General features: G+C 57.0%; 108 protein-coding genes, 1 tRNA gene and 2 pseudogenes (3 of these 111 running past the window's edge). 56 read left to right on the forward strand and 55 right to left on the reverse strand.

Features of this window, described 5'->3' with window-relative positions:
• The 3 genes in view from ACZ5Q2_RS07715 to ACZ5Q2_RS07725 are tightly spaced (each overlapping or abutting the next) and all read right to left on the reverse strand, a layout consistent with a single transcriptional unit that may run on beyond the window.
• Positions 1-541, reverse strand: partial view of a FecCD family ABC transporter permease gene (locus ACZ5Q2_RS07715; RefSeq protein WP_432210719.1) — the 5' portion only. The gene continues 473 nt to the left of window position 1, outside the view; only the first 541 of its 1014 coding nucleotides appear in the window; the start codon lies at positions 539-541; the stop codon falls past the left edge of the window.
• Positions 541-1578 carry a FecCD family ABC transporter permease gene (locus ACZ5Q2_RS07720; RefSeq protein WP_432210280.1) on the reverse strand — a complete coding sequence of 346 codons (1038 nt, stop codon included), beginning with the start codon at positions 1576-1578 and terminating at the stop codon, positions 541-543. The genes ACZ5Q2_RS07715 and ACZ5Q2_RS07720 overlap by 1 nt, the downstream gene beginning before the upstream one ends.
• Positions 1575-2525 (reverse strand): ABC transporter substrate-binding protein, encoded by a 951-nt coding sequence (locus ACZ5Q2_RS07725; RefSeq protein WP_432210279.1) that lies wholly within the window; start codon positions 2523-2525, stop codon positions 1575-1577. The genes ACZ5Q2_RS07720 and ACZ5Q2_RS07725 overlap by 4 nt, the downstream gene beginning before the upstream one ends.
• Positions 2526-2647: 122 nt before the next feature.
• On the opposite strand from ACZ5Q2_RS07725, the gene ACZ5Q2_RS07730 reads away from it, so the two are divergent.
• The gene (locus ACZ5Q2_RS07730; RefSeq protein WP_464597174.1) at positions 2648-3574 is read left to right on the forward strand and encodes a LysR family transcriptional regulator; all 927 of its coding nucleotides are present in this window, start codon (positions 2648-2650) and stop codon (positions 3572-3574) included.
• Positions 3571-4425, forward strand: coding sequence for an Nmad3 family putative nucleotide modification protein (locus ACZ5Q2_RS07735; RefSeq protein WP_432210277.1), 855 nt, complete (start codon positions 3571-3573; stop codon positions 4423-4425). Before ACZ5Q2_RS07730 ends, ACZ5Q2_RS07735 begins: the two co-directional genes overlap by 4 nt.
• On the opposite strand, the gene ACZ5Q2_RS07740 is transcribed toward ACZ5Q2_RS07735, so the two are convergent.
• Positions 4422-5387, reverse strand: coding sequence for a calcium/sodium antiporter (locus ACZ5Q2_RS07740; RefSeq protein WP_432210276.1), 966 nt, complete (start codon positions 5385-5387; stop codon positions 4422-4424). The two genes, ACZ5Q2_RS07735 and ACZ5Q2_RS07740, sit on opposite strands and share 4 nt — an antisense overlap.
• Before the next feature lie 345 nt (positions 5388-5732).
• Here ACZ5Q2_RS07740 and ACZ5Q2_RS07745 point away from each other — a divergent pair, with 345 nt between their 5' ends.
• The 8 genes and pseudogenes from ACZ5Q2_RS07745 to ACZ5Q2_RS07780 all read left to right on the forward strand — a co-directional run bounded on the left by ACZ5Q2_RS07745 (position 5733) and on the right by ACZ5Q2_RS07780 (position 13244).
• A complete protein-coding gene (locus tag ACZ5Q2_RS07745) occupies positions 5733-6938 on the forward strand; it encodes an ISL3 family transposase (protein WP_011785425.1) in 1206 nt (401 codons plus the stop codon).
• A gap of 293 nt (positions 6939-7231) precedes the next feature.
• A pseudogene (locus ACZ5Q2_RS07750) lies at positions 7232-7789 on the forward strand (ParA family protein); the annotation flags it as partial.
• A gap of 10 nt (positions 7790-7799) precedes the next feature.
• Positions 7800-8381 (forward strand): IS630 family transposase, encoded by a 582-nt coding sequence (locus ACZ5Q2_RS07755; protein WP_432210275.1) that lies wholly within the window; start codon positions 7800-7802, stop codon positions 8379-8381.
• Positions 8382-8823: 442 nt separating this feature from the next.
• Positions 8824-9669 (forward strand): phosphonate ABC transporter ATP-binding protein, encoded by an 846-nt coding sequence (gene phnC / locus ACZ5Q2_RS07760; RefSeq protein ID WP_011784779.1) that lies wholly within the window; start codon positions 8824-8826, stop codon positions 9667-9669.
• Positions 9666-10529 carry a phosphate/phosphite/phosphonate ABC transporter substrate-binding protein gene (gene phnD / locus ACZ5Q2_RS07765; protein ID WP_138435719.1) on the forward strand — a complete coding sequence of 288 codons (864 nt, stop codon included), beginning with the start codon at positions 9666-9668 and terminating at the stop codon, positions 10527-10529. The genes phnC and phnD overlap by 4 nt, the downstream gene beginning before the upstream one ends.
• Positions 10530-10539: 10 nt before the next feature.
• Positions 10540-11370: a phosphonate ABC transporter, permease protein PhnE gene (gene phnE / locus ACZ5Q2_RS07770; RefSeq protein WP_011783501.1), complete on the forward strand. Its 831-nt coding sequence runs from the start codon at positions 10540-10542 to the stop codon at positions 11368-11370.
• Between the two features lie 9 nt (positions 11371-11379).
• On the forward strand, positions 11380-12390 hold the full coding sequence (locus ACZ5Q2_RS07775) for a phosphonate dehydrogenase (protein ID WP_026949874.1): 1011 nt from the start codon (positions 11380-11382) through the stop codon (positions 12388-12390).
• Positions 12384-13244, forward strand: a complete 861-nt coding sequence (locus tag ACZ5Q2_RS07780) for a LysR family transcriptional regulator (protein ID WP_011783503.1) — start codon at positions 12384-12386, stop codon at positions 13242-13244. The genes ACZ5Q2_RS07775 and ACZ5Q2_RS07780 overlap by 7 nt, the downstream gene beginning before the upstream one ends.
• Here the strand turns inward: ACZ5Q2_RS07780 and ltrA are convergent.
• Entirely contained in the window at positions 13159-14004 is an 846-nt protein-coding gene (gene ltrA / locus ACZ5Q2_RS07785) for a group II intron reverse transcriptase/maturase (RefSeq protein WP_464597176.1), read from the reverse strand. The two genes, ACZ5Q2_RS07780 and ltrA, sit on opposite strands and share 86 nt — an antisense overlap.
• 75 nt (positions 14005-14079) lie before the next feature.
• On the opposite strand from ltrA, the gene ACZ5Q2_RS07790 reads away from it, so the two are divergent.
• Positions 14080-14505 carry a hypothetical protein gene (locus ACZ5Q2_RS07790; protein WP_058579624.1) on the forward strand — a complete coding sequence of 142 codons (426 nt, stop codon included), beginning with the start codon at positions 14080-14082 and terminating at the stop codon, positions 14503-14505.
• An 81-nt stretch (positions 14506-14586) separates the two neighbouring features.
• On the opposite strand, the gene cadR (ACZ5Q2_RS07795) is transcribed toward ACZ5Q2_RS07790, so the two are convergent.
• A complete protein-coding gene (cadR, locus tag ACZ5Q2_RS07795; protein WP_432210274.1) occupies positions 14587-14994 on the reverse strand; it encodes a Cd(II)/Pb(II)-responsive transcriptional regulator in 408 nt (135 codons plus the stop codon).
• A 95-nt stretch (positions 14995-15089) separates the two neighbouring features.
• Here cadR (ACZ5Q2_RS07795) and ACZ5Q2_RS07800 point away from each other — a divergent pair, with 95 nt between their 5' ends.
• From ACZ5Q2_RS07800 to ACZ5Q2_RS07810, 3 genes are read left to right on the forward strand one after another with little or no spacing between them, the layout of a single operon-like run.
• Positions 15090-15986 carry a cation efflux transmembrane domain-containing protein gene (locus tag ACZ5Q2_RS07800; protein WP_004364974.1) on the forward strand — a complete coding sequence of 299 codons (897 nt, stop codon included), beginning with the start codon at positions 15090-15092 and terminating at the stop codon, positions 15984-15986.
• Positions 15987-15989: 3 nt separating this feature from the next.
• Positions 15990-16502: a signal peptidase II gene (gene lspA, locus ACZ5Q2_RS07805; protein WP_432210273.1), complete on the forward strand. Its 513-nt coding sequence runs from the start codon at positions 15990-15992 to the stop codon at positions 16500-16502.
• Positions 16503-16523: 21 nt separating this feature from the next.
• Entirely contained in the window at positions 16524-17441 is a 918-nt protein-coding gene (locus tag ACZ5Q2_RS07810) for an ISL3 family transposase (RefSeq protein WP_061332999.1), read from the forward strand.
• Positions 17442-17738: 297 nt separating this feature from the next.
• Here ACZ5Q2_RS07810 and ACZ5Q2_RS07815 read toward each other — a convergent pair whose 3' ends face one another.
• The 4 genes from ACZ5Q2_RS07815 to hsdR are packed head-to-tail and all read right to left on the reverse strand — an operon-like array spanning position 17739 to position 23787.
• Positions 17739-18347, reverse strand: coding sequence for an Abi family protein (locus ACZ5Q2_RS07815; RefSeq protein ID WP_061332998.1), 609 nt, complete (start codon positions 18345-18347; stop codon positions 17739-17741).
• The gene (locus tag ACZ5Q2_RS07820) at positions 18347-19810 is read right to left on the reverse strand and encodes a restriction endonuclease subunit S (protein WP_061332997.1); all 1464 of its coding nucleotides are present in this window, start codon (positions 19808-19810) and stop codon (positions 18347-18349) included. The genes ACZ5Q2_RS07815 and ACZ5Q2_RS07820 overlap by 1 nt, the downstream gene beginning before the upstream one ends.
• Complete coding sequence (locus ACZ5Q2_RS07825) at positions 19807-21303, reverse strand: type I restriction-modification system subunit M (RefSeq protein ID WP_061332996.1); 1497 nt, start codon at positions 21301-21303, stop codon at positions 19807-19809. The genes ACZ5Q2_RS07820 and ACZ5Q2_RS07825 overlap by 4 nt, the downstream gene beginning before the upstream one ends.
• 48 nt (positions 21304-21351) lie before the next feature.
• Positions 21352-23787, reverse strand: coding sequence for an EcoAI/FtnUII family type I restriction enzme subunit R (gene hsdR / locus ACZ5Q2_RS07830; protein WP_061332995.1), 2436 nt, complete (start codon positions 23785-23787; stop codon positions 21352-21354).
• A gap of 641 nt (positions 23788-24428) precedes the next feature.
• On the opposite strand from hsdR, the gene ACZ5Q2_RS07835 reads away from it, so the two are divergent.
• Together ACZ5Q2_RS07835 and ACZ5Q2_RS07840 are read left to right on the forward strand one after the other, a co-directional pair.
• Positions 24429-26237, forward strand: a complete 1809-nt coding sequence (locus tag ACZ5Q2_RS07835; RefSeq protein ID WP_432210272.1) for a hypothetical protein — start codon at positions 24429-24431, stop codon at positions 26235-26237.
• Positions 26238-26239: 2 nt separating this feature from the next.
• Positions 26240-26785, forward strand: coding sequence for a hypothetical protein (locus ACZ5Q2_RS07840; protein WP_061332993.1), 546 nt, complete (start codon positions 26240-26242; stop codon positions 26783-26785).
• Positions 26786-26846: 61 nt separating this feature from the next.
• Here ACZ5Q2_RS07840 and ACZ5Q2_RS07845 read toward each other — a convergent pair.
• The 4 genes from ACZ5Q2_RS07845 to ACZ5Q2_RS07860 all read right to left on the reverse strand — a co-directional run bounded on the left by ACZ5Q2_RS07845 (position 26847) and on the right by ACZ5Q2_RS07860 (position 30632).
• A tRNA-Phe gene (locus tag ACZ5Q2_RS07845) sits at positions 26847-26922 on the reverse strand.
• 118 nt (positions 26923-27040) lie between these two features.
• Complete coding sequence (locus tag ACZ5Q2_RS07850) at positions 27041-27313, reverse strand: oxidative damage protection protein (RefSeq protein ID WP_061332992.1); 273 nt, start codon at positions 27311-27313, stop codon at positions 27041-27043.
• Positions 27314-27396: 83 nt separating this feature from the next.
• Complete coding sequence (gene mutY / locus ACZ5Q2_RS07855) at positions 27397-28461, reverse strand: A/G-specific adenine glycosylase (protein ID WP_061332991.1); 1065 nt, start codon at positions 28459-28461, stop codon at positions 27397-27399.
• Positions 28458-30632 carry an AsmA family protein gene (locus tag ACZ5Q2_RS07860; protein WP_432210271.1) on the reverse strand — a complete coding sequence of 725 codons (2175 nt, stop codon included), beginning with the start codon at positions 30630-30632 and terminating at the stop codon, positions 28458-28460. The genes mutY and ACZ5Q2_RS07860 overlap by 4 nt, the downstream gene beginning before the upstream one ends.
• Before the next feature lie 193 nt (positions 30633-30825).
• Here ACZ5Q2_RS07860 and ACZ5Q2_RS07865 point away from each other — a divergent pair, with 193 nt between their 5' ends.
• The 5 genes from ACZ5Q2_RS07865 (at position 30826) to hisF (ending at position 34350) form a co-directional block, all read left to right on the forward strand.
• Positions 30826-31287 carry an SRPBCC family protein gene (locus tag ACZ5Q2_RS07865; RefSeq protein ID WP_432210270.1) on the forward strand — a complete coding sequence of 154 codons (462 nt, stop codon included), beginning with the start codon at positions 30826-30828 and terminating at the stop codon, positions 31285-31287.
• Between the two features lie 106 nt (positions 31288-31393).
• Positions 31394-31987 carry an imidazoleglycerol-phosphate dehydratase HisB gene (hisB, locus tag ACZ5Q2_RS07870; RefSeq protein WP_058090483.1) on the forward strand — a complete coding sequence of 198 codons (594 nt, stop codon included), beginning with the start codon at positions 31394-31396 and terminating at the stop codon, positions 31985-31987.
• A gap of 27 nt (positions 31988-32014) precedes the next feature.
• Positions 32015-32653, forward strand: coding sequence for an imidazole glycerol phosphate synthase subunit HisH (gene hisH / locus ACZ5Q2_RS07875; protein WP_061332988.1), 639 nt, complete (start codon positions 32015-32017; stop codon positions 32651-32653).
• A 176-nt stretch (positions 32654-32829) separates the two neighbouring features.
• Positions 32830-33567: a 1-(5-phosphoribosyl)-5-[(5-phosphoribosylamino)methylideneamino]imidazole-4-carboxamide isomerase gene (gene hisA / locus ACZ5Q2_RS07880; protein WP_152439019.1), complete on the forward strand. Its 738-nt coding sequence runs from the start codon at positions 32830-32832 to the stop codon at positions 33565-33567.
• 9 nt (positions 33568-33576) lie between these two features.
• Positions 33577-34350: an imidazole glycerol phosphate synthase subunit HisF gene (hisF, locus tag ACZ5Q2_RS07885; RefSeq protein ID WP_058090486.1), complete on the forward strand. Its 774-nt coding sequence runs from the start codon at positions 33577-33579 to the stop codon at positions 34348-34350.
• Between the two features lie 98 nt (positions 34351-34448).
• On the opposite strand, the gene ACZ5Q2_RS07890 is transcribed toward hisF, so the two are convergent.
• The 4 genes from ACZ5Q2_RS07890 to gpmI form a co-directional block, all read right to left on the reverse strand.
• Positions 34449-35234: a divergent polysaccharide deacetylase family protein gene (locus tag ACZ5Q2_RS07890; RefSeq protein ID WP_432210717.1), complete on the reverse strand. Its 786-nt coding sequence runs from the start codon at positions 35232-35234 to the stop codon at positions 34449-34451.
• 35 nt (positions 35235-35269) lie between these two features.
• Positions 35270-36664 carry a S41 family peptidase gene (locus ACZ5Q2_RS07895; protein WP_106694644.1) on the reverse strand — a complete coding sequence of 465 codons (1395 nt, stop codon included), beginning with the start codon at positions 36662-36664 and terminating at the stop codon, positions 35270-35272.
• Between the two features lie 87 nt (positions 36665-36751).
• The gene (locus tag ACZ5Q2_RS07900) at positions 36752-37855 is read right to left on the reverse strand and encodes a murein hydrolase activator EnvC family protein (protein WP_106695143.1); all 1104 of its coding nucleotides are present in this window, start codon (positions 37853-37855) and stop codon (positions 36752-36754) included.
• Positions 37856-37908: 53 nt separating this feature from the next.
• Positions 37909-39456 carry a 2,3-bisphosphoglycerate-independent phosphoglycerate mutase gene (gene gpmI / locus ACZ5Q2_RS07905; RefSeq protein WP_432210269.1) on the reverse strand — a complete coding sequence of 516 codons (1548 nt, stop codon included), beginning with the start codon at positions 39454-39456 and terminating at the stop codon, positions 37909-37911.
• A 217-nt stretch (positions 39457-39673) separates the two neighbouring features.
• On the opposite strand from gpmI, the gene ACZ5Q2_RS07910 reads away from it, so the two are divergent.
• Complete coding sequence (locus ACZ5Q2_RS07910) at positions 39674-40090, forward strand: rhodanese-like domain-containing protein (protein WP_432210268.1); 417 nt, start codon at positions 39674-39676, stop codon at positions 40088-40090.
• A gap of 132 nt (positions 40091-40222) precedes the next feature.
• Positions 40223-40720 carry a protein-export chaperone SecB gene (gene secB, locus ACZ5Q2_RS07915; protein ID WP_058090491.1) on the forward strand — a complete coding sequence of 166 codons (498 nt, stop codon included), beginning with the start codon at positions 40223-40225 and terminating at the stop codon, positions 40718-40720.
• Between the two features lie 75 nt (positions 40721-40795).
• Here the strand turns inward: secB and trmL are convergent, their stop codons facing one another.
• The 5 genes from trmL to traF all read right to left on the reverse strand — a co-directional run bounded on the left by trmL (position 40796) and on the right by traF (position 45883).
• Positions 40796-41260, reverse strand: a complete 465-nt coding sequence (trmL, locus tag ACZ5Q2_RS07920) for a tRNA (uridine(34)/cytosine(34)/5-carboxymethylaminomethyluridine(34)-2'-O)-methyltransferase TrmL (protein WP_319635462.1) — start codon at positions 41258-41260, stop codon at positions 40796-40798.
• A 5-nt stretch (positions 41261-41265) separates the two neighbouring features.
• Positions 41266-42444 carry an acetyl-CoA C-acetyltransferase gene (locus ACZ5Q2_RS07925; RefSeq protein WP_432210267.1) on the reverse strand — a complete coding sequence of 393 codons (1179 nt, stop codon included), beginning with the start codon at positions 42442-42444 and terminating at the stop codon, positions 41266-41268.
• Between the two features lie 139 nt (positions 42445-42583).
• On the reverse strand, positions 42584-43324 hold the full coding sequence (locus ACZ5Q2_RS07930; protein ID WP_432210266.1) for a pteridine reductase: 741 nt from the start codon (positions 43322-43324) through the stop codon (positions 42584-42586).
• A 15-nt stretch (positions 43325-43339) separates the two neighbouring features.
• Positions 43340-44452 carry a multifunctional CCA tRNA nucleotidyl transferase/2'3'-cyclic phosphodiesterase/2'nucleotidase/phosphatase gene (locus ACZ5Q2_RS07935; protein ID WP_432210265.1) on the reverse strand — a complete coding sequence of 371 codons (1113 nt, stop codon included), beginning with the start codon at positions 44450-44452 and terminating at the stop codon, positions 43340-43342.
• A gap of 162 nt (positions 44453-44614) precedes the next feature.
• Positions 44615-45883: a conjugal transfer protein TraF gene (gene traF / locus ACZ5Q2_RS07940; RefSeq protein WP_432210264.1), complete on the reverse strand. Its 1269-nt coding sequence runs from the start codon at positions 45881-45883 to the stop codon at positions 44615-44617.
• Positions 45884-46133: 250 nt separating this feature from the next.
• On the opposite strand from traF, the gene ACZ5Q2_RS07945 reads away from it, so the two are divergent.
• Both ACZ5Q2_RS07945 and ACZ5Q2_RS07950 read left to right on the forward strand, forming a co-directional pair.
• Complete coding sequence (locus ACZ5Q2_RS07945) at positions 46134-46673, forward strand: LPP20 family lipoprotein (protein WP_058090502.1); 540 nt, start codon at positions 46134-46136, stop codon at positions 46671-46673.
• A gap of 33 nt (positions 46674-46706) precedes the next feature.
• Complete coding sequence (locus ACZ5Q2_RS07950) at positions 46707-47909, forward strand: flagellar assembly protein T N-terminal domain-containing protein (protein WP_432210263.1); 1203 nt, start codon at positions 46707-46709, stop codon at positions 47907-47909.
• Between the two features lie 2 nt (positions 47910-47911).
• Here ACZ5Q2_RS07950 and ACZ5Q2_RS07955 read toward each other — a convergent pair whose 3' ends face one another.
• The 8 genes from ACZ5Q2_RS07955 to trhP form a co-directional block, all read right to left on the reverse strand.
• A complete protein-coding gene (locus tag ACZ5Q2_RS07955; protein ID WP_072676361.1) occupies positions 47912-48370 on the reverse strand; it encodes a SufE family protein in 459 nt (152 codons plus the stop codon).
• Positions 48367-48909 (reverse strand): putative Fe-S cluster assembly protein SufT, encoded by a 543-nt coding sequence (sufT, locus tag ACZ5Q2_RS07960; protein ID WP_058090505.1) that lies wholly within the window; start codon positions 48907-48909, stop codon positions 48367-48369. The genes ACZ5Q2_RS07955 and sufT overlap by 4 nt, the downstream gene beginning before the upstream one ends.
• Positions 48910-48927: 18 nt before the next feature.
• On the reverse strand, positions 48928-49284 hold the full coding sequence (locus ACZ5Q2_RS07965) for a HesB/IscA family protein (RefSeq protein ID WP_432210262.1): 357 nt from the start codon (positions 49282-49284) through the stop codon (positions 48928-48930).
• A 12-nt stretch (positions 49285-49296) separates the two neighbouring features.
• Positions 49297-50550 carry an aminotransferase class V-fold PLP-dependent enzyme gene (locus ACZ5Q2_RS07970; RefSeq protein ID WP_432210261.1) on the reverse strand — a complete coding sequence of 418 codons (1254 nt, stop codon included), beginning with the start codon at positions 50548-50550 and terminating at the stop codon, positions 49297-49299.
• Positions 50551-50554: 4 nt separating this feature from the next.
• Positions 50555-51841 (reverse strand): Fe-S cluster assembly protein SufD, encoded by a 1287-nt coding sequence (gene sufD, locus ACZ5Q2_RS07975; RefSeq protein WP_106694659.1) that lies wholly within the window; start codon positions 51839-51841, stop codon positions 50555-50557.
• Between the two features lie 15 nt (positions 51842-51856).
• A complete protein-coding gene (gene sufC, locus ACZ5Q2_RS07980; protein ID WP_072676366.1) occupies positions 51857-52618 on the reverse strand; it encodes a Fe-S cluster assembly ATPase SufC in 762 nt (253 codons plus the stop codon).
• Positions 52619-52812: 194 nt separating this feature from the next.
• Complete coding sequence (gene sufB / locus ACZ5Q2_RS07985; RefSeq protein ID WP_152439006.1) at positions 52813-54261, reverse strand: Fe-S cluster assembly protein SufB; 1449 nt, start codon at positions 54259-54261, stop codon at positions 52813-52815.
• A gap of 200 nt (positions 54262-54461) precedes the next feature.
• The gene (trhP, locus tag ACZ5Q2_RS07990) at positions 54462-55778 is read right to left on the reverse strand and encodes a prephenate-dependent tRNA uridine(34) hydroxylase TrhP (protein WP_432210260.1); all 1317 of its coding nucleotides are present in this window, start codon (positions 55776-55778) and stop codon (positions 54462-54464) included.
• A 187-nt stretch (positions 55779-55965) separates the two neighbouring features.
• Between trhP and ACZ5Q2_RS07995 the strand changes: the two genes are divergently transcribed.
• On the forward strand, positions 55966-56322 hold the full coding sequence (locus tag ACZ5Q2_RS07995; protein ID WP_061332963.1) for a helix-turn-helix transcriptional regulator: 357 nt from the start codon (positions 55966-55968) through the stop codon (positions 56320-56322).
• On the opposite strand, the gene fabB is transcribed toward ACZ5Q2_RS07995, so the two are convergent.
• The 3 genes from fabB to ACZ5Q2_RS08010 all read right to left on the reverse strand — a co-directional run bounded on the left by fabB (position 56323) and on the right by ACZ5Q2_RS08010 (position 59442).
• Positions 56323-57534: a beta-ketoacyl-ACP synthase I gene (gene fabB, locus ACZ5Q2_RS08000; RefSeq protein WP_061332962.1), complete on the reverse strand. Its 1212-nt coding sequence runs from the start codon at positions 57532-57534 to the stop codon at positions 56323-56325.
• A gap of 11 nt (positions 57535-57545) precedes the next feature.
• Positions 57546-58055: a bifunctional 3-hydroxydecanoyl-ACP dehydratase/trans-2-decenoyl-ACP isomerase gene (gene fabA, locus ACZ5Q2_RS08005; RefSeq protein ID WP_061332961.1), complete on the reverse strand. Its 510-nt coding sequence runs from the start codon at positions 58053-58055 to the stop codon at positions 57546-57548.
• 202 nt (positions 58056-58257) lie between these two features.
• Entirely contained in the window at positions 58258-59442 is a 1185-nt protein-coding gene (locus ACZ5Q2_RS08010; protein WP_432210259.1) for an NnrS family protein, read from the reverse strand.
• Positions 59443-59567: 125 nt separating this feature from the next.
• Here ACZ5Q2_RS08010 and ACZ5Q2_RS08015 point away from each other — a divergent pair, with 125 nt between their 5' ends.
• Positions 59568-59945, forward strand: coding sequence for a SirB2 family protein (locus tag ACZ5Q2_RS08015; RefSeq protein WP_058092613.1), 378 nt, complete (start codon positions 59568-59570; stop codon positions 59943-59945).
• 5 nt (positions 59946-59950) lie between these two features.
• Here ACZ5Q2_RS08015 and ACZ5Q2_RS08020 read toward each other — a convergent pair whose 3' ends face one another.
• Positions 59951-60772, reverse strand: a complete 822-nt coding sequence (locus ACZ5Q2_RS08020) for an ion transporter (RefSeq protein ID WP_106694665.1) — start codon at positions 60770-60772, stop codon at positions 59951-59953.
• A 216-nt stretch (positions 60773-60988) separates the two neighbouring features.
• On the opposite strand from ACZ5Q2_RS08020, the gene ACZ5Q2_RS08025 reads away from it, so the two are divergent.
• On the forward strand, positions 60989-62341 hold the full coding sequence (locus ACZ5Q2_RS08025) for a hypothetical protein (protein ID WP_432210258.1): 1353 nt from the start codon (positions 60989-60991) through the stop codon (positions 62339-62341).
• Positions 62342-62368: 27 nt separating this feature from the next.
• Here the strand turns inward: ACZ5Q2_RS08025 and ACZ5Q2_RS08030 are convergent, their stop codons facing one another.
• Together ACZ5Q2_RS08030 and ACZ5Q2_RS08035 are read right to left on the reverse strand one after the other, a co-directional pair.
• On the reverse strand, positions 62369-62827 hold the full coding sequence (locus tag ACZ5Q2_RS08030) for an EVE domain-containing protein (protein ID WP_432210257.1): 459 nt from the start codon (positions 62825-62827) through the stop codon (positions 62369-62371).
• 18 nt (positions 62828-62845) lie between these two features.
• Positions 62846-64201: an MFS transporter gene (locus ACZ5Q2_RS08035; protein ID WP_432210256.1), complete on the reverse strand. Its 1356-nt coding sequence runs from the start codon at positions 64199-64201 to the stop codon at positions 62846-62848.
• A gap of 275 nt (positions 64202-64476) precedes the next feature.
• Between ACZ5Q2_RS08035 and ACZ5Q2_RS08040 the strand changes: the two genes are divergently transcribed.
• Both ACZ5Q2_RS08040 and ACZ5Q2_RS08045 read left to right on the forward strand, forming a co-directional pair.
• Positions 64477-64938 (forward strand): universal stress protein, encoded by a 462-nt coding sequence (locus ACZ5Q2_RS08040; RefSeq protein ID WP_061332956.1) that lies wholly within the window; start codon positions 64477-64479, stop codon positions 64936-64938.
• A 47-nt stretch (positions 64939-64985) separates the two neighbouring features.
• Positions 64986-66491 (forward strand): MFS transporter, encoded by a 1506-nt coding sequence (locus ACZ5Q2_RS08045; RefSeq protein ID WP_374813604.1) that lies wholly within the window; start codon positions 64986-64988, stop codon positions 66489-66491.
• Between the two features lie 364 nt (positions 66492-66855).
• On the opposite strand, the gene ACZ5Q2_RS08050 is transcribed toward ACZ5Q2_RS08045, so the two are convergent.
• The 3 genes from ACZ5Q2_RS08050 to trhA form a co-directional block, all read right to left on the reverse strand.
• Positions 66856-68448, reverse strand: coding sequence for an MFS transporter (locus ACZ5Q2_RS08050; protein ID WP_138435438.1), 1593 nt, complete (start codon positions 68446-68448; stop codon positions 66856-66858).
• 270 nt (positions 68449-68718) lie between these two features.
• The gene (locus tag ACZ5Q2_RS08055; protein ID WP_432210255.1) at positions 68719-69774 is read right to left on the reverse strand and encodes an NnrS family protein; all 1056 of its coding nucleotides are present in this window, start codon (positions 69772-69774) and stop codon (positions 68719-68721) included.
• 103 nt (positions 69775-69877) lie between these two features.
• Positions 69878-70555: a PAQR family membrane homeostasis protein TrhA gene (gene trhA / locus ACZ5Q2_RS08060; RefSeq protein WP_432210254.1), complete on the reverse strand. Its 678-nt coding sequence runs from the start codon at positions 70553-70555 to the stop codon at positions 69878-69880.
• A gap of 186 nt (positions 70556-70741) precedes the next feature.
• Between trhA and wrbA the strand changes: the two genes are divergently transcribed.
• Positions 70742-71341, forward strand: a complete 600-nt coding sequence (gene wrbA / locus ACZ5Q2_RS08065) for an NAD(P)H:quinone oxidoreductase (RefSeq protein ID WP_286922024.1) — start codon at positions 70742-70744, stop codon at positions 71339-71341.
• Positions 71342-71429: 88 nt separating this feature from the next.
• Here wrbA and ACZ5Q2_RS08070 read toward each other — a convergent pair whose 3' ends face one another.
• From ACZ5Q2_RS08070 to ACZ5Q2_RS08080, 3 genes are all read right to left on the reverse strand, one after another.
• The gene (locus ACZ5Q2_RS08070; protein WP_420194509.1) at positions 71430-72956 is read right to left on the reverse strand and encodes an OmpP1/FadL family transporter; all 1527 of its coding nucleotides are present in this window, start codon (positions 72954-72956) and stop codon (positions 71430-71432) included.
• A 20-nt stretch (positions 72957-72976) separates the two neighbouring features.
• Entirely contained in the window at positions 72977-75475 is a 2499-nt protein-coding gene (locus ACZ5Q2_RS08075) for an Ig-like domain-containing protein (protein WP_432210253.1), read from the reverse strand.
• A gap of 197 nt (positions 75476-75672) precedes the next feature.
• The gene (locus tag ACZ5Q2_RS08080; RefSeq protein ID WP_058091901.1) at positions 75673-76371 is read right to left on the reverse strand and encodes a Crp/Fnr family transcriptional regulator; all 699 of its coding nucleotides are present in this window, start codon (positions 76369-76371) and stop codon (positions 75673-75675) included.
• 395 nt (positions 76372-76766) lie between these two features.
• On the opposite strand from ACZ5Q2_RS08080, the gene ACZ5Q2_RS08085 reads away from it, so the two are divergent.
• Positions 76767-77690, forward strand: a complete 924-nt coding sequence (locus ACZ5Q2_RS08085; RefSeq protein ID WP_432210252.1) for an AEC family transporter — start codon at positions 76767-76769, stop codon at positions 77688-77690.
• Here ACZ5Q2_RS08085 and ACZ5Q2_RS08090 read toward each other — a convergent pair.
• The 5 genes from ACZ5Q2_RS08090 to ACZ5Q2_RS08110 all read right to left on the reverse strand — a co-directional run bounded on the left by ACZ5Q2_RS08090 (position 77653) and on the right by ACZ5Q2_RS08110 (position 82429).
• On the reverse strand, positions 77653-78312 hold the full coding sequence (locus ACZ5Q2_RS08090) for a cation diffusion facilitator family transporter (RefSeq protein WP_432210251.1): 660 nt from the start codon (positions 78310-78312) through the stop codon (positions 77653-77655). The two genes, ACZ5Q2_RS08085 and ACZ5Q2_RS08090, sit on opposite strands and share 38 nt — an antisense overlap.
• A 75-nt stretch (positions 78313-78387) precedes the next feature.
• Positions 78388-78837, reverse strand: coding sequence for a Cd(II)/Pb(II)-responsive transcriptional regulator (gene cadR, locus ACZ5Q2_RS08095; protein ID WP_432210250.1), 450 nt, complete (start codon positions 78835-78837; stop codon positions 78388-78390).
• 206 nt (positions 78838-79043) lie between these two features.
• Positions 79044-80369 (reverse strand): IS1182 family transposase, encoded by a 1326-nt coding sequence (locus ACZ5Q2_RS08100; RefSeq protein WP_230716015.1) that lies wholly within the window; start codon positions 80367-80369, stop codon positions 79044-79046.
• A 67-nt stretch (positions 80370-80436) separates the two neighbouring features.
• Positions 80437-81777, reverse strand: a complete 1341-nt coding sequence (locus tag ACZ5Q2_RS08105) for an ATP-binding protein (protein WP_432210249.1) — start codon at positions 81775-81777, stop codon at positions 80437-80439.
• Positions 81761-82429: a response regulator transcription factor gene (locus ACZ5Q2_RS08110; RefSeq protein WP_374787472.1), complete on the reverse strand. Its 669-nt coding sequence runs from the start codon at positions 82427-82429 to the stop codon at positions 81761-81763. The genes ACZ5Q2_RS08105 and ACZ5Q2_RS08110 overlap by 17 nt, the downstream gene beginning before the upstream one ends.
• A gap of 205 nt (positions 82430-82634) precedes the next feature.
• On the opposite strand from ACZ5Q2_RS08110, the gene ACZ5Q2_RS08115 reads away from it, so the two are divergent.
• From ACZ5Q2_RS08115 to ACZ5Q2_RS08190, 16 genes and pseudogenes are all read left to right on the forward strand, one after another.
• Entirely contained in the window at positions 82635-83183 is a 549-nt protein-coding gene (locus tag ACZ5Q2_RS08115; RefSeq protein WP_374787473.1) for a cupredoxin domain-containing protein, read from the forward strand.
• Between the two features lie 13 nt (positions 83184-83196).
• Positions 83197-84975 (forward strand): annotated as a pseudogene (locus ACZ5Q2_RS08120) (copper resistance system multicopper oxidase).
• Complete coding sequence (locus ACZ5Q2_RS08125; protein ID WP_374813573.1) at positions 84972-85709, forward strand: copper resistance protein B; 738 nt, start codon at positions 84972-84974, stop codon at positions 85707-85709. The pseudogene ACZ5Q2_RS08120 and the gene ACZ5Q2_RS08125 overlap by 4 nt, the downstream one beginning before the upstream one ends.
• Before the next feature lie 156 nt (positions 85710-85865).
• Positions 85866-86222, forward strand: a complete 357-nt coding sequence (locus ACZ5Q2_RS08130; RefSeq protein ID WP_432210248.1) for a hypothetical protein — start codon at positions 85866-85868, stop codon at positions 86220-86222.
• An 11-nt stretch (positions 86223-86233) separates the two neighbouring features.
• Positions 86234-87586, forward strand: a complete 1353-nt coding sequence (locus tag ACZ5Q2_RS08135; RefSeq protein WP_432210247.1) for an APC family permease — start codon at positions 86234-86236, stop codon at positions 87584-87586.
• A gap of 30 nt (positions 87587-87616) precedes the next feature.
• Entirely contained in the window at positions 87617-87844 is a 228-nt protein-coding gene (locus ACZ5Q2_RS08140; protein WP_058091911.1) for a DUF805 domain-containing protein, read from the forward strand.
• The gene (locus ACZ5Q2_RS08145; RefSeq protein WP_432210246.1) at positions 87844-90351 is read left to right on the forward strand and encodes a heavy metal translocating P-type ATPase; all 2508 of its coding nucleotides are present in this window, start codon (positions 87844-87846) and stop codon (positions 90349-90351) included. The genes ACZ5Q2_RS08140 and ACZ5Q2_RS08145 overlap by 1 nt, the downstream gene beginning before the upstream one ends.
• Positions 90352-90384: 33 nt before the next feature.
• A complete protein-coding gene (locus tag ACZ5Q2_RS08150) occupies positions 90385-91290 on the forward strand; it encodes a DMT family transporter (RefSeq protein WP_432210245.1) in 906 nt (301 codons plus the stop codon).
• A gap of 131 nt (positions 91291-91421) precedes the next feature.
• Positions 91422-91628 carry a DUF2933 domain-containing protein gene (locus tag ACZ5Q2_RS08155; protein WP_058091913.1) on the forward strand — a complete coding sequence of 69 codons (207 nt, stop codon included), beginning with the start codon at positions 91422-91424 and terminating at the stop codon, positions 91626-91628.
• Positions 91618-92268 carry an isoprenylcysteine carboxylmethyltransferase family protein gene (locus ACZ5Q2_RS08160; protein ID WP_061333256.1) on the forward strand — a complete coding sequence of 217 codons (651 nt, stop codon included), beginning with the start codon at positions 91618-91620 and terminating at the stop codon, positions 92266-92268. Before ACZ5Q2_RS08155 ends, ACZ5Q2_RS08160 begins: the two co-directional genes overlap by 11 nt.
• 67 nt (positions 92269-92335) lie before the next feature.
• Positions 92336-92794, forward strand: coding sequence for a hypothetical protein (locus tag ACZ5Q2_RS08165; RefSeq protein WP_061333255.1), 459 nt, complete (start codon positions 92336-92338; stop codon positions 92792-92794).
• Positions 92795-92931: 137 nt separating this feature from the next.
• Positions 92932-93420: an outer membrane lipoprotein-sorting protein gene (locus ACZ5Q2_RS08170; RefSeq protein WP_227513275.1), complete on the forward strand. Its 489-nt coding sequence runs from the start codon at positions 92932-92934 to the stop codon at positions 93418-93420.
• Between the two features lie 33 nt (positions 93421-93453).
• Positions 93454-94224 carry an ABC transporter ATP-binding protein gene (locus ACZ5Q2_RS08175; RefSeq protein ID WP_354445747.1) on the forward strand — a complete coding sequence of 257 codons (771 nt, stop codon included), beginning with the start codon at positions 93454-93456 and terminating at the stop codon, positions 94222-94224.
• Entirely contained in the window at positions 94124-94873 is a 750-nt protein-coding gene (locus tag ACZ5Q2_RS08180; protein WP_464597177.1) for an ABC transporter permease, read from the forward strand. Before ACZ5Q2_RS08175 ends, ACZ5Q2_RS08180 begins: the two co-directional genes overlap by 101 nt.
• Entirely contained in the window at positions 94867-95442 is a 576-nt protein-coding gene (locus ACZ5Q2_RS08185) for an ABC transporter permease (protein WP_374813565.1), read from the forward strand. The genes ACZ5Q2_RS08180 and ACZ5Q2_RS08185 overlap by 7 nt, the downstream gene beginning before the upstream one ends.
• Positions 95435-96568: a hypothetical protein gene (locus ACZ5Q2_RS08190; RefSeq protein WP_374813563.1), complete on the forward strand. Its 1134-nt coding sequence runs from the start codon at positions 95435-95437 to the stop codon at positions 96566-96568. The genes ACZ5Q2_RS08185 and ACZ5Q2_RS08190 overlap by 8 nt, the downstream gene beginning before the upstream one ends.
• Positions 96569-96657: 89 nt before the next feature.
• On the opposite strand, the gene ACZ5Q2_RS08195 is transcribed toward ACZ5Q2_RS08190, so the two are convergent.
• From ACZ5Q2_RS08195 to ACZ5Q2_RS08225, 7 genes are all read right to left on the reverse strand, one after another.
• The gene (locus ACZ5Q2_RS08195) at positions 96658-96939 is read right to left on the reverse strand and encodes a hypothetical protein (protein WP_058091922.1); all 282 of its coding nucleotides are present in this window, start codon (positions 96937-96939) and stop codon (positions 96658-96660) included.
• A gap of 148 nt (positions 96940-97087) precedes the next feature.
• On the reverse strand, positions 97088-97372 hold the full coding sequence (locus ACZ5Q2_RS08200; RefSeq protein ID WP_432210244.1) for a hypothetical protein: 285 nt from the start codon (positions 97370-97372) through the stop codon (positions 97088-97090).
• 516 nt (positions 97373-97888) lie between these two features.
• A complete protein-coding gene (locus ACZ5Q2_RS08205) occupies positions 97889-98173 on the reverse strand; it encodes a hypothetical protein (RefSeq protein WP_061333249.1) in 285 nt (94 codons plus the stop codon).
• 376 nt (positions 98174-98549) lie between these two features.
• Positions 98550-99851, reverse strand: coding sequence for a chromate efflux transporter (chrA, locus tag ACZ5Q2_RS08210; RefSeq protein ID WP_058092650.1), 1302 nt, complete (start codon positions 99849-99851; stop codon positions 98550-98552).
• Between the two features lie 85 nt (positions 99852-99936).
• Positions 99937-100608: a hypothetical protein gene (locus tag ACZ5Q2_RS08215; protein WP_058092651.1), complete on the reverse strand. Its 672-nt coding sequence runs from the start codon at positions 100606-100608 to the stop codon at positions 99937-99939.
• 15 nt (positions 100609-100623) lie between these two features.
• Complete coding sequence (locus ACZ5Q2_RS08220) at positions 100624-101358, reverse strand: HupE/UreJ family protein (protein ID WP_058092652.1); 735 nt, start codon at positions 101356-101358, stop codon at positions 100624-100626.
• Positions 101359-101404: 46 nt separating this feature from the next.
• Positions 101405-101872 (reverse strand): hypothetical protein, encoded by a 468-nt coding sequence (locus tag ACZ5Q2_RS08225; RefSeq protein ID WP_432210243.1) that lies wholly within the window; start codon positions 101870-101872, stop codon positions 101405-101407.
• A gap of 73 nt (positions 101873-101945) precedes the next feature.
• On the opposite strand from ACZ5Q2_RS08225, the gene ACZ5Q2_RS08230 reads away from it, so the two are divergent.
• Positions 101946-102296: a DUF3147 family protein gene (locus ACZ5Q2_RS08230; protein WP_058092654.1), complete on the forward strand. Its 351-nt coding sequence runs from the start codon at positions 101946-101948 to the stop codon at positions 102294-102296.
• Positions 102297-102437: 141 nt separating this feature from the next.
• The gene (locus tag ACZ5Q2_RS08235) at positions 102438-103781 is read left to right on the forward strand and encodes a TolC family protein (protein WP_432210242.1); all 1344 of its coding nucleotides are present in this window, start codon (positions 102438-102440) and stop codon (positions 103779-103781) included.
• Positions 103782-103786: 5 nt separating this feature from the next.
• Positions 103787-105058, forward strand: a complete 1272-nt coding sequence (locus ACZ5Q2_RS08240; RefSeq protein ID WP_061333243.1) for an efflux RND transporter periplasmic adaptor subunit — start codon at positions 103787-103789, stop codon at positions 105056-105058.
• The gene (locus ACZ5Q2_RS08245) at positions 105058-108183 is read left to right on the forward strand and encodes an efflux RND transporter permease subunit (RefSeq protein ID WP_432210241.1); all 3126 of its coding nucleotides are present in this window, start codon (positions 105058-105060) and stop codon (positions 108181-108183) included. The genes ACZ5Q2_RS08240 and ACZ5Q2_RS08245 overlap by 1 nt, the downstream gene beginning before the upstream one ends.
• 299 nt (positions 108184-108482) lie before the next feature.
• Positions 108483-109802 carry a ferredoxin reductase family protein gene (locus ACZ5Q2_RS08250; RefSeq protein ID WP_432210240.1) on the forward strand — a complete coding sequence of 440 codons (1320 nt, stop codon included), beginning with the start codon at positions 108483-108485 and terminating at the stop codon, positions 109800-109802.
• Positions 109799-110632 carry a cytochrome b5 domain-containing protein gene (locus tag ACZ5Q2_RS08255; protein ID WP_058092659.1) on the forward strand — a complete coding sequence of 278 codons (834 nt, stop codon included), beginning with the start codon at positions 109799-109801 and terminating at the stop codon, positions 110630-110632. Before ACZ5Q2_RS08250 ends, ACZ5Q2_RS08255 begins: the two co-directional genes overlap by 4 nt.
• Before the next feature lie 139 nt (positions 110633-110771).
• On the forward strand, positions 110772-111284 hold the 5' portion of the coding sequence (locus ACZ5Q2_RS08260; RefSeq protein ID WP_061333240.1) for a Na+/H+ antiporter subunit E. Its footprint extends 3 nt past the window's final position; only the first 513 of its 516 coding nucleotides appear in the window; the start codon lies at positions 110772-110774; its stop codon lies beyond the right edge, outside the window.
• Position 111284 carries a 1-nt sliver of an MrpF/PhaF family protein gene (locus ACZ5Q2_RS08265; RefSeq protein WP_061333239.1) on the forward strand. Its footprint extends 290 nt past the window's final position, so just 1 of its 291 coding nucleotides falls inside the window; only part of the start codon is in view: it crosses the right edge, with 1 base visible at position 111284; its stop codon lies beyond the right edge, outside the window. The genes ACZ5Q2_RS08260 and ACZ5Q2_RS08265 overlap by 4 nt, the downstream gene beginning before the upstream one ends.

Consider the following 111284-nt stretch of genomic DNA (forward strand, 5'->3'; position numbering starts at 1 on the left):
CATTGGCGTCGTCTATGGCTACCTGGCTGAGCATGACCTGGGTGACGGCGCCGGCAATGGCGCCGATGCCGAGGCCGGCGACAATAAAGCGATAGCCCCGGGTGCCATTGGCCCCGGCCAGGCCAAAAGCCAGGGCGGTGGCAGTGGCGGCGCCAACCAATGCCATGGCAGAAGGCGCGATCGCTATGCTCGTACCCACCACGGATGCCACAGCAAAGGCGGTGGCTGCATTGTCGATACCAATGATGCCGGGCGTGGCCAACCGGTTGCGAGCCAGGGTTTGCATCAGGCAGCCAGCCAGGGCCAGTGCTGCGCCACTGAGCATGCCCGCCACAACTCGGCTCAACCTCAGTTCGTTAATCACAAAGGCCGCCATAGGATCTTCGGTGGTGCCGATCAGAGCGCGGATGACTTCAGCCGGCGCAATCTGCACCGTACCCATGGACAGCGAAATAATCACAGCCGCGGCGACCAGCAATAGAAGAACGGCGTTGGCAACCAACGTGCGGGAGTCGGGCATGGTGAGCGCGTGTCTGTGCATCACAGTGAAGGCATCCGGCCGGCGCGAACAATCGCCAGCAGCACCGGGGCGCCGATCAGGGCGGTAACCACACCCAGAGGCATTTCCGCCGGTGCCGCCATCAAACGGGATGCTACATCGGCTGCCAGCACCACAGCGGGGCCGATGGGCAGGCACAGCCACAGGGTTTTTCGGATGTCGGGCCCGGAAAAGGCGCGGGCGATAAACGGCACCACCAGGCCGACAAAGATCAGCGGCCCGGCCAGAGCCGTGGCAGCGCCGACCAGCAGGGCAACGGTAACGGTGATCAAAAAACGGATGCGGCCGGGATGGTGGCCAAGCCCCACGGCTGCACGTTCACCCAGTGCCATGGCAGCCAGCGGTCTGGCCACCACGACGACCAGCGTCAGTGCAATGATCAGAGAGGGCAGGGTAGCCTGAAAGGTTGCCAGGGATTTGCCGGCAATGCTGCCGGTAATCCAGAAGCGGATTTCGTCTGCTGCCCGTTGATCCATCAGCATCAGCATGGAGGTGAGTGCCAGCAACAAGCCGCTCAGGGTTGCCCCTGCCAGCACCAGCCGAACCGGATCGTTGCCCAGCCCCTGTACACGGGTGGCGGCAATCACCAGAGAGCAACCTGCAAGTGCACCGACCTGGGCAATCAGGGTGGTGAGTGTGGCAGTGCTGGCGCCGAACAGGATGGCAATAGCCACGGCAAATCCCGCACCGGCGCTGACGCCAAGCAGCCCCGGTTCGGCCAGGGGGTTACGGGTCATGGCTTGTAGCAGGGCACCGGCAATGCCCAGAGCCAGGCCGGTGGCCAGGCCGATCAGGGTTCGCGGCAGGCGCAGTTCACGGATGACAAACCAGGCCTCATCGGAACCCGTGCCAGCCAGTGCAGCGAGAGCCTCCCGAGGGGTTACCGGGCCGGCGCCGTAAATCAGGCTGCCAATGATTACCAGCAACAGAAAAAGCCCTGCCGCAACCAGCGGCAGGAGTAAGGAGCGAGACGCAACAACGTTTCGCGGGTTTGCCTGGGCAGTCAGCGGGGCGTTCACGGTGCAAGCTTGGCCAGCGCCGCCTCAATATCGTCAAGAATGGCTTTGGCGGCCAAGGGGCCGCTGGCGCTGCTCCAGAGCTGACCGTTAACGGCGACCACCTGGTTCTGGCCGCTGGCTTTCAGGCGGCTGAAGGCCGGTGTCTGGCGGGCGGCTTCCAGTGCCTGCTGGCCATCGGCATTCAGGGTAGCCAGGAACACCCAGTTCTGATCCATGCGGGCCAGATTTTCCAGGCTCAGGGGTTGGCTGTGGGGGCGGCCTTCGCTAACCAGCCCGTTATCGGTTACCTCAAAACCGACCGCCTGCAGCAGCGTGGCGGAAAACAGACCCTCTGCCATCACCAGCGGGCCTTGCGGCATCCAGCGCACAAGCGTGGCATCCCGTTGATCCTCAGGCACCGTTCTTTCTACCAGGGCGGCGACTTCGGCAATGCGGGCTTTGACGTCTTCAATGGCGGTTTCAGCGGCTTCCTCGCGCCCCAGTGCCCGGCCAAATAGCCGGGTTTCCTGTTCCCAGCTGTCTGCCTGGAACATAGGAACGTTCGACACCACCACCGGGGCAATTCGGGACAGCAGTTGATACTGCTGCTGGTTGGTTTGCGCGGGCGCCAGGATAATATCCGGCCGGGCTGCAATCACGGCTTCAATATTCGTTTCCGCCGGGGCGCCCACGATGGCAATGTCACCGGCCCGTGGCTTGATGTATTCGGCCACGTCATTGCCGCCTCGGGTGATCACAGCGCCTACTGCATTGGCGCCTACCGCCAGGGCAGGGTCCAGAGCACCTTCATAAAGTGTGACAGCTCTCTGTGGTTGACCGTCGATGGTGACTGCGCCATAGGCCGTGTCCACGCTGCGCGACTCTGCGTTGGCCGGGCCCAGAGCCAGGGCGCCAAGTATGGCGATTGCAGCTGTGAGACGGCGTTTCATCGGCGGGTGTTGGCTCATTGTGCTGAGGCTCCGGACAAAAGATAGTTTGCAAAGTAAGATGGAAATTAATGATAATGGTTCGCATTACATTTTTAAAGTGATAAATTGGGACGGTAGGTTTCAGAATGTGGAACGAGAAGATGTACGATCTCTCAGAGCTGGAAGCATTTGTCTCAGTGGTGCGAACAGGCAGCCTGACGGCCAGTACCAGAGACTTGGGGCTGCCGAAATCAACGCTCAGCCGGAAAGTTCGCCAGCTGGAACAAGCCGTAGGGCAGCCACTGTTGCTGAGGCAGTCCCGGCGCATTGTGCCTAACGAGGCGGGGCGCGTGTTCTACCGTTACAGCGTTGAGATTCTTGAATTGGTGTCCCAGGGCCGGGAGGCGCTGGATGAATTGAAGGAGGATGTCAGCGGAACACTGGAGCTCCGGTGCCATGAAGCTTTTGTGCGTGGTTGGTTTTCCGGTGTGGTGCGATCGTTTCTCGAACAGCATGGCGATGTGCGGGTGGCTATTGGTACCCAGCAGACGGTTCCCGGTGAGCTGGAAGATGGCGTTTGTTTATGGCTCGGAGAGGTTGGAGAAACCACCCTGAGACAGGAGCATTTGGGGAGCCTTAGCCAGGGTATCTATGGCAGCCCGGACTATTTCGAGCGGTATGGCGTGCCGGCGTCTCCCGGCGAGCTTGATGGCCACCAGTGGGTTGACCTGCTTGGAGGCACTGGGCCGGGTCTGGTTTTGCGTCATCCCAAGCTGGGAACCTACCCACTCGCCATGCCTGTACGGACGTTTACCGTTGATCAGTCGTGTGTTCAGGGCGATGCCATAGCGGCTGGCCGAGGCCTGGGGTTGATTCCTCACTGGTTGGCCGAGCGCTGGCTGGAAGCTCACCCGGGGCAATTCAGATTGTGCCTGCCTGAGTGGCGAGGGCCGGTGCTGCCAGTCACCCTGCTGTATCCTCACGGTCACTTGCCCAGAAGGGTGAGGGCGTTCATGGCTCACCTGCGAGCAAACGTGCCGGATGAATGGATCGGGGGGCTGGAATTCGCCCATAATGTGCCGCTATGAAACTTATCCTGAGCCGCAAAGGCTTCGACAGTTCTGCCGGTGGTTGCCCGAACCCTGTGTTTCCGGACGGACGTGCTCTGGCACTTCCGATACCGGATGATCAGTCGCCTATCCGGTATAGCCAGATTCAGCACGATGGCCAAAGCATTGGCCCCCTGGTATCCCAGCTAACCGGCCGCTCTGGCTTCTCTCGAGCAGGCGCCCACCTGGACCCGGATCTGATCGAGGATGCCTATCCCCGGCTGCCAGGCTGGCGCCCGATACTAGGTCAGCACGGCTCGGCCCAGGCTCATCTGGCCAACCACGGTGTGGGGCCCGGCGATCTGTTTCTGTTCTTTGCTTTGTTCCGGCAGGTGGAGCGGTATCGCCGGCGCTGGCGCTTTGTGCCGCAAAGCCGGCCGTTTCACGCCATTTGGGGCTGGTTGCAGGTGGGGCAAGTCTGGCCAGTTTACGAGGCGGCGCCCGTGCCGGAATGGGCGGCCTACCACCCGCATCTGCACGGCACACGATCCGCTCACAACTGCCTGTATGTCAGTGGTGACAGACTGCAGATTCCAGGTCTGAATGGGGACTTGCCCGCCGCCGGGGTGGTGACTGTTCCATCGGATCAGCATCGATTGACGGCGGCGGGAGCGGCAAACGTGACTGACTGGCGGTTGCCGGCGGCTTTCATGCCAGGAGCCGATAGCGTGCCGCTGAGCTATCACCAAAAACCGGAGCGCTGGCGCCCGGATGGCTCCCCGGAATACTGTCGCCTCAAAAGTGCGGCACGGGGGCAGGAGTTTGTGTTGGACCTGGCGCAGTATCCGGGTGTAAGTAAATGGTTGCTGACCCCCGAGTTGTTGTCTTAAAAGGAGGTGGTTAACAGATAGACCGTGTAACCAATAAAGACGGCCAGCAATCCGGCGCCTTCCAGCCGGTTGATACGCCCGGGGCCTCGAAAACCGTAACCAAGTACAAACAGGGCAAGGGTGAGGCCTACCATCACGGGAATGTCGCGCATCAATACCTCGTCCGCTACCGCCATGGGTGCGATGGAACCTGCAATGCCCACCACCGCCAGAGTGTTGAACAGGTTGGAGCCCAGAATGTTACCCAATGCCAGGTCGTGCTCACCTTTGCGGGCCGCAATGATGGAGGAAGCGAGTTCCGGTAGCGACGTGCCGATCGCAACAATGGTCAGGCCAATGACCAGGTCACTGACGCCGAAGCGGGTAGCCAGGTCGACGGCTCCCCAGACCAGGATGCGGGAACTGATAATCAGCAGGAGAAGCCCCACCACCAGCCAGAGAATTGCCTTGCGAATGGGCATGGGATGAGCGGCAAGCTCGGCATCCATTTCAGTGGCGAAGGCATCATCGTTTTTTCTCATGCCAGACCAGATGCTCCAGCCCAGCAACAGCGCAAACAGCACCAGCAGGCCGGCTGCATCCAGCCGGCTGAGTTCACCATCAAACAGCAGCCAGGCCGCCGCAAGGGTAACAAGAGCCAGAATTGGCAATTCCTTGCGCATGACCTGAGAGTGCACGGCGATGGGCGCAAGCAATGCAGTAATCCCCAGTATCAGGGCGATGTTGGTGATATTGGAGCCATAAGCGTTACCCAACGCCAGACCCGGATTTCCCTGGCTTGCAGCCAAGGCTGAAACCACCATTTCAGGTGCAGACGTACCAAAGCCAACTACCACCATACCAATCAATAGAGGCGGCATGCCGAAATGACCAGCCGTCGCAGCCGAGCCTTCCACAAAACGATCCGCGCTCCAGACCAGAAGGGCGAGACCGGCAAGAATGGCGAGAGAAGCAATCAGCACGTTAGTGGCTCCCTGGTTAATGTCGGAGTATTTGACGGCAATCGCGGTGGCCGCACAATTACACAGAATTACCTATGAGCAAAAGGTCTTTCCAGGACGCCTGGCGCTGTCAGGGCCGCTGCGACCAGAAATGTGAGCCACACCGTGAGTGTCATTGCTTACGCTCTTGGAATTTGGGAACGTGATATAATAGTGAAGATTGAATGCAGGCCAACAAAGGAGAAACCAAGATGGCCAGAAAAAAGGTTCATCGCGGGTTAGCGTGAAAAAGTAGGAGACGGCGGTCAAACCGGTTAGTTTTGAGTTCGCCAAAACAACAAACCTGACCGACTCACCGCCGTCCCTATGAATGCTAATCCTCTTGCCCTGTTCTGGGAAGGATTCACGATAGAATCGTATGCCCAGATTGACGCTCAATCTCTGCTCATCCGACTGCAACCTGCCGACGATTACTTGCCATGCTGCAGTGGTTGTAATCAGCACACGCTTGCCATCCATGACATCAGCACCCGACGAGTCCGAGAACGCGACCTGTTCCAATACCGCGTCTGGCTGGACGTGCCAGTTCGCCGAGTTCGTTGTACGACCTGTGGCCCCAAGCTTGAACAGATTCGCTGGTTACCAGGGCGACAGCGTCTGACGGCAGGCATGGTCAGTTGGATTGAATCCCTGGTACGACTGATGCCGATCCAACATGTGGCAACGCTGCTAGGGTTGCATTGGCATACGGTCAAGGCCATCGACCATCGGCGCCTCAAACGAGAAGTGACTGAGCCAGATAAACGCCGGATTCGTCGACTGATCATGGATGAGTTCGCCTTGTTCAAGGGACACCGCTACGCCACCGTGGCGATTGATGCGGATACTCAACAAGTCCTCTGGGTTGGAGAAGGCCGCAGTCGAGCAGCGGTACGCCCCTTCTTTGAATGGCTGGGGCCGGAAACCTGTGGCCAGATCGAAGCCGTGGCGATGGATATGAATACCGCCATGGACCTGGAAGTTCAGCACCACTGCCCACAAGCACGGGTGGTCTATGACCTGTTCCACGTTGTAGCAAAGTTCGGACGGGAAGTGATTGACCGTGTCCGGGTCGATCAGGCCAATCAGCTTCGACACGACAAGCCGGCTCGCAAAGTAGTGAAACGAAGTCGCTGGCTGTTGCTCAGAAACCGAGGCAACCTCAAGGACGAGCAGGCTCTGAAGCTCGAAGAACTGCTGCAAGCCAACCAGCCCCTGATGACTGTCTACGTCCTGAAAGACCAGCTCAAAGAGCTCTGGTACGCTCCCTCAGAGGCCGATGCCAGACAACGCTGGCAAGACTGGCTAAATCTGGCTATGAGTAGTGGGCTGGCCCCCGTGCAGCAGTTTGCCAGGCGCCTCAAGGGCTACGTCGACGGCATTATCGCCAGCGCGGTCTACCGGTTGAACACCAGTGTGTTGGAGGGAATGAACAACAAGATCAAGGTGATCAAGCGGGTGGCCTACGGCTACCGGGATAACGACTACTTCTTTCTGAAGATAAAAGCAGCATTTCCCGGTAAAGCGCGATGAACCAGAAAAAAGGCGAAAGCCACACAGCACAGCGCTGTGCAACGGGAACTGAGAACACCAAAGTACCAGATGCGCGTGGTTGAAGACAAAACCAAGTACAAGCGCAATCGGGACAAAACTGTGCGGATGGAGGGCTTCCGCAAAGCCGCGTGAGCGTGGTTTTACGAAAGCCCTTCATACTCGCGACACCCCCGTTCCAGCTGTTGTTCTGTCATAAAAGCTTCATAGAAGCCTGGCGGGTGGCTGTTATCCTGTAGTGTTTTCTGACACCAGACACGGCAGGAGCCCCCGTCATGAGAATTATTGCCTTCTACAGCCCCAAAGGTGGCGTGGGTAAAACCGCAGCGGCCGTCAATATGGCCTACCTGGCCAGCCGCGAGAACATCCGCACATTGCTTTGGGATCTCGACCCGCAAGGGGCTGCCAGTTTTTACCTGGCGGGTGCAGAAGTGGTCAAAGGCCGCAAACTCTCCAAACTGCTGGAAGGCAAATCTCCCATCGCCCGCTTCATCCATGAGGACGTATACCCCAATCTAGACTTTATCCCCGCCCATAGCAGCTTCCGTAACTTCGATATCAAGCTTGAACACGACGAAGGACACAACGTCCTGAAAGGCCTGTTGGCGCCGTTGTCTGAAGACACCAGTCTGGTGGTTCTGGACTGCCCGCCCACGCTCTCGCGCCTGACTGAACAGGTTCTTGAAATGGCCGACAAAGTCTATGTGCCGGTGGTGCCTACCTGGTTGTCACTCAACAGCTGGAACCAGTTACGGGAGTTTGTGAAAGACAAGAAGTTGGGTAACAAGAAACTGCGGCCGTTTTTCTCGATGGTGGACAGGCGCAAGAATCTGCAGTGAAACAATGGAAAGAAGAGACCTACCCGGAAATTCGCAAGGAAGCAAAAAAGTCGGCGCCACCATCTATTTCGGCGATGAAGCCAGCATTCGGTCTGATTATCACAGTGGCACCACCTGGGCACCCAGGGGTGAAACTCCGATCATCCGTAATACGGGCAGTCGCTTCAGCATCAATCTGATCTCGGCCATCTCGCCTCGCGGCGAGCTTCGCTTTAAGACCATTCAGGGCAACATGAACACCGATGCGTTTCTTGGTTTCCTCAAGGCTCTGGTGCAAGACGTTGACAAGCCGGTTTTCCTGATCCTCGATAACCACCCGGTTCATCATGCTCGTCGGGTTCGAGACTATGTTGAGAGTCTCGACGGCAAGCTCAGGTTGTTCTTCCTGCCGCCGTACTCGCCGGAGCTGAATCCTGACGAGTCTGTTTGGGGCTATATCAAATACCATCACGTCGGTAAAAAGATCATTAACAGCAAAGAACAACTTCGGAGCACTGTTTACCGGCAGCTTCGACGTTTGCAAAAATTGCCACGACTATTGAAATCGTTTTTTGGCCATCCGGATTTGGCTTATATCTCCGGGTAATGTTCGCTTACTTTATTTCGAATTAGTAAGTGCAAGGCTGTCCTTGCCCACCCTTAAGGCCACACCTTGAATTGCTGCCCGTTTCCAGATCCACCCCACCATAGTCAGCACCTGGAAGCGCGACCTATTGGAGAGCGCGTCCGACCTCCTCGAAGGCAAGAGTATAGTCGGTAAGCAATTCGATGAACTCAGCACGGACGAACTGTACCGTGAGATTCGCCGACTGACGGTGGAACGCAATTTTTGTTGCTTAAGCTCCTGGGTGGCTCGTTCCACTTTGGCTGAGCTCCATGTATTTCACAGAGCCCTTCGGAAAATCCTTGCGAACCAAAAGCACTTCATCAAACTGTCACGTCAGTGACACGACGGTGTCATCTCTCAGCTTTACCGTTCAATTGTAACTCGCAATACGGCGAGCTTATTTATTGCAAAAGGTGATCCTGTGGCCCCAACTCAATCAACCAATGTGATGCTTCGAGTCGAGAGTATGGGCGTAACCTACCCGGGAAACGTCCTCGCGCTCAAACCCACCAACGTTCACTTTCACAAGGGCGAATTCACCGTGCTACTGGGACTTTCAGGCGCGGGTAAATCCACTCTGCTTCGTTCACTGAATCACCTGGTTAAGCCCACAACCGGGAAGGTTGTGTCTGGCGAGTTTGGTGAACTGACCAACCGTAGAATCCTGCGACAGCACCGCAGCCGCACCGCCATGGTGTTCCAGCATCACCAGCTGATCGAACGATACACCGCGTTACAGAATGTGCTGACAGGCAGACTTGCGTATCACGGTACTTGGCGAAGCCTGCTTCCCCTGCCCCGGCAGGACCTGGAGTTGGCTCTGCAATGCCTCGACCGCGTAGGTCTGGCTGACAAAGCGCTTTCCCGAGTAGATCAGTTGTCCGGCGGCCAGCAGCAGCGGGTTGGAATCGCCAGAGCATTGGTGCAGCAACCATCCATGATTCTTGCCGATGAGCCCGTTGCCAGCCTGGATCCGGCCACTTCTGAAAAGGTACTCGGCCTACTGCGCGATATTTGTCAGGAAGATGGAATCACCGCGGTTATTTCCTTGCACCAATTGGAATACGCCCAGCGTTTTGCAGACCGGATCATCGGCCTTTCGAACGCTCATATCGTTTTTGACGATGCTCCTGAAAACCTGAAATCGAAACACCTGGACGAGATTTACCACCGTTCACCCAGCGTGGTAGCTGCGGAAGGCAAACCAGCCATCCATAAACCTAAGACCACCCCGATAACGACAGACGTACTGGAGATAGCACAATGAAGACAATGATTCACTCTTTGCTGGCTCTGATAATGATGCTCGGCATCCATTGGTCAGCCCATGCCGCAGATACAGACCCTGATCTTTTGAAAGTTGCCTTGCTGCCGGATGAGAACGCGTCAGAACTGATCAAGCGAAACCAACCTTTGAAGGATTACCTGGAAACCACTCTTGGTAAGGAAGTAGAACTGATTGTTACCACCGATTACTCCTCCATGATCGAAGCCATGCGTTTTGGCCGAATTGACCTGGCTTACTTTGGTCCGTTGTCCTATGTGATGGCCAAGAGTAAGAGTGACATTGAACCCTTTGCCGCCATGGTGGTAGACGGGAAGCCGACTTATCGCTCCATCATTATTGCCAATGCGGACTCTGGCATTGGCTCCTTCGCGGATATCAAAGGCAAGAAAATGGCCTACGGTGACCGCGCATCCACTTCCAGCCACCTGATCCCCAAGACCGTACTCCTTGAGAAGGCAGAGCTCGAAGCCGGAAAGGACTATGAGGCTCATTTCGTCGGTAGCCATGACGCTGTTGCGGTTAACGTCGCCAATGGCAATGCCGACGCCGGAGGGTTGTCCGAAGTTATCTTCGAGCATGTGATGGACCGCGGTTTGATTGATCGGAGCAAGGTCAAAGTGCTGGGCTACAGCGGTGACTTTCCTCAATACCCCTGGGCCATGCGTTCGAACCTGGCCCCTGAGCTGAAGAGCAACATTCAGAAAGCCTTTCTGCAGATCGATGACCCGGAGATTCTCGACAACCTGAAGGCTGAGGGATTCGCGGCAATTACCGACGAAGATTACGATGTCATCCGCGCTATGGGTGGCCTGCTCAATCTTGATTTCGCAAAAATGTGAGGAGTGCCCCATGAACTATACAACGACGGAACCGGCGACTCTGTCGCCGGCCCCGTCGGCCTCCGTGCTGGATGAGCACGCGAAAGGCTGGCGGAAAAAACTCGGACAGTCGCTGTTAGTGCTGCTCATCATTTTTGTCGCAAGTTGGTACGTAGGGCTGCTCAATTTCAATACACTTGCCAATGGCGTGCCAGCCATAGGCACACTCATTGGCGAATCTCTTCCACCTGACTTCACCAATGTGGCCAGCTGGGTGTCGCCGTTAATCGACACGCTTGCGATGAGCATTGCCGGTACTGCCATTGCAGTAACCTTGTCTGTGCCACTGGCATTCCTGGCTGCGCGCAACACCTCTCCACATCCGGTGGTGTTCCAAGTAACTCGAACCCTTTTAAACGGTTTGCGTTCAGTCCCGGAACTGATCATGGGCATCATCTTCGTGGCTGCTGTTGGTTTTGGGGCGTTGCCTGGCGTACTGGCGCTCGGTCTTCACTCCATTGGCATGGTTGGAAAGTTTTTTGCCGAAGCGATTGAGCATGTAGATGAGGCGCCAGTGGAAGCGGCCGATGCTGCCGGCGCTACTCGCTTGCAGGTGCTCTATCACGCCGTGCTGCCACAAGTACTTCCTCAATTCGCGGACGTGTCCATTTATCGCTGGGAATACAATTTCCGTGCCTCGACCGTAATGGGCATGGTGGGTGCCGGTGGTATTGGCTTCGAATTGATGGGCTCGCTGAGAATCATGCAGTATCAGGAAGTCAGCGCCATTCTCATTGTCATCTTGTTGATGGTCACCGTCGTGGACAGTCTCAGTGGCCGCCTTCGTAAGAAATTCAAATAAGGAGCGTCGATGAAACCCAAGGTTGTGATAACCCATAAGGTCCATGACAGTGTTCTGGATGAACTTGCCCAAGATTGCGAGCTGGTCACCAACCAATCCGGCGCCACGTTGCCCCAGGAGGAAGTGGCTGCGCGCGTTGCAGACGCTGATGCGATGATGGCGTTCATGCCAGACCGAGTTGGAGTGGAGTTCCTACAGGGGTGTCCGCGCTTGAAGGTGATTGGTGCAGCCCTGAAAGGCTATGACAACTTTGATGTGGATGCCTGCACGCGTCATGGGGTTTGGCTGACATTTGTACCGGATTTGCTAACCGTGCCTACTGCAGAGCTAACGGTCGGGCTGACGATCAGTCTCACCCGACAAGTCAAGGCGGCGGACCACTTCGTTCGATCCGGTGAATTTACTGGCTGGACACCACGCTTCTATGGGCAGGGGATCGAAGGCTCACGGATTGGTATTGTGGGTATGGGGGCCATCGGCCAAGCGGTGGCGCAGCGCCTGAACGGATGGGGAGCGGATTTAATCTATTCCCAGCCGGAACGTTTACCCGTGCAGCATGAGCAGGCACTGGGTTTGTCCCATACTCCCCTCAAGATGCTGCTGGCCCAGTCAGATATTGTGATCCTGGCACTGGCGCTCAATGAGCAAACCCTCCACACCATTAATCGCGAAACGCTAACAGGAATGAAACCGGGCGCATTCCTTATCAATCCCTGCCGTGGATCTGTGGTGGATGAGGGTAGTGTTCTGCAAGCGCTTCAATCCGGTCAGTTGGGGGGGTACGCCGCTGATGTGTTTGAGATGGAAGATTGGGCGAGAGAAGATCGTCCGAGGGAGATCGCCCAGGGGCTCAGGGCCCACCCCAACACGCTGTTTACTGCTCACATCGGATCGGCAGTCAGCCAGGTGCGTCTGGCTATCGAGCAACGCGCTGCTCGGAACATTCTGCAAGTGCTTCGGGGTGAGCGGCCGGGTGATGCGATCAATGATCCCAGTGGCCGCGAGAGCGGCCCATGCTGAATCTTGTCTGGCTGAAGAGTTTCGTGGCGGTGCTGGACCACAACGGGTTTCAGGCCGCAGCCCGCCAGTTGGACATCGCACAACCCACACTGTCCCAGCACCTTCAAAAACTCGAAAACCAACTTGGCGTTTTATTGGTCCACAGGGGGCGCTCTGGCTGTGAGCCAACCCGGGCTGCCTTAACCTTGTTGCCTTTTGCCCGAAGTCTGCTCCGGCTGGAGGAGCAGGCGAGATCTTCCATTATGGAGGCTCGACTTCGCGTTGGGGCGAGCTCCAATATTGGGATTTATATGCTCCAGCCCTACATCCGTCGTTACAAGGAGCTGGGCGTAGGGCCCGAGGTGGATGTGGTAATAGATTCCAATCCGACTATTGCACGGCATTTATCGGACGGTGAGCTGGACGTGGCGATTATGGAGTGGTGGCATGATCTACCCGGATTCCATGCTCAGGCGTGGCGTAACGAGCCCGTTGTTCTAATCGTTCCGCCTGGTCACCCGTTAGCCCGTCGAACCGATATCGACCGCGATACGCTGTCTAACATGGCTCTGATCGGCGGCGAACCCGGCACCGGCACTGGCCGGCTTTTGGCGACCTACTTCGGTGAGCATGGGCCATTTCCGACGGTATCTATGCAGCTGGGTAGCACCGAAGCCGTCAAGCAAGCGGTTAAGGTCGGACTTGGCGCATCGTTGGTGCTTGAAAGTTCTGTACGGGAGGAGGTCCAAAATGGAAGTCTGGTGGCTATTCCCGTGAGTGAGCCTGGCCTTAGCAAGGAGCTGATGGTGATTTATCCGAGCAGCCTGGACAAACACAGGCCAGTATACTCGTTTGTTGGGCATCTCTGTGAATAGCTATTGGGTCCACCTCACGCATATCTAGCTGGGAATGCAGATACTGAGCCTCACGCTCACTTCGACAACGCAGTATTCCGTCATCTGCATATCGGCAGAATAGGATATCCGGATGACGAACGGTCAGCCAACGATCCAATGCATAATGCAGAAACAGGTTTGCCAGAACTGGCGATAACGGGCCACCTTGTGGTGTGCCAACGTTCCGTCGTTCCTGCTTACCATCTTTCGTCTGCATCGGTGCCGTTAGCCAGCGCCTCACATACAGCAGCACCCAGGATTCAGAGCAATGGTGGTCAAGGGCCTTGAGCAATAGCTCATGATCAATATGATCAAACAAGCCACGGATGTCATACTCCAGCACCCAGTCCCTTTCCCAGCACCGCTTTCGCGTGATCGCAAGCGCATCATGCGGGGATTTCCCGCGCCGATACCCGTACGAGTCCACATGAAAGACAGGTTCCAGGATAGGTTCCAGCGTCATAGTAACCACAGTTTGCGCTATACGATCGCTAACCGTGGGTACCCCGAGCAATCTTTCTCCTCCACTTTTCTTCGGAATTGGAACTGCTTTGACGGACAGTGGGAAATAGCTGCCGGACGACATCCGATTCCAAATTAGATAGAGGTTCTTACTTAAGTCTCGATCAAAGTCCTGAATCGTCTGGCCATCTACACCGGCCGCACCTCGATTTGATTTAACGCGCTGATACGCCTTCCATACCTGGCGCTTGGAATTTTTTTCTCTAATTGCGGAAATACCGAAATTAGATAAAACACAGCACGCCCCTCAGTTAGTAATATGGCTGCATTGTTAATATTCGAGGTTGTGCCCATGGCTAATAATCACAAGGTAATGACAGTTCGCGTAGATCAGCTGATTCTTTCACCTGAACTATCCGTTGACTATCGTCACGTCTTGACCAGTTTGCGATATCGATCGAACAGCTTTTCTTCCATCCCCCATGACATTCTTCTTGAATTCATTATGGCCCACCCACCAATTGGGTATATGGATGGCGAATACTTTCACGTGATTAGCAATATCAGAACACTCGGTATCAAACCCTTCTTACCAGAAAATGCTCAGATTCGAGTTATAGTAGATGAGACTCTCTGTCAGTCCGACATTGAGCTTATTTCAGTGCAGAGAGAATTGTTCAACTTGATCGTTTTCAGTATGAATGGACAGATGTTTGCGAGCGCATTAGCAGGTTTGTGGGATGTATCAGCCAATGCCAGATTTAAAAAAATAGGGTAAGCGGATTAAATGGTTGATCTTACCTTTGCATGAGAGTGAGACAGACCGGCATCTCATCGGATTATCTGGTTGATGCTTCACCTACTGCTGGTGCATGTTTCCTTCGCTAATTCCAGCAAGAACCCCACACGCCTCAACTTCCCGGTCATCGTTGCAACTCGCTCTCAGTGAAACGAGTTGTTTCTCAAGCGCTTGCAGAGCGGTTATCTGCGACCGCACATGAGAGATGTGATCATCGAGCAAGGCGTTGACGGCGGTACAAGGCTGATGAGGGTCGTCCTGATAGCTCTGTAGTTCGTGAATCTCAGCCAGTGACAGGCCCAGGATTCTGCAGCGACGGATGAAGGCCAGCCCCTCACCATGCTTCTCGGTATAGACACGGTAACCGTTGTCCTGCCGATCAGGCGGCGGCAACAAGCCCTGCTGTTCATAGAAGCGGATCGTCTGTGTTTCGACCCCTACTGACTGCGCCAACTGACCAATGCGCATCAGCCTCCTCCCCAACGGATTCTTTACTCTATTGACCTTATAGTAGCTTTATAGTTTTAAATGGTACCACAACATTGTTCAAGTGGAGTCGTATCATGAGCAAATCCTGTGGTGGCGCCTGTGGCGGTGATGCAACGTCCGCAGCGGATACCGATATACAGGCCTCCTCCGAGGCGCCAGGGAGATGGGTCAGTGTTTATGCCGTGCCGAAGATGGACTGTCCATCAGAAGAACGAATGATTCGCCTAGCCCTGAACGGCTTTGAGGAGATTCGGGCGCTGTCCTTCGACTTGTCGAACCGCCGGCTGAAGGTCGTGCATGACGGCGAGGTCGAGCCCGTCACCTCGAAACTGAAGACCTTGGGGCTAGGCGCCTCGCTTCAGGAAACCGTCGCTGCAAATCCGGAGACCATCAAGGCCGCCGAGTTTTCGGCAGCTTCTGCTAAGCAAGAATCCGGGACCCTGCGCTGGTTGCTCGGCATCAATGCACTTCTGTTCGTGGTGGAAATGACTGCCGGTCTGATCGCCCGGTCCACCGGCCTGATTGGAGAATCCCTGGACAATTTTGCCGATGCGGCGGTGTACGGGCTTGCCCTTTATGCGGTTGGACATAGCGTGAAAATGCAGGTACGTGCCGCGCATCTTGCTGGTGTACTGCAACTGATCTTGGCTGTGGGCGTGCTCGTAGAGGTGGTGAGACGCTTTGTATTCGGTAGTGAGCCTGAATCGCTGGTGATGATGGCTATCGCATTCGTCGCATTGATTGCCAATACCAGTTGTCTGCTGCTCATATCCAAACATCGGGAAGGCGGGGCGCACATGAAGGCAAGCTGGATATTCTCGGCCAACGACGTGGTGATCAACCTGGGGGTCATCACCGCCGGCGCCCTGGTCGCGTGGACCGGTTCCAATTATCCGGATCTGATTATCGGCACCATCGCGGGGGGCATTGTACTTAACGGTGCCAGACGCATTCTGGCGTTGAAGGGTTAAATAATGCTCATTATTGGCAAAAAGCTCTCGCCGTATGCCCTATTGTCCATATCGGGCCTGCTGGCAGCGTCTGATCAGGCTGTAAAGTGGCTGGTGCAGCAATCAATGGCCTATGGCGAGACTGTTTCGGTGACCCCGTTCTTTAACTGGGTGCACCTATGGAACACCGGTGCCGCATTCAGTCTTTTTGCGGATGGTGGAGGCTGGCAGCGCTACTTTTTTATCGGAATCGCGGTAGTGGTCTCGATTTTTCTGATCAAGCTGATCCTTGAAAATCGTCATAAAGGAGAAGCCATCGCTTACAGTCTTATCCTCGGTGGCGCCATGGGCAACCTGATTGACCGGGTCTTTCGCGGCTATGTTGTGGATTCCTTTGATTTCTATTGGCGAGACTGGCATTGGCCGGCCTTCAACCTGGCTGATATTGCAATTGTCCTCGGTGCCTTACTTTTCGTTTCCAGCAGCTTGTTGGGTAAAAAAGCAAACACCAATGCCGAGCCGGATGGATCTGACTGACACCTACGCCTATACAACACCATGACCGAACTTCCCGACAACATCCTTCACCTGCCGCAATACCAAGTACTGGGCTGCAAATCAACCGACGACGAAATGCACTTCCAGGTGGACGTGCCCGATCCCATCGCCTGCGAGGAATGCGGCGTGCAGGGTGAGTTCGTACGGTTCGGCAAGCGTGACGTTCCCTATCGTGATCTGCCCATCCACGGCAAGCGGGTCACTCTCTGGGTGGTCCGCCGCCGATACACCTGCCGGGCCTGCAAGACAACATTCAGGCCCCAGCTACCGGAGATGGTAGACGGATTCCGTATGACACTGCGGCTGCATGAGTACGTGGAGAAGGAATCCTTCAACCACCCCTACACCTTTGTGGCGGCACAGACCGGCCTGGACGAGAAGACGGTGCGCGACATCTTCAACGCCCGCGCCGAGTTCCTGGGGCGCTGGCACCGCTTCGAGACGCCCCGCATCCTGGGCATTGACGAGCTATACCTGAACAAGCGCTACCGCTGCATTCTGACCAACATTGAGGAGCGAACCCTGCTCGACCTGCTGGCCACCCGCCGCCAGGACGTGGTGACCAACTACCTGATGAAGCTGAAAGACCGGCAGAAGGTCGAGATCGTCAGCATGGACATGTGGAACCCCTACCGGGCAGTGGGAAACTGGCGCGAAGAGACCATGACCTACTTCGAGACGGACATGCCCGTCACCAACGCTTACACGGAGTCCATCAACCGACTGGCCAAGGACAAGAACCGTGAAGGGCGCGGTTACTCCTTCGAGGTGATGCGGGCACGAATGCTCTACACCACGAAGCACAAGAAGAAGGCACCGACTGCGAAGGTCTCTCCTTTCTACAAGAAAACCATCGGTTACGGACTGCCGGACTTCGCAGAGGAACTCAACTACGGAGTCGATCTATCAACCATCTGAGGGTGGTATCAGATTGATGGGGTGAAGGTGCCCCATCAACCATTAAATCCGTATACCCTTCTTTTTTTCGTGCCTACAGACCCGGCAGGGTTGCAAATATACTGTAACGGGCCTATTATTCTGGACAACACGGCCCCTGCCTCTTGGTTCCGACAGGAACTTACGCGGGGGTTCTTATTTTCTGCCTCCTCGTGTTACCACCAGCTTTGCCAGTCCTCAGGTAGTCCTATATCCATCATCGATAGTGCCCTTTGCGAGTATTGCTCAGGGAACGTTTGCAGATGGTTTGCCAGTCGTTCATGCCATCCGGTGTCCTTTCACTCGCATCATGGCAAAGAATTGGGACACTGCCCCAAAGTCCCAGGTTTCCACCGCTACCCATATCGGGAAAGGCTCACCATGCTTCGCCCGGTAGTGTTTAACGAAGTCTTCCTTTGAGCGGCGCTGCAGGTTCTGGCACTTTTCTTTCCACTGCTCGAAGCGTGTCTGCCCATTCCTGAGCTTTTTGCGGATGAAAGAGGGGTGGAGTTGGTCAGGGTCCAGGTGGGCAAACACTGAACGCTTGCCGAGCAGGTGCGCGATGTCTACACGGAGTGCAACTTCAATGCGTTCAAGCGCGTCCATGGCTTTTAGCCGGAGCTGCTTGTCGAACAGGTACAGGTGTACTGCGTCTACGAACTGGGTGCCCGGCTGGAACTCGTTCACAGCCTTGGTAGCCAGCTTTCCGGTGTTGCTGTCCAGCACCACCTCGAACTTGCGAAACGGATACCAGTAAGCGCTGAGGCGGTAGTAACCCACGCGCTGCAGGTAATCCAAGGCGGCGGCTTCGTCGGTGACCACCATGCCTCGGGATTTGAGCAGTTCCAGTTGCTCCGGGAAGGACTTCCATGGCCTGTTGTAAACCATTAGTTCAAGGCTCCTTCCACCACGGCTTCGGCCAACTGGCAGCGGGTTTCGCTGGCCTGGTTCAAGCGTTGCTTGAGTTGGTCGCAGAGGGCTGTGAGTTCATCGACTTTTTGTACAACAGCTTTCTGGGTTTCGATATCGGGTAAGGATACCGGAATCTCCTCGACAACTTTTTTGCTGATTTTCGGCATAGTGCCCGATGTCCCGGTCATACGCTCCCACATGAATTGCCGAGCGCCAGGCGCAGAGAGGTATAAGGCGACGAAGCTTGGGATCGCCATTTCCTCCTTTACTCTGACCTTCATCATTAGGTCTGGGTAGATGTAGTTTGGGTAATCCGAATCAAGGAGCACGTTGCAGCCTACATGATTGGCGGCATTCCCTCGCTGAATCAGAATATCCCCCTTTTTTAGCCAAAGGTGCGGTAGTACCGAGTTACCAATGTCCACATTTTTGCTCTCTGACAGGTCTAACCATCCCTTTGTCGTTGCTCCGAGCTTCAATACCTTGCAACCCGTTTCATGGTTACTCTCTTTTGGTGAAAAGCCATTTCTTGGGCCGAAAGAAAGAATATTTTTTAGTGGAACGGGGGCACCCTGAAAGGGGACAAGCTTGCCAGCCGTTGCCAGTTGCAGGATGGTCTGCTTGAGCTTATCGATGCTCTGTTCGGTGGTGAACAGGGTGTCGAAGTGGGCGGCGAGGCGGGCCCAGTTGTCGGCCAGTTCGGTGGCGTTTTCGGATTGGGTGAGAGCGCCGAGCAGGGTGTCCACGAGGGTTTCGTGGGCTTCGAGCTGGTCGCTGGTTTGCTGTTCCAGCCGGTCGCAGAGGGCCATGAGTTCATCGACTTTTTGGACGATTAGCTTCTGCTCATCAATCGGAGGTACTCGCAACTCAACATTATTGAGGACAGCTTTGCCTATGACTCCCTGTGCGGAGCCTTTCGACTGGGATCGAATTTTTAGGGTAAAAGGAATAAGGCAGTAGTAGAGGTATTCAGGGATTACTGTTTGGTCGGGCCTTATTGCTGCAACACTCCTGCCTATGGCGCAGTTAATCGCCATATTGAGTTTTCCTACAGTGGCCCCCACGACGCAGATTAGGACATCACCTCGCCTCGCCATGCGGAGTGGCTTCGTGGTCCACTCTTTTATTTCAGGGTAAATAGCACCGAACTCGCCGGTTTTAACAAATATTTCGCCTATTCCGTTTTTGTTGCACTCACTACCTGGAGGTGCTTGTCCCATCACAAGCTCTGCAAACTCTTGGAGCTTCAGAGTCCGGGCAGAATCGTTAACTTTCGGGATTAACGCACCTCTACTAGCCAGCTCAAATATCAGCTCCCGCAGCTTCTTAACCCCAGTAAGCTCAACCTTGCCCTTACTCCCCCGGCCACTGCTGGATTTCTTCGTAACCGCCCCGGTCCACAAGTCCAGATGCTCGGTAATCAGCTCCCGCGCGCTCACGCCGCACCTCCGTCGGTGTTCTCATCCCTGTTGTGGGATAGCGCATCGGCCAGTATGTCCCGCAGCTGGTGGCGGATTTCCTGGATTTCGGCCTGTTGCTGTTCGTACTTGGCCAGCAGTTCGTCCGGGTCGTGGCTGACCTGTTCGGACTCAAAGGGGTTCTTGATATCCAGGTTGTAGTTGCGAGCCTTGATGTCGTCGATGGACACCTTCCAGGCTTGCGCGGTTTCCTCACGGCCGGCGAAGCCGTCGGCCTCGGTGCCCCACCAGTCGATTTCGGTCTGGAACTCCGAAAACTTCATGGGCTTGGTTTTGCTGTAGCTCTTGTAGCCTTCCGGGTAGGGGTGTTCGTAGTACCACACGGTTTCCGTGGGCTTGCCCTTGGTGAAGAACAGGAGGTTGGTCTTGATGCCGGTGTAGGGGTTAAACACGCCGTTGGGCAGGCGCACGATCGTGTGCAGGTTGCACTCTTCCAGCAACTTTTCCTTGAGGCGGGTTTTCATGCCTTCGCCGAACAGGAAGCCGTCTGGCAGCACCACGGCGGCGCGGCCACCGTCCCGCAGCAGGTGGATGAAAAGGGTCATGAACAGGTCGGCGGTTTCCCGGGTGCGGAAGGCGCTGGGAAAGTTGGTTTCAATGCCGTCTTCTTCCATGCCACCAAAAGGCGGGTTGGCCACAATTACGTCTACCCGTTCTTTCGGGCCCCAGCTGATAAGCGGGCGGGCAAGGGTGTTGTCGTGCTTGATCTGGTCCGGCACTTCGATGCCGTGCAGGATCAGGTTGGTGGTGGCCAGCAGGTGCGGCAGGGGCTTTTTCTCAACGCCGTGGATGCTCTTCTGCAGGGTTTGTTCGTCCTGCGGGGTGCTGACGTAGTGCTTGCGCTTGTGCTCGATGGTGCAGGTGAGGAAGCCGCCGGTGCCGCAGGCCGGGTCCATTACTTTCTCATCCAGCTTCGGGTCTACCCGGTTGACCATGAATTCGGTCACCGCCCGTGGCGTGTAGAACTCACCGGCGTTGCCGGCGCTTTGCAGGTCTTTGAGGATTTGTTCGTACATATCGCCCAGCTCGTGGCGCTCGGCGGATTTGTTGAAGTTGATGCCGTCCTGCAGCTTGTTGATGACCTGGCGCAGGAGCTGGCCGGACTTCATGTAGTTGTAGGCATCCTCGAACACGTTGCGGATAACCACGCCCCGGTAGTCGTCACCGGCCGGCTCCAGGTTCTGCAGGCCCGGGAACAAGGTATTGTCGATGAAGTCTTTGAGCTCGTCGCCGGTCATGCCCTCCGGGTCGGCGGCCCAGTTGCGCCAGCGTAGCTTTTCCGGAATCGGGGATTTGTAGTCGTCGTAAATCAGTTCCCATTCCTGTTCCCGGTCGTCGAAAATTTTCAGGAACAGCATCCAGACCAACTGGCCGATACGCTGGGCGTCGCCGTCTACTCCCACGTCTTTGCGCATGATGTCCTGGATGGATTTGATGGTGGTGCTGATAGACATAGGTGTTCAGTTCCTGAGTAAACGGAATGGCGATAAACAAAAATCAGATCAGGGTGTTTGCCGGTACAGCTCGTCTTCCAGATCTCGCACGGCTTCGGTGTAGCCAGGCTTGCCGCCAAAGGCATCCACCAGTTCCAGCAGTGAGCCGATCTGGCTGAACGGCGCGAGGGTCAGGATTTTAACATCTTCGATGGGCTCAATGCCGTCGTCGGTGTACTTGTCCAGCAGGGCGTCCAGCACCTGTTTGCTGGCGCCTTCGTATTTGCTGAAGTAATTCTGTTTGCGCACCTGCTCGGCCCGTTCCTTTCGGCTCAGGGGTGGCTGGTCGTAGACGATGTGGCAGATGACGTCGAAGGGGTCGGGCTCAGCCCCCAGTTTTTTGCTGACATCCTTGATGAGGTCGTCCCACATTACACCTTGTTCGGCCAGCTCTTCGATGATGGCCTGTTTGCGCTCGGCTTCGTTCCAGCCTTTGAGGAAGTCGGTGAGGGTGGCGTACTGCTCTTTCACTTTCTTGCGGGTGAAGTCTTTCAGGCTTTCGGTGATGAGCTTGCCGTCCGGGCCCAGATATTGGACCCGTTCGGCGATGACCGTTACTTCAACATTGTCCACTACGTAACGGGTTCTGCCGCCGCTTGTTCCTCCGCCTTCACCAGGGCCGCCGGTGTCGCAGCCACTAGAGTCATCAGATTCCCATTTGGAATCTGGGGTCACTTCATAATCCTCGGGTTCTTGGTCGCAAGGAAGTTCCGTAGTTGTTGAGTCAAACCCGTAGAGTTCATCATCCGGTACAACAGATTCATCGTCATTGGGCTCGTAAACCTTCACCGGGTCGCCGTCGAACGCCGGGTCTGCGAACAGCTCGGTGGCCTTCTTGAAGTCCAGAATGGTAAACCAGTGCTTGTTGTAGTCGTCGTTGATGCGGGTGCCCCGGCCGATAATCTGCTTGAACTCGGTCATGGACTGGATGCGTTGGTCCAGCACGATGAGCTTGCAGGTTTGCGCATCCACGCCGGTGGTCATCAGTTTGCTGGTGGTGGCAATCACTGGGTAGCGCTCTTCCGGGTTGATGAAGTTGTCCAGCTCGGCTTTGCCTTCCTGTTCGTCGCCGGTGATGCGCATGACGTACTTGCGGTTCTCTTTTACCCGCTCGGGGTTCAGGTTCACCAGAGCCTGGCGCATGCGTTCAGCATGGTCGATGTCTTCGCAGAAGACGATGGTTTTCTGGTAGGGGTCGGTTTGTTCCAGAAACTCCGTGACCTTCTGTGCCACGACTTGCGTTCGTTTTTCCAAAACCAGCGTGCGGTCGAAGTCCTTCTGGTTGTAGATGCGGTCGTCGATGAGTTCGCCGTGCTTGTCGGTTTGGCCTTTGCTGGGGCGCCAGCCCTGCAGGTCGCGGTCCAGGTCGATGCGCACGACTTTGTAAGGGGCCAGGAAGCCGTCTTCGATGCCTTGCTTCAGGGAGTAGGTGTAAACCGGCTCGCCGAAGTAGTCGATGTTGGAGACTTCCTTGGTTTCCTTGGGTGTGGCAGTCAGGCCCACGTGGGTGGCCGCCGAGAAGTAGTCCAGAATCTGCCGCCAGGCGGAGTCCACAGACGCGCTGCCCCGGTGGCACTCGTCGATCACCACGAGGTCGAAGAAGTCTGGGGAGAACTGTTTGTAGATGTTCTGCTCGTCCTCGCTGCCGGTAACGGCCTGGTACAGCGACAGGTAAATTTCGTAGGACGGGTCTACGGTTCGGTTGGTGACCTTGGTCATGGCCTGGCCGAAGGGCTTGAAGTCGTTATTCTTGGTCTGGTCTACCAGAATGTTGCGGTCTGCGAGAAACAGGATGCGTTTCTTCTGTTTGGACTTCCAGAGCCGCCAGATTATCTGGAAGGCGGTGAAGGTCTTGCCGGTGCCGGTGGCCATTACTAGCAGAATACGGTTCTGCCCGCGGGCCACAGCTTCTACGGTGCGGTTAATGGCGACGGTTTGGTAATAGCGGGGCGTTCGGCCACTGCCGTCATCGTAGTAGGGCTGCTCGACCGTTTGTCGGGCGCTCTGGTGGATGCCTTTGTGCTGGCAGTAGAGCTCCCAGAGGGTTTCCGGGGAGGGGAACTCATCCAGCCTGAGGGTGGTTTCGGTCTGGCCAAAGAGCCCGGTGCGGTCGTGGAACAGAAAGCCGTCGCCGTTACTGCTGAACACGAAAGGGGCGTCCAGGGCATCGCTGTAAGCCAATGCCTGCTGCATGCCATCGCCCAGGCCGTGGTTGTTGTCTTTGGCCTCGATGATGGCAATGGGTAGGTTCTTCTTGTAGCTAAGAACGTAATCCGCTCGGCGGCGTTTGCCACGGGTGTGCAGCCTGCCACGCACGATGATGCGGCCAGCCGTAAACGAGACTTCCTCTCGTATCTGGCTGTGCATGTCCCAGCCTGCGTTCTGCAGAGCGGGGTTGATGTACTTGGTGCAGATGTCCCGCTCTGTGAGCTGTTTCTTGTCCATGCGCTCGCCGCCGTTACTTCTTGATTGCAACCATCTGGTTTTGCGTGGTTTTGTGGCTTTAGGTTAGCCGATATGGCCAGGTTACAGAAGGTTTGTGTGGTTGATCACGCATGGCGCTTGCATTTCTTGAGGCGCTAGGGGTATGTTCCGTATCGCTCAGGAGAGCGCAGGGATAGATCAACGGACAAGGAAACGGAACAGTGTCCTATCAGTTATACGTTGCTGGTGGCTACGGCTTCACCGAGAGGATTTTGCCGTCGTTACTACACCCTTCCGACGCGGTGTCCATCGCACAGGATTATTTTTCACGCGGTTACCAGGGCGCTCACATAGAGCCACCTCCGGATGGGGGCTATCGCGCCCTTGAGCAATCATCCAGCAGTGAGCGCCAGGCAATACTGGATGCCTTGCAAAGTGGCCAACTGGTTCTAGGCCGCCTGGATAGCGCAGCCTTTGGTATCTTCACCAAACGCACAGCCAGCCCTGAGCACCTCCGCTCTGATTTGCCGGCGTCTCTGGCAAGCCGTTTACGAGACCGATGGCCCACCGGCGGTAGTGCCGGGCCAGGAGTTCGATCAGATTCCTTACATGCGCCTGCCGCCCAAAACTATCAGCTTGCACCAGAGCCGGTTGCGGAGCCCGTGCCAGGTAAAGGCCCCTATAGCCTGACCATTGAGTATCGCTGGCCGGACGGCACTGGTGTAGCGAACCTGCCGTTTGAGGTAGGCACGGATTTGGAAGGCGTCACCGGAGTTCTGGACCATCAGGGTGCCGCTTCGGTGGAGGGTCTGAATGGCCGGTTTGCCACTGTCAGACTGGGCTCAAGCGCCATGGACGATGTGGTCCGGCAAGAACGCAAGACAATCATAGCGGGCCTCCAGCGACTGCTGGAGCAGGAAAGGAAGGACTACGAAGCCCGGGAAACGGTCTATCAGCAGATGCCTCACTATGAAAAGGCTCTGGTGAACACCGGAGCGGTGTTTCAGGGCGCTTATGATGCGGGGATCGGCCTGTTTGATTTTGTGGTTGGCGTCAGTGATCTGGCTAATCCAACCAAGACACTGATGGACGGGCTTAAATCGGCATGGTCTGCAAACCAGGATAACGGAGCCAGCAGCTGGTACGAAACCTTCAACAGTCTCTATGACGACAAACGCCGGGAACGATGGGTGCGAGCGATTGGGTTCTCGCCCTCTGACATCAGCCGGGAGGACATTGCAAAAGCTTATGAGTTGGCCAGCCTGGTGATGACGGATGCTCAGCTCAGCGCTGCTCTGAAAGACTTTGTAACCGATTATGCCGCCATTCAGCACCATACCGATTATGCCTACATTTTCGGAGCGATAGCATTTGAGCTGGTTTTGGCCGGTTTGCTGGCGGCAACCACACTGGGAGCGGGTAATGCTGCGCAGGCGTCCAGCCGTATCCGACATGCTCGGATTCTGGCGGGGCTCGGGCCGGCATTCGGGCGATTTGCCGAGGCGCTAAAGCTTCAGGGGTTGCGCAAGATATGGCGCGATTTCGACCTGAACAGGAAAAATCGTTTTGAGGCTGAAGCATCGCCGCGTCCAAAGGGCGTGGACCCCGACCCCGTCCAGCTAAGCACGAGGCCAGGGAAAGTGCTGCCCAGGTCCTTTGACGAGGCAAAGAAGCTTTTAGGAGATGCTCGGAATTCCATCATCGCCAATGGCAAGGCCCCTTCGCCCAAGTACACCCAGGCACAGCTGCACCGCATCGCTCAAGAGGGTTTTGCAGACGAGAAGTTCATTGTCCGCTTGGTGGAAGAGCCCCATGTGCATCGAAATGGCCCCAACAACGGAACATTAGGTAAGGAAGGTCCGGCCGGTGTGCAGATCTGGTCAACAAGTTTTGATCAGATAGCGCACCTGGATACGGACCCCAAATTGATCACTGAAGCAATGGGTGTGAACTACAAGCCAGATGCGAAGTATAAGCTGGCGATCATTGATCAGGCAGATGCGGTTAGGTATGCGGATGCTGAGACGATTGTTCCCACATACGGAAATCTCACGAAGTTTGTTGAGGATAAGTTGCCGGGAAAAGTTGAAAATCCTGCTTTGACGAAGGAGGTTATGACGCCTGACTATGCGGGGGAGTATGAATCGTTAATCAGTAACATGCCTCCACCCGCTTGGGCCAACCCGCAAATACGTAAGGCGTATTTGAGAAAGGCGGGGCTTGGCCAGGACGGGATAAAGAAATTTAATACTCGAATAAGTATTCAGAACAGTACAGGCGCTAATGAGCACTTTACTGGTAATGGCCTGACCAAAACGACCAACTCGACCACGGAACAGCCGGTGTATGGCGTTGTGGAAGCATTCAGTTTACATAAGAACCCCAAAACCTTCCGGCAGATGACGGGAATGGAAGGCGGCACGCAGTGGGTGGAGCTGGTGGACCTTGAACCGATTAATTTTGGAGCTTAAGAATGGCATACCCGAAACTGCCGGAGTGGCCGATTGTTGATCCTGAAAACCCTCCCGAAGGGTATTATCGTGTCGCCAAGGTAATGAATCCGGAGGACGACACTGCGCCCTGGCATTTTTTTGCTGTGGGCCGTCATCTAATACTTGGTCAGAAAGTGTGGGTTCAGCTAGGTGATGATGACCCAGGCGAATTCGCAACCGCGCAGTATGAATTCCCGATAGGTGCTGCCAGATGGTTTGTAGAGACGCTTAAGCGCTTTTTTCTCGAACCGGATCACCCGAATGCCGTTCCCCGAGGTGCTATTACTATCGAGGAAGAAGTTGATGGTGAAATGCTGGGTGTAACCCGAGGAGCTCAATACGGTAGCATGCTAAAAGGGATAGCTGGGTACTCGCTGGACAACCTGAACCGTTTCGAGCACACATCGTTTGGTCCCGATGACAACTGGTGCCAGATGTTCAAAATGGGCGATCCGTGGTTGTTTGAGCAAGGCTTGCTGGATGTCTTCAAAGATATCGCGGAACGGCATGAGAGAGGAGAGTTCTAGAAAGGGGTGGACACATAAAACAACAAAACCCGCACAAGGCGGGTTTCGTCAGAATTCTTAATGGTGCCCGGAGGCGGAATCGAACCACCGACACGGGGATTTTCAATCCCCTGCTCTACCAACTGAGCTATCCGGGCGTGTTGAGCTATGTGCTGCAACGGGGCGCTATTAAACCGGTTTAGGGTTGGGTAGTCAAGGCCGCCCGGCAAAAATTTTCAGAATCTTTTCCGGTTGTTCAGGCCTTGATCAGTTTGGCTATTTTTCCGGTGGAACGTAGCCCTCGGCCTTGTCGAATGGCTCGTTGTTGAAGAAGCGTTCCATCTGTGCCTGAAGGTATTTCCGGTTGTTCGGGTCCATCATGCTCAGGTGCTTTTCGTTGATCAGCATGGTCTGCTGGTTCTGCCATTCTTCCCAGGCCTGCCTGGAGACGTTGTCATAGATCTCCTGGCCTTTGGGGCCGGGCATGGGGGGCATGGCCAGGCCTTCCATTTCTTTCTGGTATTTGCGGCAGAATACGGTGCGGCTCATGGCGGCTCCTGTGTTGATGTTCAGTTTGGCGAATGATAACAGATCAATTCCGGGTGTGACTTGAGCATCGGCAATTGCAGGTGTCAGAGCAGGGCCGCTTGCTCCGGTTCTGTCAGCAGGGTGCGAATGGGGGCAGGTAAGCCCAGAGACAGTGCTTCATCGCGATGCAGCCAGCGGTGCCTGTCGGAATCGGCGATGCCGGATACGTCTATAACTGGCAGTCGCGCGGGTTGGATGTGCAGGTGGTAATGGCTGAACGTGTGCCGGAAACCGCTGATCAGGTCCGGATCCTGGCAGGTGATGCCCAGTTCTTTCTCACAGGCTTCCTGCAGTTCCTCCGAGCCGTAGGCCGGGTCCAGCTCCGGCAGGCTCCACAGGCCGCCCCAGATGCCGCTGGGTGGCCGACGTTCCAGCAGGATGCGGCCTTCGCCGTCTTCCAGGATCAGCATCCAGGTGGTTTTTTCCGGTTTGGCTTTCTTCGGTTTCGAGCCGGGGTATAGCATTACCTCGTTGCGTGCTTTGGCTGCGCAGCCATCGCTGATCGGGCAGGAATCGCAGGCCGGTTTGCTGCGGGTACAAACCAGGGCGCCCAGGTCCATGATGGCCTGGGTGTAGTCTCTGGCCCGGTCATCGGGCGTATGTGTTTCGGCGTGTTCCCAGAGTGTGTTGAGCACCTGGGTTTGTCCTGGCCAGCCGGGCACGGCGTGATAGCGGGCGAGAACCCGTTTTACGTTGCCGTCCAGAATAGTAGCCCGCTGGCCGAAGGCCTGGGCAATGATGGCCGCAGCGGTTGAGCGGCCAATACCGGTGAGGGATTCGAGTTGCTCCTGGTTGCAGGGGAACTCGCCCCCGAATTCCCCAACCACCTGTTTGGCGGCTTTGTGCAGGTTGCGGGCGCGGGCATAGTAGCCCAGGCCGGACCAGTGGCTGAGCACATCGTCTTCCGGTGCGGCGGCCAGGGCATGCACGTCCGGAAAGCTCGCCATGAAAGCTTCGAAGTAGGGGATGACAGTGGTGACCTGGGTCTGCTGAAGCATGATCTCAGAGACCCACACCCGGTAGGCGTTGCGGTTATGGTGCCACGGGAGGTTGTGCCTGCCGTGTTGGTCGTACCACGCCAGTAGCTGGTCGGCGAACCGGTCGCTCATCGGTTGAACAGCCCCCGAACGGCATCCCGCACACGCTCACCATCTTCGCCCAGGCGCTTGTCGATTTCCTCGCGAGCCTTCTCTTCGGCCCGCTGTTTGGCGCGATCTGTCTCTTCCCGAACTTTTGCGCGGGCCGCATTGGCGGCGATGTCTTTCAGGGTGTCACGGAAACGTGATCCGTCGAATGAGCACAGGCCTGCGGGGTTCTCAACGAAATTGCCGCGGCATTCAACCGGAATCACCACGTTCTGAACGTATTCGGTAACCCGGCAGGCATTGTCACGGTGAATCTCGCCCACGATTCTGAGTCCCAGTTCGTAATCCAGCTGGCTCTGCTCCATGTCTACCGTGCCATCGCCTTCCAGGCGCATACCGGCGAGTGCGGCAACCAGGTCGGTGTTGTTCAGGGTGTTGCCATCAATTTTCAGGGTGCCGCGCATATCGTTGAAGGGGGTGTGGGTGCCCCAGTCGGTGGTGCCCAGGGTTTCCTGGTTGGCCAGAGCAATGCCCTGGCAGGCCATGCGTGTCAGGTTCATGTTGCGCAGCATGCCCTCTGCCAGATTAAAGCTGATCTCGCCTTTGGCATTGCTGCGCAGAGCAGAGACTCGGTTGCCGTTGGTGTCGACAGCCACTTTCAGGTTGGCCGCGCCAGACAGCATGTCTACCTCGGCAAGGTCGGTAAGCAACGGTAAGGTTTTTACATTGGTTACGTCTGAGCGAACCCGCCATTTCGGATTGTCTGTGCGGGCATCGATGGTGACGTTGGCGCCGAAGCTGCCGTCATAGAGTTTGCCGCTGAACTCATCCACTTGCAGCAGGCCGTCTTTGGCGGTGGTGCTGGCCTTGATCTCGTTGATGGTCAGGTTGCTGATGATCAGCTCGCCCAGGCCAAAATCGATATCCAGCAGCAGGTCACGAAGGGTTTCCAGTGGCAGCAGATCGCCTTCCGGGCCCGCTTCGGCGGTTTGCTGCGGTGCCGCTTCATCTTCATCGGTAGCTGGCGGGAGGTAGCGGTCGGCGTTGATCTTGTCGCCCTGCAGGTTGAAGGTGAGCCCGCCGTTGGTCAGGTTGTAGCTGCCGCCGCCGTTGAAGGTGGTGTCATCCAGGGTGATTTTCAGGTCGCTCAGGGCAACGGTGCCCGGCTGGCCGCCCAGGTTGGTGGACAGTGCAATGGCTTTGAGCACATCCGGATCTTCGGTTTCTATTGCCGGCTGGCCCAGATTGCTCATGAGTTGCTTGAGCGAGAAGCTGGCAATGTCCAGGCGGCCATTCAGTGCTGGCTGATCGCCGAAACCCCTGATATTCAGGTTGGTGCTCAGCTTCAGGTTAGCCAGGCTGGCAGTGAAATCGTTCAGAGAGGCAGTTTCTTCCTCCAGGTTAGCCTGCAGCGAGCCGGCCACTTCCGCCTTCACGGATTTGCCACTGAACGGTTCGCCGTTCATGTCAAAGATGGCCTTGAGGCCGGATACCGCAAATTCGTTCAGGGCCTGATTGGCGTTCACCCGGGCACTGATACTGCCATCAACGGCAAGTTGCGGTTGGGCGGTTTCCACCTTGAAGCGAATATCGAGGGGGAATTCGGAGCCCAGGGTGATGTTGCTGGCGGAAACCGTGAAATCTTCCAGGGTCACAGACTGGCCGGTGCCCAGGTCGTTGTAGTGAATCCGGGCGTTGGTGATTTCGACGTTCTCGACGTTGAAATCGAGCATTTCGCCAGTGCCAGGCTCTTCTGTGGTTTCCGCTGGCTCAGCTGCCGCCGCTTCAGGCGCCTCGGCGGGTTCACCTTCGGGCATGATTCGCGTCCAGTTACCCTCGCCCTGTTCGTTCACCACCAGCCGCGCATCCAGGCCGTCCAGCAGGAAGGTATTCACCCGCGGCGCCATGGCAATCAGCGACCAGAAATCGATCTGGGCAACCAATCGCTCCAGCGCAACCAGCCGCTCGCCTTCCAGAGTGGCCACGACATCGTTCAGCTCAAGGCCCAGAGGAATGAAAGACCAGCCAATGTCGCCTTCCAGAATTAGATCCAGGTTGGTGTGTTTCTCAACCGCAGCCTCAATCTGGGGCTTGTAATCATTCGGATTGATCACGGCAACTGCAATGGCAACAGCGGCGACGGCCAGTACAATCAGGGCGATCACGGCATAAAGCGCATAGCGAATAACTTTCATGGTACGAGTTCCTTGTCTTCCCGGCAGGGTGTGGTACCTGACTATTACGGATGAATAACCCAAAGGATAACGCAGGGTTAGTAAATTAACAGTGCAGGAATATGACAATGCGTTAGTCTTGGTTCAAAATACCCTCTTTTCCGAAGCCGGCGCGAACGCCCGGCAAACAAATAAGCACAAGAAGGAGTCGGCTGTGGCCATTACCGTATCGATTGAGCTGAACCGGGATCTGGAAATTCCGGCAAGCTATGACGAAGTATTCGATCTGTTGGCAGACGTCCCCAAATCTGCCAGCCACTTCCCGAAAGTAGACAAACTGATTGACCTCGGTGGTAACGCCTACCGCTGGGAAATGGAAAAAGTGGGTGTTGACAAGCACGCCATCCAGTCTGTGTATGCCTGCACCTATCACGCAGACAAAGACAACGGAAAGATTACCTGGGAGCCGGTAAAAGGTGAGGGTAACGGCGTGGTCAGCGGTGCCTGGACACTCACTGCCAACGGCGATAATTCAACCAAAGTGCGTTTCCAGACCACTGCCCAGCTGACGGTACCCCTGCCCAGCCTGCTCAAACTGGCCATCAGCCCGGTCATCAAGCACGAGTTCAACAGCCTTGTAGACACCTACATGAACAACCTGAAGAACGCGTTCTGAGCTATCAGGGCGATTGATGCGGTTGCGGGACTCCGGCTGTGTTAACGGGTATAATCTGCGAATCGAATATTTACAGTAGCAAGCCTGTTTTCTAGACGGAGTCTCCATGGCTGAACGCAAGGCTCGGGTAGAGCGAAATACCCTTGAAACCCAGATCTCTGTCGAGATCAACCTCGATGGCACCGGCAAAGCCTGCTTTGACACCGGCGTGCCCTTCCTTGAGCACATGATGGACCAGATTGCCCGCCACGGCCTGGTAGACCTGGACATCACCTGCAAGGGCGATCTGCACATCGACGACCACCACACCGTGGAAGACATCGGCATCACCCTGGGCCAGGCTTTCAAGCAGGCGGTGGGCGACAAAAAAGGCATCCGCCGATACGGCCACGCCTACGTGCCCCTGGACGAAGCTTTGTCTCGCGTGGTTATCGACCTCTCCGGCCGTCCCGGTTTGCTCATGGACGTACCCTACACCCGCGCCAGCGTGGGCGGGTTTGATGTAGACCTGTTTGCCGAGTTCTTCCAGGGCTTCGTGAACCACTCCATGGTGACCCTGCACATCGACAACCTGAAGGGCAAGAACACCCACCACCAGATCGAAACCGTGTTCAAAGCCTTCGGCCGCGCACTGCGCATGGCGATTGAAATGGACGAGCGCATGGCGGGTATCACCCCGTCCACCAAAGGCGCCCTGTAACCGGTCACCGAAAGGAACAGAACCACCATGAAGACCGTCGCCATCATCGACTACGGCATGGGCAACCTGCATTCCGCCCGCAAAGCCGTAGAGCACGTGGCCCCGGACTGCACCGTACTGGTTACAGACGATGCCGCCAAAATCCGCGAAGCCGACCGGGTGATCCTGCCCGGCGTTGGCGCCATCCGCGACTGCATGGCCGAAATGCACCGTTTGGGGGTGGTTGAACTCGTTAAAGAAGTCTCCCAGGACCGCCCATTCCTCGGCATCTGCGTCGGCATGCAGGCCCTGATGGCCCGCAGCGAAGAAAACGGCGGCGTGGAAGGCATCGGCCTGTTCCCGTCCGAAGTCCGCTACTTCGGGGACAACCTCACCGAAAACGGCGAGCGCCTGAAAGTGCCCCACATGGGCTGGAACCAGGTGTATCACACCGTAGACCACCCGCTCTGGCACAATATTCCAGACGGCGACCGCTTCTACTTTGTGCACAGCTACTACGCCGAAGCCGACGGCAACGCCGACATGGCCGGCCGCACCCGTTACGGTGTCGACCTGGCTGCGGCGGTGGCAAGAGACAACATATTTGCAGCGCAGTTCCACCCGGAGAAAAGCGCCCGGGCAGGCCTGCAGTTGCTGGAAAACTTTACGAACTGGACTGGAAAGTAAGCAGGCAAGCACATAGTAGCGCTCTGGGGCAGGGAGGCCTTTCAGGGACTGTCTGCAGCAGGGATGCTGCAGTCAAGCGTACAGGGATGTATTTACAGCGTGTCCCTGAAAGGCCTCCCTGCTCCAGAGTGCGAGCGCCAAACTCCTTGCCCGACTTTCTGAATAGGAAGAACAAAATGCTCATCATCCCCGCTATCGATTTAAAAGACGGCAAATGCGTAAGACTGCGCCAAGGCCGCATGGAAGACTCCACCGTATTCGGTGACGACCCCGTAGACATGGCCACCAAATGGGTCAACGCCGGCGCCCGCCGCCTGCACCTGGTCGACCTCAACGGTGCCTTCGCCGGCGAACCGGTCAATGGCGAAATCGTCAAAGCCATTGCCGTAAAATACCCGAACCTGCCCATCCAGATCGGCGGCGGTATCCGCTCCGCCGAAACCATCGAAGCCTACCTCAAGGCCGGCGTGCAGTGGGTCATCATCGGCACCAAGGCCGTTAAAGAGCCCGAATTCGTCACCGAAATGTGCAAAGAATTCCCCGGCCACATCATCGTCGGCCTGGACGCAAAAGACGGCCGCGTAGCCACCGACGGCTGGGCTGAAGTCTCCGAAGTCATGGCGGTAGACCTCGCCAAGCGCTTCGCCAACGACGGCGTATCCTCCATTGTTTATACCGACATCGCCCGCGACGGCATGATGCAGGGCGTGAATGTGGAAGCCACTGCCAAACTGGCGGAAGAGGGCGGTATCCCGGTTATTGCCTCCGGCGGCGTCACCAACATGGACGACCTCAAGCGTCTGGCCACCGTGGCTGACAAAGGCGTGATCGGCGCCATCACCGGCCGTGCCATCTACGAAGGCACCCTGGATGTGGCCGAAGCGCAAGCCTACTGCGACAGCCTGAAAAACTGAGGACAGATCATGGCACTGGCAAAACGCATCATCCCCTGCCTGGACGTCGACAAAGGCCGCGTGGTTAAAGGCGTCAACTTTGTCGATATCCGCGATGCCGGCGATCCTGTTGAAGTGGCCCGACGCTACAACGAACAGGGCGCGGACGAAATCACCTTCCTGGACATCACCGCCAGCAGTGAAAGCCGCGATACCACCTACGAAACCGTCGAGCGCATGGCGGCGGAAGTCTTCATTCCGCTGACCGTGGGCGGCGGTGTGCGCACCGTCGATGACATCCGCAAGCTGCTCAATGCCGGGGCCGACAAGGTCTCCATCAACACGGCCGCGGTGTTCAACCCGGAGTTTGTGCGGGAAGCAGCGGAGCGTTTTGGCCGGCAGTGCATTGTGGTGGCCATTGACGCCAAGCAGGTAAGCGCAGAAGGGGAAGAAGCGCGTTGGGAAATCTTCACCCACGGCGGCCGTAAGCCCACCGGCCTGGATGCCGTTGAATGGGCTAAAAAGATGGTGGATTTGGGGGCGGGTGAACTGCTGCTGACCAGCATGGACCGCGACGGCACCAAGATCGGTTTTGATCTGGGGCTGACCAGAGCCATCAGTGATGCCGTGGCGGTGCCGGTGATTGCCTCAGGTGGTGTGGGTGAGCTGCAGCATCTGGCGGATGGCGTTACTCAGGGTGGTGCCGATGCGGTACTGGCAGCCTCCATCTTCCACTTCGGCCAGCACACCATTCCCGAGGCCAAGGCCTTTATGAAGGCGCAGGGTATCGAAGTTCGGGACTAACGAAATTTTGCCACGGACACTCACGGACAGACACGGACGAAAAGCGAAGATCTTTGAGTAGTTGTCCGTGAACGTCCGTGAGTGTCCGTGGCCAAGAGTTAGTCTTTATCACTCCGCGCCACAGACAAGACTACTGGCTGTTTTTCCCCTTCTGCAAACATCTCCCGGTTGCCATTGCGCATGGCCCAGATGCCGCTCACGGTCGCCACCGCAATGCCTTGTTCATCCAGTTTCGGCAAGTGCTTCTCCAGATAATCCACAGTCACTTTGTGGGGGTGGCCGATGCCAATGGCTGTGCCTTTTTCTTTGGCGGTTTTGATCAGAAGCTGGAACTGCTGGTCCACAAACTCTTCGGTTTGTTCGTGGTCCAGGAATACGTCCCGGGTCAGGCTGGGAATCCGGTAGGCCTGTGCCACTTGCCCTGCGATTGAGTTGGCGATGGTACGGCTGTCAACAAAATACACCGGGTATCGGTAAAGCTCCTTCATCACCCAGTCCATAGGCTGCAATTGCTGGGTCAGCAGGCTGCCCATGTGGTTGTTCACCCCGCTGACATGGGGAATGGACTGCAGCGAGCGCCTCAGAGTTTTGGTCAGGGTCGCTTCGTCCATATCCGGTGTCAGCCCCCCGGGCCCCAGCCCAAAGTGCCGGGTATTGGCCATCGGCGCATGCAGCATGATTTCCTTGTTCTGCTGATAGGCGAGCTTGGCGAGAGAGGTAGTGTGTTTGCGGAAGGGCAGGAAGGCCAGTGTCAGCGGCTGTTCCATCTGCGCCAGCCGCTGCCCTTCGTACAGGTTATGGCCCATATCATCGATGATAATAGCAATCGTCGGGGGATACTGATCTCCCCCGGGGCTCGCGGCAAAGACTGCCGGCCCGACCATCAAGCCGGCCAGCAGAATAACGGTTTTCATTAGCCTCACTGATTTTTGCCCTGATCCCGCCGGTTGAGAATGTTCATGCCTTTCAGTAGGTTCAGCGCGGAACGCAGCTGGTAATCGCGCTCAGCTGCAGAAGCCGGAGTTTCGGCTTGCTGTTGCCGTTCCAGGCGTTCCTGTTCTTCATCCTGACCTTGCAGGTGGCCGCTCAGGTCTGCCTCGGTAAAGAAGGGACGTCCGTCAAGTTCGGTCAGCTCGGCGGGGCGAACTTCGATGTCTGGCTTGATGCCGGTGGCCTGGATCGAGCGGCCTTCCGGTGTGTAGTAGCGGGCGGTGGTCATCTTGATAGCGTGGGTTTCGTCCAGCGGGATAACGGTTTGCACGCTGCCCTTGCCGAACGACTTGGTGCCCATAATCACCGCACGGCCGTGGTCCTGCAGCGCACCGGCCAGGATCTCGGAGGCGGAGGCCGAGCCACCGTTGATCAGAACAACGATGGGGGTGCCTTCCATAATGTCGCCGGCTTTGGCGCTGAAGCGAAGCCGCGAGCTCTGGATGCGCCCCTCGGTGTATACAATCAGCCCTTCATCCAGCAAGGCGTCTGCGGTTTCGACGGCTGCCTGCAATACGCCGCCGGGATTGTTGCGAACGTCGATAATCAGGCCATCCAGGTCGCCGCCATATTCTTCTTCCAGTTTGGTCAGGGCCTGGCGGAACTGCCGTCCGGTTTCGGCCTGGAACTGGGTAATACGAACGTAGCCGTAACCGTTTTCAATCATCCGGGATTTAACGCTGGTTACCTTGATGACATCGCGGGTAACGTCGATCTCAATCGGGGCGCTTTCGCCCTCTCGCATGATGGTAAGGGTCAGTACCGTGCCCGGTTTGCCGCGCATGAGTTTCACGGCTTCCTCAAGCGACATGCCTTTGACCGGCTTTTCGTCCAGTTTGATGATCAGGTCACCTGCCAGTACGCCGGCTTTGTGAGCGGGGGTGTCGTCAATGGGTGCAATGACTTTTACAAAGCCGTTTTCCATACCCACTTCAATGCCCAGACCGCCAAACTCACCGGAGGTGCTTTCTTCCAGTTCCTCGTAATCCTTGGGGGCAAGGTAGGTGGAGTGGGGGTCCAGGTCAGACAGCATGCCTTTGATCGCGCTTTCGAGGAGTTTGCGGTCTGACACTTCTTCCACGTAGGCGGCTTTAATACGGCTGAAGACTTCGGTGAACTTCCTCAGGTCATCCAGGGGCAGTTGTTCTTCCGGGTCAGGGAGCTGAATCTGTACCCGCTCGCCGTTCTGGATGCCTTCCAGAATCTGCTGGGTCTGGGCTTCCTGGTCTTGTGCCAGGGCCAGTCCGGGGGCGGCCAGACAACAGGTCGCAAGTGCGATGGCGCGTAGTGGTGAGATCTGGAGAGTACTTCTAACCCGTTTCATTCACATATCCTGTTGTGTTTCCGCAAGTTGGACCAGCTAGGCTCCCGACAGTATGGCGCCCGGCGCGGTGTTTGTCAGCCCTTTGGTTCAGGGTTTGCCAAGCCAGCTGCGGGGGTTGACCGGTTTGCCGTTCTGGCGCACTTCAAAATACACCGCCGGATCTTCCGTGCCTCCGGTGCGCCCGGCCAGGGCAATGGTTTCGCCAGCACCTACCCAGTCCCCGGGGGCGGTGAACAGGCTGCTGCTATGACCATACAATGTCATATATCCGTCGCCGTGGTCGATGATGGTCATCAGACCAAAACCGCGAAGCCAGTTGGCGAAAACGACGCGGCCGTAGTGCACGGCTTTGACCTCGGCTTCTTCCGAGGTGTTCATGATGAGGCCATTACGGCGAAGCTTGCCATCGGCGTAGGTTGCACCGTAGTTACTCACAACCCGGCCTTGGACCGGCCATGGCAGGCGGTTACGCAGTGATTTGAAGGGGCGCGACTCGTTGGGGGCGGGAATGCTGGCAATGGCTTCCTGAACCTCTTCCAGCAGCCGCTCCAGACGTTTGCGGTCTGCCTCCAGATCATCCCGCTCGCCGCGGCGGGTGCGGATGTCGGCATTCAGGGCCGCCAGGGTTTGCTCGCGCTCCTTGCGGGTGTCCGCCAGTTGCTTCTGGCGCTGTTCAAGGTTGCTTTCGGTTTTCGCCAATTCCACCCGGCTGGCCTGGACAGCCGCGCGGGCGGCTTTGAGTTCCTGAAGACTGGCCAGGAAGGCTTCAAGCCGTTCAACGGTATCTTTGCTGAGATATTCGTAGTAGGTCAGGGTGCGGGCGATCATGCCCGGCTCGATTTCATTAAGAAGAACTTTCAGGGCTGGTGCATCGCCTTCCATCCAGGCGGCGCGTATTTGTTTCTTCAGGCTGTCCCGTTGTTTGTCGAGGGTCTCGGCCAGTTCGTTTTCCTGCGTCTGCAGTTCGCCAAGCCGTTGCTGCTGTTCATCCGCCCGGGCCCGAAGTTCGCGGCGCTCACGGGTCAGGTCGCTGATTCTGCGTTCGGTGGCAACCAGCTGCTTTTCAAGGTCGGACCGGTTCTTCTCGGCGCTGACCAGCCATTTGTCGATAGTGGCGATACGCTTTTTAAGCGCTTCGACCTGGGCCGGCGTGACCTCCTGCTGGGCGTGCAGTGGCGTGACCCCCAGCATGAGGGCCACTACCAGTATGGCGAGCCGCGTGAACACGTATTCCGGCAGCCGGATCAGCTGAAATCGACCAGGCTGTGCCCGGACATTTCCTTTGGCTTTTCGTCGCCCATCAGGGCGAGCAAGGTCGGTGCAATATCGCACAGGCTGCCGTCATCCTTGAGAGTGACCTTGCGGTGGCCGGTATAAACCAGCGGCACCGGGCCGATGGTGTGGGAGGTGTGCAGCTGGCCTGAGTTCGGGTCGGTCATCTGCTCACAGTTGCCGTGGTCGGCGGTAATCAGCGCTTCACCGCCCACCTCGTCCAAAGCTTCCACCACCCGCTGCACGCACTGGTCCAGGCACTCAGCGGCTTTGATGGCGGCGTCCAGTTTGCCGGTATGGCCAACCATGTCGCCGTTGGCGTAGTTGCATACGATCAGGTCGTACTTGCCGCTCTTGATGGCTTCGACCAGCTTGTCGGTGACTTCCGGTGCGCTCATTTCCGGCTGCAGGTCGTAGGTGGCGACTTTCGGGGACGGCACCAGAATGCGGTCTTCGCCTTCAAACGGGGTTTCCAGGCCGCCGTTGAAGAAGAAGGTGACGTGGGCGTACTTTTCGGTTTCAGCGATGCGCAACTGGGTCTTGCCAAGCGCGGCCATATATTCACCCAGGCCGTTGCTCAGCTGCTCCGGCGGGTAGGCGCAGGAGGTTTTGATGTCTGCCGCATACTCGGTCAGCATGACAAAGTCGGCCAGTGCCGGGTGCTTTCGGCGGTCAAAGCCGTCGAAGTCCTGTTCCACGAAGGTGCGGGTCATTTCCCGTGCGCGGTCGGCCCGGAAGTTCATGAACAGTACCGAATCGCCGTCGTTGATGGTGCCTTCCGGCTGGCCTTCGGCGCGAATGTGAGTGGCTTTTACGAACTCGTCGTTTTCGCCCCGCTCATAGGCTTGATCCAGCGCGGTGAGCGGATCTTCAAACGTGAATTCCGCCTCGCCCAACGTCATGGCGTTGTAAGCGGCTTCCACCCGATCCCAGCGGTTGTCGCGGTCCATGGCAAAGTAGCGGCCCACGATAGTCGCCACCCGGCCAACGCCCAGGGCTTTCATTTTGGTTGCGGCTTTTTCCAGGGACGGGCGAGCACTGCGCGGGGGCATGTCGCGGCCGTCCAGGAACGCATGAATGTACACCTCTTTGGCACCACGGGCCGCGGCAACCTCTGCGGCAGCCAGCATATGGTCCTCGTGGCTGTGTACGCCGCCGGGGGACAACAGGCCCATGATGTGAACGGCCTTGCCATTGGCTACGGCTTTATCAATGGCGTTGCACAGGGCTTCGTTGCTCTGGAACTTGCCGTCTTCAAGGTCTTTGTCGATACGCGTCAGGCTTTGATAGACCACCCGGCCGGCACCCAGGTTCATGTGGCCTACTTCGGAGTTGCCCATCTGGCCCTGGGGCAGCCCCACAAACATTCCTGAGGTGTTGATCAGGGTCTTGGGCTGATTCTGCCAGAGCTTGTCCCAGAACGGAGTCTGGGCGTTGGAAATGGCATTGTCTTCAGCCGGGTCCCGGTGGCCCCAGCCGTCGAGAATAATCAGTGCAGTGGGCTTGCGCGTCTCGGTCATCATTTCGTCCGGTTGATTGCGAAAGTAACGGATTTGAAGTGGGTCAGATTGTAACCGTTTTCATTTGCGCAGGCCACGTAAGGGCGCACATCGGTATCATGCATTGGCACTATGGTTTGAGGCTCGGGGCTTGCAGCCTGCCGGCGAAGACGCTTGCCTTCTTTGAGTCGTTACGGGTGTGTATAATCCCGCCAAATCAAATTTTCAGGGTAGTTTCATGGACCGCTTGTTTGAATTCGTAGTCAATCATTACATTCTGGTATCACTGTTCGTGGCATTCCTGGTGGCCATTCTGGTGTTGGAATCCCGGCGGGGTGGCACCAAAATTTCGGCTCAGGGTGCCGTTACTTTGATCAACAAGGATGAGGCGGTAGTGGTGGATATCCGGGACCGCAAGGATTTTGGCGAGGGTCGCATTACCGGCTCCATCAATATCCCGTTGAACAGCCTCAAGAGCCGCGCCAATGAGTTAAGCAAGTTCAAAGACAAGCAGATTATTGTGGCGGACAAAATGGGCCAGCATTCGGCCATGGCGGTCAAGCAGCTGAATGCTGAGGGCTACGCCAATGTGGTGCGCCTGAATGGAGGTATCGCCGATTGGAGAGCCAGCAATCTGCCGCTGGTGAAAAAGTAACAGGGCTTGATCTGATTGCCGATCTGTCGCACTGTTTCACATTACCTGCCGGGACCACGCAGTAGACTGTTTCGGCTCACGTGACCATAACAACGGGCTGTTGCCCTTTTTACCAGAACGAAAGGACTGATCATGGCTGAGAATCAGCAAGCCGCAGGCACCGAAAACCAGAACCAACCCCAGTTTGCCCTTCAGCGCATTTATGTGAAGGACCTGTCTTTTGAGTCCCCGAATGCTCCCCTGGTGTTTCAGGAGCAGTGGAAGCCGCAGGTGAACCTGGATCTGAATACCGCCCATAACAAGATCAGTGATAATCAGTATGAAGTTGTTCTGTCGCTGACCGTTACTGCCAAGGTGGGCGAGAAAGTTGCCTACATCGTTGAAATCCAGCAGGCCGGCGTATTCATGGTGTCTGGTATTGAAGGCCCGCAGCTGGGTCAGATGCTGGGTGCGTACTGCCCGACGATTCTGTTCCCCTACGCCCGCGAAGCCATCGACGGCATCGTCAACAAGGGCAGCTTCCCGGCCCTTATGCTGGCGCCGGTGAACTTTGACGCCATCTACGCCCAGGCGCTGAAGCGCAAGCAGGAAGAGGCGGCAGGTGAGGCCAAGGAAGAGCAGACTCACTAAGTCTCTATTCTGGTCTTTCCGCAGACAAAAAACCGGCCAGCGCCGGTTTTTTTGTGCCTGCACGGATGAGCCCCCTCAGACCGCACCGCTAAAGCCCAACTGCCGCCAGGCCTCATAAACCACCAGGGCGGCGGTATTGGACAGGTTCAGGCTGCGGCTCTCCGGGCGCATGGGTACCCGCAGCCGGTTCTGTTCTGGCAGGGCTTCCCGAACGTCTGCCGGCAGCCCTCGGGTTTCTGGCCCGAACATCAGGTAGTCGCCATCCTGGAAAGCGGCCTCGTGATAATGACGGCTGCCTTTCGTGGTGAGCCCGAACAGTCGCGCAGGCTGCTCGGTTTCCAGAAAGCTGGCGTAATCCGGGTGGATCTTCACAGTGGCGTACTCGCTGTAATCCAACCCGGCCCGACGCATCTGTTTGTCTTCCAGGGAAAACCCCAGCGGTTCAATCAGGTGCAGCTGGCAGCCGGTGTTGGCGCAGAGCCGGATGATATTGCCGGTGTTCGGCGGTATCTCCGGCTCATAGAGTACAACGTGAAGCATGGGGCTTAGCGTTCCACGGCCAGGGCAACGCCCATGCCGCCACCGATGCACAAAGTCGCCAGGCCTTTCTTGGCGTCGCGGCGTGCCATTTCGTGCAGCAGGGTAACCAGAATACGGCAGCCGGAAGCGCCGATCGGGTGGCCAATGGCAATGGCGCCGCCATTAACGTTGACCTTGCTGGTATCCCAGCCCATGTCCCGGTTGACCGAGATGGCCTGGGCCGCGAAGGCTTCGTTGGCTTCGATCAGGTCCAGCTCTGCGGCCGTCCAGCCAGCACGCTCAAGGCAGCGCTGGCTGGCGGGAATCGGGCCGGTACCCATGATGGTGGGGTCAACACCAGCATTGGCGTGGGCCTTGATGGTGGCCAGCGGGGTCAGCCCCAGTTCTTTGGCTTTCTCGGCACTGCACACCATCACGGCGGCGGCACCGTCGTTCAGGGATGAGGCGTTGCCCGCGGTCACGGAACCGTCTTTCTTGAACGCCGGGCGCAGTTTACCAAGGCTGTCTCCGGTCACGCCGTCGCGGGGGCATTCGTCCATACTGATCACCAGCGGGTCGCCTTTGCGCTGGGGAATGGTGATCGGAACAATCTGGCCGTCAAAATAGCCGGCGTTCTGGGCCGCTACGGCTTTTTGCTGGGAGGCAGCAGCGAATTCGTCCTGTTCTTCCCGGCTGATACCGTACTTCTCCACGATGTTTTCGGCGGTGATGCCCATGTGGTAATCGTTGAAGGCATCCCACAGGCCATCGTTCACCATGGTGTCGACCATGCTCCAGTTGCCCATGCGCTGGCCATTACGGCTATTGGGCAAAACGTGTGGCGCCTGGCTCATGCTTTCCTGGCCACCAGCGACAATCATCTCGGCATCGCCGCATTGAATGGCTTGCACCGCCATGTGAACCGCTTTCAGGCCGGAACCACATACCTTATTGATGGTGATCGCTGGTGTGGAGCTTGGCAGGCCGGCATTGATGGCTGCCTGGCGGGCAGGGTTCTGACCGCAACCGGCAGTCAGTACCTGGCCCAGGATTACTTCATTGATCTGCTCGCCGGCCACGCCGGTTTCTTCCATCAGCGCCTTGATCACGGCGGAACCGAGTTGGTCGGCCCGCAGGCTGGACAAACCGCCACCGAAGCTGCCAACAGCAGTACGTTTTGCGGCAACAATCACGACATCACGCATGGGAATTCTCCGTTGCAAAGGGCAGGATCAGGACGATGCCTGCCGGCGTGTGAATACAAGATGGCAAGCATTGTAGCGGGAAAGCCTGGCTCGGCCAAAACAACCAAGGTATGGGTTGATTCAGCCTGCCGGGAGTGATTTACATATTCAGACTGCGACCGCCGTCGACGGAGAGAATCTGACCGGTCACAAAGGGGGCATCGCATAGCAGGTAGGCGATGGCACCGGCAATGTCGTCGGGGTTGCCGGTACGGGCCAGGGGTGTTTTGTCCAGAATGGCCTGCTGATAAGTTGGATCAATCGCGGCATCGCCCTCTGGCCAGAGGATAGCGCCAGGCGATACACCGTTTACCCTGATCTCTGGGGCATGATCTTTGGCCCAGGATCGGGTGAGGGCGGCCAGGCCCGCTTTGCTGGCACAATACAGGGGGTGATCGTTCAGCGGTTTTTCGCTGTAGATATCGATCAGGTTGACCACGGCTCCCTTGTTTTTTTTCAGTTCCGGCAAGCAATACTTGAGCAGAAAGAATGGCGCTTTCAGGTTGGCGCCCATGATGGCGTTCCAGTCGTCTTCACCGGAGTCTTCGGTGGTTCTGGGATAGAAGACTGAGGCGTTGTTGACCAGGCCATCCAGTCGCTCCCAATGTTGGCAGGCGGTTTTGGCCAGGCTGACAACCTGTTCCATGTCTGTCAGGTCTGCCTTTATCGAGGTGGCTGAGTCCGCCCGTTCCCGGTTCAGTTTGTCCACCAGTGCGGCCGCTTGGTCCGCCCGCGAACGATAGTGGATGACCACATTCCAGCCCCGGGCGTGCAGAACCTCCGCGGTACGGGCGCCGAGACGGTGGGCGGCGCCGGTGATCAGAACAACAGGAGCTGCCATACAGAATTCCTCTGGTCAGTTGGTCAATGCCTGTTTGATACGTGCCAGCCGCTCTTTGCGGATTGCATCGCCCAGGGCTTTTCCTTTGTGGCCCTGTTTGATCAGGTCTTGGGGGTTAACCGCTGAGGCGTGTCGTGCGGCCAGGTTGAGCCGGTCAAGGCTGTCGGACTGGCCGGGGCTAACGGCGCAGGCCAGGATTTCCTGCAATTCAATAAAGCGCTCCGGGCGGCGCCAGAGGTCCGCTTTCTCCAACAACGCCAGGGCTTGCTCCGGCGCAAGGACCTGCGGGCTCTGATCGCCCAGGTGCTCCATGTAAAGACAAACCAGGTGCACCATGTCTTTGCAGTCATTCGGGCTTTTCATGGCTTTTGCGCGAGCGACAGCGGCGGGTTCCGGCACGGCGCACAGTAATGCGGCGAAGCGCTGCGACGTGTTGCCGTTTTTCCTGTGCACGCAATGCAGGGCCTGAAGCCCGTGCTGGAGAATGTCCGGGCTGGCGAGCTCTGGAATCAGAACCTCCAGTGCGCCAACGTCTTTGAGTACATCGAAAAAGACACCGGGCGCTTGCTCATGCAGTGCTCGTTGAACCTCCTGCCACACGCGCTCCGGGACAAGATCCCCCAGCTCGCCCTCACGGACCATCTGTTGCATCAGGGCCCTGGTTTCGTGGCATACGGTAAAGCCCATGGGTTGCAGGCGCGCGGCAAACCGTGCGGTTCTCAGAATGCGCAGGGGGTCTTCGGCGAAGGCTTCAGAAACATGGCGGAGTTTTCGCTGTTCAAGGTCGCTGTGACCGTGAAATGGATCGACCAACGCGCCATCTTCGGTTTCTGCCATGGCATTGATGGTCAGGTCCCGGCGCTTCAGATCCTGTTCCAGGGTGACATCCGGAGCGCTGTATACGGTAAACCCATGGTAGCCCCGCCCCTGCTTGCGTTCGGTGCGGGCCAGGGCGTATTCCTCACCGGTTTTCGGATGCAGGAATACCGGAAAATCGGCCCCTACCTGTTTGAAACCCTTCGCTCGCATTTCATCTGGTGTGCTGCCGACCACCACCCAGTCACGGTCTTTTACCTCAAGGCCGAGCAGTTTGTCCCGAACGGCGCCGCCTACCAGATAGGTTTGCATGGAGCTGGGGTTTCCTTTGGTGTGTGGGTGCAGATCGGTAGATTATCCGGCCACAGTCTGCCGTAGGCAAACCCCAACTGTGACTTTGAGCGGCAAGGACGCGGTGAGGCACAAAAAAAGCCCGGCTTGCGGGGCAGGCCGGGCTCTGGAACTACGGCGATATCAGAAGGAGGTGCCAAGCTCGATCGCGGCACCCACATCAGCGCTGCTGTACAGGGCGCCAATATCCAGACGCGCGCCGAGAACGTTCAGTCCCAGACCAGCGGTGAATTGGGTATCTTCTTCAATACCGTCGTTGTCGCTGTTGCTGGCCAGGTTGTGGCGGATACCGGCGCGCAGCTGGGCGTAGCGCCAGGCGTCGAATTCGGCACCGACCGCCAGCCATTGGGTATCGTCTTCAAAGCCGAAGGCTTTTTTCTTGGTCAGGTCCAGTTCGGCGGTGACCACGTGGTAGTCGCTCTTGTGGGCGATGGCGGCGGTAACCATGGGGTTGAGTTCGAGGGTGCGTTTCTCTTCGCCAAGTAGCGGGCGTGCCTGTGCGGAGTCCAGCTCCATCGGAATCAGGTTTTTGACCACCACACCGGCATTCCACTCGCGGTTCTCACCGAAGGCATAGGCGGCACCGATGTCCAGGTTGAAGCCGCTTTTGTCAGTTTCGAATTCGTCACTATCGAAGTCATCGTCTTCAAAACCTGAGACGGTTTCGGTGTATTGGAAAGTGCGAAGTTCGACGTATTTGGGGGTTATGCCTAGCTGAAACTGCTCGCCGTTGCTGAGCTCGAAGGATCTGGCAAAACTCAAACCAACCTCTGCAACTGCAGAGGCAAGGATACTGCCTCTGGATTCCAGTTCGTCGGTAATGCCAGGTGTCAGTATTCCGGCTTCGACAGCTGCCAATCGGGCATCATCGTTTTCGCTGTACTCGCCTCGGACTGTTGCTGTCAGGTTGCCGTTCGCCATAACTCCAACCGACAAGCTAGGCCCGGGAAGAGCCACGGCCAATCCGAGACCGGCATTCACTCGGACAGTATCACGGTCGAAATTCTGAAGCTGCTCTCGCAGCTTTCCTGCATTATCCTGGGCGGATCCCTGGTCCAGGCTGTTGATGGATTGCTCGAGTTCATCAATTGTGTCCTGAATATCATCAATCTGATCAACAACTTCTTCTTCATCCGCAAATCGTGCATTGACCGAAGGCAGCATCAGGCCGAAATCATCCGCCCAGTCGTGCTGTGGCGCCGCCATCATGGGCGCCGCCATCATGGCCGGGTTTGCCAAGGGGGCAGCAGAGGGATGTGCTACGGCGACGCCGGTTCCACCCATGGCGAACGAGCGGGCCGAAATGGGAGCCTGCGGGCTCGCAAGGGCAGAGGTGGTGGCAATGGAAAGGCTGATGGCCAGGGACAATTTGCAAAGGCGGTTTGTTTTCATGAACAGTCCTGAGTTGTTTTTTGCAGGGACAAACTATTAAGTTCCTGAAAGGTTAGATGAGTTTTTCGCGAGACTCAGCCCACAAACGGTAACGGTTTGTTCCCGAACTGTAAACAGAGGCATACATTTGCCGCTTTCCCATGGGGGAAAGATCGTTGGTTTTGAAAAAAAGCAAGTAACATCATTGGGTTGCTGATGTTGGCGTGATTTTTTCATGGATGCTGCAAAAGTGTTCTCTGGAGACAAGATAATGACACTGCGATGGACTCTCGTGCCTGTTCTGGTTTTTACATTGGCAGCCTGCGCGCCGGTGGGCAGCTATCAGAACAGCTCGCAGGATACCCGTACCGAATTTGAACCCATCACCGTTCGGGTCAGTGGTTTTGGCACCTACCAGGATGTCCGTGAAGACCGCGTAAATCCTCGAAAGCGGTTGATGGCCCGGCGTGCTTCGCAACTGGATGCCTATCGGAACCTGGCTGAGCGGGTATACGGTACGGTGATTTACGGCAGCTCCACGGTGAATGATTTTGTCGTTAACAATGACAACTTCCGCACCTATGTAGACAGTTATATACGCGGTGCGCGGATGGTGGCGGTGAACGAGCACAGCGACGGTGTGATTGAGACAGTGATGGAGCTCAAGCTGGAACCAAGGTTTCGCGAGTGCGTTTCACGGGTGGTGGATGATCAAGTTCGGGATCAATGTATGATCCCCATGCCGCGCCAGAACGACCGGGTTGGGGATGTGGAAACCCGGCGCACCCAATCACTCTATTATCTGGATTAATCCGCTAATGCCCTGGCGGAAGGCGGGAGAAGTATGAAAGCCATTGTCCTATTGTTGCTGTGGGTCTGCTCGGGCGTGGTCAGTGCTGCCGTACTTGAGGGGGTGGGCCATGCCAATATTCGGGAGAACAATCTGGACCAGGCCCGCGCCGAGGCCCGGCAGGCGGCCATGCGTGATCTCGCTTTGCAGTACGAAGCCAGCGTAAGCACCCAGGATACCCTTGAAAACGGTGAGCTGACACAGTCCCGAACCCGGCTTTCGGCCACCGCCCAGTTACGTAACGCCACCATCGTGGATGAATACCGTAGCGGCAACCTTTTGCGGGTGGTGGTGCGGGCCGAGATGGCGGATGCTTCCGGTACCGAAAGCTGTAAGGCCGGGGAAGCCTCCGGGCTGCGCAAGCGAGTTGCGGTGACAGGATTTCCGATTGTCCGGCCACAGCAGGGAGGTAACCCGGGGCTTGATGATGCCGGCGAGAAACTGCCGCAGGCACTGATTGCCCGCCTGCAGTCTCAGGGCAGAATGCAGGTGTTGGGCTCTACCTCGTTGCAACTTTTCAGCGATTTGCCAGACGCCCCGACCTCGCGCCAGAATCTGGCGGCGAATCATCTGACCAATGTGGTCCAACTGGCCCGGGAGCTCGGCGCGCAGTTTGTGGTGTCTGGCGTCATCAGGGATATCGGTGTGGCTGATCCTAATGCCTGGGGCAGTTCCATCGTGAACCGAATGCAGCGGGGGATCGGGCTGGTGGATACCAGTCGCCGGTTTGAAGCAGAAGTGATGGTGTTCGATGGCTTCAGCGGTTCCCCGGTGTTTCGTCAGCGCTTTGAAACCTCTGCTCGTTGGGATCCGAAAGGCGCAGGCACTGGTGGCTTTGCTTCGGCCGGCTTTGAAAAATCGGAGTGGGGGCAGGCGGTGTCTGGCGTGATTGATGACATGGCGATAGCCGTTAACAATGCGCTGTCGTGCCAACCGTTCATGGCCCGAGTGACCCGTGTTGAGAGCAACCGTGTGACCCTGGCTTCCGGCGCGACGGCCGGGTTACGGCCAGGCGACGAGCTCAATATCTACCGCAGTCAGCGTTATTTCGACTCACTGGATGGTACACCGGAGCTGACGGATGCGAAGGTGTCCATTACCCTCGATAACGTCCACCCGGATTTCAGCACCGGTCGCCTGCCGGTGACCGGTGGCCAGGTAAATATCCAGAGAGACGATATGGCGATAATCTGGTGAGATCAGGCGGCCTCGGCCGCCGCGATGTCCCGGATCTTCCCGACCATAGCCCGCAGGCCGTTACCCCGTGTCGGGGAGATATGGCGGAACAGGTCCAGTTGTTCAAACAGTTCATCGATGTCGGTGGCCAACAACTCTCGCGGTGTCTTGCCGTTCAGGGCTACCAGAATAATGGCCGCCAGGCCGCGCACGATGATGGCGTCTGAGTCGATCAGCAGGAACAGTTTTCCGCTGTCCTCATCGTGATGGTGAACCAGCCACACCTGGCTCTGGCAGCCATGCACGTAATTCTCTTCTGTCCGCTCGTCATCCGGGAACGCCGGCAACTGTTTGCCGAGGTCTACGATGTAGGCGTAGCGCTCTTCCCAGTCGTCCAGAAACTCAAAGGCATCCAGAACGTCTTCCAGGGTGGTTTTGGTGCCCAGGGGGTTGTCGAGGAATTGTTCCTTGCTGGCGGTCATAGCATTCCCAGTTCGAGTTTGGCTTCGTCGGTGAGCATATCGTTGTTCCAGGGCGGATCAAAGGTGAGCTCTACCGTTACCTTGTCGACATTGGGGACATGCTCCACCTTGGTTTGCACATCGTTGGTGATGACCGGGCCCATGCCACAGCCCGCGGCGGTGAGGGTCATCCGGATATAAACGTGATTGCCGTGTTCAGTGCCGTTTTCGATCTTGCACTCATAGATCAGGCCCAGATCCACCACGTTGACCGGGATTTCCGGGTCGTAGCAGTTGCGCAGGGCTTCCCACACCTGGTTTTCGTTGATGGTGCCGTCTTCCGGGGTGTCAAAGCTGCTTTCCAGGGGCTGTTTGCCCAGGGCGTCTGCGTCGTGGCCTTCAATACGGGCGAGGTTGCCGTTCACCGCGACGGTAAAGGTGCCACCGAGGGACTGAGTGATGGTCACGAAGGTGTCCGACGGAATCATGATTTCCGTACCGGAAGGCACCAGCCGGGCTTCCACTTCGCGCTTGGTTAGAACAACTTCCCGTTCTTGCATGCTCTGTAAGACCTCTGTTTATGCCACCGTAAAACTCTCGCCACAACCACACTCCGCTGTCGCATTGGGGTTGCGGAAGCGGAACAGGGAATTAACGCCCTCAGTAACAAAATCGATTTCAATACCATTCACCAGTGGCAGGTGTTCCTGCTTTACGAACACATCCACACCGTCGATGGTAAAAATACGGTCATCGGATTCCGGGGTTTCTACCCACTGGGTTTCATACTTGAAGCCGGAGCAGCCACTCTTTTTGATGGCCAGGCGAATGCCTTTGGCTTCCGGCTTCTTGTTCAGTTGTTTGCGAACGTGTTTGACCGCCGTCGGAGTCATGGTCACGTTCACATCATTTGGGGTGAAGACTTCGGCTGACATGTTTCCACCTCCTCAGGCAAACAGGCGCTGGATCTTTTGCAGGCCGGTAAACAGTTTCTCGACCTCTTCCAGCGTATTGTAGAACGCAAATGAAGCCCGGGCTGTACCGGGTACTCCGTAGAAATCCATCAGTGGCATCGCGCAGTGGTGACCGGTGCGGATGGCAATGCCTTGCTGGTCCAGCAGGGTGCCGATGTCGCTTGGGTGCAGGCCGGCAATCTTGAAGGACATTACCGGTACTTTCTGCCTCGCGGTGCCGATAATCTCCATGCCCGGAACCGTCTCTACCAGCTCGTTGGCACGGATAAGCAGGGCATTTTCTGCCGCTTCCATGGCCTGGCGGTCCAGCCTGTCCAGGTAGTCTATCGCGGCCGCGAGGCCGACGGCTTCGGCAATTGCCGGGGTGCCAGCTTCAAACTTGTAGGGCAGAACGTTCCAAGTGGTGCGCTCGAACGACACCCGCTCAATCATCTCGCCTCCACCCTGGTAAGGAGGCATTTCTTCCAGCAGTTCTGCACGGCCATACAGCACACCGATGCCGGTAGGGCCGAACAGTTTGTGGGATGAAAACACGTAGAAATCGCAACCCAGCGCCTGCACATCCGGCTTGAAGTGGGGCACGGCCTGGGCGCCGTCAATCAGGGTGATCACGCCCTGTTTCTTCGCCTGTTCGATCAGTGGCGCCACCGGGTTTGCTGTGCCCAGCACGTTGGACACGTGGGTAAGGGCCAATACTCGCGTGCGCTCGTTCAGCAGGCTGTTGAATGAATCCAGGTCAAGCTCGCCCTCGGGGGTCACCTGCACAGGGACCACTTTGGCGCCAGTGCGCTCGGCGATCATCTGCCACGGCACGATGTTGGCGTGGTGTTCCATATGACTGACCAGGATCTCATCGCCGGCTTTCAGGCGCGGAGCCAGGCCATTGGCTACCAGATTAATGGCTTCGGTGGTGCCCCGGGTCCAGATGATCTCTTTGGTGCTGGGGGCGTTCAGGAAGTGCCGCACGATTTCCCGGGCACCTTCAAAAGCCGTTGTGGCGCGGTCTCCCAGGGTATGGGCGCCTCGGTGCACGTTCGAGTGCATTTCCCGGTAATAGCGATCCATGGCATCCAACACCGCCTGCGGCTTCTGGGCCGAAGCGCCGTTGTCCAGATACACCAGCGGCTTCCCGTTGATTTCCTGTGCCAGGATCGGGAAGTCTCGGCGGATGGCTTCTACATCAAACGCCGGGGAGTTGGTGTTCTTTACCACGGACAGGTCAGTCATGCCCTCAGGCCTCCTGAAAGGTTTGCTCAAAGAAATCGTTGAGCCGCGCCTGGGCAGTTTCGCGCACGGCTTCCACCGGAATCTGCTGCACCAGCTCGTTGATAAACGCCATAGTCAACAACACGTTGGCTTGCCGGCGGCCAATGCCGCGGGATACCAGATAGAACACCGAGGTTTCATCCAGCTGACCGATTGTGGCACCGTGTGCGCACTTGACGTCGTCCGCATAGATCTCCAGTTCCGGCTTTGTATCGATCTCTGCACCGTTAGACAACAGCAGGTTTTTGTTGTTCATATCCGCGTTGGACTTCTGGGCGTCCTGGTGGATATGAATCCGGCCGTTAAAGATGGCGTGGGATTGGTCCGCAGCAATGTTGCGATAGGTCTCTTCGCTGTTGCAGTGGGCGGCCACGTGGTCGATGGAGGTGTGGTTGTCGTAATGCTGTTTGCCTTGGGTAACCACCACACCGTTAAGCTTGGTTTCGGCCCCTTCACCTTCCAGGCGAACCTGCAGGTCGTGCCGACGCAACGGGCCGCCGAAGCCCACGCAGTGGCTTTCGAAACGGGAGCTGCGCTGCTGCAGAACACCGGTGGCGCCAATGTGCTGAACGTTCTCGCCTTCCATGTTCAGGCGAATGCTGGTGATGTTGGCGCCATCAGCCAGGTTGAATTCGGTAACGGTGTTAACCAGGGCACTTGCGTCACCACTGGAAATGTATTCCTCCACCAGCGTCATCTGGCTGTTGGCACCGGCTTCCACGTATATGCGCGGATAGGCCGAACCACTGGCATCGGCAGTGGTTTCGTGGATCACAAACAGCGGCTGGTCGAGCACGGCACCTGGCGCCAGGCGAATAAACAGGCCGTCCTCAAAGCGGGCGCCGTTCACGCGGGCGAACTGTGCCTGATCGTGGTCCAGCGTGCTGCCCAGTTGCAGTGACACCGCCTTGGCATCGTCTTCATCCAGGTCACTGAAGCTCTGGATGATAATGCCGTTCAGGTCTGGGTATTCACTGGCTTCCGGGATCATCACACCGTTGTTGAAAACAACCTTGTAACCCGGCACCGCCAGGCTGTTGCCGCCTTTGCCTTCAGCGGGCAAGGAGATGGCCATATCGTCGGCCAGCTTCAGGTACTTGCTTGAATACTTCCAGTTCTCGGTTTTTCGGGTCGGCAGTGGCATGTCCACCAGTGCGCTGGCCCGTTGTTTACGCAGCGCCAGCAACGGCTCCGGCAAAGATTGCCCGGCCGGGTGCAGGAAGGCGCTGGAAAGCGTGGGTACTGATTTCATTCCGCGACCTCCTGATCAGTTGCTGGTGTCTTCGTCTTTGATGCCCAGCCAGCCGTAACCTTTCTCTTCCAGTTCCAGGGCCAGCTCACGGCCGCCGGACTTGATGATCTTGCCGCCGGCCAGCACGTGCACGTAGTCGGGCACAATGTGGTTCAGCAGGCGCTGGTAGTGGGTCACCATCAAAATGGCGCGATCTTCGGAGCGCAGGGCGTTAACACCATCGGACACCACTTTCAGGGCGTCGATGTCCAGGCCGGAGTCGGTTTCGTCCAGAATGGCCAGTTTCGGCTGGAGCAGCAGCGCCTGCATGATTTCGTTGCGCTTTTTCTCGCCGCCGGAGAAGCCTTCGTTGACGCCACGCTTGAGGAACGCCGGGTCCAGGTCTACCTGTTTGGAGACTTCCTTGGCCAGTTTCATGAATTCCGCGGCGTTCATTTCTTCTTCACCCCGGTGCTTGCGCATGGCGTTCACGGCGGTGCGCAGGAACTGAAGGTTGCTGACGCCGGGGATTTCCACCGGGTACTGGAACGCCAGGAAGATGCCTTCGCGGGCGCGTTCTTCGGTTTCCAGGTCCAGCAGGTTGTCGCCATTGAGGGTGACTTCGCCGCTGGTGACTTCAAATGCGTCGTTGCCTGCCAGAACCTGTGACAGGGTACTCTTACCGGAACCGTTCGGGCCCATGATGGCGTGAACTTCCCCGGCTTTGATCTCCAGGTTGATGCCCTTGAGGATTTCTTTGCCCTCAACGGAGGCGTGCAGGTTTTTGATGCTCAGCATTTGTACGCTTCTCTCTATTAACCGTCTGAATTCTTTGTCCGCCCCAAATTCTGGGGGAGTCAGCCATCAGGGTGTCCCTTCCGGGATACGCTGTGAATACGTCCCTGTACGCTCGACAAAATCATCCCTGATTTTGACGATCCCGGAAGGGACACCCTGACGGCTTCCGTGATACTTGTGTGTATGCCGTCTCGTTAACCAACGGAGCCTTCAAGGCTGACTTCCAGAAGCTTGCCGGCTTCCACGGCGAACTCCATCGGCAACTCCTTGAACACTTCCTTACAGAAGCCGTTCACGATCATGGACACTGCCTGCTCCGGGTCGATACCGCGCTGACGGCACAGGAACATCTGCTCGTCGCTGACCTTGGAGGTGGTGGCTTCGTGCTCCACGATGGCCGATTTGTTCTTGCTTTCGATGTACGGGAAGGTGTGGGCGCCGCAGCGGTCGCCGATCAGCAGCGAGTCACACTGGGTAAAGTTGCGTGCGCCTTCTGCACCTGGACCAAACTTCACCAGGCCGCGGTAGGCGTTGGAGCTGCGGCCGGCGGAGATGCCCTTGGAGATGATGGTGCTCTTGGTGTTCTTGCCAAGGTGAATCATCTTGGTGCCGGTGTCGGCCTGCTGGTAGTTGTGGGTGAGGGCGACGGAGTAGAACTCGCCTACGCTGTTCTCACCACGCAGTACGCAGCTCGGGTATTTCCAGGTGATGGCGGAGCCGGTTTCTACCTGGGTCCAGGAGATCTTGGAGTTTTTGCCGATGCAGGCGCCGCGCTTGGTGACGAAGTTGTAGATGCCACCTTTGCCGTTTTCGTCGCCCGGATACCAGTTCTGTACGGTGGAGTATTTAATCTGGGCGTCGTCCAGGGCGACCAGTTCTACCACCGCTGCGTGCAGCTGGTTTTCGTCCCTCATCGGAGCGGTGCAGCCTTCGAGGTAGCTTACGTAGCTGCCTTCTTCGGCGATGATCAGGGTACGTTCGAACTGGCCGGTGTTGGCGGCGTTAATCCGGAAGTAGGTGGACAGTTCCATGGGGCAGCGGACGCCCTTCGGGATGTATACGAAGGAGCCATCGGAGAACACTGCGGAGTTGAGGGCGGCGAAGTAGTTATCGCCGGCCGGGACCACGCTGCCCAGGTATTTTTTCACCAGTTCCGGATACTTCTGTACCGCTTCTGAGATGGGGCAGAAGATCACGCCGGCTTTTTCCAGCGGTTCTTTGAAGGTGGTGGCCACAGAAACGGAATCGAAAACGGCATCAACCGCAACGCCGGCCAGCTTGGCCCGTTCGTGCAGGGGGATGCCCAGTTTTTCGTAGGTGCGCAGCAGCTCCGGATCAACGTCGTCCAGGCTCTGGGGCATGTCTTCTTTTTTCTTGGGCGCCGAATAATAGGAGATGGAATCGTAGTCCACTTTCGGGAAATCCACGTGGGCCCATTCCGGCTCGTCCATTTCCAGCCAGCGACGATAGGCTTTCAGGCGCCATTCGAGCATGAATTCCGGTTCCTGTTTGATTTCAGACAGGCGGCGGATTACATCTTCATTGAGGCCGGGTTCGAAGGTGTCGGATTCAATTTCAGTAACGAATCCGTGCTCGTATTCCCGTTTGATCAGCTCTTTCACCTCGTTGTCGGTGGTCGCCATGATCGTCGCTCCGTAATTCTCTCATCTGGGGCTTGGTGCCTGAGTGGCGGGTGGGGCTTTGTTGGCTGGCCCGCTTTCCCGTTGTTTCTGGCGAGTGATTATACAATACCAGAGTAATTTAGTCAGGTATTAAATCGGTCGATTAGGGATTATACCTTAATCGGCCCTCAGGGCACTAAGGGCCGACCGAAGGCGGGAGGTCAGCTGTGGGCAGGCAGGATGCGGGTCAGGTAGCTGAACTGTAGGGATTCCGGCAAGCCTTTGGGCCTGGGGATACGCACAAAGTGGCCGCTGCCCGGTGCGTATTCCATGGTTTCGCCGTGGCGGTTTTCCATGGTGTTGACGCTGAAGCGCAGGTTGCCGGATGGGGTGATGAGTTCGAGTTGGTCGCCGGGGGCGAATTTGTTTTTGACGTCGATGGTGAGCCATCGGTCATCCGCATCGGTAATGGTGCCTACTACCTGCTGGGTGCCGAGGTGGGAGGAGCCCTGTTCGTAGGTCTGGTATTCCTGGGGTACGTGGCGGCGGAGGAAGCCTTCGGTGTAGCCGCGGTTCGAGAGGGCTTCGAGTTCGTTCATCATGTGCATGTCGAAAGGTTTGCCGGCGAGGGCGTCGTTGATGGCCTGGCGGTAGACCTGGGTGGTGCGGGCCACGTAGTAGGTGCTTTTGGTTCGGCCTTCGATTTTCAGGGAGTGGACGCCCATGTTGACCAGTTCGGCGACGTGCTGGACGGCGCGGAGGTCTTTGGAGTTCATGATGTAGGTGCCGTGCTCATCCTCGTAGGCGGGAATGAAGCCGCCCGGGCGGTTGGGCTCTTCCAGCAAGATTTCTTTGGGCTCGAAGGTCTCCACCGCGTCCGCGGAGGTGGCAATCAGGTCGCCGGTCTGGTCGTGGCTGTGCTGCACCGGTTTGTAGTTCCAGCGGCAGGCGTTGGTGCAGGCGCCCTGGTTGGCGTCGCGGTGGTTCATGTAGCCGGACAGCAGGCAGCGGCCGGAGTAGGCCATGCATAAAGCACCGTGCACGAACACTTCCAGTTCCATCCCGGGGACTTTTTCGCGGATTTCCCGGATTTCGTTCAGGGCCAGTTCCCGGGAAAGGATGACCCGGTTGATGCCCTGGCGGCGCCAGAATTCGACGGTGGCCCAGTTGACGGCGTTGGCCTGGACTGAAAGATGGATCGGTTGGTCCGGCCAGTGTTCCCGCACCAGCATGATCAGGCCCGGGTCAGACATGATCAGGGCGTCGGGCTTATGCTCCAGCACTGGCGCCAGGTCTCGCAGGTAGCTGCGTACCTTGTCGTTGTGGGGGGCAATGTTGGAGACCAGATAGAACTGTTTGCCAAGTTCGTGAGCCCGTTCAATGCCAGCGCCAAGGGCTGCAATGTCTTTGAAACTGTTGTTCCTTACTCTCAGCGAGTACCGTGGTTGGCCGGCATAGACGGCATCGGCGCCGTACGCGAAAGCGGTTTCAAGGTGTTCGGGGGTGCCGGCAGGCGCGAGCAGTTCCGGGGTGGTCATGGGGGCTCCGGGTGGTTCTGGTAATCAGTGGTTGCAGGAAGGGCATCATGAAAAATGTGGATTTTGCCCTAAACTGAGTGCATCGCCATTGATCTTGCTCAAAAGTCGTATTGATTGATCTCGGCTAACATGTGTACGCTGACAAACTTTCACAGTGGATTAAAACAGAATGGCAGGGGGAATTGGCATGGCATCGGAGCCTCTGGGGCCTGAGGTTTCAAAGCGTTCACTGAGTAATCGGGTCAGTGTGCTGATCCGGCTTCAGTTGGCGCGTGGCAAGGTGGGTGTGGAGGCGGTGGCAGGGCAGCTGAACATGAGTCGCTACACGTTGCACAAGAAGCTGCGGCAAGAGGGGCTGACGTTTGCGTCGCTGCTGGAGCAGGTGCGCCGTGAGCAGGCCATCACCTACATGAAGGATAAGACCAAGCCGCTGGTGGAGATTGCCGAACAGCTTGGTTTTTCGGAACTCAGCGCATTCAGCCGGGCGTTCAAGCGCTGGATGGGCACTCCGCCGGCTGAATATCGCTCGCTCAGGCTGTCCTGATCAGACTTTCTTGAAGATCAGGGTGGCGTTGGTGCCGCCAAAGCCGAAGCTGTTGCTCATCACCAGGTCCAGGTTCTGGTTGTCCTGACGTTCCCGAACGATGGGGTAACCTTCGGCGCCTTCGTCCAGGTTCTGGATGTTGGCAGACGGGGCAATAAAACCTTCCCTTTGCATGATCAGGGTGTAAATGGCTTCGTGCACGCCAGCGGCACCCAAAGCATGGCCACACAGGGGTTTGGTGGAGCTCAGTGGCGGAATCTTGTCACCAAAGGTGTCCTTCAGGGCTTTCAGCTCGGTGATGTCACCGGCCGGGGTGCTGGTACCGTGGGTGTTGATGTATTTGATCTCACCGCCAGCCTGCGCCATGGCCTGCTTCATGCAGCGAACCGCACCTTCACCGCTCGGGGCGACCATATCGGCGCCGTCTGAGGTGGCGCCAAAGCCGACCAGTTCGGCCAGGATGGTGGCGCCGCGGGCTTCTGCGTGCTCCAGGGATTCCAGTACCAAAGCACCTCCACCGCCGGAAATAACAAAGCCGTCGCGGTCCGCATCGTAGGTGCGTGAGGCCAGTTCCGGTGTGTCGTTGTACTTGGTGGATAGCGCGCCCATGGCGTCGAACATCAGGCTCAGAGTCCAGTGAATGTCCTCACCACCACCAGCCAGCATGACTTCCTGACGGCCCAGGGCGATCTGATCTGCCGCGTGGCCAATGCAGTGGGCACTGGTGGCGCAGGCAGAGGTGATGCCGTAGTTGATGCCGGTAATACCGAACGCGGTAGTAATGGAGGCGTTGATCGCGCTACCCATGGTGCGGGGCACCCGATAAGGGCCAACCCGGCGAATGCCTTTGTCGCGATGGGTGTCGATGGCGTCCAGAAGCTCCACGGTGGAGGCGCCGCCAGTACCAAATACCGCACCGGTGCTGTTGGCACGAACCTGTTCGTCGGTCAGGCCTGCCTGTTCGATGGCTTCTTTTGCTGACAGGTAGCAGTAGCCAGCCGCCGGCGACATGAAGCGCCAGATCTTGCGGTCGATCAGTTCCGACAGGTTCAGGTCGATCTTGCCCGCAACGTGGCTGCGCAAGCCGTTGTCTCTGGCCTCTTCGCTGAAGGCGATGCCGGAGCGGGATTCCCGAAGGGACTGGGCTACTTCTTTCTGGTTGGTTCCGAGGCTGGAGACAATCCCCATGCCGGTTACAACAACGCGACGCATCGTGCTAACTCCTAAAAGTCATCAGTAGATGTGAACAGGCCAACCCGAAGGTCTTTGGCGGTGTAGATTTCCCGGCCGTCGACTTCCATACGGGCATCCGCAATTGCCATGGTCAGCTTACGGCGGATGAGGCGTTTGATGTCCAGGCGGTAAGTAACCTTTTTGTTGGTCGGCAACACCTGGCCAAAGAATTTCACTTCGCCGGCACCCAGGGCGCGGCCTTTGCCTTCGCCACCAGTCCAGGCCAGAAAGAAACCCACCAGCTGCCACATGGCATCCAGGCCCAGGCAGCCGGGCATCACCGGGTCGCCCTGAAAATGCACTTTGAAGAACCAGAGGTCCGGGTTGATGTCCAGTTCGGCCACCAGGCTGCCTTTGCCGAATTCACCGTCGTCCGCCGCTATGTGGGTAATGCGGTCTACCATCAGCATTTCATCGATGGGCAGGCGCATGTCGCCCGGGAACAATTCGCCGTGACCACAGCGGATCAGGTCTTCTTTGTCAAAGTGATCAGGATACATATTGCCTGTGTCTCTGTTGCAGAATCATTTCTTCTACTTTAGCGCTTATCGCCAGAAGAGCTATTGACCTTTAGTGGATGATAGCCGGCGTGAAGTTCCTCTTGGTTTGGAAATAGTTCGCAGAAATCCTGTTTTGATGGTCATCAAGGTGCTCGCACGGGAGGCTTGCTACTTTGGTCGCGCCTATGGGTTTTGAATCTCTCTACCCCTCTCGGCCATCGGCTCTGGGGCTGGCCAGTACACCGGTGTAGCGAACCAGGAAGATAGTGTAGGCGATCACCCACAGCGCGGTGCTGGTGCCGATGCCGGGGTGCCAGGGAATGACATCAAATGCGGTGATAACTCGAATAACCGCCGCCAGTTGCACCGCCACAAAAGCCAGAACCATGCCTTTGGGTAAAATCAGTGGGCGGCCGGTGTGACCCAGGGAGACCCGGGCGATCACGCCCAGAATCAGGCAGCCAACGGCGCCGGTACCCGCGGCGTGGGTCCAGGCATTGCTTGGCCAGCCTGCCAGCAAAGAACCGGCGAGTAACAGCAAGGCCACCGGTACCCAGAGAATGGACAGGTGCAGTATCCACAACAAGGGTTCACTGCGCACCAGCCAGCCTTTCCAGTTTGCCAGGCGAACCAGCATCAGCACGGCAGCCACCACCGCCAGTATGGCGGTTACCGTTTGCCACCCGGTAACCAGCGAAACCATCAACAGGATCATGGAGAACACCGCCGCCATATCCAGGGCCGGAATCATTTTGACGGCCTCGGCGTTGCCTCCTCTCTGGCGCAGCCAGCCGGCGGAAAAGGCTGGTGTGATGCGCCCGCCAATGATGCTGATCAGGGCCATGGCCATGATCAGTGCGCCATAGCTGAAGGCCATATCCAGCCGGGTTACGAAGCCGATCTGCATCAGCCAGAGCAGCCCCAGCACCACCAGAATCATCACCTGCCGTTTCTGCCGGGCTTTCCATACGCGCCAGCCGGCGTCGATCATCACCAGTGGCAGGAAGGCGAGGTTAACGCCCTGTACCAGCCACTCCGGCAGGTTGCCGCCAAAGGCCAGGAGCAGGCGGCCAGCCAGCCAGACGCCCCAAAGCCCTGCCAGAAGCGCTCCGTGGGTTCGGTCGGTTTGGGTCCAGACACACACGGCGGTCAGCAAGAAGCCAGCAATGGCAGCAGACAGGAAACCGAACAGCATTTCATGCTGATGCCAGAACAGGCCCGGCATGGCCAGGGGCAGTCGTACCGTACCGGTCACTTCCAGCACCCAAAGGGGGATGGCGACAATAGCCAGTACAGTCATGGACAGGAAAAAAATCCGGAACGGGTAACTGAAGAGCTGGCTGACGCTGGCTGAGGCGCGCTCAGGAGAGGCTGGAATGGACTGCATAACTAATCTCCCAAATACATGTATATGCAGTATATGTTAAAGGTGATGGGATCGAGAAACCATACCTGCTTGGGGGTATTTTGCGTACAATGCGAGCATCATTTTGATTAGGAAAGGAATGTTCTATGAGTGCCTACGTATTGCTGAAGATGCTGCATATGGCCACCGCCTACCTGACGATTCTCCTGTTTGCTCTGAGGTTGGTCCTTGATGCGGCGGGTCGACCGGGCTGGCGGCAAACCCCGATGCGGTTTATTCCCCACATCAACGACACCATTTTGCTGGTGTCTGCCATCTCCCTGTTGTTTGTGGTCGGTTACATCCACGCCATGCCGGGCTGGCTGATTGCCAAGATCGTGCTGCTGATTGGTTACATTATTGCCGGGGTGTTTGCTCTGAAAACCACCGTGGCCAAACCGGTGCGGATTGTCGCTTCTATCCTGGCCCTGGCCCAGGTGCTCGCGATTCTTCACCTGGCCATGGCCAAACCGTTCTTTGGCTAAAACGCCTATTTCCTCTCGCTGATCTGCCTGGTCAGCTCCTGGAGCTGTTGTTGGACAGCCTGGAGCTGGCGGGCGATTTCGTCTCGCTCGTCGTGGGCTTTCTCGGCTTCCTTGGCGTTCTGCTCTTCGCCCATCACTTCCAGTATTGCCCCGATCATCATGTTCAGAAACACAAACGCCGTCAGGAAGATGAAGGTGAGGTAGTAGATCCAGCTTAGCGGGTAGACCTCCATGGTGTCGTACATCACGTCAGTCCAGTCTTCAAATGTGGCTACCCGGAACAGGGTGAGCATGGCGATGGAGACATCTCCCCACAGGAACTCGTCAATATCGGCAAAGAACATGGAGCCCATGGCCGCGTAGATGTAAAAGATGATGAACATTAGCAGGGCGATGTAGCCCATGCGGGGAATGGCTTTGAGTAGAGAGTTGATCAAAAAACGCAGCTCAGGCACCACTGACACCAGTCGCAGCACCCGGAACACTCGCAACAGGCGGCCGAGCAGCACCGCTTCGGCGTTATCCAGCGGAATCAGGCTGCCGATCACCACCAGGGTGTCAAACAGGTTCCAGCCATCGAACAGGAAGCGTTTCTTGTTCTGACAGACGCCAAAACGGAACAGGATCTCCACCAGGAAGAACAGAGTGATGGCGTTGTCCAGAACGCTCAGGCTTCGCTCTACCAGTGGTGGGACATCGTAGGTTTTGGCACCAATGGTCAAGGCCGACAGAATGATGATGGCAATAACCGCGCCCTGAAAGAGTTTGCTGGACTCAATGCGGCGCAGTTGCTCAAAACCGGAAACAGGGCTTAGTTCGGACGACATGGCAAACAAAGGCTCCAGAAAATTCGCGAGGAGCCGGATTCTAAAGCGCTAAGAGGGTATTGGGTAGCCTGAATGTTGATCAGCATTGGCCTGTGAGAGATGCATGCATTTTATAAACAGTGCTTATTTCACATGATCAGAATTATTCATTCGTGCTATGAGGAAAGGGTTTCCATAATCAGGTGACTCACAACAAATACAAGAGAGTGACTTCCCATGGCAGAAAGACCTGAGTTAGCCGGCTGGCGCTGGGGCCCGTTTACCTTCCGCGTGCCGTTCTACCACACCCGGTTATGCTGGTCGGAGTTTCTGCAGGGGCTCTTTGTCTCTGCGGCGACCGGCCTGGCTTTGATACCGGTGATGACAGCCTTCTTCGGTTTGAGTTTTGAGGAGGCTGTCGCGCTTTCCATGATTCATGCCTCACTGATTGCCTCTGCGGTGATTGTTTTCGGCGAACCCTACGCGGGGGGCTGGATAACGCCGGCGCTGCCGCTGATCCTGGCGTTTGTGATTGGCGGTTACGACGACCCCTCCAGCCGGTTTCAGGCCATGACTGCCCTGAGTCTGGTGTTTGCCTCCCTGGTTCTGATGCTGGGCATTACCGGGTTGGGGCGGCGATTCATTATCTGGTTGCCGGATACCCTGAAAGCCGGGATTATCCTGGGTGCCTCCATTGCCGCACTCAAGCGGGTGTTCGTGGATGATGCCGAGCGTTTCCTGCTGGAGCAGCCAATTGCCACTGGGTTGGCCTGCGCCATCTGTCTGATTTTCACTTTCTCAGTGCCTATGCAAAAGCTCAAGGCTCGAAGCCGGTTCTTCTTCATCCTGGGTGCGCTGGGGCTGTTGCCGGGCTTTCTGGCAGCCGCGATTATCGGGCCGCTGGTGGGTGAGGTGAGCTTTGATATCCAATGGGGCTTTGTGGTGCCGCCGTTGGGAGAGGCGTTGGCCAAGGCATCGCCACTGGTCAATGGCTGGCCGTCACGAGAGATGATCATCCAGAGTATTCCGCTGGCCCTGATTGCCTATATCATCCTGTTCGGTGACCTGGTCACCGGTAACGAAGTGCTGCGGGAAGGCCTGAAAGTCCGCAAGGACGAGCACATCGACATCAACCTCAACCGTACCCACTTTTCCCTGTCCATCCGCAACGCCATCATGGGCATTGTGGCGCCGTTCTTCCCCACTCAGGGCGCTGTGTGGACCGGCGTGCACGTTATCGTGGTCCAACGCTGGAAGCAGGGGCCCAAGTCCATGAACAGCCTGCACAGTGGGCTGGCATCTTATTACCTGATGGGCCTGCCATTCATTTACTTCCTGTTGCCATTACTGACTGGGCTCAAGCCCCTGCTGGGCGTGGCGTTGTCCCTGACTCTGGTGCTCACCGGCTTTGCCTGTGCCTACATCGCCATGTCGATACCCCGGGATAATGCATCACGGGGCACTGTGGTGCTGATTGGCGCGGCGCTGGCGTTCTTTGAACCCTGGCAAGGCTTGTTGCTGGGGGTTGTGGCGACGCTCGCCCTGGTGGGCTGGGACAGAAGCCCCGATCCAATTCCTCACGATGAGTAAGTGCCGGTCATTCTGGGCAACAGGTGGTTAAGCCACCTGTTGCAGAATAATCTGCCACTCTTCATCACTGACCGGCATCACCGACAGCCTGCTGCCCTTTTTGACCAGCGGCAGGTTGTCCAGTCCCGGCAGTGATTTCAGCTCATTAAGGGGGATCAGGCGCGGAAGTTTACGTTCAAAAGCCATATCCACTGCCTGCCAGAGGGGTTTCTCGGGCGTGCTTTTGCTGTCGTGGTAGGGCGATTCCGGGTCAAACTGACTAGGGTCTGGGTAAGCGCTCCGGGTGACGGTCACGATGCCGGCAATACCAATATGCTTGCAGCTTGAGTGATAGATAAACACCTCATCACCCTCCGCCATCTGTGCCATGAAATTGCGCGCCTGGTAGTTACGCACGCCGTCCCAAGGGATGCTGCCGCCGGACTTGGCGGCAAAGTCGTCAATACTGCACTCCGAAGGTTCGGTTTTTACCAGCCACTTGGCCATGGGTAAGGTCTCTCGTTGTCAGGGCTGTGGTGGCGGCTTCACCAGCGGTGCCTCCTGGTGCTGCCGGCTGAGTGGGTAGAACAGTTGCGGCGAGGCCAGTTCCGGCAGGTCTGTGCGTTCTTCATGGGCCGCCCACTCGGCCCTTTCAGCCTTGCGAATCGCATAGTGCATCCAGGCCAGGGCAGTGGCGACAATCATGAACATCAGCATGAAACTGCTTTGCCAGATGCCGGTCATGTCGTTCAGCACACCGAACGCCAGTGGCAACAGGAAGCCGCCGATCCCGCCAATCATACCGACCACACCGCCTACCGCGCCAACATGCATAGGGTAGTACACCGGGATGTGTTTATACACGGCTGCCTTGCCCAGGGACATAAAGAACCCGAGCACGAAGGTCAGCACCACGAACACCACAAGAGTGATTTCGAAACTGAAGCGGATGTCGCCCTCAATGCCGTGGATAACGTACTCCGTTGGCGGGTAGCTGAGCAGGAAGGTGCATATCACTGAGGCCGTGAAGGTCCAGTACATCACCCTGCGGGCGCCGTAGCGGTCAGATAGCCAGCCGCCGAGGATGCGGAACAGGGAGGCGGGCACCGTGTACATGGCAGCAATCATGCCGGCGGTCTGGATGTTTAGCCCATAAACCCCAATCAGGTAGTGGGGCAGCCAGAGCGCAAGCGCAACAAAGGCGCCAAACACAAAGAAGTAGTAGAGCGCGAAACGCCAGACCCTGAGCTCTCTCAGTGGTGCCATCTGCTCGGCAAAGGATTTTTGCTCGGCCTTGGCCCGTGCTTGGGCCAGCGGGTCCGTTTCTGCGAACACAATAAAAAACACCCCCATCAGCGCCAGTACCAGGGCGTAGATCTGGGCGGTTTTTTCCCAGCCGAAGGCAACCAGTAAAAAAGGCGCACCAAAATTGGTGACCGCCGACCCCACATTGCCCGCACCAAAAATACCCAGTGCCGTGCCCTGTCTGGCGGGCTCGAACCAGGCAGCGGTGTAGGCGAACCCCACGATAAACGCGCCGCCGGCCAGGCCAACGCCCAGGGCGCCAAGCAGCATCATGGGGTAGGTGGTGGCAAAGGTCAGCAGGTAAACACAGGCTGCCGTCGTCAGCATCAAGATGCCGAATACCCAGCGTCCACCGTAACGGTCTGTCCAGATGCCCAGAAACAGGCGGCTGATAGAGCCGGTCAGAATCGGTGTGGCCATCAACAGGCCAAGCTGGGTGTCGGTCAGGCCCAGCTCTTCGCTGATACGGATGCCGATGATGGAGAAGATGGTCCAGACCGCAAAGCAGAGGGTGAACGCAAAGGTGGATAAACCCAGCGCCCGGTACTGGTCTTCGGGTGTTGGAGTGGTGGTCATGGCCGCTCTCGAACGGTGTGAATGGCTTCAGGTAAACGATATCAAATATGTTGGTTTGGCTTCTGGTGCATTGGAGGTACCTCCTGCTGGGTGCAGTGGTGGTACGGGTTCCGGGGCTATAACGCGGAAGGGGATAGCTGCAGGATTTCTCTGGTGGGGTACCCGCAGAGCCTCTTGATGTACGTCAATTATGGGGCCCGCGCGCTGTGGGGTAATGCTGAGGAAAGTCAAAGTCCTGTCGGTTGCCGCCGGCAGCAAATGCCTCGGAGAACCCCATGAACATCATGATTGCCTACGATGGTTCCAGAAACGCCAGGCTGGCCCTGGCCCAGACCATCACCATGTTTCGCGCACTGTCGCCCAGGCTGACTCTGGTGGCGGTGGCAGAAAATCCCCGGGATATCACATCCAGTAACGAAGACCTGTTCCAGGAAGAGGTGAGTGAGCTCAAGGGCCACCTCAAGGAGGCGCTTGAAGTGTGCCAGAGCCAGGGCGTGGAAGCGGAGACCATGCTGCTGGATGGCGATGCCCGCAAGATGCTGCTGTTCGCAGCCGAGAAAAAAGTACGGCCCGACATGCTGGTACTGGCCCGCCACAGCCATGAGCCTGATGGCGGCTTTATCGCCCGTTCCCTGACCTATTTCGTGGACGAACTGGACTACATGACCTTCGGCAGCGTCAGCTCGTTTCTGGCCCGCCGTGTCCAGTGCCCGCTCCTGATTCTGCCCAGCCGCTGAAGTGGCTGGGTTTCTGTTTCCCTTGCTGTTAGCCCTGGAGGCTTAAAATGAAAGTCGCTGACGTATTCCGCGTCCGCAATCCGGAGATCAGGGCCCTGCACCTGACCTGGATTGCTTTCTTTATTACCTTTTATGTCTGGTTCAATATGGCGCCCCTGGCATCCAGTATGCTCAAAAGCGTCGACTGGTTGACCAAAGACGATCTACGCCTGTTCGCCATCTGTAACGTCGCGTTGACGATTCCTGCCCGAATCATCGTCGGCATGGCTCTGGATCGGTTTGGGCCACGCCGCGTGTTCTCGGTGCTGATGGTGTTGATGGCCATTCCCGCCCTGGTGTTTGCCTTCGGTAACACCATGGCCCAGCTGCTGATCAGCCGTCTGGTGCTGAGCTCCATCGGTGCCAGCTTTGTGGTGGGTATCCACATGACCGCCATGTGGTTCAAGCCCAAGGACATCGGCTTTGCCGAGGGCTTCTACGCCGGCTGGGGTAACTTCGGTTCCGCCGCAGCGGCTATGACTCTGCCAACCATCGCTATTACCATGTACGGTGGCGATGACGGCTGGCGTTGGGCGATTGCCCAGAGCGCCATCGTGATGGCCGGTTACGGTGTCTGGTACTGGTTCGCTATTACTGACGGCCCGGAAGGCACTGTGCACCGCAAGCCGCGCAAGGCGTCTGCCATGGAAGTGAGCAGCTGGGGTGACCTGGTCAAGCTCATCCTGTGGACCATCCCGCTGATTGGCGTGCTGGCCATCCTGGTCTGGCGCATCCAGAACCTGGGCTACCTGAGCCCCATGGGCGCTGCCATTTGCTACGCGGCGATTTTCCTGATTGTCTGCTACCAGATTATCCAGATTCTGCGGGTGAACATTCCAATCCTGAAAAAGGGTGTGCCGGAAGACGACAAGTACCCGTTCAGCAGTGTGGCTGCCCTGAACAGTACCTACTTCGCCAACTTTGGTGCCGAGCTGGCTGTGGTCTCCATGCTGCCGATGTTCTTCGAGGAAACCTGGAGCCTGAGTGCCACTGCGGCGGGTCTGATCGCGGCTTCCTTTGCCTTCGTTAACCTGCTGGCGCGCCCGATGGGTGGTCTGGTGTCTGACCGTATGGGCAATCGCCGGTTTGTCATGCTCAGCTATATGTTCGGTATTGGCCTGGGCTTTGCGCTGATGGGGCTGCTAAACTCCAACTGGCCGCTGATCATCGCCGTGGGAATCACCGTATTCACCTCGTTCTTCGTGCAGGGTGCAGAAGGTGCCACCTTCGGCATCATTCCGTCCATTAAGCGCCGGCTGACCGGGCAGATATCTGGTATGGCGGGGGCCTACGGTAACGTCGGGGCGGTGGTCTACCTCACCATCTTCACCTTCGTAACACCGTCTCAGTTCTTCTTCATTATCTCTGCCGGGGCGTTCATCAGCTGGGTGCTGTGTATCCTCTGGCTGAAGGAGCCTGAGAGCGCGTTTTCTGATGAGTACCATGTGTCTTCTGTGGATCTTCAGATTGAAGAGGAAGAGCGCCAGAGAGCGGCACTGCTTGGGGCAAAGTAACGCCTTAGAGCTGGAGCAAGCCAAGCCCGCCACGGAGCAATCCTGGCGGGCTTTTTTGTGCTTGTGATAAACGGATGGTCAGGGTTTTTCGAGCGACTCTGCATTTTGATCAACGGTTGGATGGACTGGATGTGGTGATGGTCTGCCATGGTTTCCAGAGGGCGGTGCGACTGCGCTGGTCGTGTGTTTTTGAGGTGTGTAGGGGTGGTGGGGGGCGGTTTTGCGATGCTGGAGGCGCTCGTCAGAGGCTTCAGGTGGGCGTTGTTGGTCCGGGTTCCAGCGCTTGACCGCAGGATGTCTGGGCACAAAAAAGCCGGCCCTTGTGGGGCCGGCAAGCAGAGGTCTAACGCGTTGGTTGGTGCAATTACGGGTTTTTGATGTAGGCGTTTTTGCGCAGGTAGAACCACCAGTTAACCACCAGGCATACGGCATAGAATACGGCAAAACCGTACATAGCAACTTCCGGAGTGCCTGCCTGAATTTCCTGTCCCATCACCCGTGGTGCGATGAAGGCGCCGTAAGCAGCCACTGCAGAGGTCCAGCCCAGTACCGGGCCTTTCTGCTGTTGATCGAAAATCACACCAATACTGCGGAACGTGGAGCCATTGCCAATGCCGCTGGCGGCGAACATCAGGATAAACAGCACCAGGAAAATCGGGAAGTAGGCGTTAGGGTCGGTTGAGTTGTATGCCAGCATCATCACGTAACCGGTGGCTACTGAGGCAACCACCATTACGACAGAGATGATCTGGGTGACAATGGAGCCGCCCATCTTGTCTGAAATCCAGCCACCTACGGGGCGAATCAAGGCACCCACAAACGGCCCCATCCAAGCCCATGTGAGGGCACTCGGAGCGTCAGGATTTGCCACTCGGGTAACGCTGCCATCCGCTGCCACTTCCATCATGTTGCCGAAGATAACGCTGATAGATAGCGGCAGGGCTGCAGAGAAGCCGATAAATGAGCCGAACGTCAGGATATACAGCACGGTCATAGACCAGGTGTGCTTGTTGCTGAAGATGGCAAACTGTTTCTGGATGTTGGGCTTGATATCACCAGGGATCAGTCGCAGCAAAACCAAGGTCAGGATAATTGTCAGTGGCAGTGCCACCCACATGTTCAGGATGCCTAATGCCCATACGCCGGCAAGGGAGGTCAGGAGGCCAACGCCATAAAGACCAAGGATCTTGCCGAAAGCGGATATCGGGTTGCCCGGGTTCGGCGTGATCACTTTCAGGTTATTCATGCCGAACCATCCAGCAAAGGCCAGTGGGATCAGGAAAACCAGCCAGATGAAGCCAGCGTTCTGGATCCAGGTGTCGGTACCCGCCTCAATCCGGCCAATCAGCGTGCCGCTTGGACTTTGCAGTTCCATGGGGGCGCCGGCAAGGGCGCCGAAAATGCCAACGGTCATCACCAGCGGAATCAGAATCTGCATGGTGGTCACGCCGAAGTTGCCAAGCCCGGCGTTCATGCCGAGGCCATAACCCTGCTTGCTCTTAGGGTAGAACGAGCTGATGTTGCTCATGGAGCAAGCAAAGTTACCACCACCAATACCGGACAGCAGTGCCAGTGCCTGGAACACAATGAAGGGTGTATCCGGGTTCATTAGTGCAATGCCGGTGCCCAATGCCGGGATCATGAGCAGGGCTGTGGTCAGGAATACGGTGTTGCGCCCCCCGGCAATCTTGATCATGAAAGAGGCGGGAATGCGCAGTGTCGCACCGGATAGGCCGGCAATGGCGGTCAGGGTAAAGAGTTGCTCAACCGAGAACGGGAATCCCAGATTAATCATCTGCGTGGTGATCATGCCCCACATCAGCCAGATGGCGAAGCCCATCAAAAGGCTGGGAATGGAGATCCACAGGTTGCGGGAGGCGACTTTCTTGCCTTCCCGTTCCCAGAATTCCTCGTTTTCTACATCCCAGTGTTCAATGTCTGCGTTGGTTTTTGCCATGGTGTTTGCTCCTTGGTGAACAACATGCCGGAGCCACGGTCGTCGTGGTTTACGGACTATGAGCCCATTGTGCAAACGAAGCCGCAGAACCATTCTTGACAAATATCAGTGAAAAATTCGGGTGCCTTGAGCTAGCCAGGCGATGCTCAGTGAGCTTTGCTCAAGTAGTCAATAAATTTATTTAAAACAGTGCCTTATATGGGTGGTACTTCGTCGGTGGTAGGTGGAGAGCGAAACGGTGCAGTGGAGGTAGCCAATGATTTCCAGGCTTTACAGGGCGCGGTTTGAGGAACTGTTGCTGAGCAGGAACAGCGCCAGTAACTGGCTGGCCAAACCGGCAAAGGCCAGGGCCCAGACGCCGCTGGCCAGCCAGAGCAAACTGGATTGAGAGTACGGCGCGTCACCAGTGAGATAGCGGCTGATGGCAGCAATGGCCATGGCACTCGCCAGTGCCAGCACCTGCCAGGCCGGAGGGAAGGTGCGGCAAGCCCGTTGCCAGGCCAGCCGCAGCATGACACTGCCAGATAAAGTGCCGAGGGCACCAATAGTGATCAGGTGCAGGGCCGGCACCAATGATTGGCCCGTAAACAGGTGAACCCCTGTGGCCCCGGCTCCCGCAGCCAGCCAGAGGTGGCCGAGAGCCAGGACCAGAAGATCCGGCCTGTCGGTGCAACGCCAGAGCTTCCAGCGGACCGTTCGGACAATGATCAGGGTGGCGGCTAGCAACAGGAGGGCACCGGATATCAGGCGGGTGCCAGAAAAAGGCAGACAAATCATTGCGAGGGGCAGCACAATCAGCAAAGCGCCCTCAATCCGAGGCTGAACCCTGGCTTCCAGGGGGATGCCCCGTTTCTCCAGGGTGCCAGCCACCGCCGGCGCGATGATTCGGCCCCCCATAAACGTCATCAGCAACATCAGGCCCAGAATGGCGACTTCCATCAGGCTTCTTTTGGTCAGCACCGCAGGTATCCAATCCGTCAGGGCATAGGCCAGCGCCAGCAGGCACAGAGCCAGGATCAGCGGTCCGGCAATTTTGTTGCGCCATTTTTTGGCAGCCTGAAAGCGCGGCACTACCTGCCAGGCCAGCAGCAGGGCAAAGGCCGGGCTGAGCAGCTGGCTGACCAGCCACTCCGGAGCCAGCAGCCAACTGAACCTCGCAGCAAGCCAAAGGCCAAACAGGGACGCAAGTAGTCTCCAGGGTTGCGGGCCGAGGGTATAACCGGCAATCAAAGCCAGGGCAAACCCGAAAATCAGCTCGTGGCCGTGGCCGGCATCCAGCAGGCCCGGTGGCCAGCCGGTTCCGGACATGACTGCAAACAATGACATTGGCACAACCACTGCGGCCCACAGAGCGGCAGCGGGAAAGAAAAGCCAGAAGGCATGGATTCGTCCGGGGCTTTGCGAAGCACTCATGCGGTGGGCGTCTTTTTCAGACCGTGTGGGGCAGAACACCGAAATAGATGGCACTGAAATGACAGGCGCTGCCGCCGATGACAAACAGGTGCCAGATGGCATGCATGTAGGGAATGCGGTCGGCCAGATAGAACGCCACGCCGGCGGTATAGACAATGCCCCCGGCGATGGTCAGGTAGAGGGCGGTTTCGCTCAGATTGGCAACCAGATCGGATGAGGCGAAGATGATCAGCCAGCCCATGGCCACGTAAATGCCCACCCTGGCCAGCTTGAATTGGTTCTTGAAGATTACTTTCAGCATCACCCCGGTCAGTGCCAGGGACCAGATGACTGCAAATAAAGTCCAGCCGGTGGTGCCGCGCAGATTGACCAGAAGGAAAGGTGTGTAGGTGCCAGCGATCAACAGAAAGATAGCGCAGTGATCCAGGGTTTTGAATGCGGTTTTCAGTTTCGGATGGCGGGTGCCGTGGTAAAGCGCAGAGGCCATATACAGCAGAATCAGGGAGGCCCCGAACACGCTGAAGCTGACAATCTTCCAGACATCCCCCATCTGGCTGGCACCGACTATCAGGGCGACAGTTCCGATAACGCTGAGAACAGCGCCAAGGCCGTGGGTAGCGCTGTTAATCCATTCCTCGATGCGGTTGTGGAGGGATTCTGCGGTGGTCTGGGCCTGGTTCATAGGGATGTTCATCTGCGGTTGTCTGTACGAACGGAAAGTATAATGCAGCTCAGCGTACATGTGTACGCAAATAAATGCTATGAACATCCTGTGACCATGTTCAGAAAAACTGAATGACCTGTCGGAAATCTTCCGTTTTAACCATTTGCCCCGGCCCGTTACGCTGTGATCATTCATAGCGAACAAGGAGATTATCCGATGGCAAAAGTACTGGTTCTTTATTACTCAATGTATGGCCACATGGAAACCATGGCGAACACCGTGGCTGAGGGTGCAAAAAGTGTTTCAGGTGCCGATGTGGTGGTGAAGCGGGTGCCGGAGACCATGGCAGACCAGACATTCCTGAATGCCGGCGGCAAGGCCGATCAGGCAGCCCCGGTGGCCAGCCCGGCCGAGCTGGCGGATTATGACGCCATCATTTTCGGCACCCCGACCCGGTTCGGTAATATGGCCGGCCAGATGCGCACCTTCCTGGACCAGACCGGCGGCTTGTGGGCCGAAGGCAAGCTGCACGGAAAAGTGGCGAGTGTGTTTACCTCAACCGGCACCGGTGGCGGGCAGGAGCACACGATCAGCTCCTTCTGGACCACGCTGGCGCACCACGGCATGGTGATCGTGCCTCTTGGTTACGGCATTCCGGACTTCTTCGATATCTCCGAAGTTAATGGCGGCACGCCCTATGGCGCCTCCACCATTGCTGGCGGTGATGGTTCACGCCAGCCTAGCGAAAAAGAACTCAACATTGCCCGCTACCAGGGTAAGCATGTGGCGGAGCTGGCAGTAAAGCTGCATGGCTGATTGACGGATTTGTGATTCATTAAACGCGAACAAGGGCAGGGGGTGACCTCTGCCCTTGTTGTTTCTGTCGGTTTTTATTGCGGCGCCATCAGAACCGATAGTTCACCTGGGCCGCCAGGTTGTGCAGTGTGCCCTCACTGGTGCCAATAGCCCGATGGTTGCTGCCCGCCGGGTTCTCCACTGCGGTTACATCACCCTCAGTGATTCGAATCCAGGAGTAGGCCAGATCAACCGACAGGTTGTCCCACCACTGATAGCTGGCCCCCAGGCCGACGATGTAACGGTCGTTATCCGGCCCCCGCGGGGTGCGGAAATCCGAGTTGCGCAGGGGGCTCTGGTCAAAGCTGGCGCCGGTCCTGAGAGTCAGGCGGTCATCCCAGGCATAGCTGGCACCCACGCCAACGCGATAGCTGTCCTCGAATTTCAGAGGTTGAACCAGGTCGCGCCGGCGCACATCGTCACCGCTTTCGGTAATGTCTGAGCCACCCCGGGCAGAGGTGTCTACGTACGATAAACGCAGTTCGTCATACACACTCCAGTTGGTGTAGGTGACGCTGCCCATTACCGCAATTCGATCGGTCCACTGATGGAAGGCGCTCAGCGTCAGTACATCGGGCAGGGTGATGGTGGATTCCAGGTCGCCGCCCAGGGCGCCACGTTCATCGAACGCGGAGGCAACGGCATCCCGGGCATCTTCCTCGGTGATGTTGGCGAAGCCCTGAACTGTCTGTACCAGGCGTTCCCGGAACTCCGGGTCAAACACTTCTTTTCGCGTGGCCTGGCCGGTGGCCACGTGCTCGGTGCGGCTGCGGTAATTCAGCCCGAAACGGGTTCGGTCGCTGTATTCCCACAACAAGCCAAAGCTCAGGCCGAAGGCCATGCTGTCAATTTCAATGTCGTTCTCGATATCGAACTGTGAGCCAATGCGGGCGACGGCATCTTCCGCCGTGGCGCGGGCAGCGGCTTCGCCTTCCTGTTCCCGAACTCGATCCACCAGGGCTTCCGCAACCAGATAACCGGTATCAATCTGGTTGGTGAGCTTGGCGTCGTACATCTGGATGAAACCACCAAAACCAACCGTCACCGTGTCGGTAACGCGGAACGCGAACACCGGATTGATGTTCACTGTAGTCTGGGAGGTTTCCTCGGAGTGATAACGGCCAGCCCAACCTGTGGGGAAGTCACTGCCCGAGGCAAACGGAGCATAGATGCCAACACCGACGGCGGCGTCGTCGCTGATCCTGTGGGCGAGGTAAAGGTGTGGCGCGATGGACACTTCCTTACTGGTGGCGTTGCCCGGACCACTCACCGGTGTTGGATCCAGGCCATAGGGCAGCTCGATTTTTTCCCGCTGCACGCGCACGTTGTAGTTCAGGTCGGCGTAGATGGCGCTGACGCCCAGACTGGTCTGGGTGCCGCTCAAGCGCAGCAGGCCTGCCGGGTTGTGGGCAACCACCGAAGCGTCTTCCAGCAGGGCCGCAGTGCCGGCAAAGCCATGGCCTGTTTCCTTGGTGCCGTGTTGGGTCAGTTCCAGACCGGCGCCGTGTGCAGTCGATGAGGCAGCCATGATGGCTACGGGCAGCCATGCCCGCAGCGGAGTGTTTGCAGAAAACATAATACTGTCCTGTTAACGGGTCACAGACGAACGTCGATAAATTCTTCGATAACGGTGAGTTCAGACGGGGTGCTGAAGAAATCCGCCACCTGCATCTGCATTTCAAAGTGGACTTCTTCTCCGTTTGGCAGCGCCACGGTGGCATCGGGTTCATCGCTGCGAGGGTCGTCTACCAGGGTGTCTGGCAGCAGCGGCGAGGAATGCGCGCCGAAGCGGAAAGGCACGGCAATTTGCAGGCCCTGTGGCGTGGTGCCGTCGGCTTGGGTTGAGGGAGTTACCTTGCCGTTGTCCAGGTTGCCCTGGCGGACAAACTCCAGCCCCATGGCGTTAGCCAGCGGGGTGCTGCCGGCAAGCGGTGCGTTCTGGCCCACCGAGGGTGGCAACACCAGGTCAGACGGGCTGGCCTCGGTGCCATCATTGCCGACTATCTGCGAGAGATATACCGGACGGGCGAAACTCTCTCCATTGGCATCCACCGGGTTGGCGATGGCCTGTGCGTGATTGAGCGGGTCCACCGAATCAATGGCGGCCTGCACCACCGCAAAGAATCGGAAGTAGTCCTCGGTGCCCGGAAACACGCCGGATTCCGCCAAGCCTGAAGCCAGTTGTGGCCCGATGGTGTCAGAGGCCGCCAGGGTTTCCATGATGCCGCCTGTGGGGGTCAGCATGGCAACGGAACGAATGTCCGGGTCCTGGGCCAGGAAGGGTGCGGCAACGATGTTGCCCACGGAATGGCCGAGGAAGTGGAGTTCGTTGAAGTTGACGTGATTGAACAGATTGATGTTAAAGCGGCTGGCATTGCAGGTTTTCAGCAAACCCGCCTCGCCGAACAGGGCGTCGGCCATACCGCACTGGCTCATCTGGCCACTGCGAATGTAATGGGCAAGCGAAACCAGATCCAGGCCGCCCTGGCGCAAGGTGTCGCGCTGGGTGAGTGGTTGTGACGGGTTCAGGAAGTGCGCGCCGGAGCCGTCGATGATGCCATCGGAAGTATCGTCGTCACCGCCAACGAGGTCCAGATAATAGGTGCGCTCAATTTTCAGGGGAATGATGTCCCTTGCGGCGTTCAGCGATGAGTTATAGAGCTGGTCGTTCAGGTTGGCCGCGTGCAGGGCCAACCGGCTGTCGTCGGTCGGTAACTGGTTGCGCACCAGTCCGTGCAGGGGCATGTCGATGGCAATCACTGCGAATCCTTTCCGGGCAAGCTCGGAGGCAATGGCCAGGGCATTGGTTCTGTCCTGCTGGATGGCGTGTTGGAAAATCACCAGGGGATAACCACCCGCAGGGCGCGCGGGCACCCCGGACGCGCTCGGGTCTGGCACGGCAAGTACCACGGGAACGGTGTTCCAGGTTGTCAGTTGGGGCATCTGGGCCTCACCACCGTTGCTGAGGCCGCGGGCATCGTCCGAGTTGCAGCTTCCGGCTTCACAGGTCCACTTGGTTGAAAGTACAACCTCGTCCGTCGCCGGGCTGTTGCCCCAGATATCCACGTTATCAGGTGTTGCGATAAACGATGGCAGCTGGATAGTTCCCGGGTAGATGATGGCTTTGTCGCCCGGAGCCTTCGGAGCATCCTGGCCTAGTAGCGAGCCGATGGTCAGAAAACAGATGGCCGTCTGGCAGGTTGTGCTGCCATTGCCGGGCATCGAAAGCTGGTTGTTCTTGATGGCCTGGGCGGCTGCCAGGAAGGTGTCGTCCTGTTGCTGCGTGGTCACACCCCAGCCCAGCAACAGATCATCCCGGCTCAGGCCGAAACGGCTGTCCTCCACCAACGGTGCGATGGCCGGGTTGGTGGTGCACTGCAACAGGGCTGGGTCGGAGCGGTCCGGGCTGTCGCACTGGTCCAGCAGGTTAGTGCCTTTGGCAATGGACCATTGCAACGGGCTGCCAACCAACGCGCCGTCAGGGTCCAGCACGCCTTTGGTAATGACGGCGGTATAGCTGGTGCCTTTGTCCAGGGCGCGGGTGGGAATGATCAGCAGCTCACGGGCGCCTGCGTTGTACTGCACGCGGTACTCGGTGCCCGGTTGCAGCTCGCGGTCGACGGCGGTGGGTTGAACCCGCTCCGGGTAGGTTTTGGCGGCCGTGGTCATCCGGAACACGCGAACGGTATTGCCTGCCTGCAGGCTGGCGGCATCTACATCACCGGTGAAGGTGACGCGCCAGGGTGCGATGGTGGAGAAACCATCCAGCTCGTTCAGGCCCTGGACCAGTGCCGCGGAAGAGGCCTCCGGGTTTGCTACCGGGGCGTTGATGGTGCCGTCTTTTGGGGCATTGGCATCTGCCTCAAACAGCAGATTGGTGGGAAACGGCAGAACCTGGTTGGCTGGGTCGAAGGCCACGTTCACTGTGGAAAACGCGCGCCCATCCTGACCTTCGGAGCCGTTGCCGGCGCCTGTGGCATCGTTAGAGGTGGCTTCACCTCCTGTGCTCAGGCACCCGGCCAGCATGATGGCAATGGAACTTGCCAGTACTCCTTTTATCGAAGCAACCGGCAGACGACTTGACTGCAACTTCATTGTGCAACACCCCTGTTACGACTTTTCGTATTTGTTTACGGAACGGAACAGGATGTTACGTATGTGGCGGAGAGGTTTATTGGCCTGATCAGCAAAGGGCCGCGTCAGATTGGCATAATTTGCACGTTGACGGGTCTCAGGCCCTTGGAATGGCGGTCATTGGGCGATTTTGTGCGTGATGTCTCAAATTGGCCGGTTCAAGACTTCGCTGCGGTTTTCAGTCGGGAGAAAGTGGCGGGTACAACACCAAGCCATGAGGCAAGCTGGTTATCCGGTACCCGTTTGATCAACTCCGGGTACTCATCCACCAGCAGCGCGTAGCGCTCTTTGGCAGACATAGTGTGTTTGCGATATTCCCGCATGCTGGTGAGCTCTGCCATTTCCTCTGTGAGCACCAGGGCAAATCTGGCCCACAATCCGTCGCCGTGGCTCTGAATAGCTGACCGGAAAGCCGCGAAATCGGCAACCCAAACGGTGGCGGGCAGCACGCTGGTAAGGCACAGAGTATTGCGCACGGTGCGGCTGCGCCCGAACACTGGCCAGATCAGGTCGCCTTCGGTGAAGAAGTGATGAATGGCCACCTTGCCGGTCGGGGATTCCCTGAACAGTCGGAGGATGCCGTACTGGATGAGGTAAACGTTGGCCCAGGGGCGGTCGTGTTTTTCCAGTGGTGTTTCGGCGTCGATGCGTTTCTGGTGGAACAGGCGGGCCAGGTCGCTGAGGAACAGGGCTTCGGGGTTGTCCTGTTTTTCATTCAGGCAGATCCCGAACGCATGGCTCAGGCCATTTAACAAGGCCACTTCCGCCGGGGCGGTGTCGTAGCGGATGATGTCGTTGGTCTCATCCCCCAGCAAACAGGGTGCGGAGGCCATGGGTGGCCTGAAACTGCTGTTCATAATCTAACCTTCGCGACATTGGCGTAGGTCAATTATCCTACCATAAAACAAACATCCAAAATGACTTAAATTATTAAGGATATTTGACTGAATCGATAAGCTGTCAGATTTGGAGCAAGCCACAGGTGGGGATCCTCTACCCAAAGGTGTTTGCCCCTGACCACCTGCTCGGTCAGTTGGCCGCGATTATCCCGCTCGGCCATTGGTCTCTCTCCTTGGTTGTTTCAAATACCTGACTGCCCCACCAGGATATAGAGATGTATTCCTGATGTTGCTGGTGATTATCAAAGAACGCCCGGTGTTTCACTATTGCGCTGGGGAGTTACCTCCAGATGGGTAGGTGTTAGACTTCGCCGCCGTCCTGTCTGTAAACAATCTGCCCACCTGGAGTGTCGATGGCCGCTGCACTTGCCCTTTTCTTCAAGCTGATCCCGCTCTACGTCACGGTTGCGCTGGGGTGGATTGCCGGCCGTTATCTGGAGGCCAGTGGAAAACATATCGCCGGGATCATGCTTTACATCGTGACGCCGTCGGTAGTGTTCTCAGGAGTCATGGCTGCACCGCTGACGCCCGAGGTCATTCTGTTGCCCGCCCTGGTATTCGGTTTCTGCACCCTGATTGCCCTGATTCACCTGGCCATTGCCCGCAAACTACTGACCGACGGCAGTGCATCCGTTATCCCGTTATCGGTGGGTACCGGCAACACGGGTTACTTCGGTATTCCCGTGGCTTTGCTGTTGTTCGGAGAGCAGGGGCTGGCGCTCTATATCGTGTGCATGCTGGGCACCACGCTGTTCGAGAATTCGGTGGGCTTCTATCTGGCGGCAAGGGGCAAGTACAGCATTCGCGATGCCCTGGTGCGCGTGGCAAGACTGCCGTCGGTGTATGCGTTTGCGGCGGCAGTGGCATTGAATCTGTCAGGGGTGTCGATTCCGGAGACGTTTGTGCCGCTGTTCGATAATCTGCGCGGTGCCTACAGTGTTCTGGGCATGATGATTATCGGCATGGGCATAATGAGTTTCCGGGGCCTGGCCGGCAATCCGGTGTTCACCGGCCTGGCCTTCTTTGGCAAGTTCGTCAGCTGGCCGGCGCTGGCGCTGGCCTTCTGGTGGCTGGATGCCCAGGTGCTGGGCATTTACGACCTGGCGGTGCATCAGGCCATTTTACTGATTTCCATCACTCCGATTGCCGCCAACACGGTAGTGATTGCGACTTTACTGAATGCAGCCCCAAGACAGGCGGCCGGTACGACCCTGCTCAGTACGCTGTTCGCGCTCGGTTTTATTCCGGTGATGATTGCCTTGGTGTTCGGGGCGTAAGCCGGTTTGCTGCCCGGGCATTGGCGATGTCTGACCGGGCATGGCGAACCACGCTGATACCGGCAGTCAGTGCCAGGGTGCCCATAATGCCCGCTACAATCAGGTCCGGCCAGGCGGAGCCGGTGCCAAATACGCCCAGGGCTGCGCCCATCACCGCCAGATTGCCGATGGCATCGTTACGGCTGCAAAGCCAGACTGAGCGCATATCGGAATCACCCTCCCGGAACTTGAACAGCATCACCGCCACACCGACGTTGGCCGCCAGGGCCAGTAACCCGACAAGCCCCATGGTCAGTGGCTCCGGTGTAACGCCGCTCTGGAGCACCCAGATGGCACGGCCCCAGACCACCAGCCCAAAGGTAGCCATGGTTAATCCTTTGACCAAGGCCGCCCGCCCACGCCAGAGCATGCCCATACTCAGCACACTCAGGGAAAGCAGGTAGTTGGCGCTGTCGCCAAAGAAGTCGATGGCGTCCGCCATGAGTGCCACGGAGCCGGACTGAAGGCTTGCCAGGCCTTCCACGAAGAACATGGCGAGATTCACCCACAGGGCAATCCAGAGCGCTTTACGAAAGCCCGGAGCCGGGCCTTTGGGTTCTGGTACGGAACAACTGCATGCCATCAGAGACCTCCTTTGAATCAGGTTGTCTCTATTGAAAACCCTGAAGTTACTACAGGGTCAACTCTTCAGCTGAGATTATTTTCCATGGGTGCCGGGAACGTGGTTAGCATGGTGGTTATCTTCAAGTTGGCCGATTTCTGAGTTAAGACCATCCAGAATCCCGCATTCGCTGACGGTTCTCCCCCGAGAACAGGCCTTTTGCAGTCGTTCCAGTGTCTGCTCCAACCGGGCCAGTTCCGCGAGGCGCTCCCGTACATGGTTCAGGTGTCGGGCAAGCAGAGCATCTACCTCGCTGCAGTCCGCCTCGGGCTGGTTAGTAAGCTGGATCAGTTCCCGGATTTCGTCCTGGGTCATGTCCAGATTGCGGCAGCGTTTGATGAACAACAGTCGATCACGGTGATCAGACCGGTACTGGCGATAGCCACTGGCGTTGCGCTCAGGCGCTGGCATCAGGCCGATCTTTTCATAGTAGCGGATGGTTTCTACCGGCAGGCCTGTTGTCTTTGATAGTTTACCTATTTTCAATTTCAGCCCCCTAGGAGTCTGCGCGGCAGAAGTGTTTTGAGCAAGTGCCTCCGCCGCGCCGAATCACGGTTGTGCCCGAGAGTATAGGCGCAGTATCCAACCGGATAGAGTCACGATTTTCTGTCTAGGCAATCAAGACGGTTATAGGCAAGTTCACAACCGTAGCCCGACCACTCAGCACGGCCCAGCACGCCGCCTCAGATCGCCTATGTCAGCCTCATCAGCGAACTCATCCGCCTGAGGTTAAGCGACAGGCAGACCAGATCCCATTCGCCTTGCACGGCATTAAGCCCCCTCAGGCTGAACTGCCGGAAGCCCAGAATATGCTTGATCCAGCCATTAACCGCCTCAACCAGATACTTGCGCCGGGCGTAAACCGATCGCCCCGTCGCGGTGGCCAGCTTCTCGGCCATCCGTGACGTGGCGGGATAACCGCTCGCGTCTATCTCTGCGCTCTTTTTCCCTTCCCGACGCAGCGAGACATAACCGTCGATCCTTTTGTCCTCCAGGGACTGTAAGTCGTCTTCTTTACGGTAACCGGCATCGGCCAGGCATTGTTGCGGATAGGTTTTCAGGATGTCTTTCACGTCATCCAGTAGCGGTATCAGGCGACCCTGATCACTGGCATTGCTGCCCAGATGATTAGCGACAATCAGTTGGAATTCACCATCCACGGCCAACTGGCCGTTGTAGCATTGCTGGAACCCATCCGCCGTTTTCATAATCCGGCTTTGCGGGTCGGTAAAGTTGCTTTGATCTTTGTCGTCCGGCACCCCGTAATCTCGCTTGAAGTTCCGGCCACCGCGGGGTGGGCGGCGATCATCGTCCGGGTGCCGGCCTTTGGCTGTATCCCGCGCTTTCTGATCCGCTTCCAATTTCTCCTTGGCAGCGCGGATCTTGTCCAGTCGCGCCTGTCGGTACTGCAACTCCTCAGGTAGCTCATCACCCCGCTGATCCGGGCCGAACTGCCGATCTTCCGACTCATCCGTTCGACGGGCCTGACGACATAGCCCATCGATCTCTTTCGATAAACGATCTTCTTCCTCGCCCATGCGGCCATAGCTCATGGCCTTGTGCTTACTGGCATTAGCCCGAATCTTTGTGCCATCAATCGCCAGTGTTCCCAGCGTGATCAGCTCCGCCTCCCGGGCAATCCGTACGACTTGAATGAAGATGGCCTTGAAGGCGACCAGATGGTGTTTGCGGAAATCACAGATCGTGCGGTGCTTGGGAAAATTACCCGCAGCCAGAACCCGAAAGGCGACGTCTTCCTCCAACTTCCGGGCAATCTTGCGTGAGGAGAATACGCCGGTGGCGTAGGCGTAAATAAGAACCTTCAGCATCATCCGCGGATCGAACGGCGAGTTACGCCGACCGTTGCCTTCGTAGCGGGCGTAAAACGCACTCAAATCCAGCTCCTCGACAACATCACTGACAAAATAGGCCAGGTGGCCATCAGGCAGCCACTCGTTCAGGCTTGGGGGAAGGAGCAATTCCTGGTCGGGCGAGTACGGGCGGAAAGTGGTTCCCATCAGACGTCCTGTTGCCGAAAAATTTTCGGTTTATTATGCCAGAAACGAGCTTCTGCCGCGCAGACTCCTAGGATTTACGCGGCAGATCAACCTCAACGCGCAGGCCACCTTTTGCGCCATCGCTAAAGTTTATACGGCCACCATAGCGTTGTACGATATCCCGAACAATGGCCAGCCCCAAACCATGGCCGGGTGTTTGCTCATCCAGCCTGAGCCCCCGGCTGCCAAGGTGATCGAGATTTTCCGTAGCGACCCCCGGGCCATCATCAGTCACAATAATTCTCACGGAGTTGACGGGCTCATCGAGTGACAGTTCTATGCTGTGAGTGGCCCATTTACCGGCATTATCGAGCAGGTTGCCGAACACTTCGTTCAGGTCATGCTCTTCAACCGGCCAACGGTGTTCGTCTGTTAAATCCGTCGTCAGCTCAAACGATTTTTCAGGATACAAGCGGCCCAGCATCCACAACAAATCCCTGGCCTGCTTGACGGGTAATGCACTTTTTCCGACCTGCGGCCCGGCAAACTGACTCCGGCGCATCTCGGTTTCAAGCTGCTTGTCGATGTGGCTGAGCCGGCGCGCCATTTCGTCCCTTAAGGCTGTATCCAGGGGGCGGCTGTCGTCCTCAAGTATCTGACGGACCGCAGCAATGGGGGTTTTGACACTGTGGGAGAGGTTGGCCAGGGCGTCCCGGGAGCGCTCCAGGCGCTGATCCAGCGAATCTAACAGCTGGTTCAGTTGGTTTACCAGGGGCCGGAATTCTTCTGGCGCCCGAACATCAATGCGTGAAATGGTGCCACCCTGCAATTGTGTCAGCGCAGACTGCAGCGAGGCCACTGGCCTCAGGGCAAGGGCGATACCAACCCAGATGGCGGCAACCAGTAACAGAATGAGCAGAATCGATACGATGGCCGTCCATGCGTGTAACTCCGCCTGGCTGGACCTGAGCGCGTCCATGTCTTCTGACACGATGATGACATAGGGCACGCCATCAATCGTAATCTGTCGGCGATAAGCCAGAATGTCTGATGGTGCACCGGCGGCTCCGGAGCCCTGAACCCGGATGCTCCCTTGCTGCTCGGTCTCCAGAAGTGGTTCCAGCAAGGGGCGCCAGGACTCGGGAGAAATCGTGGTTATGGCGGGGGAATGAAGCGCGAACGCATGGTGGAAAACTTCCTCGAAATAGTCCCCGGTCTGCAGGGCGTCCAGTTGGCCACCGGACTGTCGCACCTGTAGTTCCAGGAAGGCAACTTCGTCGTGCAATCTGCCCTCTACGAAATCCCGCGACATGCGGTCCAGCAACAGGCCATGGACGACCCACGCCAGTGCCATTAACACAATGCCTGATGGTAACAGGAGCGTCAGCAGGGTGGTTCTGACGGACAGGGGTTTAGTGTTCGGCATCATTGAACAGATATCCCTGGCCCCGCCGGGTCGCAATGGTTTCAGCGCCCACCAGTTTCCTCAATCGGCGGATGTAGGCTTCGATGACGTTGTCACTCGGGTTGTCGTTAAGGCTGTAGAGTTGTTCCATGAGCTGGTCTTTGGAAAAGACATGCCCCGGGCGGTTCATCAGGCATCGGAGCAGGCGGAACTCGGTACCCGTGAGCGAGTGTTCGGTGCCATCCTGCATTTTCAGGCTCTGACGGTTTTCATCCAGCTCAAACCGGCCCGCTCTAACGGTAGAGGACACGCGCCCATCGCCGCGCCGGACGATTGCATTAAGGCGGGCGACCAGCTCTTCCGTCTGGAACGGCTTGGCCAGGTAGTCATCGGCACCTGCTTTAAGGCCGTCAACCTTATCTTGCCAATCGCCTCTGGCGGTCAGAATCAGCACTGGAAAATCGATGCGGTGAGCGCGCCATTGTTTGAGCACCGTCAAACCATTGCCATCTGGCAGGCCCAGATCCAGCACACACACGCGATAGCTCTCCTGCGAGCCGAGAATGCCAGCCTCTTTCGCTGTACTTGCGATATCGACACTGAAGCCTGATTTTTCAAGCTGACGTGAAAGGCCATCAGCCAATAAGCGGTCATCCTCTACTAGCAGTAATCTCATCTCACTCGCCTCGATTGCAGCGGTTCCTGTTGTACCCCAAAGCACTATGCCGCAGTAGCCTGAATTCAGCCTGAACAGCAATTAATCGGCTTTTTCAGAAAGAATTCAGGTTGGTGGGCCATGGTATCGCCTGTTCGCTCTGCACTTGAATGTTGCTCACTCCGGGCCTGCATTCCTCACCAGTCACAATACAGGAGACATTTCCATGAGAATAACAAAGTTCATCACTGCGGCGGCCGCCTTGTCACTTTCTGCTACCGCCTTTGGCGCCGGCGCCCATGGGCACAGCCACGGGCATGGACACGGCTCTGGCGCTGCCATTGGCGAACCGGCAAACGCTTCGGAAGCCACTCGCACCGTCACGGTGGCTATGTATGACAACTACTACGAGCCGGAAACCATCGACATTCAGAAAGGTGAGGTGGTGCGTTTCGTGGTGGAAAATCACGGCCAGTTGGTGCACGAGTTCAATATCGGAACGGCCGATATGCACGAAGCCCATCAGCAAGAAATGGCCATGATGGTGGAGCACGGGGTTATCCAGGGTGGAACCATCAACCACCAGATGATGGAAATGGATATGGGGGGCGGGCACTCCATGAAGCATGACGATCCGAACAGCGTACTGCTGGAGCCGGGCCAGAGCGGTGAACTGATCTGGCGTTTTTCCGGTGACACCACCCTGGAGTTCGCCTGCAACGTGCCCGGCCATTACCAGGCAGGCATGTACGGTGACGTAAGGTTCCAACAGTAACAGGAGTAGAACCATGACCAGACGTCTGATAGCGGTTACCCTGGCCCTGCTGTTGCCGGCCATCGGCGTGGCAGGGGAATATGACCTGACGGTTGACCGGGTCAAAATTGATACCGGCGATTTCGTCAAGGAAGGCATTGGCTACAACGGCAGCTCGCCCGGCCCGACCCTTCGATTCAAAGAGGGCGAGGACGTGGTGATCAACGTCACCAACAACCTGAAAGAGACAACCTCGATACACTGGCACGGCCTGATCCTGCCGTTTGAACAGGACGGTGTGCCTGGCATCAGCTTTCCCGGCATCAAGCCGGGTGAAACCTTTACCTACCGATTCCCGGTGGTGCAGGCGGGCACCTACTGGTACCACAGCCACTCCGGTTTCCAGGAACCGAATGGCGCCTACGGGGCCATCATCATAGAGCCCGAAGGTCGGGAGCCGTTCCGATATGACCGCGAGTACGTGGTGCAACTGACCGATAAACACCCGCATTCCGGTGATCGCATTATGCGGAACCTGAAGTCGTCGCCTGACTACTACAATCGCCAACAGCAAACGGTGATGGATTTCTTTACCGAATCCCGTGAGCAAGGCTTTATGGCAACCCTGCGTGATCGAATGATGTGGGGGCAGATGCGCATGATGAAAGCGGATATTGACGAAGTGCAGGGCTTCACCGGCCTGATCAATGGTAAGGGGCCGGAACAGAACTGGACGGGGCTGTTCAAGCCCGGTGAACGGGTGCGCCTGAGGTTTATCAATTCCTCTGCCATGACCTACTTTGACATCCGCATTCCGGGCTTGAAGATGACGGTGGTCCAGGCCGATGGTAATAACGTCCAGCCGGTGAATGTGGACGAGTTCCGGATTGGTGTGGCAGAAACCTACGATGTGATTGTGCACATCCGTGATGAGCAGGCCTAAACCATCTTCGCCGAGTCCATGGGCCGCTCCGGCTATGCCCGTGGCACGCTGGCACCCCGCGAGGGCATGGTGGCTGAAGTGCCGGAACTGCGCAAAGCGCCGATGCTGACCATGGCAGACATGCCTGGCCACATGGACCATGGCGATATGGACCACGGCTCGATGAATCATGGCGGTATGGACCATGGCAATATGAGCGATGGGGCGATGGATCACAGCAGCATGAATCATGGCAACATGAACCACGGCAACATGAATCACGGGAGCATGGATCACGGGTCCATGAACCACGACTCCATGAGTCAGGGTGGCATGGATCATTCGGCCCACGGTGCTGGCATGCCGGAAGCCCCCTTCTACGCAAGCGGCAGTGGCTTGCTGCCAACGGCCAGCAATGGCGGTAAGTTCCTGTCTTACTCCGATCTGCGGGCTCAAAGCCCGCTCTATGAGGAGCGTGAGCCGACCCGCGAAATTGAAATGCGCCTGACCGGAAATATGGAGCGCTTCGAGTGGAGCATCAATGGCGTGAAATACAAAGACGCCGACCCGGTCGTGCTGCAATACGGAGAGCGGGTCCGGTTCAAGTTTGTGAACGAAACCATGATGACACACCCGATGCACCTGCACGGCATGTGGTCGATCCTCGATGTCGGGGCCGGTAAGTGGAATCCGATCAAGCACGTGATCAGCGTGGCGCCGGCAACCACGGTGTATATGGAAACCGAGGTGGATGCACCGGGTGAGTGGGCGTTCCATTGCCATCTGTCCTATCACGCAGCGGCAGGCATGTTCCGCAAGATTGTGGTTGAGGGCGGTCCGGATGAAGAAGTCGCCTCTGGCGATGCACGGGCCAAGGGAGGTGACGTATGACAACGCGTAACCCATGGCTCGCCCGGATTTCTGCTTTGACGCTGATGGGGCCTGCCATCGTGTTGGCAGACGAGGCGATTGATGCGAACAGCGTTAACACGTTCTGGGGTGTCAGTGCTGAAAAATTCGAGTACCGCTACAGCGACTCTGATGAAAAACTGGCAGTGATTGAATCCGATGCCTGGTATGGCAGCGACGAACTGAAGTTTCGGTGGCAGTTCACGGGGGAGTGGGAGGAAGCCCACAACGCCTGGGAAACTCTGGAAAACCAGTTTCTGGCCCAGACACCGATCAGCGAGTTCTGGGACGCCAAGGCAGGTATTCGCATTGATACACCTGAGGGCCCGGACCGGGTTTACGGCGTGATTGGGCTGACCGGTCTGGCACCGTACTGGTTCGAGATCGATACCAACCTGTATGTCAGTGATGAGGGCGACGCCTCGGTGGATTTTCAGGCTGAGTACGAGCTGCTGATCACTAATTACTGGATTGTCTCTGCCACCTTCGAAACCTTGCTGGCGTTCTCGGAAGACCGGGAGATTGGCGTGGGTAAGGGTATAAACTCCACCGAGATGGGCTTGAGGCTGAGTTACGACCTGATCGACCGCTCTTTCTCACCATATGTGGGCGTGGTCCATGAGCGCAAATACGGCGACACAGCCGATCTCGCCCGCGCCAGCGGCGGGGGTACCGAGGACTGGTTTGCAGTCGTTGGGGCGAGACTGGCCTTCTGATCACCGTTTTAACGGGCTCCGGGAATTCCTGGAGCCCGTTTTCCATCTACTATTTGATGTATGTCAGTTCCATCGAAATCCTTCGTCTCTTTTCAGTTTTAGTTCAGGTTGGGGTGCTGTAATAAAAGGAATTAACCTGGTGTAGAGGTTTCTCCCATGACTAAAGCACACAAAGCATCGAACCAAGAGCAGTTTCTGCTGCGCCGAAAACTTGCCGTTGAAGGTATTGAAGAGGGCGAATGGTTTGATTTTATTCACGAACTCAACCATCATCCCTGTGTAGATTTTGCCGAACGCAAGGCAAATAACCAACTGCAAGTCACCTTCGATGGAACCCATTGGTCCACCGATCAGTTGCTGGAGGCGATTGAAGCACATGGCGGTCGGTTGAAGGGGGGGTGGTGGACTAAACGGAAACTGGCGTGGTACCGGTTTACAGATGATAACGTACGTGCCAATGCCAAACTTGATCCGTTTTGCTGTTCAAAGATCCCGCCCATGAAACGAAAATAGCTGGAGGTTAGATGAGCAGGGAGCAGGACAGAACTACTCGCTACAAGGAAGGCAGTCTCACCCTCACGGGAACCGTTATGCTGGGTACCGGTGTCATGATTGGCGCCGGTATTTTTGCATTGACCGGGCAAATGGCACAAATGACGGGTGCTCTGTTCCCGCTCGCGTTCCTTGCAGCGGCGGTGATTGTCAGCTTCAGCGCCTACTCCTATATTAAAATCTCCAATACCTGGCCGTCTGCGGGCGGTATTGGCATGTACTTGCACAAGGCCTACGGCAATCGGCTGCCAACCGCGTTTAATGCCTTGCTGATGTATTTTTCCATGGTGATTGCCCAGAGCTTTCTCGCGCGCACGTTTGGCTCCTACACCATGCAGCTTTTCGGAGGCGATGAAAGCGGGCGAATGGTTCCCATTTTGGGGGTATCACTGATTCTGGTGGCATTTCTTGTCAATCTTCAGGGCAACCGGATGATTCAGGGCGTGGCTTCCTTTATCGGGGTCCTGAAAATCGGCGGCATATTGATTTTTGGGTTGGTTGGTTTGTGGATTGCCGACAGCATTTCGGTCGATTTCTCGAGCCCGGGCGACGCTGGAGCTGCTGGTAATTTTCTGGGAGCTACTGCGCTCGGGATTCTGGCTTTCAAGGGTTTCACCACCATCACCAACAGTGGCTCGGAAGTTAAAGACCCGAAGCGAAACGTGGGGCGCGCCATTGTTATTTCCATTGCGGCCTGCGTGGTGATTTACACGCTGGTCGGATTTGCTGTCGCCAGCAACCTGTCATTGGCTGAAATTATCGAAACGCGAGACTACTCCCTTGCCGCTGCCGCGCGCCCGGCACTGGGGGAATACGCTGTCTGGTTCACCGTTGCCATTGCCATGATGGCTACCGCCGGAGGTATTCTGGCCAGCATTTTCGCGGTATCCCGGATGCTCGCGATGCTGACGGAAATGAAACTGGTTCCTCACCGGCATTTCGGCATGCCGGGTAGCATCCAGAAGCACACACTGGTCTACACTGTAGCTCTGGGGCTGATTCTGACCGCATTCTTTGACCTCTCCCGCATCGCGGCGCTGGGCATTGTGTTCTATCTGATCATGGACATAGCCATCCATTGGGGCGTACTTCGCTATTTGCGCGAAGATGTGCAGGCCAAAGCGTGGGTGCCAGCTATCGCCATTTTGCTGGATTTGCTCGTCCTTGGAGGCTTTGTCTGGGTCAAACTGAATACCGATCCGTTCGTTATCGGCGTGGCAGTTGTCACCATGATTGCAATCGCGGTAGTCGAGCAGATCTTCCTGAAAAAGTCTGAGAATTCCCGGCAATCGGGACATGAGAAGCCTCATGAACATAACCACTAATAACCAGGATACAACGAGGAGGGCAGGACCATGATGGAAGATAATATGTTTGGCCACACCATGTGGGCAGGGCATTGGCTGTGGATGCTGGTGATTGCCATCGTTGTTGTCATTCCGGCCTGGCGCATTTGCCAGCGCACGGGATATCCGGGGTGGATGGGTATCCTGATATTGATACCGATAGTGAACCTGATTCTGTTGTACATCATTGCGTTTGGAGACTGGCCAAGCAACAAAGACGGCGAAGGGAGGTCTTGATGGACAAGGCGAAAAATCAGGCACCGCAGGGACAAAGAGAACTTGAGTTGATTGTGCCGGGAATGGGATCAGACCACTGCGCCGGTATTATCAACAAGACGATCAGTCGCCTGGACGGAGTCAGTAATGTTCAAACCAACATAGCCAGGCACAGGGTGAGTGTACGCTCCTTCACGTCTGGCCCTGACGGAGATGCTGTAAGAAAGGCAGTGGAGGGGGCTGGCTACGATGTGGCTTCCGTCAGAGAGGTTGGCACCAGAACGTTCAAGGTGACTGTTCCGGGGATGGGGTCTGATCACTGCGCAGGCATCATCAAAAGCACACTTGGGCGACACGACGGCGTGCAGACCATTTCAACCAATATCGCCAACCACACCGTAAGCGTGGTGGTCGGCCCGGCGGGTCCTGCAGAGCAGGAGCTGAAGAAGCTGATCGAGGGCGCCGGATACGACGTTGCCGCTGTTGCGCTGGAGGGAGACACCAACCAGGAAGAAGACTCAGCCGTCGAGGAGGCTTACCTCAAGCTTGCCTTGCGAAGGCTCTGGATTGCTGCGGTACCGACCACGCTGATCATGCTGCTGATGATGCCGCATATGTTCTGGCAGCCCATCCCGGGCTATCTGGCGATTGTCGTCGTGCTGGCATTCCCCGTGGTGTTTCTCTTCGGCGGTGCCGCTACCCATAAGGCGTCCTGGCGCTCCCTGAAGAACGGCACCTTCAACATGGATGTGCTGATATCCATGGGCAGCCTGCCACCGTTCATCATTGGCCTGGTGGGCTTTGTCTATCCGATGACCTCCTTCATCGAGATGGCTGCCACCATCATGACCTTCCATGTGCTTGGTCGGTACCTGGAAGCAAAAGCCAAGGGCAAGGCCTCGGAGGCCATCCGGAAATTGCTCACCCTCGGCGCTAAGACCGCGCGCGTGGAACGGGAAGGGGAAGAGGTCGAAATTCCCGTGAAGGATTTGGCTCCAGGCGACATCATGATTGTCCGGCCCGGTGACAAGGTGCCCACTGATGGTGAAGTGGTGGATGGTGAGAGTCATCTGGATGAATCCATTGCCACTGGCGAGTCTGTCCCGGTATACAAAAGCACGGGAGACACGGTTATTGGTGCCACCATCAACAAGGAAGGTCGCCTGAGAGTCAAGGCTACCCGTGTTGGTGGTGATACCTTCCTGGCCCAGGTGGTGAAACTGATCGACGAGGCTCAGGGCTCCAGGGTGCCAATCCAGGAGTTTGCTGACCGCATGACCGGTCGCTTCGTGCCGCTGGTTCTTGTTATTGCCCTGGGCAGTCTTGTGGTCTGGCTGTTTGCAGGCGATACACTCCGACCAATCCTTGAATGGGGCGCCGCTTTCCTGCCGTGGGTGGACCCGACGGCGGCCACGCCGGTGCTGGCTATCCTGGCGGCTATTGCGGTGTTGGTGATTGCCTGCCCGTGCGCCCTGGGACTGGCAACGCCAACGGCCCTGATGGTGGGGTCAGGTATTGGTGCCGAGCGCGGCATCCTGATTCGCTCGGGAGAGGCTATCCAGACCTTCAAGGACATCAAGGTCATGGTGTTGGATAAAACCGGAACAATTACCCGGGGAGAGCCAAAACTCACGGAAACCGTCGTCGCCTCGGGGATAACGGAAACCGAACTGCTGGAGCTTGCGGCTGCGGTAGAGAATGCCTCTGAACACCCCATCGCCCGAGCGATCGTCGACGGCGCCCGGGAGCGGGGCGTAAAGCCCGGTGATGTATCTGACTTCCGCTCCACCGGTGCCCGGGGCGTGTCCGGAACCGTGGCGGGTCAGACGGTGCTGATCGGTAACCGTCTGCTATTGGAAGAAAGCGGTGTGCAAGGGCTGGACGCCCTGGACCAGGCGCTTCAGGACCTGGAGGGCAAGGGCAGAACCGCCGTCATTGTCGCCCGCGACGGTCAGGCCTGCGGCATTGTCGCGGTAGCCGACACGCTCAAGGACGAATCGGTGGCCGCCATTCGGGCCATGCACGAGCAAGGACTGTATGTTGTGATGATTACTGGTGACAACGAGCGTGCAGCCAACGCCGTTGCCCGTGAAGTGGGCATTGACGAGGTTCGCGCCGGGGTGTTGCCGGAAGGCAAGGTGGATGCCATTCGGGAACTGCAGGAAAAGTACGGCAATCATGTTGCCATGGTGGGTGATGGCATTAACGACGCCCCGGCACTCAAACAGGCTAACGTAGGCATTGCCATAGGCGCTGGTGCGGATGTGGCTATCGAAGCTGCTGACGTTACCCTGGTCCGTGGCGAATTATCTGGTGTTGTTGACGCCATGGTGCTGTCACGTGCGACCTTCAAAAAGATCGTTGAGAACCTCCTATGGGCCAGTGGATACAACGCTGCGGCTATTCCTATCGCCGCGGCGGGGCTGTTGCACCCGATGATCGGTGTGGTGGCAATGACCGCCAGCTCGCTGTCCGTCATTGGTAATTCGATGTTGCTGCGTCGGCGTTACGATAAAGTGCGCCGCTAACATGGTGAACCGTGGTTGGCGTCGGGTCAGTTGATGTCGATACGATCAATTGTCGGCATGTTGCTTGTCACGGTGTTATGGGCAATCTGCTTTCCCTTTATCGTGGTGGGTCTTCCAGACGCGCCACCCTTGCTTTTTGCGGCGTTACGGGCATTGCTGGCGGGTATCTGCCTGGTTCTGATCGCCCTTGCAAGGGGCGGTCGCGTCCGATACTCCCCCCGACAGTTTTTTTTGTTGACGGCTATCGGTTTCAGTTACACGGGTATGGGGCTTGGCGGGATGTTTCTCGGAGCCGGAGAATTGGGCCCCGGGCTTGCAACCGTTTTGGCAAACGCACAACCACTTTTTGCAGCTGTGTTGTCCTATTTTTTCATCAGGGAAGTTGTGAGCGGGCGTCTGTTTGCCGGATTACTCATTGGCTTTATCGGTGTTGTGGTGCTCGCAGCGCCTGACATGGAAGTAAGTAACTCCAGATTCACAGGATCGGTTTATATTCTTGGTGGCGCCGTTGGTACTGCCATTGGAAACGTACTGCTTAAATACCAGGCCGGCAGCGATGATATCTACTGGTCAATGGGCATTCAGCTTGTAATTGGTTCAGTTTTTCTGGGTTTTGCTTCTGTCATCCTGGGCGAAGGCATGGACATTAACTGGACCTGGTCGTTTGCCACCGCTGCTTTAATGCTGTCCATTCCCGCTACGGCACTGATGGTCGTGTTGTGGTATGCCCTGCTGGCAAGCGCTCCTTTGAACAGTCTCAATTCGTTTACCTTTCTTACGCCGGCCATAGGTGTTGTTATCGGGCTACTGTGGTTTGGGGAAACCTTCACTGTTGTGGAAATCACCGGCATTAGTATCACAATTATTGGTCTGATTATCGTCATGAAAGCACCGGGCGAAGGCGGGAGGGTGCGCGAAGTTCGTCCAGGAATTGATTGAGATCAACTCTTTTTCCAAGCTGACTGAAGTGTTCAGTTTGAATTCAGACTTCTGTGATTACCTAGACTTATCACTTGGGTTTAGGAGCTGGTAAGTAAAAATTGCTTGTCACAGCTTCAGGAGAATTCGTTATGGAATTTAGCCGTCGATATTGGATTACGCTTTCTTTCTTCGGTGTGATTGCTCTGGTTCTCCTTTGGGGCGAGCACAAGGTTCATATTCTCGGCGCACTGCCGTGGTTGATTCTCCTGCTGTGCCCGCTAATGCATATATTTATGCACGGAGGCCATTCCGGACATCAACATGGTCCGAAAAAGGAAGATCACCATGAGCAATGAAGCAACTGACTACGGGCTCTGGAGTCTCGTCGTCCTGAACTCTGCTGTTTTTATCTTTTTTGCGTTCAGCTTTTTCAAGCCTAAAACTAAGCGCGACTGGCGCTCGTTTGGTGCCTTTAGTGCGTTTCTGGTCGCGTTGTTTACTGAAATGTACGGTTTCCCGTTAACTATTTACTTCCTTGCGGGCTGGTTACAAAGCAGCTACCCAGATGTTGACTGGTTTTCCCATGACAGCGGGCATTTACTGGAAATGTTGTTTGGGTGGCAGGGTTCTCCCCACTTCGGGCCATTCCATTTGCTGAGTACCGCTTTCATTGCGGGTGGATTTTATCTGATCGCGGCCGGTTGGCGCACACTGTACACCGCTCAGAAAGAGAGCAAACTCGCCACCAGTGGGCTTTATGCCTGGGTTCGTCATCCGCAATATGTCGGGTTTGCACTGATCATGTTTGGCTTTCTCCTGCAATGGCCGACGCTGCTTACCCTGGCAATGTTTCCGGTACTCCTATGGATGTACTCACGTTTGTCCATTCATGAGGAGAAAGATATCGAGAAAGAGTTTGGGGAGGCGTGGCGCGACTATGCGGCTAAAACACCACGGTTTATCCCAAGTTTCCGGGATTTTCGACAACGGATTTAGCTTCATGGCCAGGGCGCTGAATTGGCATCGCAACGACGTGCGTTCAACTTAAGGAGAGTAAGCCATCATGGATATCAAAAGCTTTGGTGAGTTGATCGAGTGGACCCGAGACCTGCACACGCATCTGGCCCAGTGTCTCGGGCACTGCGCCACGCGGCATGAGGAGGAAAGGGCAGGAGCGTTACTGGAGTATCTTGCATCTCACGAATCGGAACTTGCACGGATCGTCGAAGAGTTTGAGGGTCAGAGTGCCAGTAACACACTGGAAACACGGGTCTATGACTACCTCAGACACAATCCGATAGAAACACACCGCACCTGCGACGAGCCATACGCCAAACTGGATTTCCAGGGAATCTACCGCGAGGTTATGGATTTCCATGAGCAAGTCATGAATCTGTACAAGAATCTTTTGGGCAAAGCGGAAATCCCGGAAGCTCGAGAGTTGCTGGAAGGACTACTGGAGATGGAAACGAACGAGTCTATGCGCCTGGCCCGGCAAATAGGACGGATGGACGATCTGTGATTCATTACAGGCTTTCCTGCTTTCTTCTAATTGTTTTGTTTTCTGCCCCTCTTCTGGCGAGCACGACTTCGGCGGTTTCTTTAATTGAACGCATGGAGCAGTTGCTTTGGTCAGACAGTAGTCACGGCCGCTCCACCATGCGTATCGAGAGTGACTACTGGACTCGGGAGCTGCAGTTGGAAGCCTGGATGAATCGGCCCGATCACACCTTGATCCGGATTCACTCACCGAAAAAAGAGGCTGGCGTTGGCTCGCTGAGAATCGGCGATGCCATGTGGAATTACCTTCCCAAAGTTGATCGCACGATCAAGATTCCACCGTCAATGATGCTACAGCCATGGATGGGGTCCAACTTCAGCAACGATGATCTGGTCAAGGAAAGTTCATTTGTCGACGACTACACCCATGAGGTTGCCGGGGTCGATGATTCAGGCGAGGTGCCGGTGTACCGGGTCGTCTCAACGCCACGGCCCGACGCGCCGGTGGTCTGGAGCCAGCTTGAATTCGAGATCCGCGCGGACGCTATTCCCGTGTCCCGAACGATCATCCACATTGAATCCATTGAATTCGATATTCCTGTAGACGAGGCGCTTTTCTCATTGCGTCGCCTGCGCAACCCGGAATGAGGCTCCGCTATTAGCATCGTCAATGTCCAGCATGTGTCGCGGATTTATCAGCAGGATTCCATCGCCGTCAAGGCGCTGAACGATGTATCCGTGGCGATCGAGCCCGGTGAGTTCACAACGCTGGTGGGGCCGTCGGGTTCGGGCAAGACTACCCTACTGAACCAGATCGGGGCCCTGGACGAACCGGATACGGGGCGCATTCAGGTGGCGGGTGAGGAAATCACCGGGCTCAGCCGCAAGAAGCGCACCATTCTGCGGTTGTGGAAAATCGGTTTTGTGTTTCAGGAATACAACCTTATCGGCGTCTTGTCGGCTCAGGAGAATGTGGAGTATGTGCTGATGCTTCGCGGCATTCCGTTTCGGGAACGACGGGCCGAGGCCCGGCGCATTCTCGCGGAGGTCGGGCTGCAGGGGATGGAACAGCGTCTGCCCCATGAACTCTCCGGCGGCCAGCAACAACGTGTCGCGGTGGCCAGGGCCATCGTCAGTAAGCCTGCGATTGTCCTGGCCGATGAGCCAACCGCCAATCTCGACTCCGCGACCGGTGCGGCCCTGCTGGACCTGATGCGGGGTCTGAACTCGGAGCACGGTATTACCTTTGTGTTTTCCACCCACGATCCGATGGTGATGGAGCGAGCGCGCCGGAGGTCTGGTGTTTCTCTGGGCTTTTATCGATGGCATCAGTGCCCAGATGATCAACAACATGACCGGTTATGTAACCGGCGACCTGAAAGTGCACCAGCGCGGATTTCACGACGACCGGGAAATGAACATTGCCGTTGCCGAGCATTGGAACCTTGCTGAGGAAATGTCCTCCGTAACCGGTGTCGCAGCGACCACGCCCAGGGTGACGGGCAATGCGCTGGCCAGCCATGCCGACCAGTCACGGGCCTTGCAGGTGATGGGGGTCGACAGCACAACAGAGCCGCAGGTAACCCGGCTTGATCGGTCGATCATCCACGGGCGCTATCTGGAGGGGGACAATGAGATCGTTATGGGCGTGGACGCCGCCAGTGCCCTGAGTACCTCCCCGGGAGATGAGCTGGTGCTGGTGGTTCAGGCAGCGGACGGCTCCATTGGCGCAGACCGGTTCGAGGTGGTGGGTGTTTTCGAAACCGGCATCAAACGTATTGATGGCTTCGTGGCCCAGGTGTCCCTGGCATCCGCCCAGACGCTGTATGCCTTTGAAGGTCGGTTTACCGAGATTGCGGCCCGCGTAGAGGACTCTGACCAGTTCGAAGCGGTGGTTGGAAGCCTGCGGAAGCAGCTGCAGGAACGCAATGTGGAGGTCCTGGGCTGGCTGGTGGAGATCTTGCCTCCAGCGCCCAGACCATTCGCGGCATCTACCGCACCGGCAGTGACCTGTTCGACACAGAGTATGCATTCATCGATATCAATACTGCCCGAAGCCTGGGTGGACTGCAGGAAGACGAAGTTTCACGGATCGTGCTGAGGCTGTCAGATCGCTCAGACAGTGCGGCCCTGGCACAGACTCTGAACCAGTCGTCGCCTCTGACCAACCACGGGCTGGTGGCCCAGGACTGGGAAACCTTGCTGCCTGTGGTTGTGCAGATGGTTGAGATGAGCAAGGTGGATTTCTATCTCATTCTGTCGGTGGTCTTTGTGGTGGTCGCGATTGGCGTCATGAACACCATGGTGATGTCGGTGATGGAGCGTACCCCGGAACTGGGCGTCATGCTGGCACTGGGTACGAGAGGTGGACAATTACAGCTGACGATTCTGTTTGAGGCATTCTTTCTTGCGGTGTTGGGTATGGTGGCAGGAACGGTGGTTGGCGGCCTGCTTGTGTTCTGGCTTGGCCAGACCGGTATTGATCTGTCCTCGGTCAGTCGCTCTCTGGAAGCCATTCCCGGTATCATCGACCGCATCTATCCGGTGTTGATTTTCGATCATGTCTGGCTTCCCAGCCTGCTGTTGTTCCTGTGCTCCGTGCTGGTAGCGCTGTACCCGGCGTGGCGGGCCTCACGACTGGACCCGGTTGAGGCCATTCGGCATGGTTGATCGCACTCCACTGGTGGCGGTGGGCCTGGCCTGGCTGATGCTGGCTTCGAACGCTGCGGCTGATTTCAGCCATTCCGGATCGCTCAAGAATCTCAGTGCCGGGTCGCGCTCGCTGGTTGATGAGGATCGTTACTTCTCGAACCTTACCCGCCTGCGTCTGGAACCCCGCTATCGATATGAAGACTGGGTTCTGGATGCAGCCTACGACCTGGAGCTGGTGACCGGCAGTTTTCTGGACAGCCCGGAATTCGCCCTGCTCAGAGAGGTTCCCGATCCACGCTACTGGGATCTTCAGGGCGACGTGTATGAGTCAGGGGATGTGTTGGCGCGTCACCAACTCTACCGAGGCACCATACAGTGGCGCTCGCCAGCCGGGGATTTCCGATTTGGGCGCCAACAGGTGAACTGGTCCACCGCCCTGATCTGGAACCCCATGGACATTCTCAATCCTGTCAGCCCCCTCAATCTGGAACCTGATGAACGAATTGGCGTGGACGCCGTGTTATGGGACAGCCCCTGGGGGGCAACTGGCCGAATCAGCGCTGTTCATGCCCCGCAACACGGTGATAAAGAGGCCAGCACGGCGGCGAGGGCCAAGCGTTTTGTTGCCGGGGTCGATGCCAGTGTGATGATCGGCGATTTTGCAGGCACGACCAAAGCGGGTGTCAGCGGCAGTAGCTCAGTGGCCGGCACCGGTTGGCGTACTGAACTCGTCTGGAGCGAAGCAGATACTGGCGATGGTTACTGGCAGGGCGTGGCAGATCTGAACTGGGCGTATCGCAACGGCTTTAACCTGGCATTGGAGTATTTCTACAACGGTCAGCCCGCACGGCCCGGAAACCTGGACCTTTTGAGGCTGGTTTCCACCCGCCCACTGTATACCGGGCGCCATTATATCGGGCTGCTGGCATGGCAGGATATCAATCCGTTCTGGCAGTATCGCGTGGTGGTCATCCGCAATGCCGATGATGCCAGTTGGGTACTTTACCCCCGGTCCACATGGACGCTGCCATTCAAACGGGAAATTTATCTCACGGCAGGAGCCCAGTGGTTCGGAGGTGACGACGACAGCGAATATGGGAGATTAGAGCCGGTCGGGCTAATGGAGTTACAATGGTTTTTCTGAACATGTAGTTAGGAATTATATGATAAATAGCCGATGATCTTTTCGTAAGATGACCGGCTATGTTTTAACATGATGTTCGCTGCACCGATTTAGTGATGATTATGGTTAATAGGCGCTCTCTCTGATTGTTCTTTTCCGTAATTAACTTCGCGTGATTCATCCTGGTTTGCCTGAGATTTTTTTACCATCCCATGGTTTTGTTTCTCATGCATACGGTGCATGTGCATGCTTTTAGTATGCTCTGTTTTGTTAGGGTAACTGGTTTTGTTAGGGTAACTGCGTTCTTCATTGAAGCGATCGGCCAAGCCGCCGGCCGTGGCCATGGTTGAAAATGCAGCCATGATTGCAGTAACGATAATTAGTTTTTTCATAATGTTGATCTCTCTTTCTATAAGCTGACTCGGTAATTCAAGTCAGGTTCAGGTTGGTATGGTTTACTTGCTGGCGTTAGAACGCCGGCTGCTCAGCATTCGAGTCAGGCGGTGCCTGCGTCTCCGCGAGCTGACTTTGCCGCATGGTTTACTCTGCGGTATTTTTTTGCTTTTTCTCCAATGCCTTATGATAGGCGCGACCCTCTTTCGTCATCATTTGCAGGCGAGCCTCCATACCTACCTCGGAAATGGCATAAAGCGTCATGTCCCTGTGCAAACGCCGCATATCGTCATTCTGAAGAATCTTTTCAACGGACTCGGTGTTCATTATTTGGCTGTGCATGGCCTTCATGTTCTTATTGTCTGACATGTTGCCTGCAAGTACGGATGTTGAAATCGTGACGGCTGCTGCAAATACAAATAACGTTTTCATTATTACACCTCCGGGTTGTTTGATGGCTCTATTGAAACATCGGTTTCTGAAATGACCCTGAATTTTAATAAAAAAACAAAGAATCTCGATATTCCTAACTCTCCGTGAGGTGTCGGAGGGTGTGGAGGTCAGCGCAATCGACCCCGTGGTGTCCATGTCCGCCATTGATAATGACGAACTCAAGCAGGTTGCCGGCAAGGTCAGGGATATGCTTTCTGAGGTTGTTCAGGCGATCTGAAACGTTAAAAACCTCCCGGATGCTGTTGCCGGGAGGTTTTCCACTTTTTCAGGCTACTCCTCTACAGCTCAGGGCCTGCTCAAAGCATCTTTTTCAGCTCACCATAGCAGCGATAATTGCTTTCTTCATGATATTTTCCTTTCTTGCCATAAACAGGCTCAGTAATTCAGCTCGGTTTCAGGTTTGTGTGTTTTACTTGTCCGCGATCAGGGCATCGACTGCTCAACATTTGAGTTAGCCGGTGCTTGTGTCTCCGCGAGTTGACTTTCCCGCAGGGGTTACCCTGCGGTGTTTTTCTCCCTTTGTTCTAGTGCCTTATGATAGGCTCGGCCCTCTTTCGTCATCATTTTCACGCGAGCCTCCATACCCAACTCAGAAATTGCATAAAGCGTCATGTCCCTGTGTAAACGCTGCATATCCTCATTCTGAAGAATGTTTTCAACGGGTTTTGTGTCCATCACTTGGTTGTGCGTGGCCTTCATATTCTTATTTTCTGATATGTTGCCTGCAAGTACGGATGTTGAAAAAGTAACTGCTGCTGCAAACACAAATAATTTTTTCATAATTACACCTCCTGTTTGGTTGGTGAATGCAGTTAATCATTAGTTTATGAAATGAAGCTGAAATATAAAAAATATATTTTTGATATTTGTCAACGGCCGAAAATTAATTGGGTTGTGCGAGGGGTATGCGGATATAATTATTTTATTGTTAAATAGGCTGTGTCGCCGAACAATACGAAGTAAGGGGCTTGAACTGACCTATCGGAAGTACATAGGGACTTTGTGTTCGCTTATTTCTGTTCTCTGTCCTCGTGATCATAAAGGCGATGCGTTTACGATGACGCTGCACAGTCACATCGTTATGGATTCCTTTGAACAGGTTCCGTCCGGAGGCTGCACCGGGGCGTCCGCTGTCGTTGTCAGCAGCGAGCTTGGGTTAGCCCGCCATCAGCATCCAGACGGCCCCAAGGCTGGCCAATGTGCTCACCAGGGGGATAACCCCCATTTTGAACTGGAACGCACAGAGAAACGCCACGGCTGAGAGTGTCAGCATCGGCACATCTACGCTGGCAAGATGGGGCAGTTGCATGTTGACACCATACTCCGAGAAGAGGAATTGCTCGGCGAACAGTGCGCTGATCGCAAACCAAAGTGCCAGGTTGGCAATCACTCCAACGACGACGGCAGTGACGGCCCCAAGGGCGGAAGAAATGGCTTGGTTTGCGCGTAGTTTCTCCACGTAGGGCGCACCGGCAAAGATCCACAGAAAGCAGGGCAGAAACGTCACCCATGTGGTCAGCAGGGCGCCAATAGAGGCGAAGAGGAGCGCAGACTCGCCGGCAGCATCGCGGTAGGCTGCGAGAAATCCAACGAACTGTGTGACCAGAATAAGGGGCCCTGGCGTTGTCTCCGCCAGGCCGAGGCCCTCCAGCATTTCACCGGGCTGGAGCCACTGATAGTTCTCAACTCCTTGCTGGGCCACGTAGGAGAGCACCGCATAGGCGCCGCCAAAAGTGACCGTCGCCATCTTTGAGAAAAACACGGCAATCTGTGAATACACTTGGTCGTAGCCCAGGGCGGCCAGCAACCCGAACACGGTTAGTGCCCAAAGTATCAGACAGGTCAGGGCGGCACGCCGGGTGCCCGGGCGCACAATGGTTTCGGTGCTGACCAACGACTGATTAGCCTCCGTATTGTCCGGCCCAAGTCTACGTGCTATCAGGTAGCCCGCAATGCCCGCCGTCAGAACCACGATCGGAAACGGTACGCTGAAAACAAACAAAGCCAGAAAACCGGCAACGGCGAGGAACGGTCTCAAAGTGCCCTTGAGTGCTCGTTTGCCGATTCGTATCAGGGCCTGAACAACAATCGCGAGCACCGCCGCTTTCAGGCCGAAAAAAACACCTTCAACAAGAGTCAGGTCACCGATGGTGACATACGCCCAGGACAAAAGGAAAATTGCCAGGGCCCCAGGAATGATGAACAGCAGGCCTGCAATAACCCCGCCCCTCACACCATGCATTAGCCAACCGATGTAGGTGGCAAGTTGCTGAGCCTCAGGCCCGGGTAACAGCATGCAATAGTTCAGGGCGTGTAGAAATCGAGACTCATCCAGCCACTTCTTCTCGTCTACAATAATCCGGTGCATTAACGCGATCTGCCCTGCCGGGCCGCCGAAGCTGAGAAGACCGATCCTAATCCAGACTATCAGCGCTTCCCTGAAAGAAACTTCACTCATTAGCCCTTTTCCTTGATTACATTATTCAATATCGTTTATTTGTGCCTCGTCCCTGAGGCTGTCGCAGTGGTGCGTACTTTACCAGTTACAGCATTTTCTTCAGTTCACCGTAATCACCGCCGGTGCGCAGTACCATGGTCACATTGTTGTTGTTGCGGTTCCGAAAGAACCAGCCGTGGTTGCCGGTAAAGGCGGCCTCAAGCTCGCCTTCATCCTCCGGGACGCCCCGGCCCTTTTCGTAAGAGATGGACCGGCCGCCACCATCGCCATGGGTGTCAAAGTTAACGGGGCCACCTTCGGATTCCCAGGAAAACCGGGCGATGGCGCCCTCATTCATGGTGAGTTTGAACTCCGTACCCTGGCCCGGCGTCAGCACAAAACGAACCTCATCTTGCCATTCGGATTCGTCGGCGGTTGCTGGAGCAGGCTCTTCCGGCGCCGGTTCGGCTTCCGGAGCTGCTTCGGCAGTGGCGGCGGGCTCAACCGATGCTGGCGCCGGTGCTTCTATCTGGGTTTGCACTGCCACCCTTTGCGCGGCGGCATCGGCGGCCGCTTCTTCGGCCAGCTGTTCCTTGATTTCACCCATCTCGGTCAGGCCCAGAACCCGGCCGGCACCGGTCGGGTCCAGCGCATACTCGGCGGGCATGACCACCGTCACCAGCAGCACCAGGGCAACGATAGCGGCGATAATGGTGGATCGAATCAGTTTGGCGGTGGAGGGTAGTTCCTCCCGGTTTGGTCTATCGGTGTTGTACATAACGAATCTCCAGAATTAAGCGACAAAATAACCGGTGAGCTGATAGCCGAAGAGCAGGAAGCCTGCGCTCATCATGGCCACATTGGCGGTGTAGGCATGGCGGAAAAAGCCATCGGTTTTACGCCAGAAGCTGATGGCAATCAGGATCATGGCCAGGGCGATGAGCTGGCCGATTTCCACCCCGACGTTGAACGCCAGCAGGTTTGGCACCAGGCCGTCCGGCGAGATGTCGTATTCAATGATTTTTGAAGACAGGCCAAAGCCGTGGAAGAACCCGAAGATCAGCGTGGCGGCCTTGGTGTTGGGCTGGAAACCAAACCACCGTTGATAGGCACCGATGTTGTCCAGCGCCTTGTACACGATGGACAGACCGATAATGGCATCAATGATGTAACTGTTGATGCCAATGTTGAAATACACCCCCAGCAGCATGGTGGTGGAGTGCCCTACCGCAAACAGGCTCACGTAGATCGCGATGTGTTTCATCTGGTAGAGGAAGAAGATGACACCCAGCAGGAACAGCAGATGGTCATAACCGGTGACCATGTGCTTGGCGCCCAGATACATGAAGGCGATCAGGTTAACCCCGGTGATCTCCTGGATATAGCCTTTATCGCCTTCGGCGACGGCATGTGCGAGCACATCGGCGCTCATGCCGAACAGCCCGAAGGTCAGAACAATCCATAACAGACGGTATCCGCCGGTGGCATGACGCCTACGCCGAACGCCGCCAAGCAAAGTTGACAACATAAAGACTCCAATTGTGTTCGTTCAGTCAGCTGCAGAGCAGCGAGAATCAGGCAATCAGAGCGGGTTTTGGAGGGCGTTCCAGGCGATAACGAAAATTCTGGGGCGAGGCTCCGGCGAAAGACAGGGGTTGCCGGTGTGAGATGACTTGTGCAGGTGTGAGCGTTATGGTCAGCCGATCTGCCGTTTCATGGGTGTGGTTGCCGGAGTCGTGGTGCTGGTGAGAACCGTGTGAACTCTCGCTGCGATCCTCCAGGCTATGACTGTGGGAATGGTCACCATGATCAGTCACGTCCAACCCTGTGAGTTCGGCAATACCATGGGAAGATGCTTCACCAATGGTGGAGAGCGTCATGCCAGCCAGTGCGATGAGCATAACCATCAGTGGCAACAGTGTTCTGTGGCGAATGGTGGCGATCATGGGTGTCAGTGCATTGGCTCGGTCATGGGCATCGTCGGGATAACCCAGCTTCGGTAGTTGTATTGCTTGAGCGAATGAGGATACCTTTCTCGCCAAACGGATAACAATTAAATGTTAAAAATGTTCCGAAGGGTTCGCGCCTGCCGGGGCTTTTGTGGAGAGCAATACAATGACCTGGCTCATAACCAAATACGCCATCACCGCCGCCCTGGTGGTACTGATTTCGGAAGTTGCCAAACGCAGTGACAAACTCGGCGCACTGATTGCAGCGTTGCCCATGGTGACTGTGCTGGCTATGGTCTGGATGTATGTTGAGCATCAGCCTGCGGACAAAATCTCCAACCATGCCTGGTACACCTTCTGGTATGTGTTGCCCACCTTGCCGATGTTTCTGTTGTTTCCGTTCCTGTTACCCCGTTTGGGATTCTGGTTGTCGCTGGCGGTCAGTGCCGTGCTGACCATGATCTGTTTTGTTTCCCTGGCACTCGTAATGAAACGATTCGGCGTTGGTTTGATGTAAATTCAATAGCCAGATCAGAGCACGTGTCTGATTGTTTTGAGCGAGATCAAAAAATCCATTATTTAGGACAAATCTTTCAGTCACAGTTCAGGTTGCCCCTCTAGCATTCTCCGCATAACAGCCTTTTGCGGAGAATTCACTTTGCGTTATCTCAGACACCTTCCAAAACTGGGCATGGCCACAATGCTGGCCATCTCAGCCTTGCCTGCAGTGGCCCAGCAGGAGCTGGGCCTGACGTCGGCCATTGAAATCGCCATACAGAATGACCCCTGGCTGCAAGGCAGCGTTTATCAGGAACAGGCCCTCAGGGAAGAAGCGGTGGCACAGGGCTCGCTGCCTGACCCCCGCTTGACGCTCGGGCTGGCAAACCTGCCCACAGACACTTTCGATCTCGGGCAAGAGGCAATGACCCAGACCACCGTTGGCATTACCCAGCGCTTTCCCCGGGGGGACAGCCGCCGGATTGCCAAAGCCAGGGTACTGCAGATGGCGTCAATACAACCCCGCCAGCGAGACAATCGTGAACTCAAGGTGACCGAAACAGTCACCCACCTGTGGCTCGATGTCTGGCGCGCCCAGCAAAGTGTGCAGCTGATCGAGAGCAGTCGTGGCCTGTTCGAGCAGTTGGAAGACGTTGCCCAGGCGGGCTACCGCTCGGCCACAATGAGCGCCCGGCAGCAGGACGTGATTCGCGCATCCGTCGAGCTGACCCGGCTGGACGACCGGCTAACCGCGCTGTCAGCAGAGCTCAGTTCCAGCCGTGAGGCGCTGGCGGAGTGGGTGGGAGCATGGGTTGACGAAATAGCTGGAATCCGTGCCGACCTCCTGGCTGTTGACGACACCATACCGCCGTATTTGACAGCACTGTCTGCGAACGGCAGTCCGAAGGTCGATAGCGCACTGGCGATCGACCACCCGATGATTCGTGCCACGGATGAACTGATTGAGGTGCGGACTCTGGAGGTGGACCTGGCGAGACAGGCCTACAAACCGGAATGGTCACTGTCTGCACAGTACGGATACCGCGATAGAGCCCCCAATGGCCAGGACAGGGCCGACCTTTTCTCCGTCGGTATCAGTGTTGATCTCCCACTATTCACCAGTAACCGCCAAGACCGGAACCTCAAAGCCTCCGTGGCCCGGGCAGAGACCGTTAAAACCGAACGTATGCTGCAGCTGCGCCAGTTGCAGGCGTCAGCCCGCAGTGCACTGGCGCGCATTGAGCGCCTGGATGAGCGCATTACACGTTACCGGGAAACCCTGCTGCCTCAGATGGAGCAGCAGGCCGAAGCCGCCCTGAGTGCTTACAACTCTGACGATGGTGATTTTGCCGAAGCCGTGCGTGCGCGTATTGCCGAGCTGAATGCCCGCATCGAGCTGGTTCAGATGGTGGCCGAGCGCGCCAGGTCGCAAGCCAGTTTCGATTACGTCACCGCCGGCGCGGACAACGCCTCACCCTCTTCATCGACTCGATATCAGGACTGACAACTATGGCCAATTTCATTCGCCCTCTGGGCTTTCTCGTGCTGGGTGGTTTTGCCGGTGCCGGCATTAGCTGGTGGCTGGCGGCTGGCGCAAGCATGGATCACACCGCTGATCCTGCACATTCACAGGCCCAGGAGCCGCTTTACTGGGTGGCCCCCATGGACCCTGATTTCAGAAGGGACAAACCGGGCAAGTCGCCCATGGGGATGGACCTTGTGCCGGTTTATGCGGACGGCGGAGCCGCGGATGACCCAGCGGGCACCGTCCGGATATCGCCCGCCGTGACCAACAACCTGGGTGTGAGGACCGGCACGGTTATCCAGGGGCGCCTGCCACTAAACATCACCACCGTCGGGCACGTCCAGTATAACGAGGACGCCATGGCCCATGTGCATCCCCGTGTTGAGGGCTGGATTGAGGCGCTGTATGTGAAGGCGGAGGGGGAGCCGGTTGAACAGGGCAAGGCCTTGTACTCGTTGTATTCGCCCACCCTGGTTAACGCTCAGGAGGAACTGGTTCTGGCGTTGAACCGGGGCAACGAGAATCTGGTCCGTGCTGCAGAGCAGCGTCTATTGGCGCTGAATGTTCCAACCAGCCTGGTACGGAGCCTGAAGGATACCCGCGAAGTGCGCCGTACACTGACGGTCTACGCACCGGCGACCGGGGTTATCGAGAGTCTCAATGTGCGCGAAGGGATGTTCATCAAACCCGGCGACCAGGTGGTGACCATTGCCTCGCTGGACGAGGTCTGGGTTCTGGGCGAGATGTTCGAGAGCCAGATTGCCGCAGTTAAGCCCGGTGATCGGGCGGTGATGACATTGGATTATATGCCGGACCGGCAGTGGCGGGGGCAGGTGGATTACGTCTATCCGGAGATCAACACAACAACCCGCACGGCCCGGGTCAGACTGCGCTTTGATAACACCGACGGTGCCTTGCGCCCGGGTATGTTCGCCCGGCTGAACATACAGGGAGAGCGTGGTGACCGGCGAATGTTAGTGCCCCGGGAATCCGTGATCCGTACCGGCCAGAGTGACCGTTTGGTGCTGGCTCTGGAAAAAGGAGCGTTCAAATCGGTTAACGTCGATGTTGGGCGCGTAGGTGAGGAGTATGTGGAAATTCTGCAGGGGGTAAGCCCCGGCGACATGGTGGTCACCTCGGCGCAGTTTCTGATCGATTCAGAATCCAGCAAAACCTCTGACTTTCTGCGTATGTCGCCCCGACCGACGGAGATGGATCACAGCGCCCATGGCATGCAGCATGAAGGGGGCCACTGATGATCACGTCGCTGATTTACTGGTCGGTTCGTAACCGTTTTCTGGTTGTCATGGCAGCACTGCTGCTGACCGGTCTGGGACTGTACTCCCTGAAGAACACGCCAGTGGATGCACTGCCGGACCTGTCGGATGTCCAGGTCATCATTAAAACCAGCTACCCGGGGCAGGCGCCTCAGGTGGTGGAAGATCAGGTTACCTACCCGCTGACCACCGCCATGCTTTCGGTGCCGGGTGCTCAAACCGTTCGAGGCTATTCGTTCTTCGGTGATTCCTACGTTTATGTGATCTTTGACGAAAACACCGATATGTACTGGGCCCGCTCACGGGTGCTCGAATACCTGTCGCAGGTGGCGCCGAACCTGCCGGAGCAGGCCCGGCCGCAACTGGGGCCTGACGCCACCGGCGTGGGCTGGGTGTATCTGTACGCCTTGGTAGACCGCACCGGGCAGCACGACCTGAGCCAGCTCCGAAGCCTTCAGGACTGGTTCCTGAAGTATGAGTTACAGACGGTACCCGGTGTTTCGGAAGTGGCCACGGTGGGTGGCATGGTCAAGCAGTACCAGGTGCAGGTGAGCCCGGAAAAGCTGCGTACCCTGGGGATTCCCTTGTCCCACATTGAAACCGCCATAAAACGCGGCAATCAGGAAGTGGGGGCTTCGGTGATTGAGATGGCAGAGGCCGAGTACATGGTGCGGGCCTCGGGCTATATCCAGTCCCGGGAAGATTTGCTCTCGATTCCGCTGGGTCTCGACGACAACGGCACGCCCGTTTTGTTAAAGGATGTGGCCAGCGTAGAAGTTGGGCCGCAGATGCGCAGGGGCATTGCCGAGTTGAATGGCGAGGGCGAAACGGTCGGCGGCGTTATTGTGATGCGTTTTGGTGAAAACGCCCAGGAGACCATAAGGGGGGTGAAAGCCAAACTGGAGTCTTTGCAGAGCAGCCTGCCGGACGGCGTCGAGGTGGTCACGGTGTATGACCGCTCCGGGTTGATCGATCGCGCTGTGACCAACCTCTGGAACAAATTACTGGAAGAACTTCTCGTTGTGGGGCTGGTGTGCGTGATCTTCCTGTTCCACGTGCGTTCGTCACTGGTGGTGATGGTCAGCCTGCCAGTCGGCATCCTGACAGCCTTCATCGTAATGTACTGGCAGGGCATCAATGCCAACATCATGTCGTTGGGTGGTATCGCCATTGCCATAGGCACCATGATTGACGGTGCCATCGTGATGATCGAGAACATGCACAAACACATGGAGCGTACACCGCTGACCCGTGAAAACCGCTGGCAGGTGGTGGCAAAGGCATCGGCCGAAGTGGGGCCGGCGCTGTTTTTCTCATTACTGATCATTACCGTCAGCTTTGTCCCGGTGTTCGTGCTGGAAGCCCAGGAAGGCCGAATGTTCTCGCCGCTGGCCTACACCAAAACCTATGCCATGGCGGCCAGTGCCGCTCTGGCGGTCACGCTGGTGCCAGTGCTCATGGGTTACTTCATCCGTGGCAAGGTGCTGTCGGAACACAAGAACCCGGTGAACCGGTTCTTGGTGGCGGGTTATCTGCCAATGCTGAAGGGCGTTCTTAAGTATCCGTCGACAACCCTGGTCGCGGTGGTTCTGATTCTGGCGTTGGGGTTGTGGCCTGCCTCCAGGATAGGCAGCGAATTCATCCCGCCTCTCGATGAGGGCGATCTGATGTATATGCCAACCACCTACCCAGGGATTTCCATCGGCAAGGCCCGGGAATTGCTGCAACAGACCGACCGGTTGATTGCCTCGCTGCCGGAAGTGGAAACGGTTTTTGGCAAGGTTGGCCGGGCAGAGACCGCGACAGACCCCGCCCCGCTAACGATGATTGAAACGTTTATTCAACTCAAGCCACGCGACCAGTGGCGTGAGGGCATGACCACCGAAAAACTGAAGCAGGAATTGAATGCCCTTATCCAATTTCCCGGCGTTACCAATGCCTGGGTGATGCCGATCATTACCCGGATTGACATGCTGGCGACCGGGATAAAAACGCCGGTTGGCATCAAGGTGGCCGGGCCTGAGCTGGCAACCATCGAGGCAGTGGGCAAGCAACTGGAAGCCATTCTTTCGGAGGTTCCCGGTACGGCATCTGTGTATTCGGAGCGCGTTGCCGGTGGCCGTTATGTTCAGGCTGATATCGACCGATTACGGGCGGCGAGGTATGGCCTCAACATAGCCGATGTTCAGCAAGTGATCGCTTCAGCCGTGGGCGGAATTAACGTGTCTCAAACCATCGAGGGGCTGGAAAGATACCCTATCAATGTGCGTTATCCTCAGGATTACCGTGACTCCCCCGAAAAGCTCCGGCAGCTGCCAATCGTGACGCCGTCCGGCCAACGCATTGCCTTGGCGGATGTGGCCGACATTCGGATTGAGGACGGCCCTCCAGCAATAAAAAGTGAGAATGCCCGGCTTAATGGCTGGACCTTTGTGGACATCGAGGGTGTTGATGTTGGCAGCTACGTAGGACAGGCCATGGCGGCTGTAAATGATGAACTGCAGCTGCCGGCAGGCTACTCCGTGGCCTGGTCCGGCCAATATGAATACATGCTCCGGGCCAAGGAAAGGCTGACCTATGTGGTCCCGCTGACACTGGCGATCATTGTCATCCTGTTGTTTATGAGCTTCCGCCGCATTGCCGAGGTGGCGATGATCCTGGGCACGCTGCCGTTTGCCCTGGTGGGCGCAGTCTGGTTCATGTACCTGTTGGGTTACAACTTTTCCGTGGCCGTTGGTGTGGGGTTCATTGCCCTGGCGGGGGTTGCCGTAGAGATCGGGGTGATCATGTTGGTCTATCTGAACCAGTCCTACCAGTCGATGCTTGAAAACTGTGAGCAAAAAGGTCTTGAGCCCAGGCGTGAAACTCTCCGGCATGCCGTCCTGCATGGTGCCGGGTTACGGGTTCGGCCGATCATGATGACCGGAAGCTCCATCATTATCGGGCTGTTGCCCATCATGTTCGGCACCGGGACGGGCTCGGAAGTAATGGGGCGCATCGCAGCCCCGATGGTGGGTGGTATGGTCAGTGCTATGCTGCTGGCATTGTTGGTCATTCCCGTATTGTTCTACCTCTGGAAACGAAGGGGCCTTGCGCACCGATGACCTGCGTCAATTCTTGCCAAGAGAGGTTGTAGGTTTGGCCGCTATTTCAGGTTCGATTCAGTTTTATGGTCTTAACTGTAGTAGACACTCATCAACTGTGATGAAACGGAGAATGTCATGAACAGGTTTACAAGGTTAATCGCATGTTCCGTTCTCGTTTCAGCACCCCCTTCTGGTGTTTGCCCAGGGCAACTCCGGGCAAATGCCGCGGGGTGGCATGATGAATCAGGAACAAATGCTGGAGCATCAGGCACAGGGCCAGCGAGGGCGCTGAAATAGCTCACTGACAGGGAGCGTTTATGACTTTTAGAAAATACCCTGGCGACCTGTTGTTGCTAGGGACGCTGCTACTGCCTGTGATTGTCGTTGCGCCAGCGTTGTCTTGGGGTGCTCAAGGCTTGCTGTATTCGCTGGCGGAGCTGGCCGGGGTGTTTGCCCTGTCAGCGTTTCTGCTGGCAGGTATGTTGTCGGCCCGTATTCCCGGTATGGATCCCTGGTTTGGTGGCCTGGTGCGGCTATGGACCATTCACCGCTGGCTGGGGTTCTCGGCCTTTATGCTGGTGATGGCTCATGTGTTGTTGTTGGCACTGGCCACCTTGCCGATGTCTCTTGGCACCAGTGTTGCCACGCTGTTCCCGCCCCTGAGTCATTGGGAGGTCTGGGTTGGCTGGGCCGCCTTCCTCAACATGTTGGTTTTCATCGCGCCCACGCTGGGGTTCATTGGCACTCTGCACTATCAAAACTGGAAACGCCTGCATCTGCTGTCTGCGCCGGCACTGGTGTTGGCGTTGGTGCATACCTTGATGCTTTCAGCTACAGCCTGGGTCTGGTGGTTGCTCTCGGCCCTGGCTTTGGCGGCCATCGCCTGGCGTAAGTTATTGTCACCCCGTCTGGCCAGGAAACCCTATGTGGTAGACGGCATCGACAAACTTGCCCGGGATGTGGTGGAGCTTCGCCTGCGCCCGAAGGGCAAGGGGATTCGCTGGCGGGCTGGTCAGTTTGTGTATCTGACACCGATGGACCGCTCGCTGTTGGCCGGTTATGGGGAAGAACACCCTTACACCATCGCCTCGGGCTCCGGGGATGATGAACTAAAAATCGGCATTAAAGCGGTCGGCGATGCCACTCGGGCGTTGCTGGACATCAAGCCGGGGGCAGAGGTGCGAATCGAAGGCCCTTACGGGACCTTTTTTGAGAATGCGGCTTTGGCGCAGAAGGGTACTGGCCTGCCAGGTGAGCCGCGCAAGCAACTGTGGTTGGCCGGCGGTATCGGCATTACGCCGTTTGTTGCTGGCGCCCGGGACAGGGTCGGGAACACTGTGGCTCAGGGGCCAGATGCCTGTTTGTTCTACCTGGCCAACCGGCCGGAACGAGCCTATTACCTGGACGAGCTGGTCCGCATTGCCGAGGCCTGTGATGGCTTTGAGGTTCACACGCACTACATGAACGAACACGGCGTGATCACCCGGGATTATCTGGCCGAGCGCTGCTCGGATTTCGCCGAACGGGACATCTACCTGTGCGGGCCGCCGGGCATGATCAATCACCTGCAAACCCTGCTCAGGCACGAAGGCGTGCCTGCCCATCGCATTCACACGGAGGCGTTTGATTTCCTATGACCAGCAACCGAATTGCCTATACAGGATTTGTTGCCTTTGTCAGCGTAGTTCTGACATTGGTGGTGGTTAACCTGGTTCAGGGCAACCCCGAACCCACAGCAGGTGGTACCGCTGAGAATGCCGATGGTGAGTCGGTTTTCCGGCTCGATGATGTGGCGGAACACAATCATGCCGGCAGCTGTTGGAAGGTGATTAACGGTGTGGTGTACGACCTCACCGAGTACCTGCCGAATCACCCCACCGAGGAAGAGGTCTTCACCCGCTGGTGCGGTAAAGAGGCAACGTCGGCCTGGCTCGATAAGGGCAACGGCCGGCCCCACAGCCCTCGGGCCGCAGCCCGGCTGGAGGATTATCGGATAGGTGTGCTTGAAGGCGGCGCCCCGGCACCAGCACCGGTTGAAACCGCAGATTCGGCTACACAGCCCGCCACTGGCGATGACCGCCTTGGGCGAATGCTGTTGGGTTTGGCACCGGGTAATTATCTTGATGGCACCTACCGTGGCAACTTTATCGACCGTGGGCTGATTCAGGTAAGCCTGCAGTTCCGGCTTGAAGGCGGGCGAATCAAGGGAATGTCCTACCGGCACCTGTTCTATCGGGATGAAGACTATTTGAAGATGGACAGTTCCGCCGAGCTTTACCCGGTTTTGCGTCAGTATCAGCAGATCACGGAGCGCCTGGAGGGCGAGCCGATGGAGGCAATTTTCCGGTTGTATGAGCCAGAGAACGTGGTGGATGATATTGACGGCTACACCGGCGCAACGCTTCGTGGAGCCAAGGTGATCAGTGCTTTTCGCGATGGTCTGAACCGGGGCGTCTACAGCTGGTAAGCCGGTAGTAGTGGGCAGGTGACTGGGCTGCCTGCGGGGCTTGTTTTCCGGCCGGCGGGCAGACTGTGTTAGGCTTTTGGGAACTTTAACAGGGAGTTAGCGAACCAAGACCCTGTTGAACCCCGGGACAGGAGACCCTATGCAGTCAGCGCCATCGTTACCCGCCCTCAGTTTGTTGCTTCGTGGCGCTGCGTTATTGGTGGTTTGGTGGGCGCTAACGCTCGGTGAAACGTCTGCCCTGGGTTTTGGCCTGGGGGTGACCGCCCTCGTGGCCTGGCTGTCGGTACGCCTGTTTCCCCCATCCGGCTATCGCCTCCAGCCCCTTGGGCTGCTGTCGTTTCTCGGTTACTTTCTCACCCGCTCGGTGGTGGCCGGGCTGGATGTCGCGCGGCGCTTGCTGTCACCCGCCTTGCCGGTTCACCCGGGTGAAATCACCCTGACCCTTTACTTGCCCGAGGGCAGCCCTCGCTGGCTGCTGGCCAACACCCTGTCCCTTATGCCCGGTACCCTGAGCGCTTTGCTTGAGGGCGATCAATTGACCCTGCACTGCCTGGATACCCGAGAGCCAGTAGAGCAGGACGTGCGGGAGACTGAGCGGCAGGTGGCGCGGGTTTTCGGACTCTCCCTGAACGACATCGGGAGGACGGTACGG

The sequence above is a fragment of the Marinobacter alkaliphilus genome (assembly GCF_055394375.1).

What these genes read in the sequence shown, in the direction of transcription:
- ACZ5Q2_RS07725 (WP_432210279.1), bottom strand. Translation starts at nt 2,525, where the DNA reads ATGAGCCAACACCCGCCGATGAAACGCCGTCTCACAGCTGCAATCGCC.
- ACZ5Q2_RS07730 (WP_464597174.1), top strand. Translation starts at nt 2,648, where the DNA reads ATGTACGATCTCTCAGAGCTGGAAGCATTTGTCTCAGTGGTGCGAACA.
- ACZ5Q2_RS07735 (WP_432210277.1), top strand. Translation starts at nt 3,571, where the DNA reads ATGAAACTTATCCTGAGCCGCAAAGGCTTCGACAGTTCTGCCGGTGGT.
- ACZ5Q2_RS07745 (WP_011785425.1), top strand. Translation starts at nt 5,733, where the DNA reads ATGAATGCTAATCCTCTTGCCCTGTTCTGGGAAGGATTCACGATAGAA.
- ACZ5Q2_RS07755 (WP_432210275.1), top strand. Translation starts at nt 7,800, where the DNA reads ATGGAAAGAAGAGACCTACCCGGAAATTCGCAAGGAAGCAAAAAAGTC.
- phnD (WP_138435719.1), top strand. Translation starts at nt 9,666, where the DNA reads ATGAAGACAATGATTCACTCTTTGCTGGCTCTGATAATGATGCTCGGC.
- phnE (WP_011783501.1), top strand. Translation starts at nt 10,540, where the DNA reads ATGAACTATACAACGACGGAACCGGCGACTCTGTCGCCGGCCCCGTCG.
- ACZ5Q2_RS07775 (WP_026949874.1), top strand. Translation starts at nt 11,380, where the DNA reads ATGAAACCCAAGGTTGTGATAACCCATAAGGTCCATGACAGTGTTCTG.
- ACZ5Q2_RS07780 (WP_011783503.1), top strand. Translation starts at nt 12,384, where the DNA reads ATGCTGAATCTTGTCTGGCTGAAGAGTTTCGTGGCGGTGCTGGACCAC.
- ACZ5Q2_RS07790 (WP_058579624.1), top strand. Translation starts at nt 14,080, where the DNA reads ATGGCTAATAATCACAAGGTAATGACAGTTCGCGTAGATCAGCTGATT.
- cadR (WP_432210274.1), bottom strand. Translation starts at nt 14,994, where the DNA reads ATGCGCATTGGTCAGTTGGCGCAGTCAGTAGGGGTCGAAACACAGACG.
- ACZ5Q2_RS07800 (WP_004364974.1), top strand. Translation starts at nt 15,090, where the DNA reads ATGAGCAAATCCTGTGGTGGCGCCTGTGGCGGTGATGCAACGTCCGCA.
- lspA (WP_432210273.1), top strand. Translation starts at nt 15,990, where the DNA reads ATGCTCATTATTGGCAAAAAGCTCTCGCCGTATGCCCTATTGTCCATA.
- ACZ5Q2_RS07810 (WP_061332999.1), top strand. Translation starts at nt 16,524, where the DNA reads ATGACCGAACTTCCCGACAACATCCTTCACCTGCCGCAATACCAAGTA.
- ACZ5Q2_RS07815 (WP_061332998.1), bottom strand. Translation starts at nt 18,347, where the DNA reads ATGGTTTACAACAGGCCATGGAAGTCCTTCCCGGAGCAACTGGAACTG.
- ACZ5Q2_RS07825 (WP_061332996.1), bottom strand. Translation starts at nt 21,303, where the DNA reads ATGTCTATCAGCACCACCATCAAATCCATCCAGGACATCATGCGCAAA.
- hsdR (WP_061332995.1), bottom strand. Translation starts at nt 23,787, where the DNA reads ATGGACAAGAAACAGCTCACAGAGCGGGACATCTGCACCAAGTACATC.
- ACZ5Q2_RS07840 (WP_061332993.1), top strand. Translation starts at nt 26,240, where the DNA reads ATGGCATACCCGAAACTGCCGGAGTGGCCGATTGTTGATCCTGAAAAC.
- ACZ5Q2_RS07850 (WP_061332992.1), bottom strand. Translation starts at nt 27,313, where the DNA reads ATGAGCCGCACCGTATTCTGCCGCAAATACCAGAAAGAAATGGAAGGC.
- mutY (WP_061332991.1), bottom strand. Translation starts at nt 28,461, where the DNA reads ATGAGCGACCGGTTCGCCGACCAGCTACTGGCGTGGTACGACCAACAC.
- ACZ5Q2_RS07860 (WP_432210271.1), bottom strand. Translation starts at nt 30,632, where the DNA reads ATGAAAGTTATTCGCTATGCGCTTTATGCCGTGATCGCCCTGATTGTA.
- hisB (WP_058090483.1), top strand. Translation starts at nt 31,394, where the DNA reads ATGGCTGAACGCAAGGCTCGGGTAGAGCGAAATACCCTTGAAACCCAG.
- hisH (WP_061332988.1), top strand. Translation starts at nt 32,015, where the DNA reads ATGAAGACCGTCGCCATCATCGACTACGGCATGGGCAACCTGCATTCC.
- hisA (WP_152439019.1), top strand. Translation starts at nt 32,830, where the DNA reads ATGCTCATCATCCCCGCTATCGATTTAAAAGACGGCAAATGCGTAAGA.
- hisF (WP_058090486.1), top strand. Translation starts at nt 33,577, where the DNA reads ATGGCACTGGCAAAACGCATCATCCCCTGCCTGGACGTCGACAAAGGC.
- ACZ5Q2_RS07890 (WP_432210717.1), bottom strand. Translation starts at nt 35,234, where the DNA reads ATGGTCGGGCCGGCAGTCTTTGCCGCGAGCCCCGGGGGAGATCAGTAT.
- ACZ5Q2_RS07895 (WP_106694644.1), bottom strand. Translation starts at nt 36,664, where the DNA reads ATGAAACGGGTTAGAAGTACTCTCCAGATCTCACCACTACGCGCCATC.
- ACZ5Q2_RS07900 (WP_106695143.1), bottom strand. Translation starts at nt 37,855, where the DNA reads ATGCTGGGGGTCACGCCACTGCACGCCCAGCAGGAGGTCACGCCGGCC.
- gpmI (WP_432210269.1), bottom strand. Translation starts at nt 39,456, where the DNA reads ATGACCGAGACGCGCAAGCCCACTGCACTGATTATTCTCGACGGCTGG.
- ACZ5Q2_RS07910 (WP_432210268.1), top strand. Translation starts at nt 39,674, where the DNA reads ATGGACCGCTTGTTTGAATTCGTAGTCAATCATTACATTCTGGTATCA.
- secB (WP_058090491.1), top strand. Translation starts at nt 40,223, where the DNA reads ATGGCTGAGAATCAGCAAGCCGCAGGCACCGAAAACCAGAACCAACCC.
- trmL (WP_319635462.1), bottom strand. Translation starts at nt 41,260, where the DNA reads ATGCTTCACGTTGTACTCTATGAGCCGGAGATACCGCCGAACACCGGC.
- ACZ5Q2_RS07925 (WP_432210267.1), bottom strand. Translation starts at nt 42,444, where the DNA reads ATGCGTGATGTCGTGATTGTTGCCGCAAAACGTACTGCTGTTGGCAGC.
- ACZ5Q2_RS07930 (WP_432210266.1), bottom strand. Translation starts at nt 43,324, where the DNA reads ATGGCAGCTCCTGTTGTTCTGATCACCGGCGCCGCCCACCGTCTCGGC.
- ACZ5Q2_RS07935 (WP_432210265.1), bottom strand. Translation starts at nt 44,452, where the DNA reads ATGCAAACCTATCTGGTAGGCGGCGCCGTTCGGGACAAACTGCTCGGC.
- traF (WP_432210264.1), bottom strand. Translation starts at nt 45,883, where the DNA reads ATGAAAACAAACCGCCTTTGCAAATTGTCCCTGGCCATCAGCCTTTCC.
- ACZ5Q2_RS07945 (WP_058090502.1), top strand. Translation starts at nt 46,134, where the DNA reads ATGACACTGCGATGGACTCTCGTGCCTGTTCTGGTTTTTACATTGGCA.
- ACZ5Q2_RS07950 (WP_432210263.1), top strand. Translation starts at nt 46,707, where the DNA reads ATGAAAGCCATTGTCCTATTGTTGCTGTGGGTCTGCTCGGGCGTGGTC.
- ACZ5Q2_RS07955 (WP_072676361.1), bottom strand. Translation starts at nt 48,370, where the DNA reads ATGACCGCCAGCAAGGAACAATTCCTCGACAACCCCCTGGGCACCAAA.
- sufT (WP_058090505.1), bottom strand. Translation starts at nt 48,909, where the DNA reads ATGCAAGAACGGGAAGTTGTTCTAACCAAGCGCGAAGTGGAAGCCCGG.
- ACZ5Q2_RS07965 (WP_432210262.1), bottom strand. Translation starts at nt 49,284, where the DNA reads ATGTCAGCCGAAGTCTTCACCCCAAATGATGTGAACGTGACCATGACT.
- ACZ5Q2_RS07970 (WP_432210261.1), bottom strand. Translation starts at nt 50,550, where the DNA reads ATGACTGACCTGTCCGTGGTAAAGAACACCAACTCCCCGGCGTTTGAT.
- sufD (WP_106694659.1), bottom strand. Translation starts at nt 51,841, where the DNA reads ATGAAATCAGTACCCACGCTTTCCAGCGCCTTCCTGCACCCGGCCGGG.
- sufC (WP_072676366.1), bottom strand. Translation starts at nt 52,618, where the DNA reads ATGCTGAGCATCAAAAACCTGCACGCCTCCGTTGAGGGCAAAGAAATC.
- sufB (WP_152439006.1), bottom strand. Translation starts at nt 54,261, where the DNA reads ATGGCGACCACCGACAACGAGGTGAAAGAGCTGATCAAACGGGAATAC.
- trhP (WP_432210260.1), bottom strand. Translation starts at nt 55,778, where the DNA reads ATGACCACCCCGGAACTGCTCGCGCCTGCCGGCACCCCCGAACACCTT.
- ACZ5Q2_RS07995 (WP_061332963.1), top strand. Translation starts at nt 55,966, where the DNA reads ATGGCATCGGAGCCTCTGGGGCCTGAGGTTTCAAAGCGTTCACTGAGT.
- fabB (WP_061332962.1), bottom strand. Translation starts at nt 57,534, where the DNA reads ATGCGTCGCGTTGTTGTAACCGGCATGGGGATTGTCTCCAGCCTCGGA.
- fabA (WP_061332961.1), bottom strand. Translation starts at nt 58,055, where the DNA reads ATGTATCCTGATCACTTTGACAAAGAAGACCTGATCCGCTGTGGTCAC.
- ACZ5Q2_RS08010 (WP_432210259.1), bottom strand. Translation starts at nt 59,442, where the DNA reads ATGCAGTCCATTCCAGCCTCTCCTGAGCGCGCCTCAGCCAGCGTCAGC.
- ACZ5Q2_RS08015 (WP_058092613.1), top strand. Translation starts at nt 59,568, where the DNA reads ATGAGTGCCTACGTATTGCTGAAGATGCTGCATATGGCCACCGCCTAC.
- ACZ5Q2_RS08020 (WP_106694665.1), bottom strand. Translation starts at nt 60,772, where the DNA reads ATGTCGTCCGAACTAAGCCCTGTTTCCGGTTTTGAGCAACTGCGCCGC.
- ACZ5Q2_RS08025 (WP_432210258.1), top strand. Translation starts at nt 60,989, where the DNA reads ATGGCAGAAAGACCTGAGTTAGCCGGCTGGCGCTGGGGCCCGTTTACC.
- ACZ5Q2_RS08030 (WP_432210257.1), bottom strand. Translation starts at nt 62,827, where the DNA reads ATGGCCAAGTGGCTGGTAAAAACCGAACCTTCGGAGTGCAGTATTGAC.
- ACZ5Q2_RS08035 (WP_432210256.1), bottom strand. Translation starts at nt 64,201, where the DNA reads ATGACCACCACTCCAACACCCGAAGACCAGTACCGGGCGCTGGGTTTA.
- ACZ5Q2_RS08040 (WP_061332956.1), top strand. Translation starts at nt 64,477, where the DNA reads ATGAACATCATGATTGCCTACGATGGTTCCAGAAACGCCAGGCTGGCC.
- ACZ5Q2_RS08045 (WP_374813604.1), top strand. Translation starts at nt 64,986, where the DNA reads ATGAAAGTCGCTGACGTATTCCGCGTCCGCAATCCGGAGATCAGGGCC.
- ACZ5Q2_RS08050 (WP_138435438.1), bottom strand. Translation starts at nt 68,448, where the DNA reads ATGGCAAAAACCAACGCAGACATTGAACACTGGGATGTAGAAAACGAG.
- ACZ5Q2_RS08055 (WP_432210255.1), bottom strand. Translation starts at nt 69,774, where the DNA reads ATGTCATTGTTTGCAGTCATGTCCGGAACCGGCTGGCCACCGGGCCTG.
- trhA (WP_432210254.1), bottom strand. Translation starts at nt 70,555, where the DNA reads ATGAACATCCCTATGAACCAGGCCCAGACCACCGCAGAATCCCTCCAC.
- wrbA (WP_286922024.1), top strand. Translation starts at nt 70,742, where the DNA reads ATGGCAAAAGTACTGGTTCTTTATTACTCAATGTATGGCCACATGGAA.
- ACZ5Q2_RS08070 (WP_420194509.1), bottom strand. Translation starts at nt 72,956, where the DNA reads ATGTTTTCTGCAAACACTCCGCTGCGGGCATGGCTGCCCGTAGCCATC.
- ACZ5Q2_RS08075 (WP_432210253.1), bottom strand. Translation starts at nt 75,475, where the DNA reads ATGAAGTTGCAGTCAAGTCGTCTGCCGGTTGCTTCGATAAAAGGAGTA.
- ACZ5Q2_RS08080 (WP_058091901.1), bottom strand. Translation starts at nt 76,371, where the DNA reads ATGAACAGCAGTTTCAGGCCACCCATGGCCTCCGCACCCTGTTTGCTG.
- ACZ5Q2_RS08085 (WP_432210252.1), top strand. Translation starts at nt 76,767, where the DNA reads ATGGCCGCTGCACTTGCCCTTTTCTTCAAGCTGATCCCGCTCTACGTC.
- ACZ5Q2_RS08090 (WP_432210251.1), bottom strand. Translation starts at nt 78,312, where the DNA reads ATGGCATGCAGTTGTTCCGTACCAGAACCCAAAGGCCCGGCTCCGGGC.
- ACZ5Q2_RS08100 (WP_230716015.1), bottom strand. Translation starts at nt 80,369, where the DNA reads ATGGGAACCACTTTCCGCCCGTACTCGCCCGACCAGGAATTGCTCCTT.
- ACZ5Q2_RS08105 (WP_432210249.1), bottom strand. Translation starts at nt 81,777, where the DNA reads ATGATGCCGAACACTAAACCCCTGTCCGTCAGAACCACCCTGCTGACG.
- ACZ5Q2_RS08110 (WP_374787472.1), bottom strand. Translation starts at nt 82,429, where the DNA reads ATGAGATTACTGCTAGTAGAGGATGACCGCTTATTGGCTGATGGCCTT.
- ACZ5Q2_RS08115 (WP_374787473.1), top strand. Translation starts at nt 82,635, where the DNA reads ATGAGAATAACAAAGTTCATCACTGCGGCGGCCGCCTTGTCACTTTCT.
- ACZ5Q2_RS08125 (WP_374813573.1), top strand. Translation starts at nt 84,972, where the DNA reads ATGACAACGCGTAACCCATGGCTCGCCCGGATTTCTGCTTTGACGCTG.
- ACZ5Q2_RS08130 (WP_432210248.1), top strand. Translation starts at nt 85,866, where the DNA reads ATGACTAAAGCACACAAAGCATCGAACCAAGAGCAGTTTCTGCTGCGC.
- ACZ5Q2_RS08135 (WP_432210247.1), top strand. Translation starts at nt 86,234, where the DNA reads ATGAGCAGGGAGCAGGACAGAACTACTCGCTACAAGGAAGGCAGTCTC.
- ACZ5Q2_RS08140 (WP_058091911.1), top strand. Translation starts at nt 87,617, where the DNA reads ATGATGGAAGATAATATGTTTGGCCACACCATGTGGGCAGGGCATTGG.
- ACZ5Q2_RS08145 (WP_432210246.1), top strand. Translation starts at nt 87,844, where the DNA reads ATGGACAAGGCGAAAAATCAGGCACCGCAGGGACAAAGAGAACTTGAG.
- ACZ5Q2_RS08150 (WP_432210245.1), top strand. Translation starts at nt 90,385, where the DNA reads ATGTCGATACGATCAATTGTCGGCATGTTGCTTGTCACGGTGTTATGG.
- ACZ5Q2_RS08155 (WP_058091913.1), top strand. Translation starts at nt 91,422, where the DNA reads ATGGAATTTAGCCGTCGATATTGGATTACGCTTTCTTTCTTCGGTGTG.
- ACZ5Q2_RS08160 (WP_061333256.1), top strand. Translation starts at nt 91,618, where the DNA reads ATGAGCAATGAAGCAACTGACTACGGGCTCTGGAGTCTCGTCGTCCTG.
- ACZ5Q2_RS08165 (WP_061333255.1), top strand. Translation starts at nt 92,336, where the DNA reads ATGGATATCAAAAGCTTTGGTGAGTTGATCGAGTGGACCCGAGACCTG.
- ACZ5Q2_RS08170 (WP_227513275.1), top strand. Translation starts at nt 92,932, where the DNA reads ATGCGTATCGAGAGTGACTACTGGACTCGGGAGCTGCAGTTGGAAGCC.
- ACZ5Q2_RS08180 (WP_464597177.1), top strand. Translation starts at nt 94,124, where the DNA reads ATGACCGGTTATGTAACCGGCGACCTGAAAGTGCACCAGCGCGGATTT.
- ACZ5Q2_RS08190 (WP_374813563.1), top strand. Translation starts at nt 95,435, where the DNA reads ATGGTTGATCGCACTCCACTGGTGGCGGTGGGCCTGGCCTGGCTGATG.
- ACZ5Q2_RS08195 (WP_058091922.1), bottom strand. Translation starts at nt 96,939, where the DNA reads ATGAAAAAACTAATTATCGTTACTGCAATCATGGCTGCATTTTCAACC.
- ACZ5Q2_RS08200 (WP_432210244.1), bottom strand. Translation starts at nt 97,372, where the DNA reads ATGAAAACGTTATTTGTATTTGCAGCAGCCGTCACGATTTCAACATCC.
- ACZ5Q2_RS08205 (WP_061333249.1), bottom strand. Translation starts at nt 98,173, where the DNA reads ATGAAAAAATTATTTGTGTTTGCAGCAGCAGTTACTTTTTCAACATCC.
- chrA (WP_058092650.1), bottom strand. Translation starts at nt 99,851, where the DNA reads ATGAGTGAAGTTTCTTTCAGGGAAGCGCTGATAGTCTGGATTAGGATC.
- ACZ5Q2_RS08215 (WP_058092651.1), bottom strand. Translation starts at nt 100,608, where the DNA reads ATGTACAACACCGATAGACCAAACCGGGAGGAACTACCCTCCACCGCC.
- ACZ5Q2_RS08220 (WP_058092652.1), bottom strand. Translation starts at nt 101,358, where the DNA reads ATGTTGTCAACTTTGCTTGGCGGCGTTCGGCGTAGGCGTCATGCCACC.
- ACZ5Q2_RS08230 (WP_058092654.1), top strand. Translation starts at nt 101,946, where the DNA reads ATGACCTGGCTCATAACCAAATACGCCATCACCGCCGCCCTGGTGGTA.
- ACZ5Q2_RS08240 (WP_061333243.1), top strand. Translation starts at nt 103,787, where the DNA reads ATGGCCAATTTCATTCGCCCTCTGGGCTTTCTCGTGCTGGGTGGTTTT.
- ACZ5Q2_RS08245 (WP_432210241.1), top strand. Translation starts at nt 105,058, where the DNA reads ATGATCACGTCGCTGATTTACTGGTCGGTTCGTAACCGTTTTCTGGTT.
- ACZ5Q2_RS08250 (WP_432210240.1), top strand. Translation starts at nt 108,483, where the DNA reads ATGACTTTTAGAAAATACCCTGGCGACCTGTTGTTGCTAGGGACGCTG.
- ACZ5Q2_RS08255 (WP_058092659.1), top strand. Translation starts at nt 109,799, where the DNA reads ATGACCAGCAACCGAATTGCCTATACAGGATTTGTTGCCTTTGTCAGC.